General features: G+C 59.9%; 87 protein-coding genes (1 of these 87 running past the window's edge). 31 read left to right on the forward strand and 56 right to left on the reverse strand.

All coding sequences use genetic code 11. The annotated features are described in order from the left end of the window. Nucleotides 1–41 precede the first annotated feature (41 nt). Together JIN78_RS00800 and ilvD are read left to right on the forward strand one after the other, a co-directional pair. Nucleotides 42–383 carry a hypothetical protein gene (locus JIN78_RS00800; protein WP_200390018.1) on the forward strand — a complete coding sequence of 114 codons (342 nt, stop codon included), beginning with the start codon at nt 42–44 and terminating at the stop codon, nt 381–383. Between the two features lie 341 nt (nt 384–724). Beyond that, the gene (ilvD, locus tag JIN78_RS00805) at nt 725–2,431 is read left to right on the forward strand and encodes a dihydroxy-acid dehydratase (RefSeq protein ID WP_200390019.1); all 1,707 of its coding nucleotides are present in this window, start codon (nt 725–727) and stop codon (nt 2,429–2,431) included. A 129-nt stretch (nt 2,432–2,560) separates the two neighbouring features. Here the strand turns inward: ilvD and JIN78_RS00810 are convergent, their stop codons facing one another. Continuing rightward, the gene (locus JIN78_RS00810; protein WP_200390020.1) at nt 2,561–3,694 is read right to left on the reverse strand and encodes a MalY/PatB family protein; all 1,134 of its coding nucleotides are present in this window, start codon (nt 3,692–3,694) and stop codon (nt 2,561–2,563) included. Between the two features lie 58 nt (nt 3,695–3,752). After that, on the reverse strand, nt 3,753–6,347 hold the full coding sequence (locus JIN78_RS17655; RefSeq protein ID WP_200390021.1) for a DUF7133 domain-containing protein: 2,595 nt from the start codon (nt 6,345–6,347) through the stop codon (nt 3,753–3,755). A gap of 249 nt (nt 6,348–6,596) precedes the next feature. Here JIN78_RS17655 and JIN78_RS00820 point away from each other — a divergent pair, with 249 nt between their 5' ends. From JIN78_RS00820 to queD, 5 genes are all read left to right on the forward strand, one after another. After that, nucleotides 6,597–8,303 (forward strand): GspE/PulE family protein, encoded by a 1,707-nt coding sequence (locus tag JIN78_RS00820; protein WP_200390022.1) that lies wholly within the window; start codon nt 6,597–6,599, stop codon nt 8,301–8,303. A gap of 24 nt (nt 8,304–8,327) precedes the next feature. Beyond that, on the forward strand, nt 8,328–9,650 hold the full coding sequence (locus tag JIN78_RS00825) for a type II secretion system F family protein (protein WP_200390023.1): 1,323 nt from the start codon (nt 8,328–8,330) through the stop codon (nt 9,648–9,650). A gap of 195 nt (nt 9,651–9,845) precedes the next feature. Then, nucleotides 9,846–10,358 carry a hypothetical protein gene (locus JIN78_RS00830; RefSeq protein ID WP_200390024.1) on the forward strand — a complete coding sequence of 171 codons (513 nt, stop codon included), beginning with the start codon at nt 9,846–9,848 and terminating at the stop codon, nt 10,356–10,358. Nucleotides 10,359–10,469: 111 nt separating this feature from the next. Then, nucleotides 10,470–12,146, forward strand: coding sequence for a sulfatase family protein (locus JIN78_RS00835; RefSeq protein WP_200390025.1), 1,677 nt, complete (start codon nt 10,470–10,472; stop codon nt 12,144–12,146). A 190-nt stretch (nt 12,147–12,336) separates the two neighbouring features. Beyond that, nucleotides 12,337–12,702 carry a 6-carboxytetrahydropterin synthase QueD gene (gene queD / locus JIN78_RS00840; protein WP_200390026.1) on the forward strand — a complete coding sequence of 122 codons (366 nt, stop codon included), beginning with the start codon at nt 12,337–12,339 and terminating at the stop codon, nt 12,700–12,702. A 47-nt stretch (nt 12,703–12,749) separates the two neighbouring features. Here the strand turns inward: queD and putP are convergent, their stop codons facing one another. The 4 genes from putP to JIN78_RS00860 all read right to left on the reverse strand — a co-directional run bounded on the left by putP (nt 12,750) and on the right by JIN78_RS00860 (nt 19,662). Beyond that, the gene (putP, locus tag JIN78_RS00845; protein WP_200390027.1) at nt 12,750–14,234 is read right to left on the reverse strand and encodes a sodium/proline symporter PutP; all 1,485 of its coding nucleotides are present in this window, start codon (nt 14,232–14,234) and stop codon (nt 12,750–12,752) included. Nucleotides 14,235–14,379: 145 nt separating this feature from the next. Further along, a complete protein-coding gene (locus JIN78_RS00850) occupies nt 14,380–15,147 on the reverse strand; it encodes a hypothetical protein (RefSeq protein ID WP_200390028.1) in 768 nt (255 codons plus the stop codon). A 69-nt stretch (nt 15,148–15,216) separates the two neighbouring features. Beyond that, complete coding sequence (locus JIN78_RS00855) at nt 15,217–16,635, reverse strand: sulfatase-like hydrolase/transferase (RefSeq protein WP_200390029.1); 1,419 nt, start codon at nt 16,633–16,635, stop codon at nt 15,217–15,219. Nucleotides 16,636–16,644: 9 nt separating this feature from the next. Continuing rightward, entirely contained in the window at nt 16,645–19,662 is a 3,018-nt protein-coding gene (locus JIN78_RS00860) for a DUF6797 domain-containing protein (RefSeq protein WP_200390030.1), read from the reverse strand. Between the two features lie 120 nt (nt 19,663–19,782). Between JIN78_RS00860 and JIN78_RS00865 the strand changes: the two genes are divergently transcribed. Next, entirely contained in the window at nt 19,783–20,526 is a 744-nt protein-coding gene (locus JIN78_RS00865; protein WP_200390031.1) for an AraC family transcriptional regulator, read from the forward strand. A gap of 17 nt (nt 20,527–20,543) precedes the next feature. Here the strand turns inward: JIN78_RS00865 and JIN78_RS00870 are convergent, their stop codons facing one another. Continuing rightward, the gene (locus JIN78_RS00870) at nt 20,544–21,677 is read right to left on the reverse strand and encodes a Gfo/Idh/MocA family protein (RefSeq protein ID WP_200390032.1); all 1,134 of its coding nucleotides are present in this window, start codon (nt 21,675–21,677) and stop codon (nt 20,544–20,546) included. A 97-nt stretch (nt 21,678–21,774) separates the two neighbouring features. Between JIN78_RS00870 and JIN78_RS00875 the strand changes: the two genes are divergently transcribed. Next, on the forward strand, nt 21,775–22,395 hold the full coding sequence (locus JIN78_RS00875) for a Uma2 family endonuclease (protein ID WP_200390033.1): 621 nt from the start codon (nt 21,775–21,777) through the stop codon (nt 22,393–22,395). Between the two features lie 10 nt (nt 22,396–22,405). Here JIN78_RS00875 and JIN78_RS00880 read toward each other — a convergent pair whose 3' ends face one another. The 10 genes from JIN78_RS00880 to JIN78_RS00925 all read right to left on the reverse strand — a co-directional run bounded on the left by JIN78_RS00880 (nt 22,406) and on the right by JIN78_RS00925 (nt 35,112). Then, nucleotides 22,406–23,233: a sugar phosphate isomerase/epimerase family protein gene (locus JIN78_RS00880; RefSeq protein WP_200390034.1), complete on the reverse strand. Its 828-nt coding sequence runs from the start codon at nt 23,231–23,233 to the stop codon at nt 22,406–22,408. 24 nt (nt 23,234–23,257) lie between these two features. Beyond that, nucleotides 23,258–24,193, reverse strand: a complete 936-nt coding sequence (locus JIN78_RS00885; RefSeq protein WP_200390035.1) for a dihydrodipicolinate synthase family protein — start codon at nt 24,191–24,193, stop codon at nt 23,258–23,260. A gap of 94 nt (nt 24,194–24,287) precedes the next feature. Beyond that, the gene (locus JIN78_RS00890; RefSeq protein ID WP_200390036.1) at nt 24,288–27,782 is read right to left on the reverse strand and encodes an ATP-binding protein; all 3,495 of its coding nucleotides are present in this window, start codon (nt 27,780–27,782) and stop codon (nt 24,288–24,290) included. A gap of 25 nt (nt 27,783–27,807) precedes the next feature. Further along, nucleotides 27,808–29,058 carry a metallophosphoesterase family protein gene (locus JIN78_RS00895; RefSeq protein ID WP_200390037.1) on the reverse strand — a complete coding sequence of 417 codons (1,251 nt, stop codon included), beginning with the start codon at nt 29,056–29,058 and terminating at the stop codon, nt 27,808–27,810. A 19-nt stretch (nt 29,059–29,077) separates the two neighbouring features. Continuing rightward, nucleotides 29,078–29,548 carry an RES family NAD+ phosphorylase gene (locus JIN78_RS00900; protein ID WP_200390038.1) on the reverse strand — a complete coding sequence of 157 codons (471 nt, stop codon included), beginning with the start codon at nt 29,546–29,548 and terminating at the stop codon, nt 29,078–29,080. Then, on the reverse strand, nt 29,535–29,987 hold the full coding sequence (parS, locus tag JIN78_RS00905; RefSeq protein WP_200390039.1) for a type II RES/Xre toxin-antitoxin system antitoxin: 453 nt from the start codon (nt 29,985–29,987) through the stop codon (nt 29,535–29,537). The genes JIN78_RS00900 and parS overlap by 14 nt, the downstream gene beginning before the upstream one ends. 102 nt (nt 29,988–30,089) lie before the next feature. After that, nucleotides 30,090–30,872 (reverse strand): SDR family oxidoreductase, encoded by a 783-nt coding sequence (locus JIN78_RS00910; RefSeq protein ID WP_200390040.1) that lies wholly within the window; start codon nt 30,870–30,872, stop codon nt 30,090–30,092. Nucleotides 30,873–30,926: 54 nt separating this feature from the next. After that, complete coding sequence (locus tag JIN78_RS00915; protein ID WP_200390041.1) at nt 30,927–31,595, reverse strand: hypothetical protein; 669 nt, start codon at nt 31,593–31,595, stop codon at nt 30,927–30,929. A 40-nt stretch (nt 31,596–31,635) separates the two neighbouring features. Then, nucleotides 31,636–34,548 (reverse strand): Calx-beta domain-containing protein, encoded by a 2,913-nt coding sequence (locus tag JIN78_RS00920; RefSeq protein ID WP_200390042.1) that lies wholly within the window; start codon nt 34,546–34,548, stop codon nt 31,636–31,638. 15 nt (nt 34,549–34,563) lie between these two features. Further along, a complete protein-coding gene (locus JIN78_RS00925; RefSeq protein WP_200390043.1) occupies nt 34,564–35,112 on the reverse strand; it encodes a phage tail protein in 549 nt (182 codons plus the stop codon). Nucleotides 35,113–35,627: 515 nt separating this feature from the next. Here JIN78_RS00925 and JIN78_RS00930 point away from each other — a divergent pair. The 3 genes from JIN78_RS00930 to JIN78_RS00940 are packed head-to-tail and all read left to right on the forward strand — an operon-like array spanning nt 35,628 to nt 38,038. Next, on the forward strand, nt 35,628–36,668 hold the full coding sequence (locus tag JIN78_RS00930) for a DUF368 domain-containing protein (RefSeq protein ID WP_200390044.1): 1,041 nt from the start codon (nt 35,628–35,630) through the stop codon (nt 36,666–36,668). Between the two features lie 49 nt (nt 36,669–36,717). Then, complete coding sequence (locus JIN78_RS00935) at nt 36,718–37,476, forward strand: DUF502 domain-containing protein (RefSeq protein WP_200390045.1); 759 nt, start codon at nt 36,718–36,720, stop codon at nt 37,474–37,476. Between the two features lie 40 nt (nt 37,477–37,516). Then, complete coding sequence (locus JIN78_RS00940; RefSeq protein ID WP_200390046.1) at nt 37,517–38,038, forward strand: GbsR/MarR family transcriptional regulator; 522 nt, start codon at nt 37,517–37,519, stop codon at nt 38,036–38,038. A gap of 69 nt (nt 38,039–38,107) precedes the next feature. Here JIN78_RS00940 and sufT read toward each other — a convergent pair whose 3' ends face one another. The 3 genes from sufT to larE form a co-directional block, all read right to left on the reverse strand. Then, nucleotides 38,108–38,656, reverse strand: coding sequence for a putative Fe-S cluster assembly protein SufT (sufT, locus tag JIN78_RS00945; RefSeq protein ID WP_200390047.1), 549 nt, complete (start codon nt 38,654–38,656; stop codon nt 38,108–38,110). Nucleotides 38,657–38,727: 71 nt separating this feature from the next. Beyond that, on the reverse strand, nt 38,728–41,634 hold the full coding sequence (locus tag JIN78_RS00950; RefSeq protein ID WP_200390048.1) for a DEAD/DEAH box helicase: 2,907 nt from the start codon (nt 41,632–41,634) through the stop codon (nt 38,728–38,730). Between the two features lie 490 nt (nt 41,635–42,124). Then, entirely contained in the window at nt 42,125–42,934 is an 810-nt protein-coding gene (gene larE, locus JIN78_RS00955; protein WP_307832966.1) for an ATP-dependent sacrificial sulfur transferase LarE, read from the reverse strand. A 111-nt stretch (nt 42,935–43,045) separates the two neighbouring features. Between larE and JIN78_RS00960 the strand changes: the two genes are divergently transcribed. The 3 genes from JIN78_RS00960 to JIN78_RS17660 all read left to right on the forward strand — a co-directional run bounded on the left by JIN78_RS00960 (nt 43,046) and on the right by JIN78_RS17660 (nt 47,001). After that, nucleotides 43,046–44,581 (forward strand): hypothetical protein, encoded by a 1,536-nt coding sequence (locus JIN78_RS00960; protein ID WP_200390050.1) that lies wholly within the window; start codon nt 43,046–43,048, stop codon nt 44,579–44,581. A gap of 83 nt (nt 44,582–44,664) precedes the next feature. Next, nucleotides 44,665–44,889, forward strand: coding sequence for a hypothetical protein (locus JIN78_RS00965; RefSeq protein WP_200390051.1), 225 nt, complete (start codon nt 44,665–44,667; stop codon nt 44,887–44,889). Nucleotides 44,890–44,898: 9 nt separating this feature from the next. Then, nucleotides 44,899–47,001 (forward strand): UvrD-helicase domain-containing protein, encoded by a 2,103-nt coding sequence (locus JIN78_RS17660; protein ID WP_200390052.1) that lies wholly within the window; start codon nt 44,899–44,901, stop codon nt 46,999–47,001. A gap of 4 nt (nt 47,002–47,005) precedes the next feature. Here the strand turns inward: JIN78_RS17660 and rpiB are convergent, their stop codons facing one another. Further along, on the reverse strand, nt 47,006–47,434 hold the full coding sequence (gene rpiB, locus JIN78_RS00975; protein WP_200390053.1) for a ribose 5-phosphate isomerase B: 429 nt from the start codon (nt 47,432–47,434) through the stop codon (nt 47,006–47,008). 10 nt (nt 47,435–47,444) lie between these two features. Further along, nucleotides 47,445–48,389: an alpha/beta hydrolase gene (locus JIN78_RS00980; protein WP_200390054.1), complete on the reverse strand. Its 945-nt coding sequence runs from the start codon at nt 48,387–48,389 to the stop codon at nt 47,445–47,447. 173 nt (nt 48,390–48,562) lie between these two features. Here JIN78_RS00980 and JIN78_RS00985 point away from each other — a divergent pair, with 173 nt between their 5' ends. Then, complete coding sequence (locus tag JIN78_RS00985; RefSeq protein WP_200390159.1) at nt 48,563–49,057, forward strand: lactoylglutathione lyase family protein; 495 nt, start codon at nt 48,563–48,565, stop codon at nt 49,055–49,057. Nucleotides 49,058–49,117: 60 nt separating this feature from the next. Here the strand turns inward: JIN78_RS00985 and serS are convergent, their stop codons facing one another. After that, nucleotides 49,118–50,395 (reverse strand): serine--tRNA ligase, encoded by a 1,278-nt coding sequence (serS, locus tag JIN78_RS00990; protein WP_200390055.1) that lies wholly within the window; start codon nt 50,393–50,395, stop codon nt 49,118–49,120. A gap of 268 nt (nt 50,396–50,663) precedes the next feature. Between serS and JIN78_RS00995 the strand changes: the two genes are divergently transcribed. Continuing rightward, a complete protein-coding gene (locus JIN78_RS00995) occupies nt 50,664–51,371 on the forward strand; it encodes a DUF6498-containing protein (RefSeq protein ID WP_200390056.1) in 708 nt (235 codons plus the stop codon). Here JIN78_RS00995 and queG read toward each other — a convergent pair. From queG to JIN78_RS01015, 4 genes are all read right to left on the reverse strand, one after another. Then, a complete protein-coding gene (gene queG / locus JIN78_RS01000; protein ID WP_307832967.1) occupies nt 51,341–52,429 on the reverse strand; it encodes a tRNA epoxyqueuosine(34) reductase QueG in 1,089 nt (362 codons plus the stop codon). The genes JIN78_RS00995 and queG overlap by 31 nt on opposite strands. Nucleotides 52,430–52,477: 48 nt before the next feature. Continuing rightward, nucleotides 52,478–53,452 (reverse strand): permease, encoded by a 975-nt coding sequence (locus JIN78_RS01005; protein ID WP_200390057.1) that lies wholly within the window; start codon nt 53,450–53,452, stop codon nt 52,478–52,480. 72 nt (nt 53,453–53,524) lie between these two features. Then, nucleotides 53,525–54,280 carry a hypothetical protein gene (locus tag JIN78_RS01010; protein WP_200390058.1) on the reverse strand — a complete coding sequence of 252 codons (756 nt, stop codon included), beginning with the start codon at nt 54,278–54,280 and terminating at the stop codon, nt 53,525–53,527. A 1-nt stretch (nt 54,281) separates the two neighbouring features. Continuing rightward, nucleotides 54,282–57,728, reverse strand: coding sequence for a type IV pilus modification PilV family protein (locus JIN78_RS01015; RefSeq protein WP_200390059.1), 3,447 nt, complete (start codon nt 57,726–57,728; stop codon nt 54,282–54,284). 142 nt (nt 57,729–57,870) lie between these two features. Between JIN78_RS01015 and JIN78_RS01020 the strand changes: the two genes are divergently transcribed. The 9 genes from JIN78_RS01020 (at nt 57,871) to JIN78_RS01060 (ending at nt 68,439) form a co-directional block, all read left to right on the forward strand. Beyond that, nucleotides 57,871–58,485 (forward strand): sigma-70 family RNA polymerase sigma factor, encoded by a 615-nt coding sequence (locus JIN78_RS01020; protein ID WP_200390060.1) that lies wholly within the window; start codon nt 57,871–57,873, stop codon nt 58,483–58,485. Between the two features lie 14 nt (nt 58,486–58,499). Next, nucleotides 58,500–60,158: a LamG-like jellyroll fold domain-containing protein gene (locus tag JIN78_RS01025; RefSeq protein ID WP_200390061.1), complete on the forward strand. Its 1,659-nt coding sequence runs from the start codon at nt 58,500–58,502 to the stop codon at nt 60,156–60,158. 128 nt (nt 60,159–60,286) lie between these two features. Continuing rightward, entirely contained in the window at nt 60,287–62,425 is a 2,139-nt protein-coding gene (locus tag JIN78_RS01030; RefSeq protein WP_200390062.1) for a thrombospondin type 3 repeat-containing protein, read from the forward strand. 137 nt (nt 62,426–62,562) lie between these two features. After that, complete coding sequence (locus JIN78_RS01035) at nt 62,563–63,474, forward strand: 2-dehydropantoate 2-reductase (RefSeq protein WP_200390063.1); 912 nt, start codon at nt 62,563–62,565, stop codon at nt 63,472–63,474. A gap of 62 nt (nt 63,475–63,536) precedes the next feature. Continuing rightward, the gene (locus JIN78_RS01040; protein WP_200390064.1) at nt 63,537–64,517 is read left to right on the forward strand and encodes a calcium/sodium antiporter; all 981 of its coding nucleotides are present in this window, start codon (nt 63,537–63,539) and stop codon (nt 64,515–64,517) included. A gap of 39 nt (nt 64,518–64,556) precedes the next feature. Beyond that, a complete protein-coding gene (locus JIN78_RS01045) occupies nt 64,557–64,970 on the forward strand; it encodes a hypothetical protein (protein ID WP_200390065.1) in 414 nt (137 codons plus the stop codon). A gap of 188 nt (nt 64,971–65,158) precedes the next feature. Then, nucleotides 65,159–65,704 (forward strand): sigma-70 family RNA polymerase sigma factor, encoded by a 546-nt coding sequence (locus JIN78_RS01050; RefSeq protein WP_200390066.1) that lies wholly within the window; start codon nt 65,159–65,161, stop codon nt 65,702–65,704. Continuing rightward, the gene (locus tag JIN78_RS01055) at nt 65,701–67,365 is read left to right on the forward strand and encodes a LamG-like jellyroll fold domain-containing protein (RefSeq protein ID WP_200390067.1); all 1,665 of its coding nucleotides are present in this window, start codon (nt 65,701–65,703) and stop codon (nt 67,363–67,365) included. Before JIN78_RS01050 ends, JIN78_RS01055 begins: the two co-directional genes overlap by 4 nt. A 150-nt stretch (nt 67,366–67,515) precedes the next feature. After that, a complete protein-coding gene (locus tag JIN78_RS01060; protein WP_200390068.1) occupies nt 67,516–68,439 on the forward strand; it encodes a tetratricopeptide repeat protein in 924 nt (307 codons plus the stop codon). A gap of 12 nt (nt 68,440–68,451) precedes the next feature. Here the strand turns inward: JIN78_RS01060 and JIN78_RS01065 are convergent, their stop codons facing one another. The 3 genes from JIN78_RS01065 to JIN78_RS01075 form a co-directional block, all read right to left on the reverse strand. Beyond that, the gene (locus JIN78_RS01065) at nt 68,452–69,411 is read right to left on the reverse strand and encodes a M28 family peptidase (protein WP_200390069.1); all 960 of its coding nucleotides are present in this window, start codon (nt 69,409–69,411) and stop codon (nt 68,452–68,454) included. Between the two features lie 28 nt (nt 69,412–69,439). Beyond that, nucleotides 69,440–70,360, reverse strand: coding sequence for a ParB/RepB/Spo0J family partition protein (locus JIN78_RS01070; RefSeq protein WP_200390070.1), 921 nt, complete (start codon nt 70,358–70,360; stop codon nt 69,440–69,442). 112 nt (nt 70,361–70,472) lie between these two features. Next, nucleotides 70,473–71,333, reverse strand: a complete 861-nt coding sequence (locus JIN78_RS01075) for an alpha/beta hydrolase (protein ID WP_200390071.1) — start codon at nt 71,331–71,333, stop codon at nt 70,473–70,475. 53 nt (nt 71,334–71,386) lie between these two features. Between JIN78_RS01075 and JIN78_RS01080 the strand changes: the two genes are divergently transcribed. Further along, on the forward strand, nt 71,387–72,277 hold the full coding sequence (locus JIN78_RS01080) for a hypothetical protein (protein ID WP_200390072.1): 891 nt from the start codon (nt 71,387–71,389) through the stop codon (nt 72,275–72,277). 68 nt (nt 72,278–72,345) lie between these two features. Next, a complete protein-coding gene (locus JIN78_RS01085; RefSeq protein ID WP_200390073.1) occupies nt 72,346–74,238 on the forward strand; it encodes a trypsin-like peptidase domain-containing protein in 1,893 nt (630 codons plus the stop codon). Nucleotides 74,239–74,246: 8 nt separating this feature from the next. On the opposite strand, the gene JIN78_RS01090 is transcribed toward JIN78_RS01085, so the two are convergent. The 3 genes from JIN78_RS01090 to JIN78_RS01100 all read right to left on the reverse strand — a co-directional run bounded on the left by JIN78_RS01090 (nt 74,247) and on the right by JIN78_RS01100 (nt 77,719). Further along, nucleotides 74,247–75,434, reverse strand: a complete 1,188-nt coding sequence (locus JIN78_RS01090) for a hypothetical protein (protein WP_200390074.1) — start codon at nt 75,432–75,434, stop codon at nt 74,247–74,249. A 138-nt stretch (nt 75,435–75,572) separates the two neighbouring features. Next, the gene (locus JIN78_RS01095; protein WP_200390075.1) at nt 75,573–76,532 is read right to left on the reverse strand and encodes a glucosyl-3-phosphoglycerate synthase; all 960 of its coding nucleotides are present in this window, start codon (nt 76,530–76,532) and stop codon (nt 75,573–75,575) included. Between the two features lie 38 nt (nt 76,533–76,570). After that, nucleotides 76,571–77,719, reverse strand: a complete 1,149-nt coding sequence (locus tag JIN78_RS01100) for a M28 family peptidase (protein WP_200390076.1) — start codon at nt 77,717–77,719, stop codon at nt 76,571–76,573. A 125-nt stretch (nt 77,720–77,844) separates the two neighbouring features. On the opposite strand from JIN78_RS01100, the gene JIN78_RS01105 reads away from it, so the two are divergent. Continuing rightward, nucleotides 77,845–79,083 carry a glycosyltransferase family 4 protein gene (locus JIN78_RS01105; RefSeq protein ID WP_200390077.1) on the forward strand — a complete coding sequence of 413 codons (1,239 nt, stop codon included), beginning with the start codon at nt 77,845–77,847 and terminating at the stop codon, nt 79,081–79,083. On the opposite strand, the gene JIN78_RS01110 is transcribed toward JIN78_RS01105, so the two are convergent. The 6 genes from JIN78_RS01110 to JIN78_RS01135 all read right to left on the reverse strand — a co-directional run bounded on the left by JIN78_RS01110 (nt 79,080) and on the right by JIN78_RS01135 (nt 88,828). Next, nucleotides 79,080–80,036: a TIGR01777 family oxidoreductase gene (locus JIN78_RS01110; RefSeq protein ID WP_200390078.1), complete on the reverse strand. Its 957-nt coding sequence runs from the start codon at nt 80,034–80,036 to the stop codon at nt 79,080–79,082. The two genes, JIN78_RS01105 and JIN78_RS01110, sit on opposite strands and share 4 nt — an antisense overlap. 127 nt (nt 80,037–80,163) lie before the next feature. Beyond that, the gene (locus tag JIN78_RS01115) at nt 80,164–80,799 is read right to left on the reverse strand and encodes a hypothetical protein (RefSeq protein ID WP_200390079.1); all 636 of its coding nucleotides are present in this window, start codon (nt 80,797–80,799) and stop codon (nt 80,164–80,166) included. 60 nt (nt 80,800–80,859) lie between these two features. Next, a complete protein-coding gene (locus tag JIN78_RS01120) occupies nt 80,860–81,864 on the reverse strand; it encodes an RDD family protein (protein ID WP_200390080.1) in 1,005 nt (334 codons plus the stop codon). 114 nt (nt 81,865–81,978) lie between these two features. Further along, complete coding sequence (gene smc, locus JIN78_RS01125; RefSeq protein ID WP_200390081.1) at nt 81,979–85,725, reverse strand: chromosome segregation protein SMC; 3,747 nt, start codon at nt 85,723–85,725, stop codon at nt 81,979–81,981. Nucleotides 85,726–85,941: 216 nt separating this feature from the next. Next, the gene (locus tag JIN78_RS01130; protein ID WP_200390082.1) at nt 85,942–87,237 is read right to left on the reverse strand and encodes a hypothetical protein; all 1,296 of its coding nucleotides are present in this window, start codon (nt 87,235–87,237) and stop codon (nt 85,942–85,944) included. 70 nt (nt 87,238–87,307) lie between these two features. Beyond that, nucleotides 87,308–88,828 (reverse strand): sulfatase family protein, encoded by a 1,521-nt coding sequence (locus tag JIN78_RS01135; RefSeq protein WP_200390083.1) that lies wholly within the window; start codon nt 88,826–88,828, stop codon nt 87,308–87,310. A gap of 113 nt (nt 88,829–88,941) precedes the next feature. On the opposite strand from JIN78_RS01135, the gene JIN78_RS01140 reads away from it, so the two are divergent. Then, nucleotides 88,942–92,337 (forward strand): mechanosensitive ion channel domain-containing protein, encoded by a 3,396-nt coding sequence (locus tag JIN78_RS01140; RefSeq protein WP_200390084.1) that lies wholly within the window; start codon nt 88,942–88,944, stop codon nt 92,335–92,337. Here the strand turns inward: JIN78_RS01140 and JIN78_RS01145 are convergent. The 9 genes from JIN78_RS01145 to JIN78_RS01185 form a co-directional block, all read right to left on the reverse strand. Next, entirely contained in the window at nt 92,327–93,547 is a 1,221-nt protein-coding gene (locus JIN78_RS01145; protein ID WP_200390085.1) for a bifunctional folylpolyglutamate synthase/dihydrofolate synthase, read from the reverse strand. The two genes, JIN78_RS01140 and JIN78_RS01145, sit on opposite strands and share 11 nt — an antisense overlap. Before the next feature lie 67 nt (nt 93,548–93,614). Beyond that, complete coding sequence (locus JIN78_RS01150; RefSeq protein ID WP_200390086.1) at nt 93,615–97,103, reverse strand: sulfatase-like hydrolase/transferase; 3,489 nt, start codon at nt 97,101–97,103, stop codon at nt 93,615–93,617. 163 nt (nt 97,104–97,266) lie between these two features. Continuing rightward, nucleotides 97,267–98,400, reverse strand: a complete 1,134-nt coding sequence (locus JIN78_RS01155) for a DEAD/DEAH box helicase (protein ID WP_234037702.1) — start codon at nt 98,398–98,400, stop codon at nt 97,267–97,269. A 20-nt stretch (nt 98,401–98,420) separates the two neighbouring features. Further along, nucleotides 98,421–99,119, reverse strand: a complete 699-nt coding sequence (locus tag JIN78_RS01160) for a phosphorylase family protein (protein WP_200390087.1) — start codon at nt 99,117–99,119, stop codon at nt 98,421–98,423. 4 nt (nt 99,120–99,123) lie between these two features. Continuing rightward, complete coding sequence (metH, locus tag JIN78_RS01165) at nt 99,124–101,883, reverse strand: methionine synthase (RefSeq protein WP_200390088.1); 2,760 nt, start codon at nt 101,881–101,883, stop codon at nt 99,124–99,126. 45 nt (nt 101,884–101,928) lie between these two features. Further along, nucleotides 101,929–102,321, reverse strand: a complete 393-nt coding sequence (locus JIN78_RS01170; RefSeq protein WP_200390089.1) for a GxxExxY protein — start codon at nt 102,319–102,321, stop codon at nt 101,929–101,931. Nucleotides 102,322–102,368: 47 nt separating this feature from the next. Beyond that, nucleotides 102,369–103,514 (reverse strand): homocysteine S-methyltransferase family protein, encoded by a 1,146-nt coding sequence (locus JIN78_RS01175; RefSeq protein ID WP_234037703.1) that lies wholly within the window; start codon nt 103,512–103,514, stop codon nt 102,369–102,371. A gap of 34 nt (nt 103,515–103,548) precedes the next feature. Next, nucleotides 103,549–104,820, reverse strand: a complete 1,272-nt coding sequence (locus JIN78_RS01180) for a nickel-dependent putative hexonate epimerase (RefSeq protein ID WP_200390090.1) — start codon at nt 104,818–104,820, stop codon at nt 103,549–103,551. A gap of 76 nt (nt 104,821–104,896) precedes the next feature. Continuing rightward, the gene (locus JIN78_RS01185) at nt 104,897–105,418 is read right to left on the reverse strand and encodes an RDD family protein (RefSeq protein ID WP_200390091.1); all 522 of its coding nucleotides are present in this window, start codon (nt 105,416–105,418) and stop codon (nt 104,897–104,899) included. Nucleotides 105,419–105,519: 101 nt separating this feature from the next. On the opposite strand from JIN78_RS01185, the gene JIN78_RS01190 reads away from it, so the two are divergent. Continuing rightward, nucleotides 105,520–106,869 (forward strand): GntP family permease, encoded by a 1,350-nt coding sequence (locus JIN78_RS01190; protein ID WP_200390092.1) that lies wholly within the window; start codon nt 105,520–105,522, stop codon nt 106,867–106,869. A gap of 73 nt (nt 106,870–106,942) precedes the next feature. On the opposite strand, the gene JIN78_RS01195 is transcribed toward JIN78_RS01190, so the two are convergent. From JIN78_RS01195 to JIN78_RS01230, 8 genes are all read right to left on the reverse strand, one after another. Beyond that, entirely contained in the window at nt 106,943–107,641 is a 699-nt protein-coding gene (locus JIN78_RS01195; protein ID WP_200390093.1) for a 3-keto-disaccharide hydrolase, read from the reverse strand. Nucleotides 107,642–107,655: 14 nt separating this feature from the next. Then, nucleotides 107,656–108,228, reverse strand: a complete 573-nt coding sequence (locus tag JIN78_RS01200) for a hypothetical protein (RefSeq protein WP_200390094.1) — start codon at nt 108,226–108,228, stop codon at nt 107,656–107,658. Nucleotides 108,229–108,257: 29 nt separating this feature from the next. Continuing rightward, entirely contained in the window at nt 108,258–109,403 is a 1,146-nt protein-coding gene (locus JIN78_RS01205) for an ABC transporter permease (protein WP_200390095.1), read from the reverse strand. Nucleotides 109,404–109,424: 21 nt separating this feature from the next. Continuing rightward, nucleotides 109,425–110,561, reverse strand: a complete 1,137-nt coding sequence (locus tag JIN78_RS01210) for an ABC transporter permease (protein ID WP_200390096.1) — start codon at nt 110,559–110,561, stop codon at nt 109,425–109,427. Next, entirely contained in the window at nt 110,558–111,244 is a 687-nt protein-coding gene (locus JIN78_RS01215; protein ID WP_200390097.1) for an ABC transporter ATP-binding protein, read from the reverse strand. The genes JIN78_RS01210 and JIN78_RS01215 overlap by 4 nt, the downstream gene beginning before the upstream one ends. Nucleotides 111,245–111,248: 4 nt before the next feature. Continuing rightward, a complete protein-coding gene (locus JIN78_RS01220; RefSeq protein WP_200390098.1) occupies nt 111,249–112,628 on the reverse strand; it encodes an efflux RND transporter periplasmic adaptor subunit in 1,380 nt (459 codons plus the stop codon). A 215-nt stretch (nt 112,629–112,843) separates the two neighbouring features. Beyond that, nucleotides 112,844–113,263 carry a hypothetical protein gene (locus JIN78_RS01225; RefSeq protein WP_200390099.1) on the reverse strand — a complete coding sequence of 140 codons (420 nt, stop codon included), beginning with the start codon at nt 113,261–113,263 and terminating at the stop codon, nt 112,844–112,846. 40 nt (nt 113,264–113,303) lie between these two features. Next, nucleotides 113,304–115,343 carry the 3' portion of a Calx-beta domain-containing protein gene (locus tag JIN78_RS01230; RefSeq protein ID WP_200390100.1) on the reverse strand. It continues 1,245 nt past the right edge of the window, so only the last 2,040 of its 3,285 coding nucleotides appear in the window; the start codon falls outside the window, past its right edge; the stop codon is at nt 113,304–113,306.

Below are 115,343 nucleotides of genomic sequence, written 5' to 3' on the forward strand. Positions count from 1 at the left end.
CCTGGGTTTTGAATTCCTTGGTATAACGCTTACGGCCTTTCATGGCTTCAGTCTTCATTTGGTTAAGGCGTGGTCCAAGAAATTACCGCACCTCATATGAATTGATTGTAGCTTGTGGCTCGAAGTCTCAAGAAGGTTTGCGCGTAGCGTCGAGTCATTCGGCAGGTCATGTGATCCTCGTTCATCCTAAAGGGAAGCCGGTTGTTGTTGAGGGGGTGGAGAGCCGGGTGACCCTTTTTCTGCCATTTGTGGATACTGATGGAGCAGGAAAAACTTGGCGTCGCGAAGGGCGGAAGCAGGGTTGGGAAGTGAAGGTGAATGCGGGTGTCGGGCAGGATGTTCGACTGATTTGGCCGCAGGTTCTTAAAAATTTGGTGCGATGAATGGCTTTCTTTTTCAGGTGCCGATTGGCCGCGGGGTGCTGGACGGCGGGCAGCGGGGCTACCCGCCCTATAGCCCTGGCAAGTTGAACCAGCTTGACCGTCCCTCCCTTCCTTGAGAGCCTTGCTGAGCATCAATAAAACTCCGAGTTTGCCGGCAACGGTAAGGGGACCACTGCAGACAATGACCCGACCCCAGAGTTTGGACAGCTCTTATGGGCCTGGGTGATGGCCTTGCCTCTCATCGTTCCCGGTGGGGACTGCTTGAGGTGTTATTCTTTTTGACGCGGTGGGGCATCCACAAACTTGACGAAAGCGGGTGGGCAGGGGATCCTTCCGCTCTTATGAGCTGCAACTCGGACAAACGGAAATACTCGTCACAAGTTTTGGATGGAGCGGACCGCGCGCCCTCGCGGGCGATGCTTTATCCAGTGGGTTTCAAAAAAGAGGATTTTTCCAAGCCGGTAGTCGGGGTCGCTTCCACTTGGAGTCAGGTGACTCCCTGCAATTATCACATCGATCGCCTCGCCAAGGAGAGCGCCAAGGGTGCGGATGCCGCGGGAGGCAAGGCGGTTATTTTCAACACTATCACCATTTCCGACGGCATTTCCATGGGCACCGAGGGGATGAAGTATTCTCTCGTCAGCCGGGAGGTAATTGCCGATTCCATCGAGACCGTGGTGGGGTGTGAGGGCATGGACGGCTACGTCGCCATCGGTGGTTGTGACAAGAATATGCCGGCCTGCGTGATGGCGATGGCGCGCATGAACCGTCCCGCCGTTTTTGTCTACGGCGGCACCATTTTGCCCGGTTGCGCGACGGTGAAGGGCGAGGAGAAGTCGCTCGACGTGGTTTCCGTTTTTGAGGCGGTGGGCAAGCACGCCAGCGGTGAGTATTCCGACGCGGAGCTGCAGGCGGTGGAGGAGAACGCCATCCCCGGGCCGGGTTCCTGCGGAGGCATGTATACTGCCAACACCATGGCCAGCGCCATTGAGGCCCTCGGCATGTCTTTGCCCAATAGCTCCGCGCAGGCGGCGGTGAGCGATGACAAGATGCGCGACTGTTTCGACTCGGGGGCGGCCGTGTTGCATCTTCTGGAAAAAGGGATCAAACCCCGCGACATCATGACCCGCAAGGCCTTCGAGAACGCCATCACGGTGGTCATCGCCCTGGGTGGCTCCACCAATGCCGTCCTGCACCTCCTCGCCATTGCTCATGCGGCGGAGGTCGAGCTCTCCATCGATGACTTTACTGAGATTGGCAAGCGTGTGCCCGTGGTGGCCGATCTGAAGCCCAGCGGCAAGTATGTGATGGCTGAGCTGGTCAAAATTGGCGGCACGGTGCCCTTGATGAAGATGCTACTCCAGGGCGGCCTCCTGCACGGTGATTGTCTGACCGTCACGGGCAAGACCCTGGCGGAAAATCTTGCCAATTCGCCCCTGGAGTATCCCGCCGATCAGGACGTGATTTATCCGCTCGACAAGCCCATCAAGAAGGACAGCCACTTGCGCATTCTCTACGGCAATCTCGCCCCCGGAGGCGCGGTGGCCAAGATTTCTGGCAAAGAGGGCGAAGCCTTCACCGGGCGGGCCCGGGTTTTTGACCGCGAGGAGGATGCCATGGACGCGATTCTCGATGGCTCCATCGTGGCGGGCGACGTGATCGTAATCCGTATGGAAGGCCCCAAGGGGGGGCCCGGCATGCGCGAAATGCTCGGACCCACCGCTGCGGTCATGGGCCGGGGTTTGGGCGAGAGCGTGGCTCTCATCACCGACGGACGCTTCTCCGGGGGCAGTCATGGCTTTGTGGCCGGGCACATCACTCCCGAGGCCTTTGAAGGCGGTCCCATCGGGCTCTTGCAGGATGGCGATGAGATCACGATCAACGCGCTGGATAACCGCATCGATGTTGCTCTGAGCGAAGAGGAATTGGCCGCCCGCAAGGCGAATTGGGTGCAGCCCGAGCCGCGCTACAAGCGGGGAGTTTTGGCGAAATTTGGCAAATTGGTGGCCTCCGCCAGTGAAGGAGCGGTCACCGATGGGGGCCTGTGATCGCTCTCCAACGTCATTCTGAAAAAAGCCCGGCGTCCCTGGACGACCGGGCTTTTTGTAAAAGTCCACTAGCGGAGACCCAAGGCCTCAGCCGATGGCTGAACGGCGCTTCGGCTGCATAGCTTTCCTCTAGTCCCGTAGAGCCCGCACCAATTTGGTGAGGCCCTCCTGCACCCGGTGGGTGGGGCAGCCGTAGTTGAAGCGGACGGCCTTGGGGAAACCGAAGAAGGCTCCGTCGGAGAGGAAGAGCTGCTCCTTCTCCTCGGCCACCTGGGCCGGGTTTTGGTGGGAGAGGGCCTGGCAATCGATCCAGGCGAGATAGGTGGCCTCGATCTCGGGCACCACCACGGCGGGCAGTTCGTTGGCCAGAGTAGAGGTCAACAGGTTGCGGTTCTTGCGCAGCACGGAAAGCAGCTCCTGGCGCCAGGGTTCGCCGTGGTTGTAGGCGGCTTCTGCGGCGTGGTAGGATAGGGCATTGATCTCCGAGAGAGTGTGGCCCTTGGCCGCTTGGAAGCGGCGTCGCACGCTGTCATCGGGAATGACCGCGTAGGCATAGCCGAGACCGGCGATGTTGTAGGTCTTGGAGGGGGAAAGGAGGGTGATGGTGTTTTTGCGCAAGTCCTCCGGGAGATTGAGTGCGGAGAAGTGTGGGGTTTCCTCTTCGTCGAGAATGAGGTCGCAGTGGATTTCGTCCGAGACGAGGAGGATGCCTAGCTTTTGGCAGAAAGTGGCCAGCTTGACCATCTCGCGCTCGGTGAGTACCCGTCCGAGGGGGTTCTGCGGGTTGGAGAGGATGAAAACGCGGGTGTCTTGCTTGACGGCAGCCACCATTTTTTCCCAATCGAAGGTCCACACTCCCTCCACCTGCACGTGCTCCACTGTGATCAGCTCGGTGCCGCCATCGCGATGCACCCCGAGGAAGGGGGGGTAGACCGGGGTGCAGGTCATGAGGCTTTCCCCCGGCTTGGCGAAGGCCCGGCCCGCCATGGAGAGAGCGGGAACGAGACCTCCCAGGTGGACGATTTCCTCTTCCTTCGCTTCATAGCCGATGCGCCGCGCGAGATAGCTCTGCACGGTTTCCACCAGCGAGGGGTGGGGCAAGGCGTAGCCGAAGACCCCGTGGTCGACTCGCTGACGCAGAGCTTCCATCACCTCGGGCGGGCTTTGGAAGTCCATGTCGGCGACCCAGAAGGGATCGAGGTCGGGGCGGCGGTCCCACTTGAGGGAACCCGTATCGCGGCGGTTGGCTACCGGAGTGAGCATGTCCCAGTGATGGCCTCGCCGGGGGAAACGCGAAAGGAAAAATTGGCCCCGAGGGGTGTCATTTTCCCAAGACTTCCAGCTCGTGGATGGACCAGAAGTAGTGCGCGTCCTTCCCGATTTGCGAAATTCTCACAAAGCGGCCACGGGTGCCGAAGGGGAGGTGGATGCGGGTGAGGGCCGCGGTGCCGCGCCCCTCCACCAGCGGTGTCCCCCAGTCCTTGCCATCTGAAGAAACCTCCACGCGGTACTGGCGGGGGGCGTCTTTGGGCGAGGAGCGGCTGTCGAGCACCAGAGTGCTGAGGGAGAGCTCGCGCGGAAATTCGATCTGCAGCCACATGTCGGGTCGTTGCTGGGTGCCGGTGGTGTAGCGGGTCTTGGGATTGCCATCCACGGCGGCAGCGAGGTCTTTCGCGCCATGGCTGGCAGTGAGTTTCCAATTCTGGCGATCGGGCAGGGGCTGGGGCTGGAGGGCCTCCAATTCCGCTTGCGTCCAGGGCTCGCTGCGATCGTGGTGGAACTGGCGCAGTTGGGCCACATGTTCGGCGGTGACAGCCGGGGCTTCGTTGCCAAAGCTATTGCGAATGTAGTTGCTGGCGTCCGCAATCCATTGGTCGTCATTGTTGGCCATGGCGACCATGAGACCCTCGTAATGGCGTCCATCGAGCGGGCCGGTGAGTCCATGGAGAAGGGTGCGGATGGCGTTTTCTCCCCGGTCTTGCAAGATGCGGGCGGAGTCAACGAAAGAGGGGGCGAGCTTCTCTCCCTCCTGCCCCGGCATGGGTGTGCCGGTGCCGTCACTGGCGTGGCAGGAGAAGCAGAGTTGCTGGTAGATCACTTGTCCGCGTTCGAGGCTGGCGGCCAGATAGGCGTTTTTCGCTTTTTGCGCGGCGATCATAGCCAGTTCCTTGCGCCGTGTTTTTTGCAGCTCGACGAGTTCGGCCACCACTTCATGGTCGTGGTAGTTTTCCTCGATATGAGAGCTCAGCGCCAGCAAGCCCTCATGGGTGGTGCCACTGACGAGAATGGAGTTATAAGCTTGCAAGACCATCTCGAGATCGGCCTGTTCTTCGAGGTGGGGCGAGCCCAGGAGAGCGGAGATCACACTTTCTTCTCCGGTTGCGAAGAAGGGTTCGGCGGTGCGGATGGCCGAGGTGCGCACCAGCGAGGCGGGGTCTGCGAGCGCGGTCGCGACTTGTTCCGCAGCGAGGGCATCCATTCCCTCCAGGGTCCAGAGGGCGTGCAGGCGGCCCAGCTCGCTCTCGCCATTTTGCAGGAGGTTTTGCAAGGCGGGGATCACGGATTCGCGGTCCTCGCGCAGGAGGATGAGCTTTTGCGCGGTATCGCGCCACCAGCCATTGGGGTGGGAGAGATGGGCCACGAGCTCGGCTGTGCTTTCCTCCAGCATCCGGGGTTGTCGGTCGGGGGTGTAGCTGTCGTGCACGAGGCGGTAGAGGCGTCCTCGTCCGATGTTCTTGGCCATGCCCCACTTGTCGATCACTTCCCGGAGGTAACTGCCCGGGCGGGTCCAGTTTCCTTGCTGGATGATGCCCCGGTGCATGTCGAGGATCATCATGGCTCCATCGGGCGAGGTCGCGGTCCAGACCGGGCGGAAGTTGAGGTCGCGGGTGCGCAGGAACTCCGAGCCGGGATGGACATTGCGCAGCACGGTCTTGCCATTTTGGCGGTCGACTTCCACTTGCCGGATCAGGCGTCCCACGGGCTCGGGGATGAGGAGGTCGCCTTTCAGGTCGGCCGGCAAGCGATCGCCGCGATAGATTCCTTGTCCGGCAACTCCCGTGAAGGCATTGAGTCCGCCATTTTCGCCCACTCGGCGCAGGCCTCCCTGCACATCGGGAACGGGGGCGATGGGATACACCGTGCGGAATCCTTCCTCTTCTTGTCCGGAGAGTTGCAAGCCTCCGTAGGCCATGGGTTGCTGGAAAAACATCGCTGGCTTTTCCCCGCCGGCCGTCGAGTAGTAGAGGCGTCCGGCATCATCCCGGGTGAGGCCCCATTGCCCCCCGCCACGCGGCAGATTTTCCACCTCCAGCTCGCCATCCGTGAAGCGGTAGCGCTTGGCTTCGTAGGTGAGGTAGATCCAGTTGTCGAGGTTCCAGAGCAGGCCGCTGGGCTGGTGCTCCATGTTGCCACCGCGCGGCCCTCCTTCATAAATTTTCACTTTCTCGTCGGCCACGCCGTCGCCATCGCCATCGCGGTAGGTCCAGAGGTCCAGCGTGTTGGTCACTCCGACCATAATCCGGTCATCGAGGGGCAAAATCATGCGCGGGAGGAGGAGATTGTCCACGAAGACGCTGTGTTTGTCATAAACGCCATCGCCATCGGTGTCCTCATGGCGGGAGATTCGGCTCAGGGGCTTCTGCTCTCCAGTGGCATCGGCGTCCTGCATGTAGGTGCGCATCTCGGCCACGTAGAGCACGCCATTGCCATCCCAGGCCATGGTCACGGGCTCGTGGATATGCGGATCGCTCAGCACGAGTTCCAGCCGATAGCCGTCTTGCAGTTCGATGGATTCCAGCGCTTCTTGCGGAGAAAGGAATCCTTTTTGGTAAATCGTCTCGCCGGGTTCGGCCGCGAGCGAGCTCGTCACTACAAGGCTGGTGGTGAGGAGAGGCAGAGGGTTGAATCGAATCACGGCCGCTTTATACCAGAAAATCGACGCTTTTTTTCAGGGCTCGGCGAGTAATCGCAGTTTCCTTGGTGACCTTGCGGGCGGGAAGAGGGGCGGAGAGAGGGTTTCCGGGCTCTTTGAACGCTCCGGCCAGGGGGCGGGCTACCCATTTGGCAGGCCGGGGAGGGGCGGCGGCGCTTTTTTCCGTCTTGCGGGAGGAAAATTGCTGACAGCCGGGACGGTTTGCGGCGTTCTGTTTCCTACAAAGGAGCGATGATCAATTTGTTGTTGGAACCGGCCCGCGAGACCGGATGTGAGGACTTGACTGCGGTGGAGGAAGTTTTGGGCGCGGCGCGGCAACGGCAACGGTCTCCCATCGATGATGTCCTCGATACCGGGGCGGTCGATGAGGAACCCTACATGCAGCAATTGGCTCACAATCTGGGGATGGAGTGGCTGGCCGAAATTCCGGCTCCCGAGAAGGCGGCCGACTTGCGGGAGGTCTGCGGTCCCCGGGTGGCGCTGGGCCATCAGGTCCTGCCTGTTGCGGTGGTGGGCGAAGAGGGCGACGAGAGCCTGGTGATGGCGACCTATGACCCCTTCAATCTGCTGGCCAAGCAAGCCGCCGTGCAGGCCATTGATTATCCTCTTATTTGGAAAATGGCCTCCCGCCGCCGGGTGCACGAAGGTCTCCGCCGCCTCTACGGGGTGGGGGCGGACACCTTTGAGCAAATTCTCGAAGGGCGCGATATGGACCTTGAGAATCTGGAGGTCCAGGATGAGGCCAATGTCATCGATGATGACGACACCGAGGCGAGCGTGGTGAAGTTCGTGAACCAGATTTTACGCGAAGCGCTGGACCAGGGGGCCACCGACGTGCACGTCGAGCCCCTTGCCAACAATCTCCGCATTCGTTACCGCGTCGACGGCCGCCTCATCGAGGTCGCGGTGCCGGACCAGATCAAGACTTTGCAGAGTTCGGTCATTGCCCGTCTCAAGATTATGTCGCGGCTCGATATCGCGGAGAAGCGGCTGCCGCAGGATGGCCGCATCAACCTCTCTCTCGAAGGCCAGTCCATCGACGTGCGGGTGGCCACGGTCCCGACGGTGGAGGGGGAAAGCGTCAGTCTGCGTTTGCTCAACCAGCAGAAATTCAATGTCGAGAAGTTGGGCATGGAGCCCTTTGTGCTCGATCCCATCCGGCAGCTGCTCAGTCTTTCCAATGGCATTATTCTCATTACCGGACCGACCGGTTCGGGTAAGTCGACCAGCCTTTACTCCTTTCTCAGCGAGCTGAACACGCCCGACACCCGCATCGTGACGGTGGAGGACCCGGTGGAGAACAAGCTCGATGGCGTGATGCAGATCGCGGTGAAGTCCGACATCGGCCTCACCTTCGCCAGCGGTCTGCGCTCCATTTTGCGGGCCGACCCCAATATCGTGATGCTGGGGGAGATCCGGGACCTTGAAACGGCCGAGATTGCCATTCGCGCCTCCCTGACCGGTCACCTCGTTTTCAGTACCCTGCACACCAACGATTCGCTCGGCGGCATCAGCCGTCTGGTGGACATGGGGGTGGAGCCCTTCCTGGTCAGTGCGGCGGTGCGAGCCTTTCTGGCCCAGCGCTTGGTGCGCAAACTCTGCCTACACTGCCGCGTGCCGGTGGAAATCACCGACGACCAGCGCCGCCGACTGAAGATTCCCCATCTGGAAGGGCAGGCTTACGAACCCGGCGGCTGCGACAAGTGCCGCAACACTGGATTCGCCGGACGTCTCGCCATTTACGAAGTGGCTATCCTCACCGAGAAAATGCAGGACCTCATCATCAAGGGGGCCAATGGCAATGAACTTAAGGAACAGGCGGTCAAAGACGGTTACGTACCCATGCGGGACTATGGCTGGTATAAGGTGATGACCGGGATGACCACGGTGGAGGAAGTGGTCTCCGCGACTGCGGTTGACCTCGGAGGCGATGTTTGATGAACGCAAGCGAAGGGTATCGAAATGGCAGTTTTTAACTACAAGGCGCTGGGGGCTGGAGGAGCGGTGGTCACCGGAGAATTGACCGCTGGCGACCGTGGGGAAGCCCTGCGCCAGCTGGACAAAAAAGGGCTCCAGCCGGTCAAGGTGTCCGAGGCCAAAGTGGTGGCCAAGCCCAGCAAGGTGGACAAGACCAGTGCCCGGCGCAAACCCTCGGTGAAGGCCAGGCCCGAGGGCTTGGTGAAAGCTTCTCCCAAGGCGAAGGCCAAGGACAAGAACACCGAGGTGCCGGAAGGCCCCATCAAGATGAAGTCCAAGGAAGTCGTGTATTTCACGGAAGAACTCAGCGACATGTTGGCGGCCGGTCTCCAGCTCGAGCCCGCGCTCCGGGCGATGGAGGATAGGGAGGAGGACGGCACCATCAAGGTGGTCTCCGAGCGCATCCGCACCCTGGTGCGCGATGGCACGAGCTTTTCCCAAGCCCTCAAGCGCGTCAGCCCCAGCTTCGGCCCTCTCTATTGCTCCTTGGCCGCTGCCGGGGAGGCCAGTGGCGCCCTCGATACCATTTTGCGCCGACAGGCCCATTACCTGAAGACCATTCAAGAACTCAAAGGCCGCATCACCCTGGCCCTTATTTACCCCAGTTTCCTCATTCTTTCTGGCATCGGAGTCTCGGTGATTTTTGTGACCAAACTGATCCCGCAGCTCACTGGATTGCTCAAGGGCACTCCGGGCTCGGAGATGCCCATCGGGGTGCGGGTGATGATCGGGGCCAGTGACTTCGCCCGGCAATGGTGGCTGGTCGCCTTGCTCGTGCTAGTGGCGGCGGCCATCTTCTTCAAGGCGTGGAAGGATGCCGAGCGCAATCGCCCGGCCTGGGATCGCATCAAGCTCAAGCTGCCCCTCTACGGCAATGTCGTTCGAGGCCGCTTCTATGTGCAGTTTCTCGAAACCATGGCCAATCTGGTGGCCAATGGCCTGCCGTTGCTGCGTTCTCTGGAGCTGACCCGCGATGCCGCGCAGAATATCCATCTGCGCAGCAGCATGGACGAAATGATCGAGATGGTGGGGGATGGTCGTTCCCTCTCCTCTGCCATGATTCGTTCTCAGATTTTTCCCCCATTGCTCATCGACATGGTGGCGGTGGGGGAGCAAACCGGAAAGATTGATCTCGCTCTCCGGCGGGCGGCGGAACGCTTTGACAAAGAACTGGATGCCGCTCTGCAGAAGGTAATGGCGATGGTCATGCCAGCCGTTTTGCTGCTGATGGCTTCGCTGGTGGGCACGATGGCCTACGCCATGATTTCAGCTATTTTCCAGACGATTAATAACTTGGGCGGCGTTTGATTCTTAGCGTTCCAAGCCATGAGAGTAAAAGTTCCGCTTCGTCCCGGTGTCCTCCTTCCCTTGGGAGGGTCTTTTGCTTTGGTCGTTCTCGTTGCCTTTTCCCTATTTTCGCGAGAATGGGGAAAGCGGAAAAATGACGACGAATCCGCTCAATTTCAGACTGTTGAATCTTTTCGGGAACGCGAAGGGGAGGGGTTGTCTCAGGCGACCAGTCAGTTGGTTCCGCGTGGGGTTTCCGCCTCCTCTCTTCTGCGCTTGGAGGAGGACGAACTGGGCTTTTTTCTGCTCTCCAAAGAGATGTTTGCGGGACATCGCGACTGGTTGGGCGGGACGGATATGGAGACGGCATTGTTCAATCAGCTTTCTCATCAGGAAGCAGCGGCCGTGTTTCAGAACACCCTCGATTTGAAGGCGCCCTTACGCGCTTGTTTCTCCAGGTGGGCAGAGGGGGAGGAGGGCGGTCCTGACGATTTGTCAGGAGAAGTTGCCGTTCGCTATTCAGTGGAGCCTTCCAAGGACCGCATTTATTACGACATCTCGCTCGATGTAAGAAATGTATGGGAGGAAGGAGCCCACGAGCATCTTTTTCGCTTGGAGAGTCTCTTCGTAGTGGCCGCGGGGCGGGTTCTGGCTCTTCCTTTGGGTGAGAGTGGGCAGGTGTTGTTAGTAGCGGTTCCGGAAGCCCCTCATCCGCTGGCGAGGCGGTAGCCGGGAAGGGAGGTGGGAAAAGAACCGATGGCAGGCGGCTATCCGGGCGATGTCGCGTTTTTTGCCAATTTTGTGGCCATTCTCGCGCTCGGAAGGACATTACCTCTGCGCATGAAGACGCGACTAGTCACCTTTTCACTCTCACTTGCCGCCTCCTTTTTTCCTGCCGTCGCCGAGACGGAAGAGAAGCTTGAGCGGCCGAATATTCTCTTTGTGATGTCCGACGACCACACCACCCAGGCGGTGGGAGCGTATGCGACTTTGCTCAAGGAGCTGAATCCCACGCCCACTCTCGATCAATTGGCAGCCGAGGGTGTGGTCTTTGACAATGCTTTCTGCACCAATGCGATTTGCACCCCCAGCCGGGCCTGTATCATCACTGGACAATACCCTCACGTGAATGGCGTGACTGATCTGAACGGCAAGATCGATCCGGACAAGCAGATGCTGCCCATCCAAATGCGGGAGGCCGGATACCAAACGGCAATCGTGGGCAAGTGGCACCTCAAAGTGGAGCCCAACTTCGACTACTACAAGGTTTTGCCCGGGCAAGGGCATTATCACGACACCGTCTTTCGGGTGCAGGGTGAGAAGCCCTTTGGGGAGAATACCGTCCAGCACAAGGGCGAGCATTCCTCCGATGCCATCACCGACTCCATGCTGGAATGGTTTGAGGAAAAGCGGGATCCGGACAAGCCCTTCTTCGTCTGCTACCAATTCAAGGCTCCCCACGACATGTTCGACAACGCCGAACGGTATCAGGACTATCTGGCGGACGTCACCATCCCCGAGCCTCCCACTCTTTATGACGTTCCCGCCACGTTCGGTTCCCTCGCTACCCGGGGTCATGAGGATGAGCTTTTCCCGCATATCGGGACGTCCATCGGCACACGCAATCCCCGCCGTTCCTATGCCGTCGACTTGTTCCAGCTCTATCCTGAGGAATTTCCCAAGGACTACGATCCGGTGACTTTCAGCGAAGAGGAGACCACACGCTTTGCTTATCAGGTTTATCTGAAAAAATACCTGCGCTGTGTCAAGGGAGTGGACGACAACCTCAAACGCGTCCTCGACTATCTCGAGAAGGAAGGGCTCGCGGAAAACACCCTCGTTATTTACACTGGCGACCAGGGCTTCTGGCTGGGCGAGAATGATTACCAGGACAAGCGCTGGGCCTACGATCCCTCCATGCGGATGCCGCTAATCATCCGTTACCCCAAAGCCATGCCGGCGGGAGAGCGTCGCGAGGCCCTCATCGAGAATGTCGACTTCCCGGCTCTCATGCTGGACTACGCGGGAATTGAGATTCCGGAGTCGGTGCAAGGAAAGTCCTTCCGGCAAATTTGTGAAAGCGGCGCAGAGCCCGCCGACTGGCGGCAGGCAGCCTACTATCGCTACTGGATGCATATGGCCCACCATGACAATCCTGGAGAAATGGCCATCCGGACCAAGACCCACAAGCTGATCTTTCACTACGGGGTTGATTATGAAGGCGAATACCCCACCCCGCCGGCATGGGAACTCTACGACCTCACGAAGGATCCGCAGGAGTTGAATAATCTTTATGACGACCCCGCTTACGCTGAGACCCGAGAGGCCTTGAAAAAGCAATTTGCCGAATTGCGGCAGCGAGTGGGCGATGATGGCAGCCATTTCCCAAAGGCCGAGGCCGTGGTGCAGGAGTTCTGGGACTACAGCGAGGAGGATAGGCAAAAGGCCATTCAGATTTCTCACGATTACAAGGAGCGGCGGGAGAAAGAACTTTCCAATCGCCGACAGATTCCCTGAGCAAGGTCTGTCGTCCTGAGAGCAAGCTCGGGTTTCCTTTGCTCAATTGAGGTCGTCCTCTGATAAGTTGGAGACCTATTTCATCCGCCTGTTCCGTCCGGGAGCAGCGCGGATTTTTTTTTGCTTTTCGGGAGAGGGCGGTCGTCCATTGCCATGGACAAAAGCGCGCGACATCCCGTAGGGTGCGGCCATGCGCGCCCAATTGACGAAAGAGTTCCGCTTCGAAGCGGCTCACACCCTGCCCAGTTTGCCGGAAGGCCACAAGTGTCGGCAGATGCACGGTCATTCCTTCAAGGTGGACATTTCCGTGGCTGGTGAAGTGGACGAAGAGATTGGTTGGGTTTACGACCACAAGCGCATCTCCGACGCCATGAACCCCTTGTTGGAAGTGCTCGACCACGGCTATCTCAACGACATCGAGGGATTGGAGAGCCCCACCATTGAGCGGTTGGCGGCCTGGTTTTGGCGCAAATTGGCGCCCGACCTTCCGGGATTGTGCGAGATTGTGATTTACGAAACGCCCACCGCACGCTGTGTCTTCCGGGGGGAGTTCTGAGCATTTGTCAGGCTTATCCCCACGCCAGGTTCTCCCTCTGATCGGGATCAGCTCTCGGGATGCAGGGCCCGGAATTCCCCGTCGACGGGAGTGCGTTTGCTCACCACCACAATGGCCAGCCAAGCGAGGAGAAAGCCGGGAACGATCTCGTAGATCCCGGTGGTCTCATTCAACCCGGTGGCGATCCAGATGATGACGGTAGCGGCCCCGGTGACCATTCCGGCCAGAGCTCCGCTCCCGGACATTTTCTCCCAAGTCAGCGCCAGGATAATCATGGGGCCAAAGGCAGCTCCGAAGCCGGCCCAAGCGTTGGAGACTAGACTGAGAACCTGGGAATCCGGATCTCCCGAAATGAGGGCGGCGATGATGCCTACGGCCAGCACGCTGAGGCGGCCGGTGGTGACCAGTTGCTTGTCACTGGCCTTCTTGTTGACGAAAAGGCGGTAGAAATCCTCGGTGAGGGAAGAGGAGGAAACCAGCAATTGACTGGAGATGGTCGACATGATGGCGGCAAGAAGGGCGGCGTAGAGGAAGCCTGTGACCAGAGGGTGGAAAAGGAGGCCGGAGAGGACTACGAAAATGGTCTCGGGGTCTTCAATCGCGATGCCATTGCGCTCGATGTAGGCGCGGCCAAAAATGCCCAATCCGATGGCTCCGAGGAGGGCAATGGCCATCCAGCTCATCCCGATGTTGCGGGCTTTGGCCACATCCGCGACGGAGCGCACGGCCATGAAGCGGACAATGATGTGGGGTTGTCCAAAATAGCCCAAACCCCAAGCCAAGGCCGAGACGAGCCCGACGAAGGTGAGGCCGCTGAACAGGGAGAGGAAGTTGGGGTCGAGTTCGGTGAGGCGTCCAGCGGCTTGTCCGAAGCCATCGCCTTTTCCCGTGGTGAGGATGACCAGAGGCATGATGACCAAGGCCAGCATCATGATGCAGCCTTGCACGAAATCAGTGAGGCTGACCGCCAGAAAGCCACCTATGACGGTGTAGGTCAGGACGATGGCGAGGGTGAACCAGACTCCGAACAGGTAGTCGCTTATGAATCCGAGGTTGATCAGTTCCCCGAAGGCACTGGCGAAGAGTTTGCCTCCCGCTACCAGACCGGAGGCGGTGTAGACGACGAAAAAGATGACCACGATGATGGCCGAGACCATACGCAGGGGGAGGGCTCGGGAGGGAAAGCGATTGGCGAGAAATTGGGGCACGGTGAGCGCATTGTCGTAGCGCTCGGTCTGCTCGCGTAGCCGCGGAGCGACGATGAGCCAATTGGCCAGGGCCCCGAGAAACAGACCGATCCCAATCCAAGCCTCGATGAGGCCAGCCGCGTAGAGCGCACCGGGGAGGCCCATCAGGAGCCAACCGGACATGTCGGAGGCCCCTGCAGAAAGGGCGGCCACCGCAGGGTGGAGATTGCGCCCGCCCAGCATGTATTCCTCGGAGTTGGCGGTGGATTTTTTCGCCGCATAAAAGCCGATGGCGATCATGAGGGCGAAGTAGAGAAAGAGGCTGATCCAGATTTCGAGGTCCATAGTCGATGAAGGTTGCGTGTGAGGTGGGTGAAGAGAGAGCTGGCCGCAGGGAGGCACCAGGGCACCCCCGCAGCAGGTTCGCGGCGACCCTCACACAGCGCTGACCTGCCGTCAAGGGAAGGGCAGGAATCAAGGGAGTGACCCTTTACTCGTTGGCAATCTCCATATCTTTGCGCAGGGCTTCGACCATCTTGATGAAACGCAAGTCCGCTTCCGGATTGGATTCGTTGTCGAAATTCAGCCCGTAGGGCCAGAAGTGCATGCGGTCGGCGCTCAGCACGGCCTCGGGGCCATCGAACTCGCGCAGCTGGGCATTGGCGTGTTCGCCTGTCCATTTGCCGTCTTTGACGAACTTGCGCCAGTTGTGGTGAGTGCCCACGCCGAGGGTGTGACTGATTTCATGCAGCGCCACCCGGCGGTTGATGGTGCCGCCCCAGTTGATCCACCCTTCGTAATTGGCGTCGGCGGTGGGGGTGCCGGGACTGTTGTTGGCCCAGACATGTTTCTTGAAGTTGGCGTTTTTGTTGAGAAAGGTGATGGCTGACTCCATGGCCTCCACGATGAGTTGGCGGCGGTCGTCCGGCCAATTTTCCGAACCTCCGGAAAGTTCGTAGGTGAGGGGACCGGCCAGTAGATCGGCGTGTTCTTTCTCTTTGCGCGCTTCTTCGTCCTGCAAACGGGCTTCCTCCGCCAGCTCCCGGGCGTAGGCCCAGTCCTCCTCATGCAAGAGCGCGCCCGGGATTTCCACCGAGCTGCCATTGCGCTTGCGAATGGTCACGCTGTCTTCGTCGGCGGAGAGAAAAACTCCGCTGATGCTGCGTCCGTCCTGAGAGCGCCAGGGACGCTGTTGCTGGGGGTTGCCAAAAACGGTCGCGCTCAAAAGAACGAAGGCGAAAAGAGATTTCATGGACATGATCACTTCTCTTGCTAACGAAAAGGAGGATCATTTTCTTGGCAAAACGCGGCAAAAATGTGTGCTCGTCTACTCCCCCTGGAGGTCGTAATCGGCGCCATTCAGACTGTCGATCACGGAACTCATCCAGTGATGCAGTCCCTTTTTCATCTTCTCTAACTGGTCTTGGGAAGAGGGCTCCCCCGAGCGGTCTTGTCTTTCCCCGGGGTCCTGCCCGAGGTGATAGAGCTCGTAGCGGTCGCCATCGATGCGGTGCAGTTTCCAAGGCCAGTCCAACCAGGCGGCGTGACCCCGGGCCTCCTCGCGAGAAAAGAGGGGAAATTCGTCGACATCTTTGCGCAGCCGGGCCTGGTTGTGCGGACGGGGTGCTCCGGCCTCTTGTTTTTCCAGTAGGTCTTGTAAGATGGCATCGCTGTGAGTGGATTGCCCCTCTTGGAAGTGATGCCAAAAGCCGAGCGGAGGTCTTGGCCCCGGGCTGTCTTCTGCCAGCAGGGGAGTGATGTCGATTCCGTCGAGAGGGTGAGGAGGCGGGGTGCTGATTCCCGCCCAGGCGAGCAGGGTGGGATAGAGATCACTGGTGGAAACGGGGTGGGCACAGCGGCCGGAGAGGGAGCGGGAGGGCCACTCCACGATGGCGGGCACCCGGAGCCCTCCTTCGTAAACGCTCCCTTTTTTATTCCGCCCGCCACTGGTCGCGGAGACCAAGCCGCCATTGTCGCTGCAGAACCACAAAATGGTGTTCTCGGCGATCGGGGATTTCTGCAAAGTGGAGCGGAGACGGCCCACCTGTTGATCCAAGAGAGTGATTTCGCGGTAGTAGGCGGCGTGTTCGTGCTCCTGGTAAAGCTCTTCGTTCGCCGTGCTTTCGGCATGGGGCAGGTGGGGCGAGGGGAACCAGATCACCGCAAAGAGAGGTTTTTCGCCCTTCTGATGGCGGGCGAGAAAGTCCAGGGCGTGGTCCATGAGCAGAACCGAGCCCCGGCCTTGGTGTTGCTCGATGTGTCCTTGTCGACTCAGATAGGGGTCGTTGTCGAAAAAGTTGAGGCCGATGACCCACTCCTCAAAGCCCATGCCTCCGGGGTTGCAGGGGGTGTCGGGTTGGGCGGCCCCGAGGTGGTATTTGCCAAAGAGGCCGGTGACATAGCCCGCGTCGCGGAGGGCTTCGGCGAGAGTGTATTCGTGGGGACGGAGGTAGCGGCCATGGTTGGGAACCTTTCCGCGCAGAGGGTGGCGCCCGGTCAAGACGCTGGCCCGGGTGGGAGAGCAGACCGGGGCGGCCGCGTAGAAGCGATCGAAAACCAGTCCTTTCCGGGCCATTTCATCGAGGGCCGGGGTTTGCACAAAGGGGTGGCCATTGTAGCCGGTATCACCCCAACCCTGATCATCGGCCATGACCAGGATGATGCTGGGACGTTGCAGAGTCTCGTCATTCTCTTGGGCCAGCAAGGCGCCCCCGCAGCAGAGCAGAAAGAATAGTGTGCGCAGCATGGCCTCTCCCTAGCGCAAGGTTCGCAGATAGGCGAGGAGATGCTCCAAATCTTGCGGCGGGATGACGCCCTCAAAGGACGGCATGCTGGGCTCGTAACCGGCGGCTATCTCGGCCGTGGGGTCGAGAATCGCTTGTCGCAACTGGTCTCCCCCAAGCCGTTGGGCTACGCCATTGAGCGGGGGTCCGGTGAGCTTCTGGCCTTCCAAGGAATGACAGCCAATACAGGCATACTGCGTGAAGAGGGTTTCTCCGGTCTTCGCGTCACCGGGGTCGAGTTTTTCGTCCTTATCGGCCTCGGCAAGGCTGCGCAGGTCGCGGCTGGTGGCCTCCGGCAACTCGCTGGGGCGGGTGTAGAGGTGGAGGGGAAAGGTGCGATCACCAGCCGTTACGGCGAGCTGGAGGTCGAAGAGATCGGAGCGGCGCAGCAGCGGGAAGGTGAGCTGGAACCGGTTCTCCTGCTGAGCGAAGCTTGTCGCCGCGAGGACATGTTCGCCCGGTTGGTCGTCCCAGCGGTAGTGACCGGACCCGTATTTCGCGGTGCGGTGGATATTGAAGAGACGCAGCGCGGGATTGCCTGGAATGAGGGTTTCCTCCCCGTTGAAAGGGCGGTTGAAAGTCACTTGCACCGCTTCGTCACGAAGAGCCAGGCCGGTGGGGGCTGGGAAGCGGCGGCTTTGCTCAACGGAGGCTAGCCCAACCAGGCGGGGGGTGGTGGGCTGGTAACCGGAAATGCCCAAACCCGCCACGTAGAGTCGACCCGATTGGGGATGGGTGGCACCATGCAGCACGGGAAAGTCGAATTGCAGAGGAAGTTTCCAAGAAAAGGGCGAACCTTGTTGCGGCGTGGCGATAGCGAAAAGGCGACCGTTCCACGAAAGATGAAGAAAGGCGTGGGGGAGGTCGGGGAACGCTTTTTCCGAGGTTTCGCAAAAACCGGCTCCCGAGCGATTGATTTGATAGGGATACCAGAGGAGGGGTTCGGTGACTTCTTTGCGGTTGCGGAAATTTGTTGGCTCGAATCCGTAGTATGGTTTTCCTCCATCAATGAGATAGAGCGGAGTGCTTGGGACATGGTGGCCCTGTTGGTCGGAGGCAAAGACGGAGCCGTCGGAACGGACTCCCACGTAGGGCAGGCGAAGGCCGTCGGCCAACACTTGAGAGCGTTTGCCGTCGGGAGAAATCTTCAAAATCACGCCCCGGTGAGCGGACATCTCCGCCGTTTGGCCTTTGCCCATGCTGATGATTCCGCCTTTGCCCAAGTAGAAATTGCCCTCCTGGTCGATAGCCAGCGAGGTGGCGTAGTCCCGGGTATGGAGGGTCTGTTGAAAGAGGTCGGAGGCATTGCGGAAGATGTCGATATGACCATCGCCATTGGTATCGATGAGCTCCGTGATCTGGTCGCGACCGAGGACGAAGACTTTCCCTTCTTTGCTGGTCTCAATGGACATGGGCTCGAAAATTCCGGTGGCGACGCGCAACCAGGTGGGAGCTTCGCTTTCGATGTCGGTTATTTGCCAGACATCGCCATCCAGGGTGAGGAGCAGGCCGGTGCCATCGGGGCGGAAGGCGATGTCCACCGCGCGCACGGCCCGGTCGCTTTCGGGGAAGGCCTGGTTGCGGATGGTGAAGGGGCCGTCTTCTTTGGGAGCGGGATTGCTAGTTTGGAAGGCCTTGGGGAAAGCGGGCGAGGCCGGCTTGGGGTGGCTGATGCGGGGCCAGTTGGCCGGCTCTGATCCACGGGGAAAAATGACGAAGGTGCGGGTCTCGTTGGCTGGGGCCAGGGAGAGGACTCCTCCTTGCAGACGGGCGCCCACTCCGCGCACCTCTTCATTCTGGTCCCAGTGAAGGAGATTGAGGGTGCGGCGCGGGTGGGCCGCCACTTCCAGCACGCGCTGGAGCTTGCCCTGGTCATCGACGAGCAATCGTTCGGCAATGTCTGTTGCGGCAGCTTGATAATGAATCACGACCTCGTCCCCACGCAGGGAAATGCCTTGAAAGTGCCCCTTGTCTGCCGGAAGTGGGCCGACGGGACCCTGGGGGGAGATGAGCCGGGCCTCCCGGGGATCGTCCCGGGGAGGGCCGGCTGCGGAAACGCCTGCAAGGCCAGGATTCCAAGCCAGCACTTCTCCCCGCAACTGGGGGGCTCGGTGGGCTTTGGCCTTGGCTGCCGGGTAGGAGATGGCGGCCATGGAATCGTAGGTCAAGGGGGCTTGGCCCTGGGGAGCCCGCCACAAGACGGCCCAGCGCAAGAGGTCGGGATCGAAGCAGGCCCAGAGACCGGCACCAGCCGGCACGAGGATTCCCCGGCGCACGCTCGCCTGCTGGTCTCCCTGGCGGTATTCCAAGGCCGATCTCAGAAAGGGAGTCTCGTTCTCAAGGAATTCACCCCGGGGGAGAGGGGTGGGCAAGCGGGCCGAGGGGCTATCCTTGACCACTTCGAACCAGTTGAGCCGAATGCAGTCCTTGCTCCGGTTGGGCTTGCGGGGAGCGGCAAAGCCGATGGCCTCGATGGCATCAAGCTGCGGGCGCGCCCGCTTAGCGGAGAGAGTAACCCTCTTCTCGTCGAGCTCCACCCAATCGGAGCGGTGGAAGGAGAGAACCTGCTCATTCCAGTTCTCAGCCGGGGCCACGGAGTGCCGTTGGGCGAACCAGCGGCCTTGGCTGCGAACGGCCAGGTGTAGGGTCGAAGAACCGAAGTTCTTGGTATTGAGGCGGCATTGCCAGTCCGGATCACTGAGGTCGGTGGTTTGGCGTAGCGGGAAGGCGATGAGAACGGGACCGTTGCATTCTCCATTCCACAAATAATGCGGATCATTGGGAATGGGCGGATGATGGGAGAGCTTCAGCCGATCGGCCCCGGGGCCCAGTCGCTCCAGGGTCAGGTAGTCCGAAGTGAGGTCGGCGGAGCTGGCGGGAATGTGGGCTTCGACCTCGCGAAAATCTTCCCGGAACAAGCGAACGGCTTCCTCCCCGGAAACCAGGGCGGCGAGGGCAAACAAGGAGAGGATAAAGAGGCGGAGAATCATGAAGGGGCTTCCGGGGTGGAGGATTGCGGGATAGTAAACAGCAGAAACTGGTCTTGGGATTGTAAAATTACGACTTTAATCGCTTTCCTTGTCAAATAGATGGTAGAATCGCGCCGAGCGATGAGTGGGATTGAAAACGAATTGGGACCCTTGGGCGCGGTTCTGCATCAGGCGGAGGGCCTTCGGCTGGTGATTAAGGATCGGGAACACCGCTACCTGCATGTCAATGAGGGATGGATGGAATCGGTGGGGCGGAGCGAGCCAGCGGAGGTCCTTGGCAAGACGGTCTTCGATCTGTTCCCCCTCTGGCGGGCCCGTCGTTATTATGAGGAGGAAGTCACTGTCATGGAAGAAGAAAGAACCATTGATACCTTCGAGGAGCTCAATCTGGTGGAAGGGGGGCGCAAACAGATGTGGCGGAGCCTGAAAGCGCCTCGTCGCGACTCCTCTGGTCAGGTCACCGGTATGATCATTGTGGGGATGCTCATCGACCCCGATTTGCTGCGGCAGCGCTTGACGGATCGGCGCCCGAGTCTCGTCGAGTGGATGGAGCGCCATGCCTGTGATACTCTGACGATGGAGGAGATGGCCGCAGAGCTGAAAATGTCGCGGCGAAAATTGGAACGGTATTTTCGCGACAATACTGGGATGTCCCCGGGGCAATACCGCTTGCGTTGCCGTCTCATGCGGGCCAAAGAGCTGCTTCGTCATTCGGAGAAATCGCTCATCACCATCGCCAACGACTGTGGTTTTCACGACCAGAGCCATTTTACGAAAGTCTTCAAGGAGCAGGTTGGCGAACCTCCCGGGCAGTGGCGGGGCGCAAAAAAAAGCGGTCCGGAGACCGCTTTCGGGAAAAGCTGATGGTGATGGGGTAGGGCTCAGCCCACTTTCACCCAGCGTTCTTCGGCGTGACTCTGCAGGGAGAGCTCGGCCAGTTGCACGCCCTTGGCTCCCTCGCGCAGAGTCCAGCGGAAGGGCTCGTCGCAGACCACGTGCTTGAGGAAGAGCTCCCACTGGGCCTTGAAGGCATTGTCGCATTCGCCGGGCGAGATTTCCTCCCAGTTTTCGTAGAAATTGATGGGATTATCGATGTCGGGATTCCAAACCGGCACCGGGGTGTCGGCCATGGACTGGGCCCAGCACTTGCGCAAGCCCACGATGGCGGAGCCTTTGGTGCCGTCCACTTGCATTACGAGGAGATCGTCGCGGCGGACGCGCACATTCCAAGAGCTGTTGAACTGGCAGAAGACGCCGGTGTCGGTCTTGAACATCGCGTAGGCGCTGTCATCTGCGGTGCAGGGGTAGGGCTGGCCTTCCTCGTTGACCCGTTCGGGGATGTGGGTCGCGGCGTGGGTCATCACGCTGGTGATTTCGCCAAAGAGGTTGGCAATGACGTATTGCCAGTGGCAGTGCATGTCGATGATCATGCCGCCGCCGTCTTCCTTGCGGTAGTTCCAGGAAGGACGCTGGGGCGGGCGGTTGTCGTCGTGACCAGTGAAGACCCAGTAGCCGAATTCACCCCGCACACTCAGGATCTCGCCGAAGAAGCCTTCCTCTTTGAGCTTCTGGAATGCCACCAATCCGGGGAGCCAGAGCTTGTCCTGCACGGTGCCGTTCTTGACGCCCGCAGCCTCGGCGACCTCGGCGATGCGAAGGGCTTCCGCATATTCGGTGGCGGTGGGCTTTTCGCAATAGACATGCTTTCCGGCGGCAATGGCTTTTTCCAGAAAGGCCACCCGGTAGGGCGTGCCCGAGGCGTCGAAGAAGATCTCGTTGTAGTCGTCCGCCAGCGCGGCATCGAGGTCGTCGGTGTAGCGTTCGACTCCGTATTTTTCGGCAAGGGCTTTGACCTTGGCCAAATTGCGACCCGTCAGGATGGGGTCGGGCATGATGGTTTCTTCACCACACCGCACCCCGCCCTGCTCGCGAATAGCGAGGATGGAGCGCACGAGGTGCTGATTGGTGCCCATGCGTCCGGTGACGCCGTTCATGATGATTCCGATGGTTTTCATAAAGAGTTTCTTAGGGGTTCTTTCTTTCGAGTCTGCAAAGAAGGGAGAGGGAGGGATTGGCTTGGAAAATTTTCCTGCCGTGGTAGTTTTTACGCAAATGAAGTCGGCTCTTGAGGAAATCCGCCAGTCGCCCCGCTTGCCTGAAATCGTGCGCACTCTGACGGCGGAGTTGCGCGAGGAGGAGGAGCGGCGCCGTCGCTTTTTGCAGGAATTGACTCCGGAGATGAAGGCCGAGTTCATTAATGGGGAAGTGATTATGCATTCTCCGGCTCGAGAAAAACACTTGCGGGTGACGGGCAACTTGTTCTACGAACTGATGACCTATTGCAAGCAGGCTGGGCGAGGTCGGGTTTTCGTTGAGAAATGCCTGATTTCCCTGTCCCGGAACGACTTTGAGCCCGATGTGGTTTGGTTTTCGGAGGAAAAGGCGCGGGAGTTTACCGGAGAGCAGATGCGCTTTCCCGCCCCCGATCTGGTGGTGGAAGTCCTGAGCCCGTCGACCGAGGAACGTGACCGGGGGGTGAAGTTTGTCGACTACGCGGAACATGGGGTGGGCGAGTATTGGCTCATCGATGCCGAGGCCGGGGTGGTGGAGCAATATCTTCTCAATCCGGCGCAGGGAGAGTTCACCCTCCACGAGAAACTGACCCATGGGACGGTTTGCTCGCGGATGGCGGCCGGGCTGGAAGTGAGCTTGCAGGAACTCTTTGCAGAATAAGGAAGGTTCGTCAGGCTGGATTGGAGTAAATCGCGTCGTAGGCTTTGAGAATCTCATCGAGAAACTCGTTCTGGTCGCGTTGCCACCACTTGGAGGAAAAAATCTCGATTTCGCGGAGGCCGGAGAAGCCGTTGTCTTGGGTCACCCAGCGGTCGATCTCGGCCAGATTGCAGGCTCCTTCTCCCATGATGCCGCGGTCGAGCAGCATGTCCGCGGGCTCCGATTTGTAGTCGCAGATGTGGTAGCTGCCCAGCCAGCCGTGGTCCGCGCAACGCTTCAGCTCGGGCTCCAGCTCGTGGTCCCACCAGACGTGGTAGACATCGACCGCGACCTTGAGGTGGGGGAGAGCGAGCTCGGCGCAGAGGTCGTTGGCGGCCTTCAGGGTGGGGATGGCGCTACGGTTTCCACAGTAGACGGGATGGAGAGGCTCGATGAGGAGCTCGAGTCCCAGCTGGGCTGCTTCCTCCGCGAGGGCCGCGATGCCATCCCGGATTTGCGCACGGTTGGTGAGAGGCGATTGGCCCTCGGCCGCACCACAGACCAGCACCACACTGGGCATCCCCAGTTCGGCCGCATCGCGCAGCCATTGGCGATTGGTGGCAATCTGAGCCTCCCGTTCCGCCTGGTCGAGGGCGGGAAAAAAACCGCCGCGCACGTAGGAGACCGGGGTCAAGCCAGCGTCCTCGTATTGCTGGCGCACTTGTTTGAGATTGGCGTTTTCCACCGTCTCGCGCCAGATGGAGATGCCGCCAATGCCCCGCCGGGCATAGTTCTCGATACACTCGGAGATGCTCCAAGGCTTGGTGGTGAAGGTGTGCAGGGCAACGTTGGGATACACGGTGTGCTCAAATTTACGGTTTTTTTAGTAGCCCAGGCGCTGGGCGCAATCCGCGATGATGCCGGCCTCCCACTCGGGGCGGGGAGGGCACTGCGGGTGGGCGTTGGGAGTGGGGATGCGACCGAGGTGGTGTTGGAAAACCGCGCAGGAGTGCTTGTAAGCGGGCACGGGAGCCCGGAAGCCCACGTTGCCGAGGTATTGCAAGGCGTCGGCCAATTCGTAGTAGGCGGGGTCGTTGTTTTCCCAATAGCGGTCGCGCTCGGCGAATTTCTCGGGGCAAAAGGCGGCGAGACCGAGGAGGTAGTCACTGCCGTATTCGATCATGTCGATGCCGAGATCGTTGCCGGTGTAGATTTTGAAGTCGGGGCGCACTTCGTCGCGAATGCGAAGGCGTTCGATTTCTTCCAGACGGGAGAGGGAGGAGTGCTTGATGCCTTTCAAGGCGGGAATGGTCATCAGGCCGCGGATGGTTTCCTCGTTGTAAATCATTCCATTGGGAGCGAACATCTTGCCCAGCTCGAAGCCCACCACGGCCTCAAAGGGCTCGCAGATGGTGGCGTAGAGGTCAACGATTTGCTGGGGGCTCCAGTCGTGGAAGCGGGTGGTCTGGAAGAGAATGGGGGTGCCGCCATGTTCAGCAATCTGGTGCATCTGCTCGAGGTAGAGGTCGCTCAGTTCGCCCTCCAATCCTTCCACAAAGACCCCTGCGATGAAGCCATTGGGCAAGGTCTCCTGCGCCCAGCCCAGCATGGTGGCACGCTCTTCGGCGGTCAGGTAATTGGCATAGCCGGTATCCATATTGACCGCGCAACCGAGACCGGCTTCGTCCGTGCGGAGGAGGGCTTCCTTGTAAGCTTTTTCAGCGATGGAGCCATCGGCCTCGAAGGGAAGGAGAATGGCGGCGTGGCCTTCGATCTTGCGGCCGGGTTTGCGGAGGGATTGCAGTTCTTGAATGGTCATCTTTCACCACAAGACTAAGTTGTTACCGGTTCTCAGGATTGTTCTTATGCGTCAAAATTCGCAAAAATGCGTCCTTTTTTGGTAGATTTGCGAATTAGGCGCTAGTGTTGGCCTCTGGCAGAGAGGCCAAGGAGGGAAGGTCATGACAATGGACCCCGGGCAGCGCCTGAGTAGCGACCGAGTGCAAATGGCGGTGGTGGGTGAAGATGAGCACCTGCGTCTTGCGGGCAAGGGGGGCCAGGGCCCGCAAAAGGGCCGCCGTGCGGGAGTCGTCAAAGGTCATTAGGACGTCATCGAGGATGAGCGGCATGGCAGGATGATGTTCGAGGTGATGCTCGATGGCTGCGAGACGGAGGGCCAAAAACAGCTGATCGCGAGTGCCCTCGGAAAGTGCGCGGGTGGCCACTTCCTCCGGGGGGTGCTCTTCATTTCCATCAGTGCGGAGAGCGACCAGATGCAGGGTGCCATCTTCTTGCGGGCGGGCAGCCACTCCTTGGAAAGAGTGATTGGTCAGGGTGGCGAAATAGCGGGAAGTCAATGCGACCAGCGGTCCCTGTGACTGCTCCCGAAAGGCTTCAATCTGGGCCCGGAGGAAATCAATGGCATGATGAAGGCGCAGGAAGCGTTCACTATGGGTGATGATTTCTGCCAAGGCATTCTGAGCGTCCTGGCGGGCCTCGGCAGCCGCACTACTGGCAATTTCCAGCCCCGCCTTGCGTCGTTGCAAGTCTTGCAAGGCCGCCAGACTTTGGTCCCGGAGGTCTTGCCGCTCTTGCAAGCTCTGCTCAATGGCCGCCCGCTCCTGCTCCAATTGGGCGGGATTCTCCTCTACGCAGCGGGCGAGAAAATCCTCCAAACCGGCTCCTTGGGCCAGGCGAAGAAGCTGCTCTTCCAGGGCTTCCTTTTTCTCTCGCTGGCGTTCCCTTTCCTGATGTTGCTGCAGACAATCGTCCAGCTGGTCGGGATGCTCTACGGCAGCGCGCCGCGCGAGGTTGTGCTGTTCCTCCTCTGCTTGGGACAGGTGGGCCTCCAGCTCATGGAGCTTTCGCCGGGTGGTGGAGAGGGATTTTTCCAAGGAGGCGCGCTGGGTCTGGCGCTCGCGGGCCTCTTTGAGTCCTGTCCAGAGCAGACTCATCTGTCGGCTCGCGGGCAGGTCGCTCTCGCTGGCAAAGTGGCGGGCAAAGCAACTCGCGAGTTCGTTGCTAAACGCTTGTTCCTGCTCGCGGAGTGATTGTAGGCGAGCTTCCCGAGTGGTGAGTTCTTCCACTTGGCGACGCAATTGGGAAAGGCTGCGCAAGCGGGTGAGGGTTTCCCGTGGATTCCCCTCCGCGGGCAGTTGCTGGTCCGCGAGCAAGCTTGCCCAATGTTCCTGGCAGTGGCTCAACCTTTCGCTAAGCTGCTCTTTTTGTTGCCAGAGGCTTTCCTTGAGCTGGGCAAGCTTTTCCAATTCTTTGGTTAGGGCCCGCAGGGCTCCCTCGCTGCGCTCGGCTCGACTTTTCCGTTCTTCCAGCAAGATGAGAAGGGTGTCCAGATCGCCTTCGAGGTGGGTGAGACTGGTGATCTTTTGTGTGAGCGCTTGTTCACTTTCGTCTCGCCGGGCCAGCTCCTCCCCGAGTTGCCTGAGGGTGAGCTCGTTTTCTTGCCAAGCCTGCAGGCGATCCAACCAAGTGAGAATGTCTTCGGGCTGGAAGGTATGGCTGCGCTGGAAGGAGAGGAGTGCCGACCACTTACGCTGCCAGGACGCCCGTTTTTCCTCCCATTCCTGCCTATTGTCGCTCAATTGTTTGCGCTGCATGAGCTTGCGTTCGCGATCCCGTTCCTTCTGCGCGGCGAGGGCCATTTCTTCCGCATTTTCGATGAGCCGATCCGCGATGCGATCCGCCTTGGTGACCAGATTTTGATAGCGCTCCTGTTGCATTGGGTCGCTTGCTTCCCTGGCAGATAGAGACCGGAGAGCTTGCCAGAACTCGTCCCTCTCGCTCCGGGCCTGGGCCAAGTTTTCCGCCGTTGCCAGTTCCCGCTCCTCGCCCAGCAAGTGGCTCAATTCCAGCTCCAGCAAGGCCAGCTCCTCGCGGGTTTCCCGCTCGGCCGTGGTCAGGCTCTCGTCCTCCCGCCGCCAATCGCGATGATCTTCGAGCAGTGCTGTGACCGCTTCCCGAGCAGGTGGAACCAGGTCGGCTGGGTTTTCCCCGGCTGTGAGGCCGAGCTGGTGATGCAGAGTCTCGCCCTTGAGGGTGAGGACGCGCCGTTGATTTTCCTTCTCTTCCCAGTCATGGCGGCGCGCGAGATGGCGCTGGCCCTCACTGAGCAAGGCCGCCCACGAGGCGGGAAAATCACTTCGGGAGAGATTGTCCAGTTCGCGCTGCCGCTGCTCCTCTTCCCGCTCGATCTCGCCCACTCGCTCGGCTGTTTTCTCCCACTGAGTTCTCGCCGTTTCCAAATGCTCGCGAGCTTCTTCAAGTAAAATCAGCTGGGCTTCGGTGGGGTCGGGTAGATCGGCGGGTTCTCCGGTGGGGTCCACCCCATGGCGGCGGGCTTCACTATGCAAAAGAGCCTGATCGTGTTGCCGGGCTTGCTCCAATTGGAGAATCTCCTGTTGCTGCTTCTGGTAGATGGTGAACTCCCGGTTGAGAGACTCGATGGTGGCCTGATCGGCGAGAATCTCCTGGTTCGCTGGCAGGGAGGCGAGTTCGTCCTCCTCGCTCTGCAAGCGCTGCCGGAGGGCCTGCAGGCTGGCGGAGGCATCGGAAGCCTGGTTCTGCCAGTGGCGAACCTGTTGGGGAAAATCGGCCGGGAGCGGAGGCAGAGTGATCCCGGTGAGGATGGCTTGCACCTCTTGCCGCTGTTGCATCAGCGGAAGAGCATTGAGCACCGCATCGAGAAAGCGGGCCCGGAGCCGGGTTGCGTGCAGGTCGCTGTCCTGCCGGGCAAATTCTTCTTGCGCCCCGCTGAGTTCTTTGGCCAGCGAACGCCATTCGCGAGCGGTGATGGTCTGTTCCTTCTCCGCTTTGAGTGCCTCCTTATAGCGCTTCACCGCCTCGGGAATCCGCACGTTTTTGAAAGCCCGGCCCTTGGCGAGTCCGTCTGCCTCCTGCTGCAACTTTTCGATGGCCAGATCGATGCGGTTTCCCCCGAGACTCGCGGAAAAGAGGAGAGTGCCCAGGTCCCCCTCGCCAGCGAGCAATTGCGCGGCTCCGGAGCGGAGCTGGGCGGTGTCGAGGCCGAACATGTGCTGGAAAAACGACTCACTGACCTGACCAATCAATTGGGAAAGTCGACGGTCGGGAATGACTTGGGCCTGCTCGTCGACCAGGGTATTCTTGTTTCCTTTCCGGCGATAGATGCTGAGGGTTTCGCCACCTTGCCGGAGGACGCCGCCAATTTGCAGCTGCTTGTTGGGGTGGAGGAAATTGTCTTCGGTGCGGGCCGGGATGCCGTAGAGGAGATGATGGAGCGCGCGCAGGAGGCTGCTTTTTCCGGCTTCATTCGGACCATGGATAAGGTGAATGTCGGGAGAACCGGCAGGGAGAGGCAGACGGAGATCGGTGAAGGGGCCAAAGGCGGGGATGTGGAGGGAGTCGAAGCGCATGAAAGCAAGGGGTGGCGGGAAAGGGCTAGTTGGAATCGGCGGTGGCCAGGGCCTGAAGGACCAGCGCGGCCACTTCGGAGCGAATTTCTTCCGCTTCCGATTGCTCCGCCTGCCATTGCGGGGCGAGGGCTTCCCGGGCCGCTGGGGGGAGTTTCTCTTTGAGTTCGAGCACTGCCGCCGGGAGCTCCCCGGGCTGGAAATCTTCCAGGGCCGCGAGGACCATGGCGGTGAGGTCATCTTGCTGCGCCAATTGGGCGGGGTCGAGGAGGGACTGGGTGCGCAGTTTGACCTGTTCCAGCCAAAGGGATTCCCCGCTGATATCCTCGGCCAGAGAGAGGCATTCCGCTTGCAGACGGCCCGGGTCGGCGTGCCATTTTTCCTGCAGGGCACATGGTCCGGTCAGAGTCACGCGCACGCACAGCAAGCGGTCCTCATGAAGAGTGAGACTATCCTGGAACTCCTCGCGCAAGGCAGCCAGAAAGTCGCCCTCGTTGTGAAAGGGGCTGCAATCGATAGTCAGCTCCGCCCAACGCACGCGGTCCAAGGGCTCGAATTGACAAGATTCCACGGTGAGATGGTCGGAGACCGTGACCCGGTAGCAACCTTTGGCCCCAGTTTCGCGAATGTGGCGGCCCTGGGTGTTGCCGGGATAGACCACGTGGGGATGCTCGTGGTGGATCTGCCGTTGGTGGATGTGGCCCAAAGCCCAATAGTCATACCCATGGGAGACCAGCTGGCCCAAGGTGCTGGGAGCATAGTTGCCGTGGCCCTCGGCATCGCCCAAATTGGTGTGCAAGAGGCCGATATTGAAGTGCCCGTCCACTGGGGGGGGATAGGCAGCGGCCAGGTTCTCGCGCACCGAGGGCGTGGCAAAGCTCTGCCCATGAATGGAAACGGGGAGAGCCGGATGCGGGCGGGAGGTAGCTTTGCGGCTGCCAAAGTGATGGACATTTTCCGGCAAAGTGAGGTTGCTGGTCAGCTGGGATTCGGCATCATGGTTGCCTGAGATGAGGTAGACGGGAATGTCCGCCTCGCGAAGCCGGCGCATTTCCTTGATGAAAAAAAGTCCCGTGCTGAAGTCCCGCCAAGAGCCGTCATAGAGGTCGCCGGCCAAGAGTAAAAAAGCGACCTGCTGTTCAAGAGCGAGATCCACCAGATTCTTGAGAGCGTCGCGAGTGGCTTGTTTGAGAGCGTCCACCGGAGCCTCCGCGTGTTTGGACAGTCCGACCAAAGGGCTGTCGAGATGCAAGTCAGCAGCGTGCAGAAAGGTGAACATCACCACGAGCTAAGCTCCCTTAGAGGCGTTCGTCGAAACGAAAATCCCGGAATGGGGCAATCTCGAGCTTCGCAAAATCGGGGTGCTGGGGATTGAGCAAGTAATTGCTTTCCTCGGGCACGATTGCGGAAGGCACTTCCAAGGCGAGAGAGGAGGCCGCGTCAAACCACTGGTCACCCATGCGCATGGTGCTGGCAACGGGCGGTTCCTGTTGCCAGTCAGCGGGCAGGGAGTCGGGGAGCGGGGCAATGGCTTCTTCCGGAAGGTCAATTGCGAACGAGGCGTATTGCTTGCGTCGACTGCCGGGAGTAGTCAGGTGGACGAGCATCTCGAGCGCGCAGAGAGAGCGCGCCGAGCTGAGATAGACCAGGGGACGGCCCGGAGAATTCCAGCGTCCGCCATAGAGCCGGGCCCCTTCGCCGGAAAAGGCGCTGCTCGCCCATCGCCGAGCGACCAAGCGGTAGGCGGGACGCTCTTTAGTAGATGCCATGGTCGAGCCGGCCGAGGAGGGTTTCCACTTCGCGAGCCCCAAACTCGGTATCCGCATAGGCGAGGGGGCGCTCTCCGGCTGTGCCGGGATTCTCCGTCTTCAGCCAGTCCCGGGCGGTCTCTTCCTCATTGTCGAAGACTTCCATGGCCAAGCCGAAGAGCCGTGCAAAGCGCACCACCCGCTCGCTTTCCGCCATCGTCAGGCGAGGGGCCTTCTTGCGACGGCCCAGGGTGGCGGCAGACATTCCCAGCAGTCGCCCCAGTTCTTCTTCGGGAATGGCGAGGAGCGCTTGCAGGGCCCGGAACTCTTGGAAAGGAAGCCCCTCCCGCAGGAGCTCCACCAAGGGGAGCGTGTGCCCCAGTGGCTGTTCGGCCACTATCCCACTGGGCTGGATTTCGGGCAGAAATCCTTTAACGACGTTTGTTTCAAAGTAGTTCATACTCTCACTCTAAGAATTTTTCCTTATCTGTCAATCATTTGGTTGATTTTATTCTTTCAAGTGAGAGGTGGTGGGAGGCGGTTTCCGGTCTGTTCAGAGGAATCAGATGGTCATCGCCTGGAAGCCGCCGTCCACGATGATCTCGGTGCCGGTGAGGAAGCTGGCCGCGTTGTTGGAGGCCAGCAGCAGGGTGGCTCCGATGAGCTCCTGGGGATTGCCGAAGCGCGAGGCGGGGGTGTGACGCAGGATCTCCGCCACCCGCGACTCATCGAGAACCGCCTTGTTTTGCTCGGCAGGGAAGAAGCCGGGGACGAGGGTATTGACGCGGATGTCGCGGTCGGCCCACTCGCGGGCCAGATTGCGGGTCAGGTTGTGCACCGCCGCCTTGGAGGCCGAGTAGGTGAAGACGCGGGAGAGGGGATTGAGGCCGGAGATAGAGCCCATGTTGATGATGGAGCCCGGCACGTCGCGGGAAAGGAAGTAGTTGCCGAAGACCTGGCAAGCGCGCATCACCCCGACCAGGTTGATGTCGAGGATGCGCATGAATTCCTCGTCGGTGATTTCGATGAAGGGAGTGGGGGAATTGACACCCGCTCCGTTGATGAGAATGTCGGCACGGCCCGACTGGGCAATCACGGAGTCCAGCAGGTCGTTGAGTGATTCCCGTTTGCCCACTTCGGCTTGGGCAAAATAGCCTTTGCCGCCCTTGGTACGGATGTCCTTCAGCCGGGCCTCGGCCTTGGCTTCATCGCGGCCCACGAGGACCACTTCCGCTCCGGCTTCCGCCAGACCCGAGGCCATCGTTCCGCAAAGTTCGCCCGTGCCGCCAATGACCACGGCCACCTTGCCCTCCAAACCAAACAGATTGTTCACAAAATCACTCATATCGCGGCGGAAGTGTGGATCACTTTTCCCCTCCGGGCGAAGCAAAATCCCTCCTTAGCGGCGCCGCCGTGTCAGCAAAATCACGGGAGCAAGGCTTGCGAGAAGAGTGCTGGAAGGCTCCGGAACCGTGGTCAAGGTGAGGGACCAGGAGTCAATGGTGTGCAGCCCGCCGGTGGAGAAGTCCGCCGCATACAGGCTGAAGGTGCGGTCGGCGGAGAAGCCCACAAAATCACTGAGAGTGCTCTCCCGCGGGTCGCTGGTGAGCACGCTGCCGGGATCGCTCAGGCGCCCGTCGGGGGTGAAAGTGCCCGTCAGGGTTCCCGGCAAAGGGGTGGCCGCGTCTCCGGTGACCGTTTCCCGATAGGTGTGGATATCACTTCCCAGCCCCACTTGGAAGGTGACGTCCAGCCCTTGCTCGTCGCCATAGCCGAAGGGACGGCTGCCATCCCGCCCCGGGCGATTGAGCAAGGTGACGAGGTGGGTGCCATCGGTGAGGTAGACATAAAGATCGCCAAGAAAGGTGCTTTCTCCATCCGGGGCCGAGAGAGCGAGGTCGACGGAAATTCCGGTGATAATTTGCTCCGGAGCCGTGAAAGTCAGGCTGCGCAAAACCCCGGTGGGAGTGCCATCGGGGATGCTGACCCCCGCTGGATCGCTCAATACCAGGGTGCTGGCGGCAGGGAGACTGACGGTGGAGAGGAGAAGAAGAGCGTGGATTCTCATAGTGGTGAAAATGGGGCGAAAAGGCCAGCTAGCCGGTGGCTTAAGGAGCCTCCGGGGCCTCGATCAGGCGGTAAAAAACGAAGTCCTCCTGCGGGGGAGGGTCGGTAAAGGTCATGATCCCTCCTACGGGACAGGTCACGACTTCGCCGATATTTTCCCAGAATTGCAGGCTACTGCTTGCCTGCAAGCGATAGCGGCGACCCGGGATACCCGCTCCGCGCACAACGGTACCCGCCTCCGTCACCTCGGGCGGAAAGAGGTTGGAGGTCCGTCCCAACTCCAGATTGCCGGGGAAGAAGGAGACCGTGTTCGAGAATTCCTGATAACCGTCACTCACGGTGTAAGTGAAGGAATTGCCGTTATGTGGATTCCCGGGGGTGAAGATGAGCCAGCCCTCACTTTCTATCAGGCTGCTCCCGTCGTCGCTCGTGGCCAGTTCGCTGTATCCCACTAGCGAAAATTCACGTCCTTCCTCGCCACCGCTGACACCGGCCAGCAAGTCGGCCAGGCGAATTTTGGCGCTGAGTCCATCCACGAAACCCAGGGAGCGGGGCGGCACGTTGAAGGCCGGGTCGTCGTCCAAGATGAGCAAAGTCCGCGCCAGGGTGCCGGCCAGCAGGGCTCTTTCCTTTGTATCAACAGCGGCGATGGTGAGGGGGATGCTTTCATTGCCTTCAGTGAGATGATCGCTGTAGATCGTCACCTGGAAGCTCGTGCTGGTGGTCCCGGCTGCCAAGAACAGGTTGCTTGCAGGCCAGGCGGCGTAATCTTCCCCGGCAGTGGCCGTTGCCCCGTCACCCAAGGAGCGCGAAATCTCCAAATCAACATCGAGGGGAGCGGTCACCGAGACCGTGAAGGTTGCCGTGGACGTGCCCGTGTCGCGCTCGATGACGGAGGAAGGAGCGACCGTCAGTTCGAGGCTGGCACTGTCGTCATTGCGAATGGTGCCCGTGGCCTGGACATCGGTCAGCGTGCCCGCACTGGCATTGGCCAGGGTCAGGGTGAAGGTTTCATCCCGCTCAACCATAGAATCATCGAGAAGGGGAATGGCAACCGTAGTGGTCAGCTCGCCAGCCGCGAAAGTGGCTTCTCCCTCCGTCACTGCCGTGAAGTCATCACCCGCCAAGGCCGTCCCTGCCGCTGTGGAGTAGTCGACCGTGATTTCGCCTCCCGGCCCACTGCGGGTCAGGGTGAAAATCAGGGAGTCCTCATTCTCGTCCGCGCTCGCATCGGCAATGGAAATCTCCACCGGTTCCGCAGTCACCCGCAGGTGATCCACGAGGAGGCGCTCGTGGTTGGCGTTGCTCTGCAGGACGAGACGGAGGTGAAAGACTCCCGCCTCGGGCAGGGCGAACTGGAAGTTCTGAAAACTCGCGCCGAGCACGGTTCCATCCACATCGCCCGAGCCGTTCAGATCGAGATCCTCGGCCAGCACGGTCCCGCCGACCGGGTTCCCCTTCGCGGACCGGGCATGAAAGGCCCCCACCGTGGTCCAGTTCTCGCCATCTTCGCTCACCCGGGCTTCGATGAAATCACCGCTGTCGTAGTTTGTGCCATCGGGGGCGGCGACCAGCAGATCGAGGGTCAGGTTGCTCTGTCCGCTGCCATCAAGAAGAAAGTCGATATGCTCCAGGGGTTCGGCCAGGCTGATATCTTCTCCCGCGAAAGCAAAGGAGCCATCAAGGCCGGGCAAATTGGGCTCGACGCGTCCGAAAATGTCGTCGTCAGTGGGATCGCCTAGCAATCCCGCGGCCAAATAGCGCACGCCTTGCCCCTCGCTCTCGAAGCTTTCCTCAAAGGGCAGGGAATGGATTTGGTAGGGATTGACCAAGGTGAGAGGGCGGAACCGGGTCAGGGAGCGATTGCCCTGGTCATCGGTCACCTCCAGGGCCAGGCGCCGGTGAGGCAGGGCGGGATTGGTGCTCTCGCTGTTTTCGTAAGTGAGAGTGCGAAGAAGTGCCTGAAAGTCGGCCAAAGGAGCGGGGCCGGCGATGGTCAGCTCGCCGCTGTCGACGGAGAAAACGATGTCCTCTTCGCCCAGTGCTCCGGTGGAGGTGGCTGCCAGAATGTCTTCCGTCTCTTGGAATCCTGTCTCGAACCAGATGCGGGCCTGCTGCAAAGTGGGAGAGTCCGCATCGCTCAGACTCACCGCCGGGGCCAGCAGGACGGGACCGTCACCCTCGGTGTAAACGAGTTCGCTGTCATCGAAACCGGCAATCCCGGGCCGGGCCATGACGGCGGGATCCCCTTGCACAGCGATGCTGTCGAGAGCGAAGAATTCGCCCGAACTATTGGAAAAAAAGGAGACCCGCACGGTGGCCGCCGGGCCTGGCGTTACCGGGAAGGAAAGGAGGGAAAAGTCGCTCCCTCCCAGGTCGGCGGAGAGTTGCACTCCGGGGAAGGTGTCGCTGCGGGTGAGCAACCCATTGTGAGACTCGCCGTGGAAGCGGACCACCTCGCTGAAGGTGACCCCGTCGGCGGAGTATTCCACGATCAGCCGGTCGGTAAACTGTTCGTTTCCGGCACCGCCAAAATCATATTCCGTGGGGTTATCAAAGGCGGTGAACGCTCCCGCCACGCCCGCCGAGTCCCCGGGAGCGGCCAAGCGAATCTCGACCCAGGTGTTGGTTGACGAGTTGAGGTCGAATCCACTGGTCTGCACCCAAGCCAGCGTTCCGGCCGGGGTCACGGTGGCGTCGAGGTCTTCGACTGCGAAAACGAAGTTGTCCTCGCTCTCTCCCAGCACGGCAAAGCGCGAGCCGTCATTGGGCAGGACGGTGAAAAAGTCGTAGAGCCCGTCGTCGAACTCGGGCTCCGGGCCCACCGTGTAGCCCCAGTTGTCCCCCGGGGTGTCGTCGAAGGATTCGCGGGCGAGCTCGGCTCCGCGCGAAGGGGAGACCCCGAAAGCGAGAACGAGAAGGCCGAGGCCGAAAGAGAGAGAGTGCGGAATCATGAGCCTGGAATTGCTTCAGCTGGGGCTTGGAAAGATGCCTTGCAAAGCAATGATATAGTTCATGGCGAGGAAAGGTTGCATGTTGTCGACTGCTTGTCCGCCGCCCGTCACGCCGATGGTGCCGGAAACGGGCGCCGCATCGGCGGCCATGGTGCTGTCTGCCGCGGCCGCGAAATCTTCGTCCGTGCTATTGGCGGCAGGGTAGTTCCCCGTGGGGGTGTCCTCATCACCCAGGGTCGAGGACGCTTTCAAGGAGGCCGAGCCGGAGAAGGAATGGGAATGAGGGGGCAGATTGTTGGCGGTGAGAATGGTTGTTTCGCTTCCTCCTTTTTGCCCGATTCGCCGGGGAGTGAGACCCGGTCCCGAACCGACATGGATGGGGGCGCGACCCCGCAGATCGGGAAGACCGAAAGTGGTTTCGCCATCGCCTCCATAAGTGGTGCCCAGCAAGGAGAAGAGAGCTTGATGTTGTGAGATGAGAAGGAGTTGTCCGTCGCAAAGGGCCCAGCCGCGAGGGGGGAAATTGAAGCCGATCAACATGATTTGTCCGATAAATGGTTCCATAGCAGTGTTGTTAAAATTCAGATAGTGAGAGAAGGAAGCCCTCTGGAAAGGGGGGCTGGGGTGTCAGACGAGATGGAGCTCAATGTCGTGTCCGGAGTTTCTGAACCGGAGGACGCAGCCCTGTGCCTGGATGGCGCCCTCGGCGGTGATTTGTCCTCCGCTTTGGATAAATTGCCCAAATTCCCGGGTGTCTACGCGGGCGCTGAGTGACGACCCATCTTTTCCGGTGATGCGGAAGCTTGCCAGATGCTGGAGCCCGCATGAAACGGCTGGGAGAGGGCCCTTCGCGAGAAGAGGAAGAGGGGCAAAGAGCGCAGTCGTAGCTGTCGCTCCCAGGCTCATGGTGAGAAAAGCGCGCCGGGAATTCATGAGGATGTGTGTAGTTGAGAAACGACTAGCTGAGTGGCTAGATATCAATCCTGAGTAAATGGTTGGTTACAGTCAATCAAATCATTTTTCCGAAGGGTAAAGCCTGCGGGATTGCATTTCGCCTCGTTCCCGTCTTGTTTGGCCGCGTGCGCGAATTTGTCATGACCGCCCTGAAGGGCTTTGCGATGGGAGCAGCGAATGTCATTCCCGGTGTCTCGGGAGGAACGATTGCTTTCATCACCGGGATTTACGAGCGGCTCATTTCGGCCCTCAAGAACTTCGACGTCGCGACCGTGCGGCTGCTGTTGCAAGGAAAGCTGGCGGAGGCCGCGGCGAAAGTGGACCTGCTTTTTCTCCTCGCTCTGGGAGTGGGGGCGGTGGTGAGCATCGTGACCTTGGCCAAGGTGCTGGGTTGGGGCTTTGCCAATCATCCCGTCTTGGTCTGGGCCTTTTTCTTCGGTCTTATCGCGGCCTCCATTCCCCTGGTGGGCAAGATGGTGACGCGCTGGAGCCCGCTGGTGATCGTGCTCGGGGTGGTGGGCTGCGCGCTCGCGGTTTCCCTTGTTTTTTTAACTCCCGCGCAAGAGAGCACTCATCCCGTTTACCTCGGGCTCTGCGGAGTGGTAGCCATGTGCAGCATGATTATCCCCGGTCTCAGTGGCTCCTTTGTGCTCGTGCTGATGGGCAATTACAAACTCATCATGCTCGATTCGGTGAGCGCGCTTTCCGGTCTGCAACTGGGGGAAGCCTTGCCCATTCTCATCCCCGTGGGTATCGGGGCGGTGGTAGGGCTCATCGTCCTCTCGCGGGTGCTCAACTGGTTGTTTAAGAATTATCACAATGAAGCAGTGGGCTTGATCACGGGCTTCGTGCTGGGTTCGCTGGCCGTTATCTGGCCGTGGAAGGAGGAACTGCCCAAGCGTGACCTGGAGGGTTTGGTGGTGGTCAAAACCGCAGAGCGGACCTTGGAGAGTCGCCCCGGCACGCTTGCGCAGGTGAAGGAGAATCTCTCTGAAGACGAGGAGATTATCGTGGCTGGTTATGGCAATTGGTCTCTTCCCCAGCTCGATCGGGCGGCGGATTGGGCTGCCTTTGCGGCCATGGTGGCCGGGGCTCTGCTTATCGTGGGGGTGGAATGGTCCGCGCGCCGGGGAGGACAATTGCCGCTGCCCGATCCTCCACAATGATTGCCTTGCATAAAGGGGCGCGGCAGTGTCCCTTTCCCCACCGAAACGAATGTCAGCCGAACACGACGACCATCCCAAGACCAGTTTTGCCAAACGAGTTTTCAGCCTATTGCTAGCCGGGCTTGCTACCGTGATTCCTATTGTGGGCACGGTGTTTCTTCTCTCTTGGATCTATCAGGCCCTGCTAGCGGTCGGCCGCACTCTCATTCTGGGCATTGCCCGGGCCCTCGACTGGTTCCGGGGCATCGAGTATGAAGGAGATTCACTCGGGAGTCTTGAGCAAATCAGTGGCTTGGCAGATGATGGCTGGCTCTCCAGCCTTCAGGAATTGCCCCAGTTCATCTGGTTTTTTGTGCCCTTGATTCTTCTGGGTGCCGTCGGATTGGCGGTGACCAATCGCCCGGGACAGGCCGTCGTCAATTGGATGGATGGTGCCCTCACCCGCGTTCCCTTCATGGGCTTTTTCTACTCCACCATCAAACAGGGGGTCGATGCCTTCCGCGACATGGGGGGAGCCCGCAAGTTCAAGGGGGTGGCTTGGGTGGAGTATCCCAGTCCGGGCTGCCGCCTGCTGGGCTTTGTCACCGGCACCTTCCAAAATGCCAAAACCGGCCGCGAGGTGACCTCCATCTTCATTCCCACCAGCCCGAACCCTCTAACTGGATTCGTCATCGTGGTGGAAGAAGACAAATTGGAAGAGAGTGAACTGACCGTGGAGGAAGCCACCAAGCTCCTTCTCTCCGCAGGATTGGTCGCCCCCGACCGCTTGGCCAAGGATATGCCGGTCAGCGAGCCGAATAACCAATAGGGGTTGACTTTCTCCCTTTTTTCAGGAAATTCTGAAAAAGATGAGTGGCAGCGCGGAGAAGTTCAAGCAAACGAGGGAAAATTTCGTTTCTCAGTGGGGGGTGATGGGCTCGCAGTGGGGAATCAACCGCACCATGGCTCAGATTCATGCCCTGCTGATGACGGCGGTGGAGCCCCTGAGCACCGACGAAGTCATGGCTGAGCTCGACATCAGCCGGGGCAATGCCCACACCAATCTCAAGGAACTGGTTAATTGGGGTCTACTTCGTATCGTGACGAAAAAAGGCGAGCGGCGGGAGTTTTTCGAAGCGGAAAAGGACGTCTGGGAGATGTTTCGTCTTATTCTCCGCGAGCGCAAACGGCGGGAACTCGATCCCGCGCTCGCGGTGCTCACCCGTTGCAAGGAAGAGAGCGAAGGCCTCGAGTGCGAGGAAGCGAAGGCCTTTCACCAGCAGATGGCGGACTTGGAAGAGTTTCTCTCCTTTGCCTCCAAGATGAGCGATCGGGCTTCTAGTTTGCCCCAAAACAAGGCGATGCAAACCGCGTTGAAAATTCTGGGGTGAGGATGCGGGCCGGCACCGGGGAAGAGCACGGAGCCAGCGTTTTTCCGCACCCGCAGGGCTGGGGTCGGGTTAGATCATGCCCAGCTTCATTTTGCCTTCCTCGGAGATCATGTCTTGGTTCCAGGCGGGCTCCCAGACCACTTCCACTTCGGCATTTTCCACTTCTTCGAGGGTCATGATGCGGGCCTGGGCGTCGGCGGCAATGACGGGGCCCATGCCACAACCGGGGGCGGTGAGGGTCATTTTGACGTGCACCTTGACCGCAGTGGGATCGCTGTCATCGATGGCGCAATCGTAGACAAGGCCGAGGTTGACAATGTCGACGGGGATCTCGGGGTCGTAGACTTGTTTCATCTGGTGCCAGATGCGGTCTTCCAAGGGGGCATCGGCCAGGGCGGCGTCTTCTTCCGCCTTTTTTTCCTTATCGGCGAGGTCGATTCCGAGAGCATCGGTGTCATCGGAGGAGATGCGGGCGAGCCCGGCGGAAGTCGCGACAGTGTAAGTTCCGCCCAGGGTCTGGGTGATCACCACCGGGGTGCCGGCGGGCAGGGTGATGGTGTCGCCAGAAGGGATTTGGATGGCGTTGACTTCGCGAGTGAGGGCGATTTCTTCGTTCATGGCGATTAGCGTGGAGCGGCTCGGGCCGAAGGGCAACTGTTTAGATTGCCCTTCTCCCAGGCAAAGTCTTCTTATCCTTGTGCGAGAGGGGAGAGAAGATGGGAGAGGGTCTCGCTATCGATTTGCAAGCGGGTGGTTTCCTTGGAGAGGAGGGATTTCACCAGTTTGGCTTTTTGCTTTTGCAGGTCGACAATGCGCTCTTCGATGGAGCCTTGGCAGATGAGCTTGTGGACGAAGACCGCTTTGTGCTGTCCGATGCGGTGAGCGCGGTCGGTGGCTTGATTTTCGGCTGCCGGGTTCCACCAGGGATCGTAGTGGATGACGGTGTCGGCGGCGGTGAGGTTGAGTCCGGTGCCACCGGCTTTGAGAGAAATCAAGAAAATGGGGATGTTTTCATTTTGAAAAGTGGCAACCAGTTCCGCCCGCTTTTTGCTCTGTCCGGTTAGCTTGAGAAAGGGGATTTTTTCTTTCTGCAGCTCTTTCTCGAGAAGGGTGAGGATGGAGGTGAACTGGGAAAAAAGGAGGATGCGTCGGCCTTCGGCAAAAAGTTCGGGGAGGAGGTCTTGGGTGAGGTAGGTCATCTTGCTCCCGGTGGCAATTTTCTGCGCCCCGGGAGTCTTGAGCAACCTGGGATGACAACAAATCTGACGCAATTTGAGAAGTGCATCGAGAATGATGATGTGGGATTTGGCCAGTCCTTTGGCGGCGAGTGCCTCGCGGACCCTTTTGTCCATGGAGGCGCGCACGGATTCGTAGAGATCGCGCTCCTTTTTCGAGAGTTCGATGTGATGAAGGATTTCGGTTTTTTCGGGAAGGTCGAGGGCGACCTCGTCTTTGGTGCGGCGAAGAATGAGGGGGGCGACCCGGCGATTGAGAGTCGCCTGCACCATGCTGTCGGATTCCTGCTCGATGGGTTTGCGAATGGTGCTTTGGAAGGTCTTACTATTGCCCAGATAGCCGGGCATGGCAAAGTTCATAAGCGACCAAAGTTCCCCGAGGTGGTTCTCCATCGGAGTGCCTGAGAGGCAGAAGCGGTGCTTGCTCTGCAGTTGACAAGCGACTTGGGCGGCGTGGGTTTTCGCATTTTTGATGGCCTGCGCTTCGTCGAGAATGACGGCATTCCATTGCTGCCCCAAAAAGATGGTCCGGTCGCGATGGAGGAGAGGATAAGAGGTGAGGACGAGATGAGCCTTGGGAATATCAGGAAATTTCTCTTTCCGCTCCTGACCTTGGAGCAGGAGGGTTTGCAAGCCTGGGGTAAAGCGTTTTGCTTCGGCCAGCCAATTGGTGATCACACTGGTCGGGGCGACGATGAGGGAGGGAGGAGTATCTGGGCCGGTGGGCAGACTGGCCAGGAAGGCGAGAGTCTGCACCGTTTTCCCCAAACCCATGTCGTCGGCGAGGATGCCATTGAGCTTGTTTTCGGCGAGAAAGCGGAGCCAACGGTAGCCTTCGAGCTGATAGGGACGGAGTTCCGCCTGGAGCATTTTTGGCGGTGCCTTTTTGGGCAGGGAAGTGATTCCGGCCAGTTTTTGACCAAAGGCAGCCAGATCTTTCATGATCTGATCGGCATTGAGGTTCAGCTCATGGGCCAGTGAGGCAGCGGCAATGCGGTCGATTGTGAGCGGCTGGTTGCCATCGACTTCACGGCCTATAAAGAGATGTGCGACCGATTGGCAGATATCGAGGAAGCGATCCCGGGGAAAGGCCAGATAGCCTTCTTCCTCCTCGGGGTGGGGGAGGGGCAAGGGATCGGGGAGAGCTTCCCGTCCCTCCTCCTCAAAGAGGTCGGTCTCGATGGCGTAAGCGATGTAGGGAATGAGCGAAAGGGGCTCTCCTTCCACGTCTGCGCTGAAGTCGAACTGAAACCAGTCGATCCCGTGGGCGGGATCCTCCTGCAAGGCTGGCGTGAAGTCTGAAATGGCCCGAACCTTCAAACCACATTCGGGAGCCACTTCTATCGTCCATCCCGCTTGCTCCAGTTCGGGGCGTTGGCGGGAGAGAAATTGCAGCCAATCCATCTTGGGGCTTAAGGAATCATCAGGCTCGTAGAAATAAGCCGAGCGATAAGTGGGGTCGAGATCGCTTTCTCTAATGGCGTTGGTGATGGCCTCCAGTCCGTAGGATGCGAGTTCTTTGAGACGCTTTTTTTCTTCTTTGCGATTTCGCGGGGTGGAGAAGTTCGTGTCGTCGGCGATCCAATCGAGGCTCAGGGATTGCCGAGAGGTCAAGGGCGTTTGGAGTGGACTGTGGTGGTAACGGAAGGTCGGGCTTGCGAGGATATTTTCGCTGCGGAACCAGCGATGGGGCTCGCCAAGGTGAATGTGCAGATGTGGTCGGGGGGAGGTGGCGGGAAGTTTTTCCTTTTTCAACTCGCGGGGAGTGGGAATTTCTTTCGCGTCCTGTCGGTTGGCCAATTGCCGGGAAAGGGCTTGGGCTTCGGTTGGCTGGAAGGCTGGTCCTGATTGCCAGGTTTCGAGAAAGGAGACCGAAAAGGGGGACTCGACCGGGTGAAGACTGAAGTCGGTGAAATTGAGTGCAAGGGGTGGTTGGCAGAAGAACAGGTGGTGATTCTCTGGAATTTCCAGAATGGGTTGGGAGAGCCCTTCCGCTGTCATGTGCCAGTTCGGTTTGACAGAGATTGGGGCACCGCTTGTGACCACTTCCCAATGTTTTTCGAGAGCATCTGGACGAATCAGAAGACGGTTGCGCTCCAAGGCCTGCAGGATGATCTCGGCCCACCCCTCCCCCTGGATGGCGGGCTTGGCATAAAGGCCACTTTCATTGATCAAAGCCAAGTATTGCAGAGAGGGAACCTTGTCTTCCTTGTCGAAATACTTGGGGATACGAGTGGGCGTGTAATGCGATTCGTTGTTTTTTGGCTTTATCTGACCCGTTTTGGTGAGAGTCGCGGGACGGAGCAGAAGGGACCAATAAGGCGAGTGAGCGTAGGGCTCGCACTCCAAACAATAGCTCAATATTGAGGTTTTCGGCCTGTTCTTGTTTCCGCCAGATGAGTCGTTCGGCCCGTCTGCGGACAAGCTTTCCAACCAAAGCAGGGACGCGGGCGAGAGCTCGTCCCCCGTTCCTTGCTGGCCTCTTTTCAGATGGTGGTCCAGTTCTTTCATTAAATATTGGAGTAAGGCCGCCGAATGCTTGCATGCGAGTCCTACGGGGCAGTTGCAGTCGGGATCGATTTTCAAGCGACTGTTCGAATATTTCAGATAAATCGAAGTGAAGTAGGTCTTTGTGCCCCTGACTTCAGCGACTAACAGATAGTTTGTCGGGGCCTTGAAGATCGGTAGTTCCAGGTTGGAGATGCGGCTCAGGTAGTCTTTTGAGCGGGTCAGGGTGATCGACGAGTATAGCCGCTCCCATCTGCTTTGAAGAATTGCAGAGGTGAGTTGTTCGTTCTTCGCTAGTTCAACAATGGGTGATGCTTCCTGCAAGGCTGGGGAGGTGGAGGATTCAAGAAGGAGAAGGCAATGATTGATTGAGGGAACCGGAGACGTAGCCGCCGAGGTCGAGGGTAATGTAGAGGAAGCCCAGGGGCTTGAGGGCCTCCACCAGCTCGGCGTGCTGGGCAATGGCCTTATTGAATTGATCAGCGGAGAGCTCCAGGCGGGCGATGGTGTCGTGGTGCCGCACGCGATGCCCGACAAAGCCGAGGGTCTTGAGGATGAGTTCCGCTTTTTCGACCTGGGAGAGTTTTTCGGGAGTCACGGTGGAGCCGTAGGGGATGCGGGAGGAAAGGCAGGCGTTGGCCGGTTTGTCCCAATTGCTCAGTCCCAGCTCCCTGGCGTAGGTGCGGATGGCCTCTTTGCCCAAGCCGCATTCCTGCAGGGGGGAGCGCACCCCATGCTCGCGGGCGGCGCGCAGGCCAGGGCGGTGGTCGCCGAGGTCATCGCAGTTGGTGCCATCGAGAATCCAGCGATAGCCTTCTTCGCCGGCATGGTCGATGAGGGTGTCGTAGACGTTGGTTTTGCAAAAATAGCAGCGGTCGGGGTTGTTGACCTGATAGCGCGGATCTTCAGTTTCGGTAGAGGAGAGCTCGATCAGCTGGCAGCCGATCTCTTGCGCCACCCGTCGCGCGTCAGCGAGGTCGTGTCCCGCCAAGGAGGGGGAGACGGCAATGGCGGCGGCGGCGTTTTCACCTAGATAATCGTGTGCCAGCTTGAGGACGAGGGTGGAATCAATCCCGCCCGAATAGGCGACGAGGACGCGATCGAGTCCTTTGATGAGCGACTTCAGGCGGGCACGTTGTTCGGGAGTGGGCACGGGCGAAGAATGGTCCCGAAGACGGGCTGGCTCCAAGTGGGAAATGAGTCCTTTTAGTGGAAAGTGCGGGCCAAAAGCGGGCATGCCGTTACCTTGGGGCAAGTGCGGATGATGAAAGATGGCTTTTGGCTGGCCCTCCTTTTCTGCGAAGGGGCCCTATTTGGGGAGGAGATCCGGGAGTATGAACCGGCGCGGCACGACCGCTTCGTCGACTTTCCCGCGGATCTAGCTGCCAACGAGGAATTCTTTTTGGCGGCAGAGGACTGGTCGGGCTTTGGTTGGAGTGTGGAAGATCCTCGTAAGCACTTCACCTTGATTTCGCCCCGGCACTTCGTGGGAGCGCAGCATTTCCGACCGTCCCCGGGGCAAGAAGTCCGCTTTGTCGGCCGTGATGGAGTCCCCCGAACCTTCACCATCGGGACCTTGGCGGCCATTCCGCATGATTCCGGGACGAGCCCTAGCGATCTGTTTGTAGGCGAACTCACCGAGGCTGTCGCTCCTCTGGACTCGATCTCGGTGGTGCCCATTCTCAATCTAGCCGGGGAAAGGGACTACGAGGGCCGCGAGCTGATTGTCAGCGGCAAGGATTCGCGGGCTGGAAAAGGGATCCTTGCCGAGATTGGGGACTTCAGTGATTTCTTTGGTGAGGGGGCGCTGGAGACGCGGGGATTTACTTTCCTCTATCGCGACAGCAACGGGGCTAGAGACGATGTCCGGTTGGTTTCAGGAGATTCGGGGGGACCGAGCGTGGTCGCGACCGAGGTTGGATTCGCCTTGGTGGGCACTCATTCGGCGATCGAAACCGTCACCGTGGGCAGTCATTCTCGTCAAACGAATTTCGACACCTTCGTGCCCCATTACCTGGAGGCGATAGACGCGGTGCTCGCCGGGCAGGGTTATGCGGCCAAGCGCGTTTATCCGGGGGCCCCGGCCCTCACCTGGCAGCTCACTCTGGAAGCGGAAATGGTTTTCACCGAACGCGAACTCCGGGTCAGCTGCGAGGTCCGCAACGATTCTGCCGTGGAGGCTCGCAATGTGCGGCTGGTTCTCACTCCGGGAAGGGGGGAAGGGGCGCACCTGGTTCAGGGGGAAGGCTGGTTTCTCGGTGAGGGTGGTGCGCGCCGGGCTCGCTTGCAGGCCGGGGAGAGCAGTGTGGTGACGGTGGCCTTCCTGACTGGAGGGCCGGATTCTTATCTCTTCGAGTTGGCCGCCAGTCTCCAGGCGGACGGTAGCGCGCCGAAGGACTCTCTTCACTCCGCCGAGGTGGTGCAGAGCTACGAGACTTGGAGGGCCGCGAATTTTCCCTTTGGCTTGCCGGGTCGGGGGGAGGATTCAGACGGTGACGGCTTGGTGAACGAGCTGGAATATCTGCTGGGCCGGCGGGGCAATGAGGCGGAAACGGACCCGGTGATTCGTCTCCGCCTCGGAGAAGAGCGGGTGGAGATGGCTTACTCGCGGCCGGTTTTTGCGGAATTTTTGGGTCAGCAAGTCGTGCTGCAGAAGTCGGTGGATTTGCAGACTTGGCAAGACCTGGACGTGGCTACTGGCGCAGTTGGGCAAAGGGACAAGGGCTTGGAGGAGATCGTGCTGAGTGAGGAGCTGGCCAGCCCGCAATTTTTCCGCCTCCAAGTCCGGGAGTGGGAGTGAGCGGTAAAAAAACTTCGTCACCACTCGAAAAGAGGGGCGATTCAGAGTTGGCGAGGGCGGGGGGCTGCGGTATGAGGAGCGCGATGAGAATACTTTCCCTGTCTGCTGCCGCTGCCGCCTTGTTTCTGAGCGCTTGTGATCGCCACGAGTGGGAATCGACCGATGGCAATATGGGCACCAAGGAGCTTTACGTTCACCACGGTGATGACCATGGTGGTCATGGCGAGCATGGAGACCACGGCAAAGGCCACGATGACCATGGCAAAGGCCACGACGATCACGGGCAGAAGGAAGAGGAATCCCACTAATTCCAACGCGTGGCCGCGGGATTTGATATTCGGCAGCTCAATACTGCCCAGCGAAGAGCTGTCGAGACGCTGGATGGACCCGTTTTGATCCTGGCGGGCGCTGGCACGGGCAAGACCCGCACGGTGACTTGCCGGATGGCCAATCTCCTCGATCAGGGGGTGCGGCCGGAGCAGATTTTGGCTGTCACCTTCACCAATAAAGCGGCCCGTGAGATGCAGGAGCGGGTGGCTGGAATGGTGAGTGCAAAAGCGGCGAACAAACTGACCGTTTGCACCTTTCACTCGCTCTGCGTGCGCTTGTTGCGTAGTGGAATCGAAAAGCTGGGATACAAGAAGAATTTTTCCATCTGCACCCCGGGGGATCAGCAGGCCCTCATCAAGCAATTCATCGTCAAACGGGGCGGACTCAAGGAAAAGATCAAGCCGGCGGAAGTGCTCTCCGCAGTCTCCAAGGCCAAAAATAGTCCGGTGGGATTTGATTCCATCGAGGATGAACTCATCAAAGCCATTGCCATTGACTATCAAAACGAATTGCGGGCCCGCAATTGCGTGGATTTCGATGATTTGCTTTTGCTGGGCGAACAACTTCTCCGGGAACATGGTGACGAGCGGGCCAAGTGGCAGGAGCATTACCGCTACGTCACGGTTGATGAATTTCAGGACACCAATGCCCTGCAGATGAATCTCCTGCGCAATCTGGTGGGGACTCCTTACAACGTCTGCGTTGTTGGCGACGATGACCAGAGCATCTACGGTTGGCGGGGGGCCGAGGTGGCTAACATTCTGCAATTCGAACGCTTTTTCCCCGATCCGGAGATCATTCTGCTGGAAGAAAACTACCGCAGCACCCAGGCCGTTCTCTCGGTGGCCAACAAGCTCATCAAGGGCAATGCCGGTCGCCGTGAGAAGGAGCTGAAGGCCACCATCCCGGGGGGTGACCTCATCCAGCTGGTCTCCTTTGCAGGCGAGGAAGAAGAGGCCGAGTGGGTGGCCGATGAAATGAAGCGGCTGCGCCGTCTCGGTAAAAAGGGCAAGGGAGGCAAGAAGGCCGAACCCAAAATGGATGCTGCCGTGCAGCGCATGTTGGGAGGGGGCTCGGGCTCCCTCATGGAGGCCACTGCCGAGGATCCCAACTGGCGGCCGTGGGAAGATTTTGCCGTTCTCTTTCGCACCAATACCCAGATTCGCAAAATGGAGCAGATCCTGCGCGAGAAGGATATTCCCTATCGCTTGGTGGGTGCGCAGAGCTTTTACGACCGGCGCGAGGTGCGCGATGTCCTCGCCTTTCTCCAAGTCATTGCCGATCCCCATGCCGATGTGCCCCTCTTGCGCATTCTCAATACCCCGCCCCGAGGCATTAGCAATTCGACCGCTCTGGTGGCCAATGACTGGAGCCGGGAACGGGGCACGAGCATCTGGACGGCGCTGCACGACGAGGATTTCCTCGCTCAGCTCGGCACTCGGGCTCGCAATGCCATCGCGGAGTTCGAGTCCCTCGTCGAGCTGGCCCACGTGCGCCTGATGGACGGTGAGACTCCACGCGAGGTGCTGGAGTCGGTGCTGGAAAGTTGCGATTATGTCGATTGGCTGATGCGCAACAGCAAGACTGACAAGGAGAAGGACCAGCGGCGGATGGGATTGGACAGCTTTTTTGAAAGCATGGACCGCGCTGCCGCCAAGGGCAAATCGGTGCAGACCTTTCTGGAAGAGACCCTGCTCGACCCGCAGAAGGACGACGAGCTTTCCGACAAAAAAGGGGTCACCCTCATCACCCTTCACGCCGCCAAAGGGTTGGAATATCCCGTGGTTTTCCTCGTGGGCTTGGAGGAAGGCATCTTGCCTCACAAGCGGTCACTGGAAGAACGCACTGTCGATGAGGAGCGCCGTTTGCTCTACGTCGGCATCACCCGTGCGCAAGAGCGTCTGGCGCTGACCTATTGTTCGTCCCGCGTGAAATGGGGAGAGGAGGTGCTCTGCGAGCCCAGCAGCTTCATCAGCGAACTGGATTTCGATTGGATTGAAGAGATCGATCACGCCGCCCTCATGCAGGAGGAGGCCAGCGAAGATGATGTCGCGGACTTCCTCGGCGGATTGCGTGCCAAGTTGCAGTGAGGCCTCAGCTCTCGATTTTTTCGATGCGCTGCTGATGACGGCCGCCCTCGAACACGCTGTCGAGCCAAAGATCCACGATTTCGCGGGCATCTTGCTCACTGACGACGCGCCCGCCCAGGGCGATGGCATTGGCGTTGTTGTGCTCCTTGGTCATGCGCGCGCTCCAGGCATTCCAGCAAAGGCCACAGCGGATGCCGGGAACTTTGTTGGCCACAATGGCTTCTCCATTCCCGCTGCCGCCGAAGACGATGGCCAGGTCTGCTTTTCCAGCCGGAACAGCCTCTGCCGCCGGTCGCACGAAATCCGGGTAATCAACCGACTGGTCAGAGTCGGTGCCAAAATCCAGCACCTCTATGCGGCGGGTTTGAAGGTGGGCCTTGACCACTTCTTTGAGGGCAAAGCCAGCATGATCGGAACCGAGGGCAATTGTCATTGGCGCCAGCTTAGCGGGCCCCGGCGCCAGCTGCCAGAAAGAAGGCCGTCAGGTCGGCATAGATTTCCTGGCCTTTGGCGAGGACGTCGCTATGTCCGGCTCCCGGGATGAGGCGGAGCGTCTTTTCCTTGCTGGCGAGATTGGCAAAGATCCGTTCGCTGTCCTGGGGAGGAATGAAGTGGTCGTCTGCCCCGTGGGCCAGGAAGCAGGGTTGCGTGATGGTGGTGGCACTCGACTGGGGCGAAATGGCGCTCAGGGTAAAGCGATGGCGCCGTTTCATCTGCCAGGAAACGAGAGGGAGCAATCCACCCAGCAGGGGGGACTGGCGGCGGGCCGCGCGCTGCAGCGTCTCGGGCAGATAGGCGAAGGTGGAAACTGCCGCGACTGCCTGAATGTGCTCAGTTTCGGCCGCAGCCAGCTGCAGGGCGATGGCGCCACCTTGGGAAAGGCCGAATACACTCACTGGTTGCGGCAGGTTTTCCTCGCGCAAAAGCTGTTGCAGCAAGGGAACCTCCCGCACCCCGAAGGTGGCCACCGGGCCGGGGTGGTCCCCATGGGCCGGCAGATCGGGGATGAGGCAGGTGAACCCTGCGGCACAGAAGCGTTCCGCAATGGCGAGATGGTTTTCTTTGCGGCCCCCGTGCCCGTGCAAGAGCAGAAGCGTGCCACTGTCCGCCGGGTAGCGGATCCCTCGAGTTTGCAGCTGTTCCTGTAGAATCCGGCCCTTTTCACCGCTGCCCGGCAGGCCCCGGCAGAGCAAATAGGGAGTACCATCCCGGGCCACCCGCGCAGTGAGGGAGAGGCCGTGGCGCGCCGGATCCCGCAGCATTTCCTGATGCCGGTCCTCTAGCTGAGCACGGGCGGGAGAAGTGAGTCGCAGGCCGGCCACTTGTATCATGACCCCGAGAGTAAGAAGGCCGACCAGGAAGAAAAATGCCAAAATACGCCGTTTCATTCCTCCAGATTGCTTCCCGAAAATGAAAAGACGGTGAAGGGGGAATGAAAAAGGGATGACCCGGTCAATTTGGACCCAGAGAGGAGTCGGGTGCGGAAACTTTCCGCGCGCGAGACTTTCTCTTGCTTCTTCCCGAAGCTCGCTATCTTAGCGGGAGCTAACAACTATTGATGATGAAGACTTTTCCACGCACATTTTCCCACATCGGCTTGTCGGTGCCCAATCTTGATGAAGCGGTGGCCTTTTATGAGAACGTCATGGGGTGGTATACCATCATGAAGCCGACTGAGGTGGTGGAGGAGGGGGAAAGCGCCATTGGTCAGATGTGTCTCGATGTTTTTGGCCGGGGTTGGGAATCCTTCCGCATCGCGCATCTCTCGACAGGAGATAAAATCGGCATCGAATTGTTTGAGTTTCGCAACAATGAAAAGCCCGACCGCTTCGATTACTGGCGCACGGGCACCTTTCACTTTTGCGTGCAAGACCCCGAAATTGAGAAACTGGTGGAAAAAATTGTCGCCCATGGAGGCAAGCAGCGCATGCCCATTCGAGAATACTATCCCGGAGAAAAGCCCTACCGGATGGTCTACGTCGAGGATCCCTTCGGCATCGTTTTTGAAATCTACACCCACAGCTACGAGCTGACCTACTCGCAAGGAGCCTACTGAACTCCCGCCAGGCAAAGGCCCAGCCACCCTCGTCGGGGTGGCTCGGGTGCGCTTCGCCCCTTAGCGGGCGATGACCTCTCCGCCAAAGTAAGGGCGCAGGGGTTCGGGCAAGGTGATGCTGCCGTCGGGATTCTGATACTGCTCCAGGAGGGCGACCATGAGGCGGGGTAGGGCGGTGCCGGAGCCGTTGAGGGTGTGGCAGAACTGGTTTTTTCCTTCTCCGTCCTTGTAGCGCAAGCGCATGCGGCGGGCCTGGTAGTCACCAAAGTTCGAGCAGCTGGAGACTTCCAGATACTTGCCCTGACCGGGGGCCCAAACCTCAAGGTCGTAGGTCTTGGCCGCCGAGAAACCGACATCGCCCGTGCACAGCTCAATGACGCGGTAGTGGAGACCGAGGCTCTGCAGGACGCTTTCAGCATGCCCGGTCAGTTCTTCCAAAATGGCCATCGACTGCTCGGGGTGGGCGATTTGCACTAGCTCGATTTTGTCAAACTGGTGCATGCGGATGATGCCCTTGTTATCGCGGCCAGCGGAACCCGCTTCGCGGCGGAAGCAGGGGGTGTGCGCGGTCATCTTGATGGGAAGATCGCTCTCCGCAAGCAGGGTTTCGCGATAGAGATTGGTCACCGGCACCTCGGCGGTGGGGGCGAGAAAAGTCTGCCCGTCGTTGAGGCCATACATATCGTCCTCGAACTTGGGCAACTGACCGGTGCCAAACATGCACTCGCGATTGATGAGGTGAGGCACATTGACCTCCTCATAGCCATTGGTTCCGGTCTGGAGGTCGAGCAGATATTGGATGAGGGCGCGCTGCAGCCGGGCTCCCGCGCCCCGATAGACGGCGTAGCCACTGCCTGCGATGCGCACCGCGTCCTCAAAGGAGATGAGGCCGAGGGCTTCCGCGAGTTGGACATGGTCCTTGGCCTCGGGGAGCTCTTTCTTTTCGCCCCACTCGCGGACCACGGGGTTGGCGCTCTCGTCTTCGCCCACCGGACAAGCCTCGTGGGGAAGATTGGGGATGGAAAGAAGCAGGGCGGTCTGCTGTTCGTCGGCCTCGTTGGATTGGGCTTCCAGAGCGGAGATTTTTTCCCCAATCACGCGGACTTGTTCTTTGATGCCCTCCGCTTCGTCCGTTTTTCCCTGACCCATGAGAGCTCCGATTTGCTTGGAAAGGGATTTGCGCTCGGATTGATAGGCCTGCTTCTCGGTTTCGGCCTTGCGACGGGTTTCGTCGAAAGCGAGGACTTGATCCACAAGGGTGTAGGCATCGCCGCCGCGAAGGCGAACACGGTCTTTCACTAGGTCGGGATTCTCGCGAAGAAGCTTGATGTCGAGCATGGCGGCGCGGTTTAAGCACGAAATGAAGCTGGGTTCACGAAATTGTTTCAGTGGGGACGGGGTTTTTGTGGTGATGTTTGGAAAGGAGGGGACAGGATTTTTTGGGGATGGGATTTTTGGCCAGAATGAACAGGATGGGACCGGATTTTTTTCGGGATGGGATTTTTGGACAGAATGAACCGAATGGAACAGAATTTCTTATTTTGAACTCTGGACTCCGAATTTTACACTCCACAGGGGATCCAGCGGGCTGTTAGCCTGCGGACCGATGAACGCAAGGGGGCTCAGGTATTTTCTGGCAGTGATGGCCGCAGTCGCTCCCCTGGCGGGCGTTCTTCTGTGGGGGTGGAGCGCGCGCGAAATCGTCCTGCTCTATTGGTGGGAGAATGTTCTCATCGGCTTCTGGCAATTGCTCAAGATGCTCACTGTGGGAGCTTGGCAAGCCCGCGAAGGCGGTTGTGCGGTTTGGCCCGCCACTCTTTTTGTGATGGCGTTTTTTGCGGTTCACTACGGAGGCTTTTGCGGAGGTCATGGCCTCTTTGTGCTAGAGCTGACCGGTCGGGGCGAGGGGGGGAGTGTGCTGTCGACCTTCCAACCCAATATGATGCTGGGGCCGCTGGTCTTCGTGCAACTATTCGCACTCGTTCTGCAAAACGCTTGGCTGGCCCTCCCGGCGGCCAGCTTTTGGTCGGTGGCCTCTCTTTTTGCCATGCGTGGACTGGCCTTCGTGCAGGATTTCGTGCTGACGGGGGAATTCAAGAAGGTGGAGGTCCAGAAGCTCATGATGGAGCCCTACAAAAACGTTATCGCCCTGCACGTCGCCATTATCTTCGGAGCAGGGCTCACCATGGCTTTCGAGGGAGCTTGGCCTCTGTTGGCCCTCATTGTTCTCGGCAAATTGGTGATGGATGTGGGCCAAATTCGCAAAGAAGGGTTGGCGCAGGATCATGAGCCGGGCGAGTCCTCGCGATCCTGAATCCGCGCGATGGCCCAGTCCGCGTGCTCGGCAATGAGAGGATCGGGGTCTTGGGCAGCCTGTCGCAAGGCCGGCAGGTCCTCCGCCGTGCCGGTATTGCCCAGAGCGACACAGACATTGCGGAGAAAGCGAGGGCGCTTGGAGCGCTTGATGGGGGATTTGCTGAAGAGGCTGCGAAACTCCGGGTCGCTGAGGGCGAGAAAATCCCGCAAGCGGTGTTGAAAGATGCTCTCGCGGGCATGGAGGCGGCTTTCCTGCGAAATTTGCGCAAATTTATTCCAAGGACAGATGGCCAGGCAGTCGTCGCAACCATAGATTCGATCCCCCAGCAGCGGACGCAGCTCCAGAGGGATGGGGCCTTTGTGCTCGATGGTGAGGTAGGAGATGCAGCGCCGCGCATCCATGGAGTGGGGCGAAGTGATGGCCCCGGTGGGACAAGCATTCATGCAGGCCGTGCACTTGCCGCAATAATCGCGGCCTTTTTCATCGACGGGCAGGGCCAGGGTGGTGAGGAGGTCGGCGAGGAAAAACCAAGTTCCCAGGCGACGATGAATCTGCACTGTCGACTTGCCATTCCAGCCCATGCCGGCCTCGTTGGCGAAGTCGCGCTCCAGCACGGGCCCGGTATCGGTGTAGTAGCGCTGGCGGCCGCCATGCTCTTCCATGAAGGCGTTCAGCTCCTTGAGCCGGGGCGTGATGAGGTCGTGGTAATCGCGGTTCCAGGAATAGCTGGCGATGCGGTAGTTGGCCGGGGGCTGGGGGCCGGTGTGATAGTTGAAGGCGAGAACGACCACCGACTGGCACTCGGGCAGGACGTGGCGGGGATCGCTGCGACGTTCGGGGTCGCGCTCCAGCCAGCCCATGTCGCCGTGCTTGCCCTCCGCGATCCAGTCCTGAAAAGCCTCCGCGTGCGGGGCCCGGATGGCGGGGGCTACGCGCAGCTCGGCAAAGCCCAAGGCGAGGGCTTTTTCGGTGAGGAGGGACTTGAGAACGGCGGGTTCGATAGCGGGGAGTCTACTTTCTTTGCTCCGCCTGTCGATGGCAGGTTGGAGAGGAATCCGATTTTCCGCCCCTGCTCCGAGTTCTTCAGAAGGGGCGCGGTGGGGTCAAGGCATCAACAGGTCGGGCTCGAAGAGGGCGCTCCATCCCACGGCGGCGAGACCCACGAAGAGAAAGAGGGCGAGGGCCAGCCAAAGGATAAAGCGGGGCTTCATGATGGTGGAGTAGAGAAAGAGCAGTTTGACATCCATCATGGGGCCGAAGACGAGGAAGCCCAGTCGCGCGGCGGTGCGGGGAGCGTCGGCCGCGAGGGTGGCCGCGATGAAGGCGTCGGAGGTGCTGCAGAGACTGAGAAGAAAGGCGAGGACCATGAAGGCGGCGGTTTGACCGAAGGGTGAGCCTTCCATGGATTCCAGCCACTCGGCTCCGGGGGCGATGCCGACGTTGAAGAGCGCGGTGATGATGACCCCGATGGTGAAGTAGACTCCCACGTCGGTAAAGTCCTTGAGCGCGGCTCGCATGGCGAGAACCACGCGATTCTGCCCACCTTCATGGTGATGGTGGTCGTGTTCGTGGTGATGATGGTGCCCGGAAGAAGCTTCGTTTTGGGCCAGGACGCGGGATTTCAGGATGCTTTGCAGGGGAAGGCGGAGGACTGCCAATCCCACCAAAATGGCTGCGAGGTAGCCGAGGAAAACCCGCGAGAAAGTGAAAAATTCGCTGCGCTGGGGCCAAAGTTCGAGGTCGGGGAAGGCGTTCCAGGTGGAGAGAATGGTGATGGGATTGACGATGGGCGCGGCCAGCATGTAGGCAAAGGCGCAGCTGACCGGCAGTCCTTTGGCGACCAGGCGGCGGATGACGGGCACAACAGCGCACTCGCAGACCGGAAGGAGAAGCCCCAGCAAACCGGAGACAAAAATGGCGGCGAATTTGTTTTTGGGCAGCAATTTTTCCATCGCTCCGGCGGGGAGGTAGACCCCGAGAAAGCCGGAGAGGAGGGTTCCGAGCAGAATGAAAGGAGCCCCTTCAAAGAGGATGGATTTGAAGGCAATGGCAAAGTTGGCGAAATCGTCAGGCGACACGCGGAAAAGAAATCAGAAGGACAAGGGGGGAGGCCAGCCAAATCCCCACCCCCCGCGATGGTGGCGGCCCGCCTAATTTTCAAAAGTGGCCGGTTCGTTGTATTCCTTCTGTCTTTCCAGGTCGTAGCCTTCGCGGGGTTGATGCAAGGCCAGGTTGCGAAAGCCGAGGGAGGAGCCGTTTTTGACGATTAACAAAAGCTTTTGGCTCCGGGGTTCGGGTTTGATGAGGTGGGACTTGGCGGGCTTCCAGCGCTCGCCTTCCTTGCGGGCAAGAATGAAGCGCAGAGCGTCGGCAGAGCGGTTGTTGGCTTTGTAAACCATGCGTTCGCCATTGCGGATGATGCGCCGTTGCCCTTCACAGCGGAAAGCCAGGTCTTCATTGGCGATATTGAGAAAACAATGGGCGTCCTCCGGGATTTCCTCGGCGGAAATGTTGTAGGCTCTCATCTGCAGCGATTGTTTGCCGGTGGGTGCGACGAAGAGCAATTGGTTGCTCGCGGCATCAGTGAGCTGAGCTGAGGCGAGAGGAAGGTAGGCGGGCTCTTCCCCCGTGCTCTTGGGATCGAGGCGGAAGAGATTCACCGCAGTGGCCTCCGCCGCGAGGGGGATCTGGTAGGAGATGGTGTTGGGATAGAGTTCGATCTTTTCCATCGCTTGCGCGCCCTGCACGTAGAACTCGATCTTGGCGCGACTGCTGGCCTTGGCATCCTGACTGAGCGCCTCGGGGGCGGTGTAGAAAAAGATCGCTGAGCGCTCGGACTGGGCCGGGAGCAGGCTGAGGAGGAGAAGTTGAAACAGGGTGGTGAAAGAGAGGTATGGGTTTTTCATCTTAAATTTCGTTTTCATTGAGCCAGCGGAAACTGACGAGGGCAAAGCGGCGACCAAATTTTCGATTGGTAACAGACAAGGTATCCGGATCGTCGTGGGAGGGCAAATTACTCTCATCCACATACTCGATTTCCCGCTGCACCACGGCTTCGCAGTAGGCTTTGGCGCGCACGGTGCCATCGGCCGCTCGGGAATCACCGTAGGCGCGGATTTTGAAGGTGTCGCCGCGGGCGGTGAGCACGGAGCCGATGCGCGCGAGGATGTCCGACTGCATGAGATAGCCGGGGATGCCGGTGCTGAGCTTGCGGTTGGCGATGGCTTCCATGGCCCCTTCCGAAACGAGGGTGTGGTTGTTGAGGATGAAGCCGGCGTTGGTGTCGTCGAAGGCGTCATTGATCGGGAATCCCGAGTTGTCGTCGTGATCGAGCGCTTGCTGTATCACGCCGTAGCTGCCGAACTCGTGATTGCCCTGTCCTTCGCCTTCCAGGGAACGGTTGATGAATTCCGCAAGGGAGAGAGCGGGGCGGCCACGGCTGGAGGACCGCTCGGCGCTGAAGCGAACGATCTGATTGGCCAGGGTCTCGATTTGCTCATCGGTCAACGCCCGGTAGCCTTCGTAAGCGGCTGGATCATCGGTGGTGGGGGACTCTGCCATGGGAGGGCCGAGAGGATCGTCAAACCGAATCATGGGGTCGGTGCCACTGTTTTTCTGTCCCGCCACTTCCTGATCGCGGAAGGCGGCGAGAATGGCTTTCCAGGCATTGGGGGAAGCGGAATTGACATTGAAACCGCCCTCGATAGCCATGTGCGCGGCAATGGTTTGGGGTTCGATGGGGTCCCGGCCATTGTTTTCGAAGTGCAAGCGGTGGTTCTCGGGCTCTTCTCGCTGGGGCCCCTTGTCGTAGGTGGAGAAGAAGTAGCGGTCCCAGAGGTGCTTGTTCAGCACATAGGAGTAGTCGTAGGTATAGCCCGTGTCTTGCGGGCCTGCGGCATGATTGGGGCCGTGGTCATAGGCCTCCCGGTCCAAAGGCACGATGGTGGGTGAGTAGGAGTTGCCAATGGGGAAAGTGGGGTAAAAGGCGTTGGGAGTGATGTTCTGACCCCACTCGTTGAGAGTATTGGTGATGTGAAAGAGGTTGGCCTGGGCCAGTTCTCCGATGGAGCGGAAAACCTTTTCCTCCTTGGGATACTCAAAGAGAGAATATTTGGAAACTCCGAGCCCGAAGTCGATGGTGTTGCCGAGATTCACTCCCGTGGAGCCGGAGGGAATCCAGGATTGCAGGGGAAAGCCAAGACCGTTGTTGACCGCTCCCGCGATATAAATCGGAGAAGAGGAGAAGGGGCGGGCCACATTCTGTCCATTGTCGCCATTGACCGCCATTCGGTTGAAGAAGGGGCTGCGCACATTGCCCGCACTGAGGATGTCCATTTGGAAGGACTTGCCCCCTTCGTTGCGCCAATTGACGAAGCTCTGCGGATTGGCCACCTGTTCGCTCTGGGGGAAGGGGATGAAATATTGGAAGCCCAGGAGTAACTCGTGCTTGGACTGATGGTAGTCGGGATTGGTGAGGTCGTTGACCGGAGGGTTGATTTCGCCATAGCTCAAGCGGGCATTGGGATTGCCCAGACCCGGAAGATCGGAGCGGCCCATGAGAAAAAGGTCGATCTTGAAATTTTCGTTGATGAGGTTGGCCCAGGAGCCTCCGTGATTGACGGAGACCAGTTTGGTTTCGACATCGAAATCGGGAGACTCGTTGAGAGAGCTGTGGGCGTTCCAGAAGTTGTCGGTGAAGCCGACGAGGGCGGTGGAGAGGCTGCGGATGTCCCAGGAGGCATCGGGTTTTTCGTAGTAGAATCCTCCCACGGTCAAGAGGTCGGAGACCTCGGTGAGGCGGTTGTTCTGCGGATCATCGCTGTAGCGGCGGTAGCCCTCCGCGCCGAAGCGTTTGGTGCTTCCCGCCGGGATGATGCCGGGATTGAGGGAATACTTCACCACCGGCGCGCCCTCGTTCTGGGAGGGCTGTCGCCCGGCATTGGGAAAAATCTCGATGGATTTGCTGCCATTGGACAAGTAGGCGCGGATGCCGCGGAAGGTGTGTTGGTAGAATATCTCGCCGATGGCCATGTCAACATCGTAGGGATTCCAGAGGACCAGCGAGGGGCAAAAGTAGGCGTAGAAGGTGGCTCCGCCATTGTAGCTGCGGGCGTCGTCAATCGAAATGGTCTCCACCGGAGTCCCGTTGGCGTGGGGAACGGCGAAAACCTTGAAGGTCCACTGCATGAGCGCAATGACGGGAGCTACGCCGGCATCGTCGTTGCTGGGGGGCTGGGCATTGACCACCGCGTTGCGGCTCGCGACCCGCTGGTTGAGGAAGTTGCGGAGCTGTTCCCAGCGGGGGCCACCGGGATCGCCCGACTGTTCCGAGGAAGGGAAAATGAGCTCGTTGTGGGGAGCGGCCGCGAGAAATTTTCCAAAATTGGTTTCTGAGCTTTCGAGGCCCAGGGTGAGGTCGGTCTTTAGCCCGCCCTCTGCCACGTCCACCAACAGGCTGCGGCTGAAGGCGGTGAGGTCGTTCTCGAGGTGGACCTCGGGGCGCCGGGCGGTCGTGCTGTTGGCACCGAGAGTGGCGAGAGAGGCGTAAGCCTTGGCCTTGTCGTCATCGAACCAGCTCAGGTCTCGCAGGGGTTGCCCTCCTTCCAGAGCGCTGAGCTGGGGATTGACCGCGCTGGCGTAGAGCGCCCGCACCTGTTCCTCGGCCTCGGAGGGGAGGTTGATGGCGGCTTTCAGGTTTTCATCGGAGACCGCATAGCCGAAGGCGCCCGTGATCTCGTTTTCCGCCGATTGGATTCTCTCCAGTGCTACGGTGAGGGCCTGATGTTCAGACACGCCACCCGCACCACTTCCATTGGCCACCGATTGGGCGGTGGACCCGGGCCGGGCGGGGGAGAAGAGAGCGACTTCGCGGGGACCGTCCCCGCTGCCCACGGTTGAAAAGCTTGCCGGAGCCTGGTCGGGAGTGGGGCCCGCGCGGCCAGCGGTGCGGCCACTGACCAACCACACCGGCTGCCCATTGCCCAGTTCGGGAGCTCCTGCGAGGTGGTCGTCATTACTGGACCACACCCCGGTCCAGCGCAGGGCGTTGGCATTCATTTGGGTCGCTCCGCCCGCGTTGAGTAGCTCGGCTTTGGCGGTCACCCGGGTGTCCGGCCCCGCGTATTTCTGCAGCTGCCCGATGGCAACTTGGAGTGCCAGCCGCGCGTTGGCCCGGGCTTCGAATTCCATTTGCTGGCTCCGCGTGGAGCGCAGTTGATTGGAAGAAAGCCCCAGTAGTCCCACGCTGAGCATGGACAACAGAATGAGCAGGGTGACCGTGACGATGAGGGAAAAGCCCGCCTTTTCAAAGCATCGGGGCTTTGAAGGAGCGTAAACAGGGTTTGAGGGTTTCATAGAGATGGGTTTTGGGGATGATGCGCCCATCTTTCACTTTTGTGCAAAAAAGAGCCTCGAAACGAGAGGTTTGCGGAATCCGGAGAAGAAAGTTGTGGAAAGTGTTAAAAAGTGTCCAAATTCCTGCACAATTGGCCGTGAGATGACATTACCCGTGCAGCTCTTCCGCCTCCCGAGCGCGCGCACCATGTCCACACCCATGCCCAATCACGACGATTCCAGCCCAACCGACACCAGTCGGGGTGAACTCTTTTCGCAGCTGCTGGTCGGCAATCGCCACCGCATCTACGGCTTCATCTACAGTCTCCTCCACGACCACCAGCAATCGGAAGATCTGATGCAGGAGGTGTCGACCATTCTCTGGCGCAAGTTCGACCAGTTCGAGGAAGGCACCGACTTCGCGGCTTGGGCCATGAGTGTGGCCCGCTTTTGTGCCCTCAACTGGCGGCGCAAACAGGCCCGTGTGCCCTTGGCCCTGGAGGAAGACGACCTGATGAGATTGGCGGATGACGCCGCGGCTTTGGGATGTTCTCTTGATGATCGGCGGGATGACCTCGAAGTCTGCTTGGGTCGCTTGCCCAACCGCTGTCGGCAAGCGGTGTGGTTTCGTTATCAGGAAGATTTACCGGTCAAGGATATTGCTAAAAAGCAACGAGTTAGCATTCGTTCCATCTATCTTCTCCTCGAGAAGGCCCATGGAATGCTGCTCGATTGCATGAATCGTCGTCAGACGGAGTCGGCGCAAGCCAATCAATAAGGAGGAATTTTTCCATGAAATACGAATCTGTCATTCCCAAAAAAGAAATCGACCACTTGGCCGAAGCTTTGCGGAATCAAACTCTGACTGACGAGGAGGCTGATCGTCTGCGCACAATCATCCGCAAGCACCCCCGCGCCCGTCGGCGTCTCGTGGAGCATCTCTATCTGAGCGGGATTCTTCGCGATGAGCGCTACCGCTGGGAGCATGTCGGTCTGGAAGAAAAGATTGTTCCCATCCGTGAGGAGGTGGAAAAATTCCGTCCCCGCCAGTCCTGGGTGCCGGCCTTGGCGGCCTGTTTTGTGGGAGCACTCGGTCTTCTTTTCTACGTGATCTTTTCTAAGCAGGAGGTCGCCCCAACCATCGTGCGGCAAGGACCTCCGGCTGCCAGTCGCGACAATATCGCAGTCGTTTCCCGCCTCAGCCAGGTGCGTTGGGCGGAGGGAAGCGAGCAGCGGGCGCAAAAGCGGGGGCAGGCCCTCACTGCCGGGGTGGTGGAACTCGAGTCCGGCCTCCTCCAAATCGATTTTTACTCGGGAGCCACCGTCACTCTGGAAGGCCCCGCCCGCCTGGAGTTGGTCAATGCCGAGCTGGCTCGCCTGGAGCACGGCAATCTCTGGGCCAATGTGCCTCCGCCGGCCCAAGGATTCCGGGTCGAGAGTCGCTCCTTTGACGTTCTTGATTTGGGCACGGAATTCGGCATGTCCGTCACTCCCCAGGGAGATGGCGAGGTCCATGTTCTCGACGGCGAAGTGGAAGTTTATCAGCCCGGGCAAAAGGTGAAGGGCGAGGAAAAATTGCTCACCACCGGGCAGGCTCTGCGGGTGGGTGCGGATGGCCGGAGGGAGGCCATGGCTTCGGCGCCCAAGCGCTTCCAGGGCACCCGACGGCTGGATGAAGAAGCGGATCGGCGCCGCAAGATGTGGACCTCTTATCGCGACGGACTCAAGCAAGACCCTGATGTCGTGCTCTATTACGATTTCGAAGAAAACAGCCGCTGGGCCCGCCGACTACCCAACGTGGCCAAGAAGGCCGAAGCGAATACCGATGGGGCGATCGTGGGGAGCGAATGGGGGGAAGGTCGCTGGTTTGGCAAGCAAGCCTTGCAATACCGCAATCCCTCCGACCGCGTGCGCCTGCACTTGGATGGCCGCTTTTCCTCCCTGACCCTTGTGGCTTGGGTGCGGGTCGACTCACTGAAGAATTCCGAGATTTCCCTTCTCCATCCCGAGACTCGCCAGGATCGTTTCATCCACTGGACACTGGTCAACGTGAATGACCAAGGTGAGAAGATGCACGCTCACTTCGCCGAATCCATCAAGACCGGGGGAACCAACGAGGGGCGGAATCACTACCACTTTGCCACCGATCTGCTGCGACCAGCCGGGAGCTCGCTGGGAGAGTGGATGCAGCTCGCGCTGGTCTACAATCCGGCGGGCAATATCGTGAAACAATTCCAGAACGGGCAATTGGTGGGAGCTCTTCCTCTCAAGGAAAAGCGGGTGCTGGAAATTGGCACAGCCGATTTGGGCAACTGGCCCTACAAGGAATGGGCGAAGGACACGCCCTTTGAGGTGCGGAACCTCAATGGTGCCATTGATGAATTCATCGTCATTCGGCGGGCCTGGACCGAGGAAGAAGTGCTCAGCCACTATCAAGTCGGCAAGCCCTGAGCCCGGCTTGTCGCGATTCTTTTTTTCATTTTTTTGCAAGGATTTCAAGGGAGGAACATCTCCACTCATGGCACTCTCGGCCTCAACGGGTCATCGCGGAAAGGGGTGCCGGAGCATTAAAGAAATCCATGAAATTGACATCAAATTTGTGGCGACTCTCGTCGCTGGCGGCCTTTGCAGTGAGTTTTTCCAGTTGGGCTTCGGCCCAGATTGTGAGCGATGATTTTGAATCCTATGCCGATGGCTCGACGATTCCCAATCAGACTTTTAATCCCGATTTTGAGGAAGACGGAGAGACTCCCCATCCGAAAGCCTATCTGAAGAACCTCATCACCGCGGCCACCGGAGTCGGCTTGGACGCTTCGCAAGGCGCGAGCATCGATACCCAGACCGTGGAGGGAAATTACCGGGTCGCTTGGAACGAAGGGGTGGCGGGATCCTTTTACCAGTTCAAGGCCAGCTTCCAGATGACCATCAACCACTTGGTTCCGGAGGCTAACAATCACACCGTGGCCAGTGTCGGTTTCAGCAATAAACCCGAGTGGTGGAATGGCTCGAATATCACCGTCAACCTCGTGCGCCGGAATAGCGGCTTGAATTTCGCGCTTAGTGGCATCGGGAAAGACACCACGGAACAAGAGCCGTGGCAGGTGGTCGGCTGGGAGCCCCACACCAAATTAGGCCTTCCTGCTGAATTGCCCGCAGAGGGAGAGACGGCCACCAGTGACTGGTTCACCATGGTTTTGACTCTTCATGATACTGGCAATGAGGATGCCGGACGCACTTTGTGGAATGTCATTGCGGAGATATTGGATGAAACGGGTGCGGTCGTGCTCTCGCACACCGTCAACGATCGCCTGTTTACGGAGGTCAATAACGTGCCTCAGAACGGCGAGAATGATCTTTTTTCTCCTGGCGACCCGCTCTATCCGGTCGTGGTCGTGCCGTGGGTCGACCCGGACGGAGGAACCGGTCCCATCAGCGGCAATGGCTACCAAACTTTGGTGGGAGGGGGTCTCTCGGCATTGGTTTTCGACAACCTACAGGCCGGGGGAGCGAGCGAGGACAGCGAAGATCCCGATGGCGATGGCTTTTCCAATGCCTTGGAGCTCGCCAATGGCAGCGACCCTTTTGATGCCGCCAGCGACCCGGCCTCCCTCTTTTCCATTGGTTTCACCGCAGACGAGGGCTACGTGGACTCCACGATCACGATAGTTGATAGTGGCGGCACGCCCGAAGATCCCAGCGATGACTTTCCCCAGGCAAGTGCCGATGGCTTGGGCACCCAACAGGCGTGGCTCGGACAAAATATCATCGTGCAGGATACTGCCGGGACCGGGCAGGCCTGTGCCGAGACTGGCTATCTGCGGGCGACTTGGGGCAATGGCGTGATGGGAGGAACGGGTGGCGTCGCCCAGACTGATGAGGTCATCGCCGTGGGGGACTCCTTCCAAATGGAGGTGCTGCATTCCTTCACCCTTGATGCCGCAGGGCCGAATGCGCCCCTCGGGATTTTCGGCTATCTCCCTGAGCGCACGGGTAACGATGCCCCTGCGGAAGGATTCTCAGTGAAGTATTCGGCCTTCAACCAATCAGTGAATGGCGGGGGCGTGAAATTCATCGTCGACAAGAATCAGGAAGGGGCAGAGGAGAATGCCAGCGCCCTCATCATTCCCGGTCACGAACTGGGTCTCGATCCCGCTGATGTGTTGGGAAATGGGGCTGACTTCGAGTCCGATCCCGTGCGCATCACCTACACCATTCTCGCTGAGAATGGCGATGACCTGGGCTGGGATGGCAACTTCACGGTGCAGGAGTTTTCTATCGAGAATCTGGCAACCGGGATGACCTACGACTACGATTTGGAGACCTCACCAGTGAGCTTCGCCTGGACTGGGGGTGGCTTCGCCCTGCCCAATACCGATGCCTTCCTCACCATGCAACTGGGGCGCACGAATGCGAGCAATCACACGACCGAGTGTGTCGATGCGGTCACAGTGAAGCGAGCCATCGAGCCGGATGTGGTGGTGGATCCGCCAAGCGGAGGACTGGCCATCACCGACAGCGGATTTGTCGATGAGAACACCTTTTTCATCGAGTTCAGCCCCGGTGGTCTCGGCTATAAGGTCACCACCGCCGCCGGACTGGATTTCGTCAACAGCGCCAGTGAGGTCACGACTTCTCTCGAGCCCACTGCGGAGGGAGAGAACCGATTCGAGTTCGCGGTCAGTGGGCCCACGGGCTTCTTCCGGGTCGAGGAAGAGTGATCGCAGCCGGAGCCTCTGCCTCTCATCGGGCTGGACTGCTTCCATTTGTTTATTTTGCTAAGAAAAAAACCGCCCGGGGGAAACTCTGGCCGGTTTTTTGCGTTTAGCTCGCGTTCTCTTTCCGCTTGGGTAGGGCTATGGAAATTCGTTCCGTTGCCATCGTGGGGGCTGGGGCCGTCGGGAGCTATTACGGCTGTCGCATTGCGCAAACTGGCCGGGAAGTCCGTTTTCTACTGCGATCGGACTATGAGACCGTGTGCCAGGAAGGATTTCGGATCAGCAGCTGTGAGGGCGACTTTGATTTCCCTCAGCCGCAAGTTTTTCGTTCTCCGCAAGAATTGGGGCCCGTTGACCTCGTGATTGTGGCCTGGAAGGCTACGGCCAATGGCGCAGCCCGCGAGGTGATCTCCCCGCTTCTGCATGAGGAGACCCGTATTCTCACCTTGCAAAACGGGCTCGGAAACATCGAGTTCCTGGAAGATTGCTTCGGCGTCGGGCGGGTGCTGGGCGGAATCTGTTTCGTGTGCATCAATCGCCTGGCGGCGGGAGTCATCTCCCATACGGCCGGGGGGCAAATCACCCTGGGAGAACGGGAGGCCTCGGGAGTCCTGGCTCAAGTAGCCACTCTATTCGGGCCTCACGTCAAGACCCAGGTGGTCGCGGACCTCCCCCTGGCCCAGTGGAAGAAGCTGGTGTGGAATATTCCCTTCAACGGCTTGTGCGTGCGGGAGGGCGGCATCGATACTGCCGAGCTGCTGGCGCGTCCGGGCAAGGAAGAGGAGGTGCGAGCCCTCATGGCCGAGGTGCAAGCAGCGGCGGCAGCCTTGGGGCATCACATTCGGGATGATTTTGCGGATGAACAAATCAGCAAGACCCGTGCGATGGGTGCCTACAAGCCCTCCAGCATGCTGGACTACGTAAATGGCTATCCCCTCGAGGTGGAGGCAATCTGGGGCGAGCCCCTCCGGCGGGCGCAGGCGGCGGGAGTGACCGTGCCCCGGCTGGCCAGGCTCTACCGCGACCTCTGCCAGCTTGATGGCGCATCCTGAGTCCCTCTTCTTTTGCCACCGTTTACCATTGCGACCGCGCGAAAGACTGAAAGAATCCCGCCGTGGAAATTCTCAGCAACAGTGTGTGGGTCGTTTTCGGCTTGGTTCTGCTCTATTACGGCGCGGAGTGGTTGGTTAAAGGAAGCAGTGAATTGGCCCTGCGGGTGGGAATCTCGCCCCTCGTGGTCGGATTGACGGTGGTGGCCTTTGGCACGAGCGCTCCGGAATTGCTCGTCAGCGTCAGTGCCAATATGAAGACCCCTCCGGAAGGGGATATCGCCTTGGGCAACGTCGTTGGCTCCAATATTTGTAATCTTGCCCTTGTTCTCGGCATCGCCGCGCTTATCCGGCCGTTTTCGATTCACCGGCAAGTTCTCAAGCGCGAGATGCCGATTTTGCTAGTTGCGACCGGGCTCTTCGTGGTCATGCTGATGGATGGCCGCATCAGTCGCCTCGAAGGGGGAGCCCTGGCCCTGGGGGTGGTGCTCTACACCGTGAGCAGCATCCGACGGGGAAAAAAAGGCGAGGAAATCGATATCGAATTGGACCTTAGTGAAGAGGAAATCCGCAAGCTGCGCAAAGCAGGCCCGGCGCAGATGATTAAGGACGTGGCCCTCATCATTCTTGGCCTGGTCGCTCTCGTGGCCGGGGCGGATCGACTCGTCTTCGGAGGGAGCAATATCGCGACCGTGCTCGGGGTGCCGACCGCAGTCATTGCTCTCACCCTGGTGGCCTTTGGCACCTCTTTACCCGAGATCGCCACCGTGGTGGTGGCGTCCCTCAAGGGCGAGGGAGACCTGATCACCGGGAATGCGGTCGGCTCTTGCATCTTCAATCTTCTCGCGGTCATCGGCATCACCGCTGCGGTGGCCCCTCTTTCCGCTCAATCCCTGCAATTCGCCGATCTGATCGTGATGAGCACGGTCACGGTCTTGTTGCTGCCCTTCATGTGGACCCGGGGGGCCTTGTCGCGCTTGGAAGGGACCGTTCTCGTTGGTGGTTACCTCGTTTACGTCGTTTGGCTTTTCTTGCGGCAGGGTTGACAGATGGCCTGGATCGCGCTTCGTATAGGCTCTTCGATGATGAAAAAATTCTTCTTCACAGCGCTTGTCACCTCTCTTCTATTCAGCGGGTCTTCTCTAGCGGACGATGAAACGCCATTGGCCAAAAAAATGGACGAGGCCAGCACTTCGCTGAAGCTTCTCCGCCGGGCCGGGGACGATTACGCCAAAGCCATTGCCTTGGTGCAAGAGGCCCAGGGGCACCTCCTCGAGTGCTTCCAATACGTTCCGGTCAAAGTGGAAAAAATGGCCGATGGGAAAGAGAAGCAGGAGGCCATTGCCAACTACAAGAAAATGCTCGCCCAGTCCTATCAGGCTCTCTGCGACCTCGAGATTGCCTATCTCTCCGAGGACCTCGACAAAATTGACGACGCCATGGATGTGGTCAAAGAATCCCGCGGCGATGGGCACGATGTCTTTGTTGAAGAGAACTAAAAGCATTGGTCGGTAGAAATTTTTCCAGCCCGTCGGGAAGCCTCCCGCCGGGCTTTTTCGTGCAAGGATGGACGAGACTGCCTGATTTTGGCGCGTATTTGGCCAAATCGGGCCAGCGAAGTGACATTTTTCGTCTTTTTGGTGGGCAATTCTTGTCGGAACGGCAGTGAAGAGGTGAAAAGCAAGCTATGGACGACGACCACGACAGGAATGCCTCGCCAAACAAGCCCGACCGGGATTTGTTTATTCCACTTTTCATGGCCAGCGAACGTCGCTTGCGGGCCTTTGTGCACGGATTGGTGCCCAGTCAGCAGGACGTCGACGAAGTGATGCAGGAGGTTTCCATTGTCCTCTGGAAAAAATTCGACCAATTCGAGCCTGGCACCGAGTTTATTCGCTGGGCCTATGCGGTGGCGCGCTTCGAGGTGCTCTCCTACCGGCGCAAGAAAGCCCGCGACCGGCTGTGCTTCAGCGAGAACCTTCTCGAGATTCTCGCCAATGAATACGAAGAAGAGCACGAGGTGCTGGAAGATGAGCGCGAAGCACTGGCCTATTGCCTGGAGCGCGTTCCCAAGCGGGAACGGGAAATGCTCCTCACGGCCTACAGCAAAGACCTGAGAATCAACGAAATTGCGGATGAAGCAGGAATCACCGCGACTAGCCTTTACAAACGATTGAATCGCCTACGCAAGCGCCTGTTGGATTGCGTGACCATGAGAGTAAAAACGGCATGAAAGATAAGACAACTAGTGTGAGCGGCTGGCAGCCTTCCCCCGAATTGGAAGAGCTCGTCAATGCCTGGTGCAACGGAACGATCCAAGCCGGGGAAGTTGCCGAGCTGGAGGAAATCCTCGTCGGCAGCCTGCGGGCCCGGCGTTATTATCGCCGGGTTCTCAATCTCCATGCCGGCCTGCATGCTCATTGCGAAGCCCAGGGGGAAGAAGGTTCACTCATCGATTTTCCCCTCCCCAAGAAGAAGGGTTCTTGGTTCGGGTGGGCCGGTTGGGCTGCGGCAGCGGCTTTCGCTCTCACCGCTCTCAGCTTGCAATTGAGAAGACCGGAGGTGATCACTGTTCCGGGTGATTCCGTGGCCGCCCTCCCAGCCGCCAATCAAGTGGTGGGACTGATGGTCAACCAGTCGGGGGCCAAGTTTATCGGGGGGCAGAGTGAAATGCCCATTCGCTTCTCAGCGGGGGATTACGAGCTCGAGTCTGGCATCGTTCATTTGCGCATGACCAATGGTGTCGATGTCGTGATGCGCGGGCCTGCCCGCTTTGCGTTGCACGATGCCAAGTTGATGACTCTCGATCATGGCGCATTGCGAGCTATTGTCCCTAATAGTGGCAAGGGCTTCATGGTGCGCTCGCCCGAAATCGTCTATGAGGACTTGGGAACCGAATTCGGGGTCTTTGTGGAAGACGGCAATAGTGAGATGCACGTCTTTAACGGCCAGGTCGACGTGCATCAAATCAGCTCTAATCAGAAAGTCGCCTCCGTCTACAATGGGGAATCGCTGGTGCAGAAAGGGGATGAAATCTCAGTCGGTTATGCCGCGCCCAGCGTCGACTTTCCTCTCCCCGAGGATGTTGGCTTCGGGGGATGGCAAGCCCGCCAGCCTTCCGTCATTGCCAGTGAAGGTCTTATCGGGTATTTTCCCTTTGAATATCAAACCGACTATCCGGACCGCCTGGAGAATGTGGCAACCGGGGTTCCCTCCGAGCGGCGCATCGAAGATGGCCGGGTGGTGGGAGCGCGCTGGGTCTCCGGCCGCTGGTCGGAGAAAGACGGCCTACTTTTCAATCGACAAGGGGAGCGGGTGGAGTTGGAACTGCCCGGCGAGTATGACGAGTTGACCTTTTCCGTCTGGGCAAAAGTTGATCACCTGGAGAACTCCCTGAACGCCATTTTGACCAGCACCGGTTGGAACGAGGGCGATGTTCACTGGCAGATTCTTCGTTCGCATGACCCCATTCTGGCGGTCCATCGTATCAAGGAATCCGGCTGTCGATTGGTGAAGCCTATTGAACCGGGACGTTGGCAGCACCTTGTGGCGGTCGTGAGCAAGACGGACCGGCGCACTCGCTTCTATGTCGATGGCTATCTCGCGCAAGAGAACGAGTTGCCAGCCGAAACTCTCGTTGCACCCGGCACCATGTGGCTGGGGGATTGGCGCCAGGAAGCCGCCGACCGCTTTATCCAACGGAATTTCCGCGGCATTATCGATGAGCTGGCCATTTGGGATCGCGCGCTCAGCGAAGAGGAAATTCGCGAGATCACCCGCACGGGCTCACCTTCCATTCTGCTCCTCGGCAAAGCCCCCACCGTGATTTCCTCTCCCCGCGATGCCGCTGGCTTCCCGCCACCGGACGTCAATATCAGTGTCGACGACTATTAAGCGAAAGCCGCAAGGGAGGAGGGAGTCCCGCCAATGGGACAGGCTTTCCCCTTGCTGGTCGAGGCGAGTGTGTCACACTCAGGCAGCTTCGCCCTTGTCTTCGTTCTCCCCGAACGGGATTCGGGCGGGCAACGCTGCAAATTCATCCGCATGGGCGCTCCTACAATGATCGAACAACAACTGCCATTTGTCGAAGTGGGCGGTTCTCCTGATTGGCGGGAAACCGAGAACCGGATTCGGGAAGCCGAAAGCAACAAGGACCTTCAGTTTGCCCGCAAAATTGCGAACTCCGCAGTGGAGGATGCTCGCTCGGCACAGAATGGGACGACTTCTGATGCCGAGCAACTGCTGTTCTGTCTAGAGGCGCGCGCGGACCTTTTCAACCGTCTGGGGGAGCAGGATGCCGCCAAGGATGACTACTTCGAGGCCATCTCTCTCGTGGCGGGCAAAGCGGGCCAGGAACAAACGGTGGGTCGCCTCTACGGCAGCCTGGGCTACCTCTTCGAGTCGATTGGTAAAAGCGATGAAGCCATCGACGCCTATGAGCGCGGGCTGGAGCAGCTGGGCCGCCTGCGCAAGCCGGTGATTCTCGACGAAATCCGCCTCTCCAATAATCTGGCCTTCCTCTACTCCCAGCGCGACGAATTCGACCAAGCGGAGACCCTTTTCCTGAAAGCGCTCAAGCTGGCCCACGAGGAACTGGGCAAAACCAATCCCGACACCACGGGGGTGGCCAACAATGTGGGCGCTCTGTATCAGAAGGCCGGCCACTACGAGCAAGCGATGGAGATGCACCAAATCGCCTTGGAAGGACGCAAATCCGATGGCTCCAGTCGTGCGGACATCGCGCAATCCTACGGTAATCTGGCGGTAGTTTTTGCCGAGCAAGGCAATCAGGGTGAGGCTCTTTCCCACTTCGAATCCGCTCTTTCCGCTTACAAAAAGGCGGGCCCGGAGTGGAGCGATGACTTTGAGGCGGTGTGCGAAAATTACCTCCAGTTTCTCAAGCAAACCGGCGATGAGGACCGCCAACGCCGGGTGCAGACCCTGCTTGAGGAAGGCTTGTCGGAGTAAAAAAGGCCGGGGCTACTCCCCGCCTGGGGGGAGAGGGGGAAGCAGCTCCGCCAGCATCTCCCAGACCACTGCCTGTGTGATGGCGAGGGATTCTGCCGAGATGAGATCGAGATTGTCCCGGCGGGTGTGCCACCAGTCGCTGCGGGCAAAGTCACCAATCAGATCGAGGGTGGGGATGCCAGCTTGATTGAGGGGCACGTGGTCGTCCAGGATGGATCCCGCTGCGATGCCGAAGCGCTCGCGCTGCCCGGCTTTCTCGGCAGCGCGGTTCATGACCGCGACCAGTTCCCGGGGGGAATCGGCAGGCACGCGGATGCGGAGATCGCGATGTCCCACCATGTCGAGCAGCAAGCCGAAGCGTGGCTTGTCGCTCGCCGCCCGCCAGCGTTGGGCGTAGGCCCGGGAGCCGTAGATGCCATCAAAGATGCCTCCGCGGGTGGGACCCATGTCTTTGCCGAAGGCCTCTTCTCCGTCGAAAAAGATCAGCTCCAGTCGGGAGGCCCTCTCGGGTTCGGCCGCCAGCTCGCGCGCCAGGGTCAGAATCAGACCGCAGGCGGAAGCCGCGTCGTCGGCTCCCAGAAACTTGTTGTCGGGGTCGAATTTCGAGTCCAGATGAGCGCACAGCAGTCCCTCCATGCGGGCCTTCCAAACGTCCGCCCCCGCTTTAGCGGGAAAGCGCGCGAGCAGGTTGGTGAAGCTTTTGCGGCCGAGAGGGGTTTCAGCTTCAAAGGTCTGGGTGCCCACCACCCAGCCGGCCTCCTGCAAGGTTTTGGTCACGTAGGCGCGGACTTCGCGCGCGGCCGCCGAGCCCGGGGGGCGCGGCCCAAAGCTGAGGATGCGGGCGGTGTGGGCCCGGGGGCTTCCGACCGGATCGGTGGAGGGGGCGCCAGCCGGAGTTTGGGCCGCGGGATCCTCGGGTTGGCAGGCGGAGAGAAATCCGATGAGCAGGAAGATGGGGCAGAAACGAATCACTGCGGCAGCCTAGAGCGAAAACGGGGCTCTAGTCGATAGAGATGCCGAGAATTTCCAGGATGCGGCTGAGATCATCATCGCCGTAATATTCGATCTCAATGCGACCTTTTTTCGCTCCAGGGGAAATGCCCACTTGAGTGGACAGCTTGGACCGTAAACGGCTTTGAATCTGGCGATAGAGGGCTGCCGTCTCGGGGCTGATTTCGTTCTTGGCGCGGGATTTGCGCTGCTCGCCCTTGGTGTCGCGGTGAAAATCCTGGATGAGTTTTTCCGTTGCTCGCACGGTCAACTTGCGGCGCATGATTTCTTGCGCGGCCACCTTCTGCGCCTTGCCATCTTTGATGGACAAGATGGCTTTGGCGTGGCCGACTGAAATTGCGCCTTGGGCGACGAGAGGTTGCACGTCTTTGTGCAGATCAAGCAGGCGCATGGAATTGGCCACCGAGGCCCGCGACTTGCCCACCGTTTTGGCGATTTCTTCCTGTTTGAGTCCGAATTCGCGTGCCAGCCGCACGTAGCCAGTGGCTTCTTCGATGGGATTGAGGTCGGCGCGCTGCAGGTTCTCGATGAGGGCCATCTCCAGCACCTCGCGGTCGCTGGCTTCGCGCTCGATGATGGGAACAACTTTGAGACCGACTTTTTTGGAAGCCCGCCAACGCCGTTCCCCGGCAATGAGCTCCAGCTCGCCATCGACCGGGCGGACGATAAGGGGCTGGATCACGCCGTGGTGACGGATGGACTCCATGAGCTCATCGAGTTCACCTTCAACGAAGTGGGTCCGGGGCTGCAGGGGAGAAGGACGCACCTTCTCAATGGGGACTTCACGCACCGAGGCTTTGGTCTCTCCAGACAGGGCAGACGCATTTCCCGAAGAATCCGGGTCCGTCAATTTTCTGCCAGAATTGTTAATGAGGGCTCCCAGTCCCTTGCCCAAAGCTTGTTTCGCCATCCGGCAATCTTAGTGACAAAAGGAGGGCAATTGGCAAAGCGGAAAGTTACGAAAAAAGCGCCTGACGCGAAAAATCCCCATTTTCCTGACGGTAAACACGGATGCGCTTTCGTCAAATGACCAGGGGTTCATCCGGAGAGAGTAGCCCGCACTCGACCATAAAGTGGTCGAGGGCATTGAGGGAAAGCTCGTAGAACTGTTCGTGGGTGTTGTAGTTGAAGAAGGTGTGCCCGGTGCCTTCGTAGTCGATGAGCTGGCAGCGGTTGCCCTTTTTGCGGTAGTTTTTGGCGAACTTTTCCACTTGGGCAAAAGGAGAGACCCGATCCTGGCGCGCATGCATCAGGAGGCTGGGTGGTAGTCCTTTGAGGGGGAGGCGGTGAAGGGGACTCATCAGCTTTGCTTCCGCCGGGCTGGGGAACAGGTGACTGCCGAGGCCGGTCTTGGGCGAGGTGTCCACAATGGCGGAAAAGGCCGCTACTGCCGCCGGACGATATTCAGGGGCGGGGGTGTTCTTCGAGACGGCGCTATCCAGCGCGCAGGAAAGGGCGAGATGCCCTCCCGACCCAGCGCCCACCACGATGATTTGCGTGGGGTCGATGCCGAGTTCGGCCGCATTTTGTTTGAGAAAAGCCACCGCTACCCGCACGTCCTCCATGGCTTCCAAGGGATTGGTGCGGTGCTTGTTGAAGACCCGGTATTCCACGGTCACGGCCACCGCTCCCCGGGTGGTGAAGTGGTGGCAATGGGGCACAAATTGGGTCGGCATGGAGCTATCCCATTGGCCGCCATGGAGAAAAAGAACACAGGTCCGGTGCGCCCCAGCCGGGTCGTGCCCCGGGGGGAGGTAAAAGTGGGCGGCCAATGGGCCCTCGGCGGGCTCGTAATAGGCAAAGGAATGAGCTCCCTTCAGCAACTCGCGGTCGCGGGCTTCGCCGATGGCCGGGGCCACATTAAGCTGGGGGAAAGACGACATGAGAATAAAAAGATGGCCGGAGGGTGGGGTGTTTGTCCATAGTTTCCCTCATCATGAACGCGCTTTTTCGACACCCCCCGCTCGCTTTGCTCCTTTTCGTTGCGCTGGCCTCCCCCCTGGCGGCCCAGAATCCGATGCAGCAGACCTTGGAACAAGTTTATGCCCAATGGCGGCAAGCCATGGTGAAGAAAGATGCGAGGCGGTGGAGCCAAACGACCTCAACCCGGCGGCAGGTCGAGATCCGCAACCGCATTTTTTCGGAAAGAAAGCCTTTTCCCGCTGCAGTGTTCGCCTTGCCTGCTGCTCCGCCGGATCTGCGTGGCCTCACCCCGGCGCGCTTCAAGGTGCGGGGACCCACGGCGAAAGCGGTTTACTTTGGACGAATCGACTTCGGGGTGGGTGGTGCGCCTACCGACAACCTTCTCGTACTCTCCTTTGTGCAGGAGGATGGCTGGAAATATGATGGAGCCGACTTCATCAACCTGATGGTCCTCCCCGAGGTGAGGGCTGCTTTGGCCAAGGGCGATTACTCGGTGGTGGATAAAGCGGAATTCGACCCCTCGGGGGCCCCTCCCACCCGCCCGGCCATCCAGCTTACCGGCCCGGTGCCCTATATCGCCAAAGTTTACTGCTATTGCCCGGGGCGCGAGGTCACCGTGCAAGTCAATCGTCGCAGCCGCCACACCGTGGCCAACACCAAAACGGCGGAAGTGGTCATCGGCGGGGCCAATCCCGGAGAAAATCAGGTGGAGTTCACGGTGAAGGATCTTCCGGGAGGAACCGGGCAAGAGCCTCTCGCCATCCGGGTCTACCTGATGTCGGAAAAGCCCGGGGTGCGGCTTCCGGCCGTGTTCGAGTATCTGGTGCCCGAGGGGGGCACGGTGCGACGGGCGGGGCAGGACACTTTCACCCTCGATGCCGCAGTGGCCAGTCAGCTTCGTTGAGGGCTCGGGAGAGTGGATTTTTTATTCCGCGTGGTTGACCCCGGGGGAGATGCAACGAAAATGAGAGGATGAGAATTCTCGGCGCTTTCCTTTTCTTACTCGCGGGGCTGCAGGCTGCCGCCGGGCTGAACCTGCGCGAATTGCAGGCGTCCCTCTGGCCCGTGGTCGAGCAAGCCCGCAAAGCGACGGTCGCGGTGGGTGCGCTGGGCTCCACCGGCAGTGGGGTGGTTGTTTCTCCAGAAGGATTGGTGCTCACGGCCGGCCATGTCATCACCAATCTGGATACCGGGGAAGTGGCGACCGAGGTTTCGGTCCTGTTTGATGACGGTCTTGAGGCTCGCGCCAAGGTCCTCGGCATGAACCGCCGCCACGATGCCGCGATGTTGCAATTGCTGGGGGCGGGGCCCTGGGACTTCGCGCCCTTGGGTGATTCGGATTCTCTGCGCCCCGGGGAGTGGGTGGTGGCCACCGGGCATCCCTCCGGCTACGACGCCCTGCGCGCGGCCCCCATTCGGTTTGGCCGCCTTGTTTCCAAGAGTGTCGATTATTTCATCGGCAGTGATTGCGTGCTTTTCGGCGGGGATTCGGGAGGTCCCCTCTTTGATCTTGCCGGGAAAGTGGTCGGCATTCACTCTTGGATTGGGGAAGACGTGCAAACCAATACCCACGCGGGGATCAGTGGCTTTCGGCGCGACTGGGAACGGTTGCAGGCAGGGGAGCGTTGGGGAACCTTGCTTGCGCCTCCCACCATTGCGGAGGGGGCGCCCGTGCTGGGGGTGATGTTCGATGCCGAAACCCGCGGGCAACAGGTGGTGCTCGATGCCGTGCTGGCCGAATCGGCGGCCGAGCGCGCGGGATTGCGGGCAGGTGATATTTTGACGCGAATCGATGGCCAGCTGGTCTCTGGAGCCAGCTTGAAGCGCTATCTGCAAAGACTGGAGGTGGGCGATGAGATCACGGTGGAATTTCAGCGCGGGCCGGAGGAGCGCCTGGCACGGGTCACTCTGGGGCAGGTCAGTTCTTTGCCTTTCGTGACCGAAGAGGGGCGCAAACTTCTGGAAGCCCAAGCGGCTGAACTCTTTACCGCTTTCGGCCAGGTAACCAGCGAGCTGGGTAGCGGGGTGGTCCGCCTTTTCGCTGATGGCCTGCAGGTGGGATTTGGCACCGTTTGGACCGAGAAACGGATCCTGGCGAAATGGAGTGAACTGCGCCGCGCGGATTCCCTGGTGGGAGTGGACTCGGAAGGGCGCGAATTCCTCCTCACCGTGCAGGAAATCTTTGCCGCCCATGATTTGGTGGTGCTGCAGATGCCTTCTGCGATCGAGCTGCGGCCCATCGCTCATGCCGGAGGGCCTGCCAGAGCGGGCTCCCTGCTGGCAGCGGTGCGACCGGATGGCGTGCCCGAGGGCGTGGGCGTTCTTTCTGTGGCCGAGCGCAGCCTGTTGGAAAGTGCTCGGGGCTATCTGGGCGTCTCTCTCGATGAGGGCTATGACCGCGGGGGAGCCTTCGTGGAAGAAGTCTTCAGCGACAGTGCGGCGGAAGAGGCCGGGCTGGAAATCGAAGACGTCATCGTGGCGGTGGATGACCGGCCTATCAATGGCTTGCAGGAACTGCAGACCGTTCTAAGCCGCGCTGGTCCGGGCCAAGTGGTAAAACTGGAAGTGCGTCGACGCACCGGCCCCGTCATCGTGGAAGCAAAACTCAAATCGCGTCCTTCTCTTCGCGGGCGTCAAAGCCGCCGCGAGCGCATGATGGACTCCATGGACGAGAGGGGGTTGAGCCGGGTGCGGGATAGTTTCCCCAGTGTCCTGCAAACCGACATGACCTTGGCTCCGGAGGAGAGTGGCTTGCCTGTGGTCGATTGGCAGGGGCGGCTGGTGGGAATGGCCATTGCCCGTGCGGGCCGGGTGAAGACCTACCTCTTGCCCGTGCAGACCCTGGCCGATTTGCTGGATTCCTGACTGCAGGGTCAGGACTTGGTGCGCCAGACGGACCAAGGAGTCTCGGGGGCGAGGGCGGGCAAAGTATTCCCTCGCTCGGGATCCGCGCTCGATTCCGTCTTGAAGAGGGGAAGAATAGGGGCCCCTCCCGCATCCTTCTGGTAGTCCTCTCCCTGTTTTTCTATCAAGAGGTAGCCACTGTAGTGTCCGCCTGGACGCTCTCCGGTCATGATTTTGAGGTCTAGCTCCTCTCCCTTGCGCACGTTCATCCACTTGCCGACGTAGCTGTGCCAGCCGCCGAGGGTGTGCTCTTGGTCGATGAATTCCCGGTCGCCGGCATCTTCAAAGGTGGGAGCGAGGCTGCCATCCATGACGACGCGGTTGTTTTCCATCACGATCAAAATGTCATCGGAAAAGCCGACAAAGCGAAATCGTCCGCGTTCCGGGGCCACGATGGTGCCTTCGTAGGAAATGACCCAGCGACGGCCTTGCACCTCTTCGCCCAATTCGAAAGCTTCCGGCGCTTCCTCGGCTCCCACCCGGGGGATGTAGAGTTGGGTCAAGACCAACTGCTTGGGGGCCTTGAAATAGTCCGAAAAAGCTTGGTCCGTCAGGTTCCGCCGCACGATGGTGCGCAGATGGTCATCATAGGTCCGGTTGACCGGATCATTGATGATGAGGGTGCCGTCTTTTTCGAAATCCTGGATGCGCATCTCGGTTGGCTTGCCGCTCCGGTCCTGCTTGAGGTCGTAGAAGGAGCCCTTCAGCCCGGGACCGCTGAGCTTGCCGAACATCGTTCCGCTGCCTCCACCGGCCGCGCCGCTGCCCGAGCCGTTCCACCCGGCACCGAAGTCATCGCCCGCCCCGAATTCCAGCGACTCGACCGGAATATCCACTTCCGGCACGGGAATCGCGGTCAGTGAGGGGGCGTTGGCGGTAATGACCCGGGTGGCTGCCGAAGAGGGTGCCGAAGGGCGGCGCTGCTGGCTGGTGGGCACCTCCTTGGGGTCGGGCTTTTCCTCCGCCATCGGTTGCCCCTGGTAGGTGACGATTGGGTCGGAACTGGTAAAAAAGGGCTGAATGAAAATAAATGCCAAGGCGAGCCCGACGAGCACGATGGCGAGAATCGCGATGAGCAAAGAGGCGATGGTGGACTTCCGCTTCTCGGCCTGCAGGCGGGCAAGAACATCAATATTGGGTTGGGCGTGGAAACTCATGGGTCGGTTTTGCTGATCGAGAAAAGATGCCGCTCTTTTCCAAGGAAGCAAGCGGCCCCTGACTCCTGTCACCTTACCAACGACTGGCCGAGAGTTTTGTTAGCCCGAAAAAAGGGGAGGGTTTCTCCCCGATGAGTTCTAGGCGAGGAATTTTTTTCGATAGTCCTCGATGGTATTCATGGGCGGGCGTTCCTCTTCGAGAATCTCTTTCTCAATCTGCTCATACTCCGTTCCGGTCGCCTGCAGGGAGCGGTAGACGGAAGACAGCTCGGCGAGGTCGCTCACCTTGCCGTGGTCTTGCAAGCGACCGAGGAAGCTCTGCAAGATGCCAAAGGACATTTTCCCCAAGGCATTGGTATCCTGATTGCGGTGAACGCGCTGGTCAAGATCGACCTGGGCAAAGGCGGCCATTCCGTGGTCCTTGTAGACATCGAGGATGTGGGAAGTCTCCACCCCGTAGCCAATGGGGAAGGGGATGCTCTCCAGGGTCTCGCGGCGCACCGCGTATTCTCCCGAAAGAGGTTGGAAAAGTTGCGTCAATTCGGGGTAGAAGAGACTAAAGAGAGGGCGCACCAGAATCTCGGTCACCCGCCCTCCGCCAGTGGGGCGAATTCCCTGTGAAAAGGCGAGGGGGCGCTCATAGAATGCTTTGACATAACTGACCTCCGGCTTTTCTAACAAAGGACCGATCAGGCCGTAGACAAAGCGCGGATGAATATTGGCAATGTCGGCATCCACATAGGCGATGATGTCTCCTTTCAACTGGTGAATCGCTTTCCAGAGATTCTCCCCTTTGCCGCGCTTGAATCCCTCGCTGGGCAGGATGTCGCCCGAATAGTAAAATTCCGCCCCGAAGGAAGTGGCCACTTCGCCCGTTTTGTCGGTGGAGCCAGAGTCGATGACCGCGATTTCATCGACCAGCGGGTAGCGGTCCATGAGTTCGCTTTTGAGAATGACGACCACTTTGCCGATGGTGGCCTCTTCGTTGAGAGTGGGAATGCAGAGGGAGATTTTCTGGCCGCTCTTTTCTTTTTTTTCGCAAAGAGCTTCGAGGTCAGCAAAGTCGGAGTGATGATAAGTGTTGGTTTTGAGCCACATGTCGAGAAAGGGTTTCGGTAGAGGTTGAGAGCGAGGGGTTAGGCGTGGAGTTCGGGTTCGAGCTGGTCGATGCGCTCCAGGATGCCGAGGACTTGAGCCAATCCGGTGAAGAGCGGTTCGAGAGCAACGGTCTCGTCGGATTCGTTCAGTTTACTGGCCCGGGTCAAGCCCAGAGTGAGAGCGGGGATGCCATGTTCGATGAGAATGGAGAGATCGGAGTAGCTGGGACCAGTGATGGTTTTGATCCCCAGTTCGTCCTGCACCTCGCGGGCGGCGGCCACGAGAGGATGGTTGAAAGGGATGCCACCCGGTTTGCGCAGGGCGGGGAAGGTGATGGAGCAGTCGGAGGCGGTCTGGGCGGAAATTTCCTCCAGAATGTCGCTGATCTGGTAACGAATTTCGCGGGCCTTGCCGGGCTCCTCAGAACGGATTTCCAATTTCAAACGGGCCACCTCGGGAGGGCGGTTGAAGGTTTTCCCCGCGCGCAGGGAGCCGAGGATGACGGAGGTGCGGGGTTCCTGGGGGATGGGAATTTCCAGAATGCGCCGGATGATGCGGTGCATGATGATCATGGCATTTTCGGCCGCTTCCCAGCTGGTGCCCGGTTCCTGCCGCACCCGGCAGAGGAGATCCGCCTGCACCATTCCCAGACAACTGTGATTGAGTCGCCCCAAAGTGATGCCCTCCAGCACGAGCCCGGCATGGATGGGGCGTTGGAAATTTTCCAAAAAGAAGCGCAATCCCGCCAGGTCGTTGGCGTTTTGCGACTTGGTGTGGGCGAGGAGGATGAGGTTGGCTTCGGGTTGGATCTTGAGGCGTTCCAGCAGGTCGGGGAGAGTGGCCAGCGCGGCCAGGCCGATGGTGTTGTCGGCCATTCCCGGGCCCGTCAGGCCCTCCGGTCCGCAATTGATGGTCAGCCGCTCGTTGGCCTTCAGGGTGAGCGGGGTATCGGCATGGGCGGCAATGAGAACGTTGTAGTTGGGATTCTTGCCCGGGATGATGGCTTGCAGATTTCCTTGTTCGTCGATGGAGACGTCTTGCAGGGAGGCAAAGCGTTCAGCGAGAAAGTTGATGCGGTTTTCTTCGTCGCCGGAAGGGGCGGGGAATTCGCCCAGCATGAGCGCATTGGCGAGGAGAAGTTCTTGATGGGATTGCAGCAGTTGTCGGAGTTCGATTGGGGTCGGCATGGGTCTCGGGTTAGCTTGATAGAGTAGGGGAAACTCAATTCCCGCCTTGGTGGGGCAGGGGGGAACAAGTATGAATAGGTTTCTTGAAAATTGGAACGCATGATGCGTGCCGTTTTTACCAGAAGATGAAATTGGGATTTGTTTCAACACGATTTGCCGGCACCGACGGGGTGTCTTTGGAGGCTCTCAAATGGGCGGAAGTCCTCGAGAAGATGGGCCACGAGGTGTTCTGGTTTAGTGGACTCAGCGACCGGCCGGCAGAAGCTTCACTCTGCGTGCCCGAGGCTTTTTTTGGTCATCCCGAGAACCAATGGCTCGCTCGGCGCATCTGGGGTTCCACCCAGCGGGACCCGGTGGTGACCGAGCGCATCCAGGCTCTGGCTGGCTACCTCAAGGAGATGTTGCGCCGCTTCGTGGACCGCTTTCAGATCGATGTTCTCGTGCCCGAAAACGCCCTCACCATTCCCGTCCACTTGCCTTTGGGGGTCGCGATCACCGAATTCCTGGCCGAGACCAACATGAAGGCAGTGGCCCACCATCACGATTTCTACTGGGAGCGGGACCGCTTTGCGGTCAATGCCGTGCCCGATTTCCTGGACATGTCTTTTCCCCCCCGCCTGCCGAATCTCCGCCACGGAGTCATCAATCGCCAGGCCGGGGAGCAGCTGGCCCGCCGCAAGGGAGTCAGCTCTTGGTTGGTGCCCAATGTCTTTGATTTTGCGAAGGAGCCTCCTGGAGTCGATGACTACTCGGCAGATATTCGCAGCGAACTTGGAGTGAGCGAGGAGGATTTGCTCATCCTCCAGCCCACCCGCATCGTGCCGCGCAAAGGGATTGAGATGGCCATTCAACTGGTGGCCCGGCTGGAAGACCCCCGCTGCAAGCTGGTCATCTCCCACCAGGCCGGAGATGAGGGCTTTGAGTATGCCCACATGCTGGAGCGCATGGCGCAGGATGAAGGGGTGCCCCTGCTCATGGTGGGCGATCGCATTGGGGAACAACGGCAGCGCGACAAACAGGGGCGGAAAATCTATACCCTCTGGGACCTCTATCCCCATGCCGACCTCGTCACCTATCCCAGCATTTACGAGGGCTTCGGCAATGCGCTCATCGAGACCTTTTACTTCCGCAAACCGATGGTGGTCAATCGCTACTCCATCTTTGTGCAAGACATTGAACCCAAAGGATTCGAGACCGTTTCCATGAATGGCTACGTCACCCAGAGCGTGGTGGAAAAGACCCGCAAGCTCCTCCGGGATCAGGATTTGCGGGACGAAATGGTGAACACCAATTACGATTTGGCGCAGAAGCACTACAGCTATCCCGTCCTCCAGCAATCTCTCGCCGCTCTTTTCGATTTCTAGCCGTCATCTTCCAGCGCCTCTACTGCCGTGGCGAAGGTGGGGTGGCGAAAGACAAATCCTCCGGCCAACAGACGGGCGGGCTCCACCCGGCGGCTTTTGACGATCAGTTCCGTCTCCGTGCGGAGGAGAAAGGCTCCCACTTCCAGCAGTAGCTTCGGCGCCGGGAGTCCCATGGGCGCACCCAGTGCTCGGCGGAGCTGGCGCATCATCTCGCCATTGGGAAGGGGCTGGGGCGCGGCTAAGTTGTAAATGCCTTCGGCTTCGGGGTTTTCCATCAACCAACTCAGCGCACGACCGAAGTCTTCGGCGTGGAGCCAGGAAACGAACTGGCGCCCATGGCCCATCCGTCCACCCAAGCCCAGGCGCACCAGTTTTCGCAGCGTTTCGTAAACTCCTCCGGGTTCGTTGCCGAAAACCATGGCCGTGCGCAGGCAGATTCCGCGAACCGGATGCTGCTGACGGACTTGGGCAAGCGACGAGAAAAAGGCTTCTTCCCAAGCCTGGGCCACCTCCAGCGAAAAGGTATCCTTCGCTTCCACGCTGGCTCCGTAGAGAGCGGATTCCTCCGTGTTGGCGGCGTCGTAGCGATGACGGTAAATGGTTGCGGTGCTGGAGTTCAGCCAGATCAGGGGAGGGCTTTCACATTGCCCCAGCGCCTTGCCCAGAATGCGGGTCGAATCGACTCGCGAGTTCATCATGGCGGCGCGATTGCGGGGATGGTATCGGCAGTTCACCGAGCGTCCTGCCAGATTGACAAGAGCCTTTGCGCCCTCGAGTTCAGCAACCCAAGGACCGCTTGTTTTTCCATCCCAAAGGACCGTGCGAGTGGGGGCACCCGGATTGTTCCGACGGGTTAGGACGACAACCTCCCAGCCTTGCGCCGCAAAGTAGGATTGGAGCGTGCGGCCCAGAAATCCACTGCCACCGGCTAGAACCACTTTTGGGGTCGTCATGATGGGACCTTGTTCGGGTTCTTTTATTCTGTAAAGTTGAATCTTTCAGTAAAATCTGAAAAATAGGAGAGCCCTGATTGGGAGATTGGAGGTTTTGGGGCAGCAAGAAGGGATTCCTGGTCCGGGCTTAGTTCGCTGCCAGGGCTGCCGTGACGCGGCGATCAAAGTCGGCCAAAATGCCGGGGGCTTCTTTCTCAATGGCCTCTCCCACCGATTCTTCAGGAACATTGTCCTGGTCTGCTTTTTTGCTCTGGCGCATGAATTCCCAGAGATGTCTGACGCTTTCCTTGGCTAAGCGGCGGTCGAGATTGCTGACGACCTGGTGGAAGATCTTCGCCAAGCGCTTGGCTTCGTCTTTGTCCAGTTTGCTGCCGCTTGCCAAGACCTCTTCTTTCATCAAAAAGCGGGCCAAAAAGTAGGTGGCAGCAAAAGTGAGCACCGCCCGCCGCACGGTGAGCCAGAAGAGGAAGGAGCGGAATAATTTTTTGAGAGGTTTCATCACCAATCCTTTGGCCATACCGCCGATTTTTTTGAAGAAACCAACTGAATTGCCCTCGGCTAGAATCTCGGCAGCATCCTCCTCGTGGCTGATTTGGCGATTGTTCAGAATCTTGCGAACCAGACTTTTGCGTTCCCGGGTGATGAGCCAGTCGTCGACGAAGGGCAGGGGGATAAAGGCGAAGGCGCCCGTCTGGGCACTCTGACGATGGACCGTCAAGGAGCCGACCGGGCGCGAGGAAGAGAGGGCATTTTCTTCAGACACGAGCCCAATGTTACCCCATCTCCCTGTTTTGCAATCTCCCGTCACCGGAAAAATGCGTCCTTAATCGGGCAACCATTTTGCCTGCCGGGTCGGGGTCGGGCGATGGCGCACCACCCGGGTGTGGGCCCATTGGTCGCCCAGCCGCAGGCCCCGGGTGTCCGCTTCTTCTTCCCTGACGTAGAGAAGGGCAAACTCGACCGGAGCCAGCAGGAGGGCGAGGTTGCGCAGGGCTCCGGCCAGCCAGCGGGAGGCGAGGGGACCGGGCCCGCGAGCCTCCATGCGCAAGCCGAGGAGGCGTTTGCCCGGACTGGCCTCGCGCCGCAGTCCCAGCGAGTCGCGGAAAAGAAGAAAGAGAACCGTCACCCCACCAGCGGGCCCCATTCCCCACCAGTGTTCAGTCAGCAAGAAGAGCCCTGCCGCCAACAGGAGGTCGACGAGGCCGGCCAGGGAACGCCGGGTCAAAAGGGACGCGGGAAGCAGGGAAGGCTCGGGAAAAGGGGTGGCCGGTTCTTGGAAAATCTTTTGGGAAATATCTTCCAGTCGTTCGGAGGGACGGGAGTGCTCCTTGGGAACCTCTGCAGTAGCGCCGGGAGAGGGGGCTGCGGTTTCGCTGGCAGGCAGGCTGGGTTTTTCGGTGGCTTTTCTGGGGCGACTCTCAGGTGAAGCTGCCGGAATGACAGGCTCTGGGGAGGCTTCCTCGCTCGGTTCCACCTCGCAGATCATCCATTCTTGGGCAAAGGACTTGATGATGGCTTCCGCTTTCTCCAGGGACAAGGCCTCGGGGATGAGAATTTCCACCGGACTGGGCTCCGCGCAAACTTCCGCATCAGCAAGCGCGGTCGGCACTGGACTTCGCGCCGGACGGGGAAAGGGAAGAGGCTCTCCTCGGGGGGAAGGGTCCCGGCGGGGAGCCGGAATGAGGGGAAATTTGACCTGCAAGCGGGCCGCTATCTCTGCGGTGACGCTGACCTCGATTTGCCCCAGAGGTTGCCCGGCGGGCATCGGGTCGGCATGGGCCACGATGCATTCGTATTTTTCCTCGCGGGCCAACCTTCTCTTCGCCATCCCCAGCGTGGGCACGGAGATGGTCGCGATGCCGGCAAAGCGGTCGCGGGAAGAAGGAGTGGCAGCCTGCGCCGAACCTGACCCAGGGCTCGTGTCGAGCGAAGAACCGTCCGGTCAAGCGTCCAGCCGCTCGGCCGCACGCTGGCCGGCGGTGCGAGCTTCGCTCTTGTTCTCCTCGGTGGTCAGGCGCATCCCCACCGGCTTGGAGACCCCGAACTCCTCCATGGTGACCCCATACATGATGTCGGCACGGTTCATGGTGCGCTTGCTGTGGGTCACGATGATGAACTGGCTCTGGTCGATGAAGGCATCGAGGACCTTGAGGAAGCGCCCGATGTTGGATTCGTCCAAAGGGGCATCGAGCTCGTCGAGCACACAGAAGGGGCTGGGCTTGACCTTGTAGATGGAAAAAAGAAGGGCCACCGCAGTCATGGAACGCTCGCCCCCGGAGAGCAGGCTGATGCTTTGCAGCTTTTTGCCCGGAGGCTTGGCGATCACTTCGATGCCGGATTCCAGCGGATCCTCTTCGTCGAGGAGAACCAGGTCCGCTTTGCCTTTTTCGCCAAAGAGGAGCTTGAACATGTCGCGGAAGTTTTTCCGCACGGTGGCAAAGGTCTGGGCGAAGCGTTTGGTGGTCTCGTCGTTGATCTTGGCGATCACCTCCAGCAGCTCGGTCTTGGAATTGACGAGGTCCTCATGCTGGGAAAGGACGAAGTTGTGCCGTTCTTCCAGTTCCTCGAACTCTTCAATGGCATCGACATTGACCGGGCCCATGGAGTCCACCTTGCGGCGCAGATCGAGGACGAGGCGTTCGATGAGATTCCAGTCCGGACCGCTCCCGGGCAATTCGATCGCCTCTTCGTCTTCACTATTTTCGTCCTCGGCAGAGCTGTCTCCGGCGGTGGGGAGGGCCACCGTCTCGCCAGCCATCCCTTGCTTCTCCAGTTGCTCGTTGAGACAGGTCAAGAGCGCATGGGCATCGGGGCGGAAGTGTTCCAGCTCCAGCTGGTGGCGCTCCATCACCGTTTCTTCCAATTTCTCGAGCTTGAGGGTGACTTTGGTTAAAGTCACTTCTTCCCGTCCGCGCTGTTCACTGCGTTTGCGCACCTGTTCGCGGATTTTGCTCAGGAGTTCTTCTTTTTCTCCGATGGCATTGCGCAGCTGCTGGCGGCGCTCGTCGAACTCGGGCAAGTCTTTCTCCAGTTCGGCAGCGGCATCCTCATTCTCCAGCATCTCCATTTCGAGGGTGTGGTCGTCCTCGTCATCGTTCCCAATGCGGTTCTGGAAGTCCACGATCTCAGCCTCCCGCTTGACGATGAGGTTGTTGAGTTCCTCGATGCGGCTCTGCATCGGGCGCTGCTGGTCCTGTTCGGACTGATGGGCCCGGCGCTCCACGGCGAGCTCGGTCTGGAGCTCGTTGAGGCGCTCGCTCTGCTCGGCGAGCTGGCCTTCCAGTCCTTCGGATTCATTTTGAAATTCCGCCAACTGCTGCTCGAGGACGGCCACCTGTTCCCGGGCCTCGGCGAGTTCGTATTCGCGGTTGCTATGGGACTCGCTAGCGCTCTGCACCCGTTGGGACAAGTTCTCTCGCTCGCTCTGCAAGCGCTCCAGCTTGCCTTCCAGATTTTTGCTTTCCCGCTCGGCGACCGAGTTTTCGCTCTGGGCTTTGGAGAGCTCGAGCTTGACCTCGCCCAAGCGGCTCTTGCACTGCTCCACTTCTTCCCGGGCGGCGAAGGATTGGCCGTCGAGTTCCTCCGCCAGGGACCGCTGTTCGGCCAACTCTTTCTCGAGCTTCTTGACCTCTTTGGCGAGGGCGTTGACCTCATTCTGGCGCTTGAGAACCGAGTCGCTTCCGCCTTTGGAGGCTCCCCCCCGGATGAGTCCATTGGGGAAAAAGAGCTCGCCCGCCCGGGTCACGAAGGTGACATCGCCATAGGACGAGCGCAATTCGGTCGCGCTCTCGCGGTCGGGCACGATGAGGGTTTTTTCCAACAAAGTGGAGACCAGATCAGTGACCGCATCCTCGGCCTTCACGACATCGTTGGCCCAGGCCAAGGCCCCCTTGGGCAAGGCCTCGGTTTGGTAAGAGCCGGCCCGGTTGGCTGAATCCTTGGGCAAGAGGGCCACTTGCCCGAGCTTTTTGGTCACCAGTCGGTCGAGAATCTCTTCCGCGAACTCGCTGTCGCGCACCAATACCGCCTGCAGGGTATCACCCAGGACGGACTCAATGGCTAGAGCGTAGTCGTCCTCAACCTTCAGGCGACTGGCGAGCACGCCATCCACGCCTGCGCGAAAGAGGTCGGGATCGTCCAATCCCTTCAGGACGGCCTGGGTGCCCTTGAGCATCCCTTCGCCACTTTCCAAGACTTGCTTGAGCACCTCCAGTTTGGAGGTCTTGCCTGCCACCGTGCGGTGGAGCTCGTCGGCGGCCTTCTTGGCGGCATCGAGGTCGCCGCGGGTGTGTTGAAAGGCCCGTTCGGCGGTGTCCACCGCCTCGGTGAGCTCGCTGAGGCGCGCCTGCTGCTCCTCCAGAGCCGCCGTGGCTTCGCGCTGGCGTTCCTGGGATTGCTCGAGCTCGAATTGGAGTTGGCTCTCTTCTTCTTCCAGCTCGCGGGCCCGTTCGTCATTGGCAGCAGCCTGCGCCAGATCGGACTCGATCTGCGCTTGCACCGTCGCCACTTGGGTGCGGGTGGTCTCCGCCCGGCGGCGGGTGTCGCGCAACTGCGCGTTGAGCTGGTCGCGGGCCGCCCGGGCTTGGGCTACCACTTCCTGTTGGGCGGCGACCGCTTCTTCGCCCGTCGCGATGCGTTCCTGCCGCTCCTCGGCTTGGGTGATCGATTCCTCAAAATTGCTTTGCTCCTGGTCGAGACGAGCCTTGGCTTCCTCAATCTCGCTGCGGTGTTGGGTAATGCGCTTTTCCAGTTCGGCCCGGCGTTCTTGATTAAAGCCCCGGCGCGAGCGCGCGGCCTCGGCGGCAGCCTTGTGGCTGGAGATGCGCTGACGCAAATCGGAGAGCTCGCTTTCCAAGGCCTGGGAGGCGTCCCGGGCCTCGGTCACAGCCGCTTCGTGAGCCGGGAGGTCCAGCTCCATCATGTCGACCTCGTTCTCGAGGGATTTGACGTTGGTGGTGAGCTCTGACTCATTGGCTTTCAGCTCGGTCCACTGCTTGTGACAGAGGTGGGTATCGAGGATGTGCACCGCGCTGGTCAGCTCCTGGTAACGGCGGGCCTTGCTCACCTGGCGCTTGAGAGAGTTCATGCGCCGCTCCTGCTCCGCGATGACGTCGCCGGTGCGGAGGAGGTTGGCTTCGGTGTATTCCAGTTTGCGCAGGGCCTCCTTCTTGTCCTTCTTGAACTTGGTGATGCCAGCGGCCTCCTCGAAGACCGCCCGGCGTTCTTCGGGCTTGGAGGAGAGAATCTGGTCAATCTGTCCCTGAGCCATGATGGAATAGGCCGAGCGGCCGATACCGGTGTCCATGAAGAGCTCGTGAATGTCCCGTAGACGGCAGGTTTTATCGTTGATGCGGTATTCCGATTTGCCATCGCGAAAAACCCGGCGGGTGATGGCCACCTCATTGAACTCCAGCTTGAGGGCGTTCTCGCAATCGGCCATCGTCATGGTCACCTCCGCCATGCCGTGGGGCTTGCGCCGATCGGTGCCATTGAAGATGACATCCGCCATCTCACCTCCCCGCAGGGCCTTGGCCGAGGTTTCCCCCAGCACCCAGCGGATGGCATCGACCACGTTGGACTTGCCGCAGCCATTGGGGCCGACGATGCCGGTCACGCCTTTGTCGAACTCAAAATGGGTTTTGTCTGCAAAGGACTTGAAGCCTTGGATGTCGAGGGATTTGAGATACATGGGAAAACTTGCTGACAAGAATGACGGAGAAGGGGCCTGTCAGGCAAGCGCGAGGGGTCTAACGCCGCTATTTTGTGGTCTTTTTTAAAAAAACTACCAGATATTGATAAAGCGCCCTTAAGGAATCCTGCTTGGCAGCTCCGAGCCATCGGAGTTTGCCTGCGACTTCAGTGGAATCTCGCTGGTGACAAGGAGGGGGAGAACGGCTGGTTTTTATCAGGAATTCACTTCTGCCCAGGCCGGCAGGGTTTCGGAGAGAATGCTGAGGATGTGTTTGCGCTCGGATTTCGAGAGATAGCCGAAGTCGGGGTGCTTGTCGGGTTCGGTCAAGATGTGGTGGATTTGCCGGAGGACTTCACTTTTCAGGAGGGGATGGAGGTGGGTGAAGGGTTCGCTGTAGATGAGGTAGCTGCAGCGGTATTTGAAGAGGCGTTCGTAGAGCCGGAGATCGCGGAGGGAGCGGCCCCTTTTGTTTTTCCGGGCGGGGAGGGCGAAGGCTTTTTGAAAGGCCTCGCCTCCTTCGACTCCCTCGTCCACCAGTTCGAATTCGCCTTCGAAAAGAAGGGCACGCACGATTTTATCTCCGTAGTGCTGAAGGGCGTTTTGGTAGGTTTCCGACAAGGGGGCATCGCTTTTTTCTCCGGTGGCTTTGCGGATGGCCTCGTTTTGATAGAGAAAGCGTTGGGTAGCGAGGTGTCCGCTCACGATGGCGTTGTGAACGGCGACCTGATGCTCGAGAATCATGAGGGCCACGACATCGCTATGACCTCCCCCCAGATAGGGCTCGATATTGAGATGGTCGGCCAGATTGCTCACCGGGCCTTGTCCGCCGACCAGGGATTGGCGGCCTTGGTCGCTGAAGGTCATGTTGCCAAGATGGCCGGCAGGCCCGGCCCGACCGGTGACATACCAGCCGCCCCAACGCTCCACGATAGGGCTGCGGTGGGTGGTGTGAAAAGACCCCCAGTCGAATAAAGGGCGGCCGGACTCATCGGGATAAACGGAACGGACGAGAATGCCCGGCGCGCCATTGGTCTGCGAGCTGGCATGGCAGCTCAGGCAGCTGGCCTCGCGCCGGATGGCTGGGGCGGCACCTTCCTCCCGACGATCGAGGTCGATGAGGTGGAAGACGGCGCCCAATTTGGGATCGAAGGTGATGGTTTCAATGCTGCCCCGCTGCACCCAGCCGACGTAAGCATTGTCGGAGAAATAAATGGCGCGGGGCGTCCAGGGATTGATACGCGCGTTCTGGGCGCTGGTCTTGGAATAGACCAAGGTCTGCGATTCCACCGGGACCTCAAGGAGAGCGAGCACTTCGGCAAGAATGGCCCGATCGTCCTCCCCTTGCAGAAGTTTTTCCCCCGCTTCGATGCGGTCCGCAATGCGGGTGAGCGGGGTGTCGACTTCTGCCTCGGAGTAGTAGAGAGGAGATTCCTCGTAAAACTCCTGCCCGATCGCGGTTAGCGCGCTGACAAAGAAAGAAATGAGAGAAAATTTACGGAAAATAATCATCAGCAAGACCCCTGCTTCTACCGCTCTTCCCAGCTGGCGGGGAGGGAAAAGCACTCTTTGACCGGGAACGTTAGGATTTTGACTCAAGCAAGCGGGGAGCGGTGAATCCTCGCTCCCGCTCTTCCTTAAGAGCGGCTTTCATTTCGGCCACCTTCTCCGGGTAACGGTCTGCCAGGTTGTTCTTTTGCGGAAGGTCTTCACGCAGGTTGAAGAGCTCCACCTCGAGTTCGTCCTGGGGATAGTGGCGGCTCTTCTCCCAAGCCTGGGCCCGGCGGGGCTGCTGATGCCCGGAGGGAACATCCAGATAGACCCAGTCGCCGATCCGGATGGCATAGCGGTCGGGATAGGTGTTGTGGATGTGGCTGGCGCGCCCCTTGTCCTCCTCGCCCGCGAGGACTGGGAGCAGGTTGTGCGAGTCTTCCGCGCTGCGAGGAGGGAGTTCGACATTGAGGTGCGCGGCAAAGGTCGCCATCAAGTCGATTTGGGAAATGAGGGCTTCGCTGACCGAGTGAGGGGCGGTGCGGCCGGGCCATTTGATGAGGAAGGGCACGCGGTGACCACCTTCGTAGATGTCGCGCTTGAGGCCGCGCAAGGGTTCCGCCGACCAGTGCTGGTGGTTCTTGTCCCGGGCGTAGGCATAGTGTTCGGGGCCATTGTCGGCTGTGAAAATGATGACGGTGTTGTCGTAGTGCCCGCTTTCTTTCAGCGCGGCCAAGAGGCGACCCACGACCTCATCGGTTTGCACCACGAAGTCACCATAAGCCCCCGCCTGGGATCGGCCGTCGAATTCGTCGGTCGGGATGATGGGGGCGTGCGGGCTGGGAAAGGAGAAGTAGAGGAAAAAGGGCGTTTTCTGCTTCTTCTTTTCCGCCAAATAGCGCTCTCCCTCGCGGGTGAGAGCCGGCAGGACGTCGTAAAAATCCCAATCCGAGCGGGCGGCTCCGGGGCGGGTCTCCCAATTGCCTTCCTTGGTTTTCTGGGCTACGCCGTTTTTCGACAGTGTCGTATCCGGAGCCTCTACGAGGCGGTCGTCGCGAATCCAAGCATAGGGGGGAAAGTTGATCACGGTATCGCCGAAATAAGAGTCAAAACCGTGGGCCAGGGGCCCATCGGGAACGGGTTGGCTCCAATCGTAGATCTCGTGGGCCTGTCCTTCCACCCCTTCTTTCCGGATCGCTTCCCAGTCCCATCCCAAGTGCCATTTGCCAATGCAGGCCGTCTCGTAGCCGGCTTCCTGCATCATCTCCGGCCAAGTCAAGCGCTCGGGAGCGAAAACCGAAGACCCCATCGCATTGACGATGCTATGGAAATCGCGCCAATGGTAGCGCCCGGTCAAGAGGGCATAGCGGGAAGGCGTGCAAATTCCGGAGGAGGAATGCCCGTCGGTGAAGCGCATCCCTTCGCGGGCCAGTTGATCGAGGTGGGGGGTGGGAATCTTGCTGCCCTCGTGGTAGCAACCCAGATCGCCGTAGCCCAGGTCGTCGGCATAGAGCACGAGGACGTTGGGTTTTTCCACGGGCGATTGTGCGACCGTCTCCCCGGCAAACAGGAGGGCCGATAGGACTGGGATGAGCAAATGGGATGAACGCATGGCAAATTCTACTGGCAGGAAATGACGGGCATTTCACAAAAATGACTTTCCCCCCCTGCTCTGATCATCCGGGATTTGCTATCCGGCGGCGGGGAACCTATCGTCGGCGGCCCGTGAAGATTTTCTCTCTCGTTTTCATTGCCTTGCTCTGTCTGCCCCTCCTCCGGGCGGAAGTCGCGAGTTCTGCTGATTTGACGCAAGCCATTGCCAAGTTGGAGGAAGGGAACGAGGGCCGTTCGGCGGCGGAGCTGGCTCTCCGCAAAGAAGCTCTGGCCCTCGCGCAGCAACGGGAAAAATTGAGTGAGGAGACGAAATCGTTTCATCAGCAAGCACAGGCTCTGACCACGCTGCCCGAGTGGTCCTTGCCGGAGCCCCTCCCGGTGGGAGCCAGCCTGGAAAGTCGCAACACGCGCCTGGCAGAGGTTACCGCGCTCATCGATGCCCAGAAGCAGCGCCTGGAGCAGCTGACCCATGAGCTGGATCGGGCGGGACCGCGACTGGGAGAACTCTCCGGGCTCCTCGCCACCACGAGAGACGAGCTGGGCGAGGTGAGCGTCACCCCCGGAGGCACCAGCCCCGAGGAGCAGGCGGAAGAGGGCAAGGCCAGGCAACTGGAGGCTCTGCTGGCCGCCCGAATCGAAAATTTGCAAGCGGAGCAAAATCTGCGGCGCACCGAACAGGAGCTTCTCCCGGAGCATATCCGCTCGCGCCGGGACTACTTGGAAGAGCTGCAAACCCGGAGTGGAGCCTTGCAGACGGAAATCACCCGTCTGCGCCAGGTCGAAATCGAAAGCACGCGCGAAGCCTTGGAACAATCCAGCGAAAAATTTGCAGCCATTCCCTCGCTCTCTGCCCTCGTGGATGAGATCCGGGGCCTCAATGCCCTGCGCACCGGGGAGGAGGGGCTTCTCCGTCAGAAGCAAAGAGCCAGTAGCTACAGCAGCTCTATCAACGCCACCCGCGACCGCATTCGCGCGCAATGGGAAAGCGCCGACCAGAAAATTTCCCTGATGGAAAAAGTGGGAATGGGGATCGATACCGATACGGGAATCTTGCTGCGGGAACAGCGGGCCAAATTGCCCAGTCCGGTTGTTCTCCGGCGCACCATGCAGGAAAAAATCGCAGAGGCAGCCCGCGCCCAGATTGCGCTGCTCGATGTGCAGGATCTTCTTTCCGAGCACCCTCCGCTGTCCTCGCGACAGATTGGCAATCTCGTAGCTAAGTATCCCGAGCTTTACGAAGAGGACATCACCTCGCTCCTCGATCAGCGCAAGGACGCCCTGGAAGCGCTGAGCCGGGAATACCGCGAGCTGAGCGAAACCCTCGAGCGAGCCAATGCCACCGCTGACCTCACCATTCAGGATATCGAGGCCTATTCCACCTTTCTCGATAAACGCCTCCTTTGGATAAAAAGCACGGAGGCCATCCGCTTGCAGGAACCGGCGGCCGAATGGAACCGCATCGTCGCGCTCTTCGCCCCGGCCAGTTGGCAGTTGGCCTGGCAGTCCATCCGCGCCAATTGGGTCGACCGCTTTCTCCCCGTGCTGGTGCTCTTGACCCTCTTTCTCTTCGCTTCTCTCCGGCGGAGACGATTGCGCAAGCTCTTGCGGGATTCCTCGGCCATCGCCGCCCGACGCAATTGCACCAGTATCCAGCCGACCTTGCAGACCATTGTGGCCTCTCTTCTGTTGGCCGCGACCGCTCCTTCCCTCCTCTTTTTGCTCGCGCTTCTGATCTCGGAACCGGCCGAATTTCATTCCGGTTTGCTCAACAGTGGCATTCTTCTTTTTGTCGCGGGGTCATTGCTCAAATTCACCAAATCGGAAGCGCTTTTTGAGGCCCACTTCCGCTTTTCCGCCGAGAAGATTTCCCGTTTGCGGCGCAATCTGCAGATTTTCACTCCCCTTCTTCTTCCCTTTTCCTTCGGAGTGGGGGCGCTCTGTTCGCATGAGAGCGAGGGCTCTGGAGGCCGGGTGGTCTTCATCCTCGCCATGATTGTGGTCGCGGTGCTGGCCCACCGTCTCTTTCATCCCAAGCATTCCCTCCTCCGTCAAAAAGGGGGGCTCACCCTGTTGTGCAAGCTGAGCTACGCCCTCGCCCTCGGTTTGCCTCTCTCCTTTGCCATTGGGGCCGCCTTTGGCTTCTTTGCCTCGGTGCTCACCTTGCGAGCGCAGGTGGTGGCCACCGCCGGAGTTCTGCTTGCGGCCTTCCTCGTCATCCGGTTCTTCATGCGGTGGATTCTGGTTTCCCGACGTCGGCTCGCCATTTCGCAAGCATTGCAACGTCGCGAGGCCATTCTCGCCGAGCGGAGCAAGGGGAAAGAGGGAGAAGGAAGCAAAGAGACGGAAGTTCCGAGTTTGGAGGAAGTGAAAGCCCAGGCTGTCAATGTGGTGGAGGTGGAAGAGCAAACCAACAAGCTGGTCCGGTTCTGTGTCTACTTTTCGGTCATCTTCGCTATCTGGTCGATCTGGGCCAGTTCCCTCAAGGCCCTTTCCATTCTGGACCAGGTGCCAGTGGTGCCGGGGCAGGAACAGATCGGGCACAACGAAAAGGAGGGGAGCCCTTCATCGCCGACGGACTGGGTGCCGGGGGTCTCCGCGCCCGTCGCGGAGGAGAGTGCCAAGGGCGAGCCTCCTCTGGGTGACCTGGTGGGAGTCCCGGATGATTTCGTCAGTTGGCAGGATGTTCTGCTTTCCGCCTTCTTCTTCTTCCTCACCTTCATCGCCGCGCGCAATATTCCCGGCTTGCTCAGTCTCTCCGTTTTCAATCGCCTCAATCTGGGGCCGGGAGGCAACTTTGCCTTCACCACGGTGGTGCGCTACTTCATCGTCTTCGTGGGCGTCTTCGTTGGCTTGGCAAAAATCGGCATCACTTGGGACAAGGTGCAGTGGCTGGCCGCGGCCATCACCCTGGGGATTGGTTTTGGCCTACAAGAGATTTTCGCTAACTTCGTGGCGGGATTGATTCTTCTCTTCGAGCGGCCCATCCGGCTGGGGGACATCGTTACCGTGGGCGAGGTTTCTGGAAAAGTGACCGAGATCCGCATGCGCGCCACCACCATCCAGCAGTTCAATAATCGTGAGCTGGTGGTTCCCAACAAGGATTTCATCACCAACCAGCTTAATAACTGGACCCTGCGGGACACGGTCCTGCGTTTCGAGATTCCAGTGGGCATCGCCTACGGCTCGGACACTCGCCTGGCCAAGCAGCTTCTGGAGGAAATTCTTGAAAATCATCCTTATGTGCTCGCCGATCCCGCTCCTGCGGTTGTTTTCAACGCCTTTGGCGAAAGCACTCTGGATTTTCTCATCCGGGCCTATGTGGGCGAAGTGGGGCACCTCGTTGATACCCAGAGCGAGCTACATTTCCAGATCGACGACGCTTTCCGGGCAGCGGGAGTCGAGATTGCCTTCCCGCAACAGGACCTCAATCTCCGCACTTTGCCGGAAGGGCTGGTGCTGCAGGCGGGCCCTCCCCGTTCTTCTGCCAAAGACGAGCCTACTGGCTAGTGCTCTGGTGGGGCTGCGCGCTGAGGAGGGCCTTGGCTTCTCCCACCAGAAAAGCGGAGCCGGTCAGCAGGACATGGCTTTTCTCGGCACAGGCTTTCAGGGCATCGGCAACATTCTGGTGAAGGTGAACCCGGGAGGCCGCCTCGCCGGGGAGGGCGGCTTGCAGGTCCGCCACCGGAGTGCTGCGGGGAGAATTGATGGGAGTGAAGTGAATCTGGTCCACCCAATCGGCATAGAGGGCCAGCATGGTCGCGATGTCCTTGGAGCCTGCCGCACCGAAAATGAGAGCCGGACGAATGGCCGGGAATCGTTCCTGCCAAGTGGCGACGAGACTTTTGGTAGCATGTGGATTGTGCGCGATATCGAAGACGGTCACCTGGTGGTCTTTTTCGGTGATTTCAAAGCGGCCTGGGTGGCGGGCTTTTTGCAAGCCTTCGAGCACGGTGTCGTAGCTGAGCCGGAAGCCTACGGAATGAATGGCTTCCAGGGCGAGAGCGGCATTGTGGGACTGGTGCGGCCCCGCCAAGCCGAGTGGGTAGCCGAGCAAGGGCTCCGGCACCCAGGTCAGGGGAGAGCGGGTTTGGTTGGCGGTTTGCTCAATAACGGGGATGGCCTCCGCTTCCTGTTTGGCGACGAGAGCCGGTTTCCCTTCCCGAAAAATGGCTGCCTTCTCGCCTGCGATCTCGGCCAGGGTCTCGCCCAACCACTGCTGGTGATCGAGGTCCACGGGGGTGAGCACGGTGGCATCGGCCGGAACGGCGGTGGTGGCATCGTAGCGCCCTCCCATGCCCACCTCAAGGATGATGAGCTCACAGTCGCGTTCATAGAAATGCCGCATGGCCAAGGCGAGGGTGAGCTCGAAGAAGGTGGGGTGATTTTCCCAATCAGCCACGATCTCGCGCAGGCGGGTGAGACCCCGGGCCACGTCTTCTTCCGGGATTTGCTGGCCACTGACCTGGATGCGCTCACGATAGCTGACCAGGTGGGGCGAAGTGAAAAGCCCGGTGCGGGCTCCTGTGGCGCGCGCCAGCGAGTCTATAAAGGCGCAGGTCGAACCTTTGCCATTGGTGCCGGCGACTTGAATGACGCGGGTGCCATGACGGGGAAAGGCCAGATATTCCCGCAAGAGCCGGGTGGGATTCTCCAGCCCCAGCTTGATGCCGAAATTCTGCGTCGCGTAGAGCCAGTCGAGGGCTTCGGAGTAAGTCATGCGTGGCGCAAAGGAAACGCAATTTGCGCTGCTGGGGAACGGAAAAAAGCGCTCATCTCCGCTTCTTTCACTCCTGCCCAGCCTGGGGAGCGGGGTAGGCTACCCGTAGAGCCACACTTCCGACCGTGCCCGCCCCACCATCGGCGAAGGCCAGCTTCACTTCGTTCTGGTCCTTGAGCCAAGCCGGGTCGAGGGAGACCATACGGGTGGTGGCGTAGCCGTGGTCCTGGGGCTGCTCCAGCCGGGGGGCGGCATCTTCGACCGGGAGGGCGAGGGGGCGACCGTTGAAGTGGAGGACCAGCTCCTTGCCGGCCTCCACCGGACGCGAGAACCCTATCCGCAAGGTGGCCCGGAGCGCGCGCTCCGGCTGGTCCACGGAGAGGGCGACCGGTTGCAGGGCGGGAGCGGGCAGGAGAACTTTATCACCATAGTAGGTGCGCTCATTCCACCGGCTCTTTTCCGCAAGAGGGGCGGGATAGTGGCAAATGGCGACCACGGTCTCCTGAGGTGCCAGGGTGAGGTCACGCAGAGTGGCCGCTTCCTCGCGATAATGCGGGGTCAGGTTCGGGCGGCGGCTGAGTCGACGCAGCACCACCGCCTCCGGAACGGGCAAGGTCAGCTCCACCGGAGCAGGCAGATCGGCCTGATTGTGCATCATGATGAAGAGTTTTGTCCCATCCCTCACCACCCGGGTGATGACGTCGGGATCGGGGTTGTCGGCCCAGACGCGCTCACCACGGACACCGCGGAAGAGCTGATGGAAGTGTTGCACCGCAGTGGGAACGAGCTCCGGACTGTCTTTGGCGAAGCCCTTCTTCGTGTAGAGGACGGCATAGTATTCCGGGTCCCAGGATGACGTTTCGAGGAGCATGAATGGGACTGCCTTGAGCACTAGCTGGGGATGGTCCATGAAGGTGAGGGTGTTTCTGGCCGCTGAGGTGACGAGGCAGAATTCCTGAATGGAGCGCACCTGCCGGTCCCTGGCGGGGTTCTCGCTGGTGATGCCGTGGGCCCGGGCCACTTTGTCCAGAGTGACCCATGAGTCGCCTCCCAGATACCCCCCGTGCTCGCTGATGGCCAGGGGGATGGTTTTGCCAAACTGCTGCCGGGTGTAGGCCCCATAGAGGTCGAGAACTCCCTCGAAGGGGAGTCCGGTAACCATTGTGCCCGCGAGCTTGTCCCCGTCCCAACGGTAGTAGTCGTAGACGTGGAAGGAGTAGAAATCCAGCTCGCCCCGGGTGGCGTCAATAAAGCCCTTCATCCCCTTAAAGCCCTGATATTGCCGACTCCAAAGATAACCGGTGGCGTGGCAGGGTCCGCCCACGAGAGTCTCCAGCCCTGCGGCCCGGAATGCGGCCCGGGTCTCTAGGTGCCAGCGGGCCATTCTCTCCGGTTCCGCCAGGAATTGCCAACTGGGCTCATTGATAGGCTCGAAGTAGCGTGGGCGGGTGAAGTCGTCATAGCCATATTTGAAGACTGTGGCGGCGAACTCGGCGGCGGCCTGTGAGTTGGCCGGGATGCCAAAGGCTCCCTTCTTCTGAGGCTGGTCTTGCAGGCTTTCCGGGCGCCAGTTTCCCATGAAGTCGGGGTAGCCTCCCGGTGAACCGTGGGCGATCACGTCGAGCCCCTGGGGGAAATCTTTCTGCAGCTGTCGCTCCTCCTGTGGGGGATGGGCCTGTAGAAATCGGGTCACCTTCGCCAAGTCGGCTCGGCCCGGATTCCCGGTATCCTCGATCTCTTTCGGCAAACGCCGCACCTGCCATTTCACCGGACCCAGACTGCGCCCGAAGTTGATGTCGAGTTCGTCCACCAGGTAACGATAGCGCTCCCGATTGCCCACCCGTTGCGGGAAACGGGCACCAGGATCACAGATCCCGAAGTAGCGCTCCCGCTGCAGAGTGCTCTCGCCTTCGATGGCGCGCGTGATCTGGGGATGAATCGTGATGTGGGCCACTTCGGTGGGCTTCAGTTCGCCGAAAGTGCCGGGGAGTTCGCGTAGTTTCCGCTGCAAGGCCTGCTGCAGGTCCTGAAGGCGCTCGCGATGCTCCTCCTCATTGGCCAGATTCGTGGTTTCGCTCGGATCGCTCGCGAGGTGATAGAGTTGGTCTGGGGCGTAGTAGTTGGTGAGATAGGGCGGTTTCGCCTTCATCGTGAGGCGAATGAGGAAGTTGCCCCCGGGAGGTCCACCGACATGGGAAACCTTGGCCGAGGGGTCGGGCTCCCAAGTGACCCAGGGATGGCGCTCTTTGATCGCGGCTAGCTCGGCGACCTGCTGTCGCCAGCCCTCGTCCTCCTCCGGTTGCTGGCTGGGCGGGAGGCGGAAGGCCAGATACTTCCAGTCCTTGGTCACCAGCGCCCTCGTAAAGCCGATCTCGGCGTAGACTTCTTTCCGCCATTTCACCTTCTCGCCTCGCAAGAGAGGCAGGTAGCTCGCGCCATCGAGGGTCATGCCCGGCAGCGGCTTGGCTCCGCAGGCCTCCAGAATAGTCGGGGCGATATCTACATTGGAGACCAGCTCCTCGGGCTTTTGGGGACTGATGGTGCCCGGCCAATAGGCGGAGGAGGGCGTGCGCAGCGCACCCTGATAGAGTGAACTCTTGCTGGCTAGCTCCATGCCGTGGTCATTGAAGTAAATGATCAGAGTGTCTTCGCTGAGGCCGAGATTTTCGATTTTTTGCAAGATAGCCCCAATTCCGGCATCGAGCCAGGTATCGGGAGCCCGCTCCCGGGGGAGGCCGGCTTCTTGGGTGACGCGACGAAAAATTTCCTCCCGAGAAGGCATTCCCTCCGGGGCCGGAGCGTTCTCCAGGAGACCCACCGGAGTACTGCGGGGATCGCTCTCCATTCCCTCCAGGGGAGAGGGCGAGTGAGGCAGAGTGGTGGAAAAATAGAGGAAAAAGGGATTGTCGCGATTGGCTTCGATGAAGGCCAGGGCCCCTTCCGTGATCCACTCCATATTGTGATGGGCGAGTCCGGTATTACGGAGAGACTTGGAATCGAGTGGGTTGCCGGCATAAACGCGCGACACGTGGTCGAAGCCGTGTTCCGCGAGATCCGCGCAGAGCTTGTTCTGGTTGTCCTGAAGGACTTTCCTCACTGCCGAGTCCCGGGGATCTGAATTGGGAGGGATGGCGTGCTCCAATTTCGCCTGATGGCCAACGTGCCATTTTCCAACCAACCCCGTCGTGTAGCCAGCTGCTTGCAAGGCTTTGGGGAGGTTGGGGCGGTCCTTCTCCAGATGGGTATTGAAGTAGACCTGGGTGGTGCCTTCCGGCGTGATGTCCTGCAAAAACTGGGGGGCCGTGGAGCGGCTGGGATAGCGCCCGGTGAGACAGGTATAGCGACTCGGCGTGCAAACCGTGCTGCTGGTGTAACTATTCTGGAAATCCGCTCCTTCCCGCGCCAAACGATCCAGATGTGGAGTGAAGGACTTCCCTTCCAGATAGCCAAGTTGCTCGCGCCGTTGATCATCAGTGATGATGAAAATGACATTGGGACGGCGATCGCGTGCGGCGAGTGACCCAACGAGCAGAAGAAAGAAAACAAGAACTCTCATGCGATTGAAAAAGGGGAATGTTCTCATTGAAGACCGCTTTGCAAACAATCTGCCTCGCGATGCCGTCCATTTTCAAGCGATGGGAGACTCCCGTTAGCCTCGGGAGAGTCAGGGGTATGGGATGAAATGTCCTTAGAATCATCCGACTTCCCGCAATGTGCGGTCAGTGATGTTCGCGGAATTCGATGTGCAGAGTGCTGGCCAATTTCTTGAGCCGCGGGCGCTGCTTGGGCTCCAGCAGGACGAGGGAGAGTCCGCTCTTGCCCGCCCGAGCGGTGCGACCGCTACGGTGAGTGTAGTATTCAATCTGGTCCGGCAGCTGGTGATGAATGACAAAGGCGAGGTTCGCCACGTCGATGCCGCGCGCGGCCACATCGGTGGCCACCAAGTAGGGGACCCGTTCTTTTTTGAAGGCCCGCATCACTTTATCGCGCTCCTTCTGGGTCATGTCTCCCTGCAGCACCTCGACTCCGAACCCCCGTTTGCGCAGTTGATTGGTCAGGGCCGTGGCCCCGGCCTTGGTGCGGCAGAAGATGAGGCCGCGATCGCCTTCCCGCTCTTCCAAGAAGTCCATGATGTAATCGTCCTTTTCCGCCTGCTCCATCACGGCATAGCGATGGTCGATGTTTTTATTAACCACCTGGTCTTCCTGCACTTGCAAGAAGGGTGCCTTGGGTGAGAGATGACGCTCGACGAGGGACTCGACCTTGGGGGGAAAAGTGGCCGAAAAGAGCCAGGTGCCTTTGCGCTGGGGAGTGAGCCGGAAGATCTGGTCCAGTTGTTTTTGAAAACCCATGCTGAGCATCTCGTCCGCTTCGTCCAGGACGAGGTGGCGGACTTGGGAGAGATCGAGGGCCTTGCGCTCGATGAGGTCGAGAATGCGACCGGGTGTCCCCACCACAATCTGGGTCGGGCGGCGCAGGGCGGCCACCTGGCGATCGATGGGGTCGCCACCGGAGACCACTTCGACAAAGACTTTGGCACTGAACTTGGTGTAGCGGAAGAGCTGCTTGCCGATCTGCTTGGCGAGCTCGCGGGTAGGGGCGACGACGAGGGCTTGAATCGCCGGGGACCCGGGCTCGGCGCGGGCGAGGAGGGGAAGGCCAAAGGCGGCGGTCTTCCCCGTTCCCGTCTGCGCTTGGGCAATGTAGTCGCGCCCGTCCTTGAGGAGATGGGGAATGACTTTGCGCTGAATGGGAGTCGGTTTTTCGATTCCCAGCTCAGCGAGACCTTTGACGAAGTCTGCCGAAACACCGAGAGCGAGGAAGGGATGAGCCATGCCTTCGCTATCGGGCATTTCCGCCAGCTTGGCGAGTCTTAACCGTGCCAGAGGGGGAGGAGGCGCTGGAGTTCCTCGGTCACCTGGGCCGAGGCCCGGGCAAGGTTCTCATTGAACTGTTCGGCAGCCGGGTGGGGGAGGTCAAAGATGTCGGTCACGACCTTGAGGGCCGTGAAGGGAATGCCGTGCTGACGACAGACCCAAGCGAGCGCCGAGCCCTCCATGTCCTTGAGCCGGGCTCCATTTTCCAAAAAAATCTCCAGATCGCGCTCGGTGTGATCGAGGGAATTGCCGGAGGAGAGAATGGCGGTGCGCAGGCCCAAAGAATGGGCCCATCCCGGCACGGCGGTCTCGACGGGATGGTGGCCTCGTCCGAATTCCTCAAAGCGCGGGAGGGGAACGCGGTGATCGTGGCTGCAGACTGTGGGAGCGACGAGAAAGGCCTCCGCGATTTTGGCCTGCAGGGAAGAGTGCGCGCCACAGGTCCCGGCATTGAGCAAGTGGGTCACACCCAGGCGCGAGATGAGGTCGTGGGCGATGAGGGCGGCGGGTTCGGTGCCGATGCAGTCCACTCCCGTGGCCCGGTCTTTACCCGAGACCGCAATGAGCAGCTCGTGCTCCCCGCTACGAGCCTGATAGTAGCTTCCGATGACGGGCTGGCTAGCGAGGGGCTCCGCCTGCAGCGCGGCGAGAATTCCTTCTGCCTCCGCTTCCATGGCCATGTAGAGGGCGTGCATCTTCCTAGTAGCCGAGCCAGGGGCCGAGCCATTTTTCGGTTTCTTCCACGCTCATCCCCTTGCGATGAGCATAACTCTCGATCTGGTCCTTCTGCAGTTCGGAAATCACGAAATAATGCGATTCGGGGTGGCTGAAGAGGAGACCGCAGACCGCCGCCCCGGGGTGCATGGCATTGGACTCGGTCAGCTCCACTCCGGTCTTCGCTTCCGCATCCAGCAGGCGGAAGAGCGCCGGCTTTTCGGTGTGATCGGGCTGGGCGGGGTATCCAGGGGCGGGGCGGATGCCCTGATAGACCTCCTTGATGAGTTCGGTGTTGTTGAATTGTCCCGGGCGCTCAATGCCCCAGGCGATGCGGGCGCGGTGGTGGAGCAGCTCGGCAAAGGCCTCCGCGAGTCGATCGGCCAGAGCCTTGACCATGATGGAGCGGTAGGGGTCGTTGTTTTTCTCGTAGTCGTCAGCGAGCTCGTGGGCTCCGTGAATGCCCACCACGAAACCACCCAGAAAATCGGCCGACGAGGCGTCGGTGCTACGGGGTTTGACGTAGTCGGCGAGGGCGTAGTTGGGCTTGCCCTCGGCCTTTTTGGTCTGTTGCCGCAGGGTGTGGAAGGTGGTGTCGTGGTCGGGGAGAACGATGTCGTCTCCCTCGGTATAGGCTGGGAAAAACCCGTAGGCGCCCCGGGCCACGAAGCTCTTGTTGGCGATGATTTCTTCCAGCAACTCGTTGGCTTCGGCATACATTTTGGCCGCTTCCTCGGGGGCTCCCTCCTTGCGGGTTTTGAGCATTTTGGCCTCCGGATCCCACACCCCGCGCAGTTCCCAGGCATGGAAGAAGGGGCTCCAGTCGATGTAGTTGATCAACTCGCGAAGGGACTGGTTTTCCACCACCCGCACTCCGGTGAATTCCGGCTTGGGCGGGTGGTAGTCCTCCCAGGCGACGGCCGGGACAAAGCGGTTGGCCTGGGCCTCGGCCAGGGGGACGGTTTCTTTCTTGGGTCCATCGTGAAAGGCCGCGCGCGCCTTCTCGTGCTTGGCGTTGTTTTCCGCAATGAATTTGTCCCGTTGGCCCTTGGAGAGGAGGGCGGTGGTCACCGGGACCGAGCGCGAGGCATCGAGCACGTGCACCAGGGGACCGCTGTAGTGGGGGGCGATTTTGATCGCGGTGTGCGCGGCCGAGGTGGTGGCCCCCCCGATGAGAATGGGCACCCCTTTCTCGCCAAAGCCCCGCTTCTCGGCCTCTTTGGCAACCGTGATCATCTCGTCCAGCGAGGGGGTGATGAGCCCGGAGAGGCCGATAATGTCGGCCTGTTCCGATTCGAAGGTGTCGAGAATTTTTTCGCAGGGCACCATCACGCCCATGTCCACGACCTCGAAGCCGTTGCAGGCCAGCACCACTCCCACGATGTTTTTGCCGATATCATGCACGTCACCCTTCACGGTGGCCATGATGACCTTGCCTGCCGAGTTGCGCTTCTCTGCCAACTTGACCGCGTCGTCGTGGGAGAGACCGGGTTGTTCTTGTTTGATGAGATCAATTTGCTCCACCAGTCCGGCTTCTTTCTCCGCCTCCATGACGGGTTCCAGCACCGCGACCGATTTCTTCATCACCCGGGCCGACTTGACCACTTGGGGGAGGAACATTTTGCCGGCCCCGAAGAGGTCGCCGACAATGCTCATGCCGTCCATGAGGGGGCCTTCGATGACCGAAAGGGGCACCTGATACTTTGCCAGGGCCTCTTCGGTGTCCTCCACGACGAACTTGTCGATGCCCTTGAGAAGGGCGTGCTCGAGGCGTTTTTCCACCGTGGTGTCGCGCCAAGCGAGGTCTTCTTCTTTCTTTTTACCGCCCTTGTTTTTGTATTCCTCCGCGAGGTCGAGCAAGCGCTCGGTAGCCTCGGGGTCGCGATTGAGCAGGACATCCTCCACGGCGGTCAGCAGCTTGGGAGGGATTTCGTCATAAACCTCCAACATGCCGGCATTGACGATGCCCATGTCCATCCCGGCCTTGGTGGCGTGAAAGAGGAAGGCGGAGTGCATCGCTTCCCGCACAGGATTATTGCCCCGGAAAGAGAAAGAGATATTGGAAACTCCGCCGGAGACCTTGGCGTAGGGAAGGTTTTCCTTAATCCATTTGGTGGCATTGATGAAGTCGAGCGCATAGTTGTTGTGCTCCTCGATGCCGGTGGCCACGGTGAGGATGTTCGGATCGAAAATGATATCTTCCGGCGGGAAGCCCACTTCGTCGACAAGAATGTCGTAGGCGCGTTTGCAGATGCGGATTTTCTCCTCGTAGGTGGCCGCCTGACCATTTTCATCAAAGGCCATCACCACCGCCGCCGCTCCGTAGCGCATGATGTGACGGGCGTGTTTTTTGAATACGTCTTCTCCTTCCTTGAGGGAAATGGAATTGACGATTCCCTTCCCTTGCAGGTGCTTGAGACCTTCTTCGATAATCTCCCATTTGGAGGAATCGACCATGATGGGAACCTTGGTGATATCGGGCTCGGTCTGCACCAGGTCGAGGAAGCGGGCCATCATGGCCACGCCATCGATGAGGCCGTCGTCGAAGCAGATATCGATAACATTGGCTCCGTTCTCGACCTGTTGGCGGGCCACTTCGAGGGCGTCCTCGAGCTTGTTTTCCTGCACCAGTTTGCGAAAGCGGGGCGATCCAGCGACATTGGTGCGCTCCCCGATCATGAGGAAATTCTTGTCAGGGGTGTGGTTGTAGGGCTCGGTGCCGGAGAGTCGGAGAAGTTTTTCCATAGGTGTTATAAGTAGAACCGCAAAGACACAAAGACGCTAAGGAGTTTAAGCTTGTGAAGAGTGGTTGAGGACCACGCGTTTGATGCCATCCTTGATCAGAGGTGAGTTGAAGTTGATGAGAAATCCCAGAGTGTTCTTGTTCAGCTTAAGGTAGGTTAAGAGCTGGGCTTTGTGAATCGGCAAGAGTTTTTCGACGGCTTTAAGTTCGAGAATGATTTGATTTTCAACAAGGATGTCCAGTCGGTAGCCTGCGTCAATAGAGAGGGAGCGGTACCTCACTGGCCTCGAAACCTGGGTGTCGATTTTGATTCCGCGGGTCTTCAGCTCGTGCCCCAAGCAGGCTTCGTAAGCACTTTCCAAAAGTCCAGGGCCCAATTCCCTGTGCACGCAGAATGCCGAATCGACGACTTCGCGAGCCAGAGTTTCAATCGCATTCATGGTCCCTTTGCGGCTTAGCGTCTTTGCGGTTGGCAATCAATTTGGAATCAATGGGCAATGGGCCGAGGGGGGAGGTTTTTGACGGCGGCGGCGATGGCGGCGATGTGCTCGGGGGTGTTGCCACAACACCCGCCCGCAAAGTTCAACAAACCACTCTCGGCAAAATCCTTCATGAATTCGTTCATGTGCTTGGGCTCGAGGTCGAAGCCGGTGGGGGCGAGGGGATTGGGCAGGCCCGCGTTGGGGTAGCAGCTCAGCGCGGCGGTCACACAGCGGTCGAGATCCTGCAGGAAAGGCTTCATCAGATCGGGGCCCAGCGAGCAGTTCAGCCCTACCGCGAGGGGGTTGACGTGGGCCACCGCATTCCAGAGGGCCTCGCCCTTTTGCGCGGAAATCATCGTTTCGCCCCCGCGACCCACCGCCGCTGAGACGATGATGGGCAGGCGGTTGGGCATCTCGTCGAGCACTTCCTGGCAAGCCACGAGGGCGGCCTTGGCATTGAGCGAATCAAAGATGGTTTCCACCATCAGGATGTCCACGCCGCCTTCGATGAGGGCCCGGATTTGGTGGGCGTAGTCATCCTTGACCTGGTCAAAGGTGACCGTGCGGAAAGAGGGGTCTTCGGCATCCGGACTATTGGAGAGCGAAACCGTGAGCGGGCCGATGGCCCCCGCCACGTAGCGCTGGATTCCGGTCTCGTTGGCGATGCGGTCCGCTTCGCGGCGAGCGAGCTGGGCTCCTTCCACATTCAGATCGGTGGCCAACTGGCGTAGGAAGGGATTGTCGAGGACCTTTTCGGCAAAGAACTCGGGGTCTTTTCGGCCCGCACCCGATTCGCGGGGGTCTTCCACGAAGAACTCGGACTGCGAAATCGTGGTCGCGGAAAAGGTGTTGGTCTCCACGATGTCACTGCCGGCTTCGTAGAAGCGTTTGTGGATGTCGGCGATGACTTCGGGCTGGGTCAGGGTCAGGATGTCCCCGTTGTTGAGCAGGTCTTTCTCACTGTCGGCGAAGCGCTTGCCCCGGGCCTGGGCTTCGCTCAGTTCGTAGCCGCGAATGGTCGTGCCCATGGCTCCGTCGAGAACGAGGATGCGATCGGCGAGGGCTTTTTGAAGGTCGTTGGTCGGGTCGGGCTGCATGAGGCGGGGCCGCATCCTACTGTCGTCGTCAGGAAGGTCAAGTGAGCAACGCATCAACGTATCATGATGTGTTGGGAGGACCTTTTTTTCAGGCTAGTCGCGATTTGGCGGCCCAGAGTCCAAGGGCGGGATTGGGGATGTAGTAGAAGCGGCGGCCGTCCCGATCGATATTCCATCCCTCGCGCAGGGTTTCGGGTTCGTAGTAGGCGAGCGCTTCCGCCAGGTCCTGATATTGGTAGCCGACCCCTTCCACTTCCTCGCGACTGAGGTGGCCCGGGCAGTAAGTGACTTGAAAGCGGCCCTCCGGGGAGCCGTGGATGAGGTGGGCGGCAGCGGAGAGGTTGGCCGCCAGGTCTTCGTTCTCTTCCACAAACTTCATCACTTCCGGCGAGGTGCGGTAGCCGTATTTGCGAATGAGGCGGTCGATTTCGCCGTCTTCCCCGAATTCTTTCACCGCTGGAGCCAGGACCGTGAGCTCCCCTCCGGTGGCGATGGCCATGCGGGTGCGGTAAATGGCCTTGTTGCCCAGCCAGGTGGAGTGGAATTCGGTGGGGTCGAGATAGCAGACGATGCGCGCGGGTTCCTCATCGAGTTGGGTGAAATTGACCTGCACCGCCAGTTCGGCCGCCGCCTCGAAGGGGGCGGTGCCTTGTCCGATGTAGATGCCCCGGGTGGCCAGGCTGCCATCCGGACGGGGTCCGACGACGGTCTGGATGTAGACAATGGGGAGGTGCTGACAAAAGAGCTCTTCCGCCTTGTTGAGGATGCGGCGCAGGGGAGTGTCGGCCTTGCCCATCATCCGTTCCATGCCGTAGGCCGCTCCGATGAAGTGGGACTCATTGATGCCGGTCACGCCGCCGGTGCCGACAAAGAGGTTCTTGTTGCCATTGGCCATCCCAATGACTTCATGGGGAACCACTTGACCTGCCGAGAGGATGAGGTCGTGGCCGCCCTCCCAGACGAGATTGTTGAGCTGGGCGGGCCACTCTTTGGTCCAGATCCCCTCGGTGACCTCGCTCACGTAATCGGCGGGGACCTCACCAATGGTCACCACATCATCGCGCCAGCGATGGGGGCGCACGAGGTCATGGGGGAGACCGGGAAACATCTCGTCGAGCTGGTGGGCGGGCATGGGCACGTGGGTGCCGAGGGCGGGCAGCACGTCGGCGAGATTTTCCCCGTAGTAGCGGTGAATCTCGGTGGTGAGCAGGCCCGCGCGACTGTGAAAGCGGGTGAAATCGGGCGGAATGGCGAGGACCTTCTGCCGAGGGCCGAGCTTGTCAAGAGCCTGGCGCAGGGCGGAGCGAAGGTCGTCCTCGCTCAAGTCAGTGGTGGCGGAGCCTTCGGAGTAGAGAAGCATGTCCCATTTTCAGCCGCCCCATCTTTTTTCCCAAGCAAAAAGCACGGCAACCCGGGCTTCGCGGGAAGGAAAAGGTTCAGCTTTCCTGCCTGGGCATCTGAATCACCTGGGTGCGGGCGATCTCATCGTGAAGACAACGGCGGTTCTTCCGGAAAATGGGGAGGGCGTCGATGAGCGCAAAAAAGGGGCCAATGACCGGGAAAATGGCCAGAAACCAGTAGACGAAGTAACGAATCCCCAATTGGTTGGCGAGACTGGGCAAGCGACCATCAAGGCGGCGCACTTGAATTTTGAAAATCGCTTTGCCAAGGGTCTGAGCCCGGGTGCTCAGAAGGTGAAAATTGATGAGAATAAAGGCGAGATAGGTGGTGGCTGTGACGAGCAGATTGGGGAGGAACCGGTCTTCCCAAACAAATTGATCGAGAGGCGCGTAGTCGATCAACAGGGCCAGCAACAGGACAGGGAGATAGATGATCAGGGAGTCGATGAGCGAAGCGAGAAAGCGTTGTCCCAAGGTAGCCAAAGGGGCTTCCCCGGAGGGAAGGGGAGCTTCCGGCATGCTCTCCTGGCCGGGGGGCGCGTAGGGGTTGGTTTCCATGGCGGGACATCTAACCGGGGAGTTTCCCTGACTTCGAGCTTTAAAAATGGCCTCCTTTCTCGTCGCCTTAGCGGTCTTTTCTGTGCGAGGCTGGCTGGAAGATGTTCGCAGACTCTCCCTTCGTTGCCGTTCTCATCTCCGTCGCCTTTCTCCTGGGCTTGATTCTCTGGCTCCGTTTGCAGGCCTTCGTCGCGCTGCTGGTGGGCAGTCTCTTTTTCGCGGTCATCATCGGCATGCCCTTGGATGATATCATCGACACGGTTGTCACCGGGATGGGTTCGAGTCTGGGTTTGGTCTCCATTCTCATCGGATTGGGAGCTATTTTCGGCATTTTTCTCGAGCATTCGGGAGGGGCCCAGGTGCTCGCGAAGCGCATGCTGGGGGCTTTTGGCGAAAAGAATGCCGCCTGGGCACTGGTGGTGGCGGGCTTTCTCATTTCCATCCCGGTCTTCCTTGATGTCGCGCTGGTCATTCTAGCGCCTCTCCTGCTGGCATTGGCCCGCGCCCAGAGTAAGCCGATGCTTGCATTTGGTCTCCCTTTGCTGGCTGGTATGGCGGTCACCCATGCCTTCGTGCCACCCACCCCGGGCCCCATCATCGTAGCGGAGAACATCGGGGCGGAATTGGGTTGGGTTATTTTCTTCGGAGCCATCGTGGGCTTCCCGGCCGCCATTTTATCCGGTCCTCTCTGGGCAGGGTGGATCGTGCCCCGTCTCAATCTAGCCGTGCCCGAACCCTTGGCGGAGGAAGAGAAAGATGAGGACTCCCAGCCGGTGCCTTTCCGGCTCGTGCTCGCCCTGATTGCGCTGCCCATTGTGCTCATTGTGGCGGCGGCAGTAGCCAAAGCCGCATTTCCCCCTCAAGACGGAGCCTGGTGGTTCTCTTGGTTGCTATTCTTGGGACATCCCATTGTCGCTTTGCTCCTGGCCACGCTTTTGGCCATGTTTCTATTGGGGACCCGGCGGGGCGTGGGCAAGGAAGAGCAGATGGAGCTGGCGGGGAGGGCGCTGGGTCCGGCCGGAGTTATCATTCTGGTCACCGGAGCGGGGGGAGTCTTCAAGCAAGTCCTCGTCGATAGCGGGGCGGGGGAGGCTCTCGCTGCCCAGATGGCGGGCCTTGCCATGGGGCCCATCACCCTGGCCTGGCTGTTGGCCACAGTGGTGCGGGTGACCCAGGGGTCGGCCACGGTCTCCATGATTGCGGCCTCCGCCCTCATGGCACCGCTCCTGGAGCCGATGGCCTTGAGCCAGGCCCATCTCGCACTCGTCGTCGTCGCCATTGCGGCCGGAGCCACGACCTTGAGCCACGTCAACGACAGTGGCTTTTGGCTCATCAGCCGTTATTTGCAGATTACTGAGAAGGAGACCTTGCGCTCATGGAGTGTGGCTACCGTGATCATCTCCCTGGTGGGATGGCTCGGCGCGCTCGCGCTCAGTCTTCTTGTTTCGTGACGCCGGTCCGGGCAAAAAAAAGCCGTCGCGGGTGACTTTCCGCGACGGCCGGGAGTTTGCTTGAACTTGCAGGCTACTTTTTCAAGGGAGTGAGGATCAGGCCCTTGAACTCCACTTCCACTCCTTCTGCCTGGAGGGCGATTTGTCCTTTTTGGGCCGTGCAATTGTGACCGTGATTGACGAGGTCGTCATTGACCCAGACTTTGAGTTCCGCATCCTGGCACTCGATGACCATCTTGTTCCATTCTCCCACCGGATTCTCGGAATCGTCGGTGAGGTTGAGGATGCGGCGGGCATCGCCGGCACTACCTCCGAAGTTCTGCCCTTCCTTATGGGGACGGCGCTCCTTCATGTCGGGAACTTCGATATTCTCGGCAATACACCAGAAATCGCCCGCGTGGCCACTATTCATCTGCACCTCGATGGAGGCAGGGAACATTTTGTAAAGAGCCCGGGGGGTGGAGGCATGCACCAGCACCCCGCAATTGCCGGGCTTGTTGGCAAAGCGGTATTCAAGTTCGAGGCGGTAATCCTGATAAACTTCGTCGGTGATGAGATGGCCGCCGGGCTTGCCCAAGCTGACGAGGAGGCCATCGCGCACGATGAAGCTCGGGTCGATGTCAGGGTTTTCATCGGCCGCAGGGACATCGGCATGCCAACCTGAGAGGTCGCTGCCATTGAAAAGGGCGACCGCTTTCGACTCGGCATGATGGTCGGCCCAGAGGGCGGGAGCCAAGGAACTGGCCAGCAAAAGAAGGTGAGTAACTTTCATCGCTTTAGAAAACGTCAGGGTTTGTCCACTTTAGTCATGAATTCGTCGGTTTTTCCCACATGGATGCCCCGGGCGTTGATGACGAGGTTCTCGGCATGGGAACCTTCGGCGACGGTGCCGGTGACCGTGAGGTGGGTCAGCTCCTGAATGCCGCCCACACCGCGGAAGCCTTCTTTGATGGGCGCGCCGTTCTCGTCCACCGCTTGGATGGTGGCAATGGAGGTTTTGATGACATCCGGGTCGTCGCAACAGACGTCCCAAGGGGTTGAGCAATGGTCATCAGGCATCAGGTTGCAACTGGTGATTTTCTCCGCATCGCCCAAGACGAGAAGGGCACGGTTGGGCGTGAGGACCAGGTCGCCTCCCATGATCTTGCCGGTGACGGTGACTTCATCGCCGGGTTCGCTTCCGAAAATTGCGGAGACGGGTTGCGCATTAGGCGGCTCTTCGGCGAGGAGAAAGCGTTCCAATTGATTTTCTTTCGTCGCGGGCTTGGCGGCCTGAGCGGCTTCTTCTTTGTCCTGACAAGAGGAGAGAGCCACGAGGGTTCCCAGTCCGGCGAGGAGGAGAGCAGTGTTCTTTTTCATAGCTGTTGATTGAGGTGTTTATGGATTGATTATTGCGAGCGGAGAGCTTTTGGCAAGGAGGGGGCGAGGGTGCGGAAGGCCGGGGGCAGCGTCCCCAGGGTGCCGAGGAGAACACCGGCGAGGAGGCCGATGAAGATTACCGGAGGATCGAGTTGCAGCCGGAAGGTGCCCACCGAGAGAGAAACAGTGCGATCCTCAAGAAGAAAAACGGCGACCAGAAAGGCCAGCAAAGTGCCGCTCAGAGTCGCAAGCAGGGATTCCTGCAAGAGGGAGACGAGGAGGGCTTTGCGGTTGAATCCAATCGCTTGCAAGGTGGCCATCTCGCGAATGCGGGAGGCGAAGGCCGCATAAAGGGTATTGAGTCCGCCGAAAACCGCCCCTGCCGCCACCAGACCAGCGGTCAGCCAAGTCATGATTTTGATGGGACCGTAGAACTGGGCCAGCTTCTCGTAGTAGCGGTCCTCCCGCACGGCGGCGAGCTCGAGGTCGTTCCTTTGCAGGGCAAAGACCTCCAAATCTTCCACCGTCGCCTCCCCGGTGCGCACCAGAACGGCAGAGAGGGTGTCGCGTTGGGTGGCGGTGGCGAGGTCGTTGCGATCCATCCAGATTTCGGACTCCATCACTGTGCCCGGAGCGGCGAAGATGCCCGCGATGCGGTAATCGGCTTCTTCAAAGCGCAGGGTCTTGCCCACCTGCAGGCGCTGATCGCTGGTCTGGAGGGCCCGGGCGGCGAGGCGGCCGACGATGACTTCGCCTGGCCCGGGAAAGTGACCTTCCAGCAGGCGCACTTCGGGCCGCACCAGGAGGGTGGCCGGGAGAACGCCCCGGAAGGAAGCCTGCACGGGCTCTTGTTCGAGAGTCACCGGGGCCATGTAGACGATCTCGCCCGCCACTGCCGCTTGCCCGAGCTGTTGGGAAAGGCCGCGCACGGAAGTGGCGAGGGCGGACTCGGCGGCCAGGGGGACCTCGGAGCGCTCCACCGATTCCTCGGAGCCCTTCCCCATCAGGATGACATTGCGCGGTGAGCCCGAGGCGGCCAGCACCCGGTCCATCCCGCTATTGAAGGCCACGGCGGCAATGAGAAGGAGGACGACCAGGGCCGAGCCGCCCACGGTCTGGAGCAAGCGGCCCGGGTCGCGGAGGAGATTGCGCACGGCGTAAGTGAAGGGAAGCATGGGAATACGAAGAATTGGGAATCAGGAATTCAGGGAGTTGACGAGAGGGCGGGAGGTGGCCTTCCAGCCAGGGAAGAGCGAGGCCAATAATCCCATCAAAAAGGCCACCAAGAGCCCCTTGAGGTGCACGGCGGGGGACGCTTGCAGGGCGAGCGTGAGGCCCTCATTGCCGAGGGTAAAACTCTTGAAATGGAAGAAAAGGGCCGAAGATAAGACACCCGCCAGCCCTCCGGTAAGTCCGAGGATAATCCCTTCGATCGATACCAGCGCTCCGATGGCGGGGCGGCTGAAGCCGAGGGTCTGCAGGATGGCGGTTTCCTTCACCCGGCCGCGCACCACGAGGAGCACGGCATTGGCGAGAAGGCCCAGCACCGCAGCCACCGCCCCAATGCCCAGCCAGCGGGTGAATGAGATGAGCTCGATCATTTGCTTGGCGGTCTCCGCGAAAAAGGCCTGCTCCGGGCGGGTATGGGTTGGCTGCTGGTCGGAGCGGAATGTTTCGTCAATTTCCTCGGCCACTGCCTCCAGCTGGTCGGCGGATTCCACCTTGACGTTGAATTGGGTCACGACTCCCAAGCCCACGCGGGAGGCTTGTTGCAGGAAGGGCAAATGAACGTAGGCCACGTTGTTATCTTGCGGCGAGCCGGAGCGGATAATGCCGTTGACCACCACTTTCACCCCCACGGCCTCGAAGCTGTCCCCGACCTTGAGCCCGCGCCGCTGCGCGAAGTGCTGGCCCACGAGGGCGCCATCGCTGCGTTTTTCAAAATCCGCGAAGGAGCCGCTCACCACTTCCAGGTCGGCGGTGTAGCTTTTCAGCCGCTCCGGAGGCACTCCGCGAAAGGTGATCACATCCAGGGAAGCTCCGCAGTTGTTGACCGCGATCTGGATGGGAATCACTTCCTTGACGCCCGGGATGCGCTCGATGGCGGGCCCATAGTGCTCCGGCAGACGGGAGGTGGAGGGGCAGAAGCGGTTTTCGCGATAGACGACCAGAGTGGTCTCGTTCGCACTGGCCTGGGTGGAGGTTTCCAGGGAATGCTGCATGGTTTCCACCGCCGCATAGAGAAACATTCCGGCGGCCACCCCCAGGATGGTCAGGAGGGAACGCAGCCGGTGGCGGGTGATGTTCTTGAGAGCGAGAGAGAGAAGCTTCATGACAATTGGTTGGTAACGAGTTGACCTTTTTCCAGATGAAGGGTGCGCTTGGCGGCGGCGGCGGCCTTGGGGTCGTGGGTGACCATCACAATGGTTTTGCCATGGTCTTCTGCAAGGCTGGTGAGGAGAGCGAGGATGGAGTCGGCGGACTCCCGGTCGAGGTCGCCGGTGGGCTCGTCGGCGACGAGGAGTTCGGGATTGTGGACAATGGCCCGGGCAATGGCCACCCGCTGCTCCTGGCCGCCGGAGAGTTCGGTGGGCCGGTGGTTGGCACGCTCGGCGAGGCCCACCAGCTCGAGTGCGGAGTTCACTTTCTCCCGCCGTTCGGCTTTGCTGAGTTTGCTCAAGAGCAGCGGTAGTTCCACATTCTCGAAGGCAGAGAGAATGGGCACGAGATGGTAGAGCTGGAAAATGTAGCCCACATGCCGGGAACGCCACTTGGCCAGCTGGGCTCGCGAAAGATTGGCGATATCCCGGCCATCAATCTCAAGAGAGCCTCCGGTGGGCGAATCGATACCTGCCACGAGATTGAGCAGGGTCGTTTTGCCCGAACCCGAGGGCCCCATGAGAGCAAGGAACTCACCTTTGGAGACTTCCAGATTGAGAGCTTCCAAGGGCGTGATGCTCACTTTGCCCTTGCGGTAGGACTTCGAAAGATTGCGGATATGGATGAAAGGGGTCATTGTCTTAAAAATTGCTGGGGGTGGCCGCGACCCGGGCTCCGGGGGCGAGTTCGCTAAAAGGGGGCAAAATCAACTGTTCGCCGGAGCGAAGGCCCTCGCGCACTTCGCGATAATTCTCCCGGCGCTCGGGCCCCAAGGTGAGGGTGCGGCGCTGGGCGGTGGAGTCCGGCGAGACAACCCAGGCTTGTGCTTGCTCCTTGCGAATATCGAAGAGGGCCTCTTCCGCAGCGAGGAGGATGAGCCGTCCGCTGCCCGTCGGGGGCGCAGAAGGCGCGTCCTCCCCAGTCGGGGCGGCTGCTTGCGGGGGGTGCGCCGGGGGGTAGAATTTGGCCCGCACCAGCATCTCGGGGCGGAGGCGGTCGTCGGGATTGGAGATCGATACCTTGGCCTGGAGAGTATTGCGTGCGATGTCGGCCTCGCCGGTGATGCGGGTGACGGTGCCGAGCAAAGTGACTTCGGGCAACAGATCGGTGACCAGCTCGACTTCCTGCCCCACCGCCAGGGCGGCAGCTTCGTTGAGGGGAACGTCGATGCGGGCTTGCATTTTTTCCGGTTGATAAAGTTCCACCACGACCGCGGATTTGGGATCTTCCCCGTCGAGCATCCGCTTTTTGCCCGGTTTGACATGGAGGTGGAGAATCCGCCCGGAAAGGGGGGAGGTGATGCGGTGGCGTTCCAGGGCCAGCCGGGCCAAGTCGCGCTCTGTTTCCAGCTCGCCGAACTGGTGACCCATCATGACTCTCTGGTAGTCGATGGTCTCGAGTTCAGCCTGCAGACGGGGAATTTCGCTTTGTGCCTCGGCCAGAACCGCCCGCTGGCGTTCGACCTGCAGTCGCGCGGCCGTGACCTCCGATACCGAGGCCGCCCCCGGGGGCAGATTGGCCAGACGCTCCGCGACATCCTGCAGCTCCGCGAGGCGGGCCTCGGCGGCCGTGACTTTGGCCCCCGCAGTGGCAATGCGCGCCTTCACCTCCGGCACCATGGAGCAGTGGGCCGCAATCTGCGAACGCATGGTCGCGAGTCGGCGCTCCGCTTTCTCCAAGGCCAGAGTGGCTTCTTCATCGTCGAGGGTGGCGAGGAGCTGGCCTTCCTCCACCAGCTGTCCATCCAGCACCGGCACCTCGTCGACGACCCCGCTCACAAGAACGGGCACTTCGATGATGTAGGGGTCGGGCTCCAGCCATCCGGAGGCTTGGAAAAGGAGGGAGCGGTCGCTTGCAGCAGTAGCTGCAGAGTCTGGCGAACGCGCGGGATCCGTTGCCGGGAGGGCTGCTGGGGCGGAGGCCGCACTGCGCAAGGTGACGACTTGCACCGTGCGCACTGGGACGGCGGGCAAAAGACGTTCCCCGAAAAGAAGGGCAAAAACGAAGAGAAAACCTGCCAAGAGGGCACAGGGAAGCAGCCAAGCGGGAAGCCCGCGCCTGCCTTTAGGGCTGGAGACGGGAGAAGAGGAAGAGGTGAGAGAGCTGAGTGACATGGAGAAGCCAAAGATTCATTCGAAAAAAAAGAGACGGAAAGAGTCGGCTTTTCCCCTTGGGAGCACCGACCAGAAAAGACGGGGTCAGCTCCCGCGAGGAGAGCAAACCTTTCCGGAATGAATCAAAGGCGGAGGCGACAGTGCCTGAGAAGAACGCTCTTTCCCGCTAGCGGCGGGGGCTCGAGGGGCGCGGCGTAGATTTGGCCCAGTGCCGGAGCCAAGGGCACAGCCAGTCCGCCAAAAGCAGCCTCGGTAGTGGCCACTGCGGTCGGCGGGAGGCAATCGACGGAATCACTGCTCCACCAATAATCGGCGACTTCCAGCTCAACCGGGACCAGACAATCATCGCAGGGCTCCTTGGCCGGAGAATCTTTTGCGCAGCAGGGAGAGAGAGAATCCGGGGCGGGCGAAACCTTCTCACAGGAACTGCCACCCACCACCAGCGCCCCTTGGCAGAGACAGTAGCTCAAGGCCAACTCCTTCGCCCCCACCAGCACGGTGAGGAGCGAGAGCAAGATGAGCGATGACAGTCGTTTGGCCACTTGGCAAAGAGCATTCCACAATTTTGGGCAATGTCAATTTTCAGGGTGCAGCGGCCCGCAGCCGGAAAAAGGCCTGCGGCTCCCCCGAGTCCGCTGTCACCTCGAAGGGCCCGCTCGCCGGGAGCGCCACTTCGCCCACCGTCTCCCAGGAGCCAGCCTCCAGGTTGGTCGTTTTTTCCCAGAAGAGGGTGAGTCCGCTCGCTTCCATGCTCGGGGAGGCCGAGAGCAGCCACCCGTCGGCCGCGGGGGAGAAGCTCAGGGGCGCGGGGAGGTCCCTTTCTGCAGGAGAAAGGCCGAGCGCATATTCGAGCAAGGCCCCCAGACCATCGCCATCGCTATCGTCCCCGGGCGGGGTGGTGAAGGGGCTCCTTGCTTGCGCAAAGACCCAGGCCGCGTAGCCCTCCAAGCGCAGATCATCGATGTAAATGGCGTCGGCATTGTCGTCATTGGTCTCATCCTTGAGGTAATACCAGGTGATTTCATTGAGCCCCGGCTCCAGGGTCAGAGAAACCGTCTCCCAGGGCTGCACTCCGGATTTGGCGGCGATTTGGCGACCATTTTGCCAAACGTAGCCCACATCGAAGGTGTCTTCCGTGGCGACCCGCCACTGGAAGCTCAGGCTGCCCGGCCCGACCACGGTGGCAGTCATCGCCGTGCCCTCGTCCGCATCCACCCCACCACTGCGGGCGGCCGAAGTCCCCTCCACGGTAGTGCTCGTCTGGGGATAAAAACTGGGGACTTCCGACCGAATGGAGAGCTCGGGCAAATCGAGGGCCCGGGAGAGGGTGCCCTTGGGATAATAGGGCTCCCAGGTGAAGACACGCGTCCTTTCCGCCCCCTCGCGGGTGGCGGTGAGGGAGACCGCGACGGGCTCCCCCCCCATCTGGCCCTGCAGGAGCCCCTGGGGAGAGAGTGTCCACCCGGGAGGCAAGTCTTTGGCGGAAAATCGGCTCCCCGCCCGCAGCGTCTCGAGGGCAAAGGCAAACTCCCCGCCATTGGGGAGATAGTGCCGGTGGGGCTGGCGAAAGACCGGCTCCCGCTGCGAGTGCAGACTGAAGGAATCGAGCCACACCGTATCCGCGCCGCCATCGTATTGACTATTCCGCTGGTAGGAAATGAGGACGGTGTTGCTTGCCTCCGGGAGTTCGACGGTGATCGGGTGCCATCCCGTCTCGCCGCTGATGGCGCCCGCCTCCTCGCCATTGCAGGTGAGCACCAGCCGATCGAGCAAATACTCGCTGGAGGCCTTCCACCAGTAGGTCAGGGTGTCGGGCCCGGGGATGGCCAGGCTCAGGGTGACCGTTTCGCCATCGGCCACCCCATTGAGGCGCAGCGCGTCTTCGCCATCGAAGGTGTCGTCCTCCTGCCATTGCCAGCGCGAGACCTCGCCCCCCATCACGATCTCGCGGGGGACCTCGAAGGCCTCCTTCTCCAGAATATCTCCAATCGCGAAGGTCAGAGCTTCGCTGGCTTCTCCAGCCTCATTGCCCGCAGTCAGGGTCACCACATAGTCGCCAAAGAGCGGCTCCTCCCAAGTGATCACTCCCGTGAACTCATCGATAGTCATCCCAACCGGCTGCCCGCTCAGGGAAAAGGAATTTGGAGTATGGCTGACCTCGGGCTCGTAGCGCAAGGCCGTGCCCTCATGACCCGTCGCCACTTGCCCACTCGCTATCGCGGGGGGGATGAAGTCGTCATTGAGGATGATTACCGTGAGCGGTCCGTCCGGCTCATTGACCTCCACAAGGTCCTCGAAGGCGAACAGAATGGTCTCGTGCTCTTCGGGCTCGCTGTCTCCCAGCAGCGGCAGGGAAAAAGTAAAACTGGTTTGCCCGGGCGCGAAGGTCACCTCCTGCCGTCCCGGGTCGCTGTAGTCACTCCCCGCCTCGGCCGTCCCGCCTGCCACCACAAGGGAAAAGCTCACCGGAAAGCTCACCGCCTGTGCCAGCGTCACCGTCACCGCCGCGCTCGTCGTGCCGCTGTCTCCCTCCGTGAGGGCCCGATCAGAGACTTCCAATTGCGCCCTCAGCTCCCGGCCCGCCAGGGTGAGGGGAGCCGACCCCCCGGGACTGAGCCAATC

It is taken from the genome of Roseibacillus ishigakijimensis (assembly GCF_016595415.1).
Classification (GTDB): Bacteria; Verrucomicrobiota; Verrucomicrobiia; order Verrucomicrobiales; family Akkermansiaceae; genus Roseibacillus; species Roseibacillus ishigakijimensis.

What these genes read in the sequence shown, in the direction of transcription:
- JIN78_RS01080 (WP_200390072.1), top strand. Translation starts at nt 71,387, where the DNA reads ATGAACGCGCTTTTTCGACACCCCCCGCTCGCTTTGCTCCTTTTCGTT.
- JIN78_RS00810 (WP_200390020.1), bottom strand. Translation starts at nt 3,694, where the DNA reads ATGCTCACTCCGGTAGCCAACCGCCGCGATACGGGTTCCCTCAAGTGG.
- JIN78_RS00870 (WP_200390032.1), bottom strand. Translation starts at nt 21,677, where the DNA reads ATGAAAACCATCGGAATCATCATGAACGGCGTCACCGGACGCATGGGC.
- JIN78_RS01105 (WP_200390077.1), top strand. Translation starts at nt 77,845, where the DNA reads ATGAAATTGGGATTTGTTTCAACACGATTTGCCGGCACCGACGGGGTG.
- JIN78_RS01195 (WP_200390093.1), bottom strand. Translation starts at nt 107,641, where the DNA reads ATGAAAGTTACTCACCTTCTTTTGCTGGCCAGTTCCTTGGCTCCCGCC.
- JIN78_RS01175 (WP_234037703.1), bottom strand. Translation starts at nt 103,514, where the DNA reads ATGCGTTGCTCACTTGACCTTCCTGACGACGACAGTAGGATGCGGCCC.
- JIN78_RS01020 (WP_200390060.1), top strand. Translation starts at nt 57,871, where the DNA reads ATGACATTACCCGTGCAGCTCTTCCGCCTCCCGAGCGCGCGCACCATG.
- JIN78_RS01055 (WP_200390067.1), top strand. Translation starts at nt 65,701, where the DNA reads ATGAAAGATAAGACAACTAGTGTGAGCGGCTGGCAGCCTTCCCCCGAA.
- JIN78_RS01130 (WP_200390082.1), bottom strand. Translation starts at nt 87,237, where the DNA reads ATGATTATTTTCCGTAAATTTTCTCTCATTTCTTTCTTTGTCAGCGCG.
- JIN78_RS01200 (WP_200390094.1), bottom strand. Translation starts at nt 108,228, where the DNA reads ATGAAAAAGAACACTGCTCTCCTCCTCGCCGGACTGGGAACCCTCGTG.
- JIN78_RS00890 (WP_200390036.1), bottom strand. Translation starts at nt 27,782, where the DNA reads ATGCGCTTCGACTCCCTCCACATCCCCGCCTTTGGCCCCTTCACCGAT.
- JIN78_RS00850 (WP_200390028.1), bottom strand. Translation starts at nt 15,147, where the DNA reads ATGTCCATGAAATCTCTTTTCGCCTTCGTTCTTTTGAGCGCGACCGTT.
- JIN78_RS01075 (WP_200390071.1), bottom strand. Translation starts at nt 71,333, where the DNA reads ATGTCGTCTTTCCCCCAGCTTAATGTGGCCCCGGCCATCGGCGAAGCC.
- JIN78_RS00985 (WP_200390159.1), top strand. Translation starts at nt 48,563, where the DNA reads ATGAAGACTTTTCCACGCACATTTTCCCACATCGGCTTGTCGGTGCCC.
- JIN78_RS01180 (WP_200390090.1), bottom strand. Translation starts at nt 104,820, where the DNA reads ATGCTTCTCTACTCCGAAGGCTCCGCCACCACTGACTTGAGCGAGGAC.
- sufT (WP_200390047.1), bottom strand. Translation starts at nt 38,656, where the DNA reads ATGAACGAAGAAATCGCCCTCACTCGCGAAGTCAACGCCATCCAAATC.
- serS (WP_200390055.1), bottom strand. Translation starts at nt 50,395, where the DNA reads ATGCTCGACATCAAGCTTCTTCGCGAGAATCCCGACCTAGTGAAAGAC.
- metH (WP_200390088.1), bottom strand. Translation starts at nt 101,883, where the DNA reads ATGGAAAAACTTCTCCGACTCTCCGGCACCGAGCCCTACAACCACACC.
- JIN78_RS01145 (WP_200390085.1), bottom strand. Translation starts at nt 93,547, where the DNA reads ATGACTTACTCCGAAGCCCTCGACTGGCTCTACGCGACGCAGAATTTC.
- JIN78_RS00935 (WP_200390045.1), top strand. Translation starts at nt 36,718, where the DNA reads ATGTCAGCCGAACACGACGACCATCCCAAGACCAGTTTTGCCAAACGA.
- JIN78_RS01150 (WP_200390086.1), bottom strand. Translation starts at nt 97,103, where the DNA reads ATGAGAGTTCTTGTTTTCTTTCTTCTGCTCGTTGGGTCACTCGCCGCA.
- JIN78_RS00860 (WP_200390030.1), bottom strand. Translation starts at nt 19,662, where the DNA reads ATGATTCTCCGCCTCTTTATCCTCTCCTTGTTTGCCCTCGCCGCCCTG.
- JIN78_RS01085 (WP_200390073.1), top strand. Translation starts at nt 72,346, where the DNA reads ATGAGAATTCTCGGCGCTTTCCTTTTCTTACTCGCGGGGCTGCAGGCT.
- JIN78_RS00855 (WP_200390029.1), bottom strand. Translation starts at nt 16,635, where the DNA reads ATGCTGCGCACACTATTCTTTCTGCTCTGCTGCGGGGGCGCCTTGCTG.
- JIN78_RS01170 (WP_200390089.1), bottom strand. Translation starts at nt 102,321, where the DNA reads ATGAATGCGATTGAAACTCTGGCTCGCGAAGTCGTCGATTCGGCATTC.
- JIN78_RS00900 (WP_200390038.1), bottom strand. Translation starts at nt 29,548, where the DNA reads ATGGCATCTACTAAAGAGCGTCCCGCCTACCGCTTGGTCGCTCGGCGA.
- JIN78_RS00915 (WP_200390041.1), bottom strand. Translation starts at nt 31,595, where the DNA reads ATGAGAATCCACGCTCTTCTTCTCCTCTCCACCGTCAGTCTCCCTGCC.
- JIN78_RS01120 (WP_200390080.1), bottom strand. Translation starts at nt 81,864, where the DNA reads ATGGCGAAGAGAAGGTTGGCCCGCGAGGAAAAATACGAATGCATCGTG.
- JIN78_RS01210 (WP_200390096.1), bottom strand. Translation starts at nt 110,561, where the DNA reads ATGAAGCTTCTCTCTCTCGCTCTCAAGAACATCACCCGCCACCGGCTG.
- JIN78_RS00865 (WP_200390031.1), top strand. Translation starts at nt 19,783, where the DNA reads ATGAGTGGGATTGAAAACGAATTGGGACCCTTGGGCGCGGTTCTGCAT.
- JIN78_RS01155 (WP_234037702.1), bottom strand. Translation starts at nt 98,400, where the DNA reads ATGCCCGATAGCGAAGGCATGGCTCATCCCTTCCTCGCTCTCGGTGTT.
- JIN78_RS01015 (WP_200390059.1), bottom strand. Translation starts at nt 57,728, where the DNA reads ATGAAACCCTCAAACCCTGTTTACGCTCCTTCAAAGCCCCGATGCTTT.
- JIN78_RS01205 (WP_200390095.1), bottom strand. Translation starts at nt 109,403, where the DNA reads ATGCTTCCCTTCACTTACGCCGTGCGCAATCTCCTCCGCGACCCGGGC.
- JIN78_RS01025 (WP_200390061.1), top strand. Translation starts at nt 58,500, where the DNA reads ATGAAATACGAATCTGTCATTCCCAAAAAAGAAATCGACCACTTGGCC.
- JIN78_RS01070 (WP_200390070.1), bottom strand. Translation starts at nt 70,360, where the DNA reads ATGGCGAAACAAGCTTTGGGCAAGGGACTGGGAGCCCTCATTAACAAT.
- JIN78_RS00940 (WP_200390046.1), top strand. Translation starts at nt 37,517, where the DNA reads ATGAGTGGCAGCGCGGAGAAGTTCAAGCAAACGAGGGAAAATTTCGTT.
- JIN78_RS00925 (WP_200390043.1), bottom strand. Translation starts at nt 35,112, where the DNA reads ATGGAACCATTTATCGGACAAATCATGTTGATCGGCTTCAATTTCCCC.
- JIN78_RS00960 (WP_200390050.1), top strand. Translation starts at nt 43,046, where the DNA reads ATGAAAGATGGCTTTTGGCTGGCCCTCCTTTTCTGCGAAGGGGCCCTA.
- JIN78_RS01035 (WP_200390063.1), top strand. Translation starts at nt 62,563, where the DNA reads ATGGAAATTCGTTCCGTTGCCATCGTGGGGGCTGGGGCCGTCGGGAGC.
- JIN78_RS00885 (WP_200390035.1), bottom strand. Translation starts at nt 24,193, where the DNA reads ATGACCATTCAAGAACTGCAATCCCTCCGCAAACCCGGCCGCAAGATC.
- JIN78_RS01090 (WP_200390074.1), bottom strand. Translation starts at nt 75,434, where the DNA reads ATGAGTTTCCACGCCCAACCCAATATTGATGTTCTTGCCCGCCTGCAG.
- parS (WP_200390039.1), bottom strand. Translation starts at nt 29,987, where the DNA reads ATGAACTACTTTGAAACAAACGTCGTTAAAGGATTTCTGCCCGAAATC.
- smc (WP_200390081.1), bottom strand. Translation starts at nt 85,725, where the DNA reads ATGTATCTCAAATCCCTCGACATCCAAGGCTTCAAGTCCTTTGCAGAC.
- JIN78_RS01030 (WP_200390062.1), top strand. Translation starts at nt 60,287, where the DNA reads ATGAAATTGACATCAAATTTGTGGCGACTCTCGTCGCTGGCGGCCTTT.
- JIN78_RS01050 (WP_200390066.1), top strand. Translation starts at nt 65,159, where the DNA reads ATGGACGACGACCACGACAGGAATGCCTCGCCAAACAAGCCCGACCGG.
- JIN78_RS00910 (WP_200390040.1), bottom strand. Translation starts at nt 30,872, where the DNA reads ATGAGTGATTTTGTGAACAATCTGTTTGGTTTGGAGGGCAAGGTGGCC.
- JIN78_RS01215 (WP_200390097.1), bottom strand. Translation starts at nt 111,244, where the DNA reads ATGACCCCTTTCATCCATATCCGCAATCTTTCGAAGTCCTACCGCAAG.
- JIN78_RS01095 (WP_200390075.1), bottom strand. Translation starts at nt 76,532, where the DNA reads ATGTGGCTCAAAACCAACACTTATCATCACTCCGACTTTGCTGACCTC.
- JIN78_RS00825 (WP_200390023.1), top strand. Translation starts at nt 8,328, where the DNA reads ATGGCAGTTTTTAACTACAAGGCGCTGGGGGCTGGAGGAGCGGTGGTC.
- queD (WP_200390026.1), top strand. Translation starts at nt 12,337, where the DNA reads ATGCGCGCCCAATTGACGAAAGAGTTCCGCTTCGAAGCGGCTCACACC.
- JIN78_RS00835 (WP_200390025.1), top strand. Translation starts at nt 10,470, where the DNA reads ATGAAGACGCGACTAGTCACCTTTTCACTCTCACTTGCCGCCTCCTTT.
- JIN78_RS01185 (WP_200390091.1), bottom strand. Translation starts at nt 105,418, where the DNA reads ATGGAAACCAACCCCTACGCGCCCCCCGGCCAGGAGAGCATGCCGGAA.
- JIN78_RS01060 (WP_200390068.1), top strand. Translation starts at nt 67,516, where the DNA reads ATGGGCGCTCCTACAATGATCGAACAACAACTGCCATTTGTCGAAGTG.
- JIN78_RS00800 (WP_200390018.1), top strand. Translation starts at nt 42, where the DNA reads ATGGCTTCAGTCTTCATTTGGTTAAGGCGTGGTCCAAGAAATTACCGC.
- JIN78_RS00980 (WP_200390054.1), bottom strand. Translation starts at nt 48,389, where the DNA reads ATGAAACGGCGTATTTTGGCATTTTTCTTCCTGGTCGGCCTTCTTACT.
- JIN78_RS01160 (WP_200390087.1), bottom strand. Translation starts at nt 99,119, where the DNA reads ATGCACGCCCTCTACATGGCCATGGAAGCGGAGGCAGAAGGAATTCTC.
- rpiB (WP_200390053.1), bottom strand. Translation starts at nt 47,434, where the DNA reads ATGACAATTGCCCTCGGTTCCGATCATGCTGGCTTTGCCCTCAAAGAA.
- JIN78_RS00875 (WP_200390033.1), top strand. Translation starts at nt 21,775, where the DNA reads ATGAAGTCGGCTCTTGAGGAAATCCGCCAGTCGCCCCGCTTGCCTGAA.
- JIN78_RS00965 (WP_200390051.1), top strand. Translation starts at nt 44,665, where the DNA reads ATGAGAATACTTTCCCTGTCTGCTGCCGCTGCCGCCTTGTTTCTGAGC.
- putP (WP_200390027.1), bottom strand. Translation starts at nt 14,234, where the DNA reads ATGGACCTCGAAATCTGGATCAGCCTCTTTCTCTACTTCGCCCTCATG.
- JIN78_RS00820 (WP_200390022.1), top strand. Translation starts at nt 6,597, where the DNA reads ATGATCAATTTGTTGTTGGAACCGGCCCGCGAGACCGGATGTGAGGAC.
- JIN78_RS01010 (WP_200390058.1), bottom strand. Translation starts at nt 54,280, where the DNA reads ATGAAAAACCCATACCTCTCTTTCACCACCCTGTTTCAACTTCTCCTC.
- JIN78_RS00920 (WP_200390042.1), bottom strand. Translation starts at nt 34,548, where the DNA reads ATGATTCCGCACTCTCTCTCTTTCGGCCTCGGCCTTCTCGTTCTCGCT.
- JIN78_RS01100 (WP_200390076.1), bottom strand. Translation starts at nt 77,719, where the DNA reads ATGCCGACCCCAATCGAACTCCGACAACTGCTGCAATCCCATCAAGAA.
- ilvD (WP_200390019.1), top strand. Translation starts at nt 725, where the DNA reads ATGAGCTGCAACTCGGACAAACGGAAATACTCGTCACAAGTTTTGGAT.
- JIN78_RS01135 (WP_200390083.1), bottom strand. Translation starts at nt 88,828, where the DNA reads ATGCGTTCATCCCATTTGCTCATCCCAGTCCTATCGGCCCTCCTGTTT.
- JIN78_RS01190 (WP_200390092.1), top strand. Translation starts at nt 105,520, where the DNA reads ATGTTCGCAGACTCTCCCTTCGTTGCCGTTCTCATCTCCGTCGCCTTT.
- JIN78_RS00895 (WP_200390037.1), bottom strand. Translation starts at nt 29,058, where the DNA reads ATGTTCACCTTTCTGCACGCTGCTGACTTGCATCTCGACAGCCCTTTG.
- JIN78_RS00995 (WP_200390056.1), top strand. Translation starts at nt 50,664, where the DNA reads ATGAACGCAAGGGGGCTCAGGTATTTTCTGGCAGTGATGGCCGCAGTC.
- JIN78_RS01045 (WP_200390065.1), top strand. Translation starts at nt 64,557, where the DNA reads ATGAAAAAATTCTTCTTCACAGCGCTTGTCACCTCTCTTCTATTCAGC.
- JIN78_RS01110 (WP_200390078.1), bottom strand. Translation starts at nt 80,036, where the DNA reads ATGACGACCCCAAAAGTGGTTCTAGCCGGTGGCAGTGGATTTCTGGGC.